Raw genomic sequence first — 115,343 nt, 5'->3', positions numbered from 1 at the left:
TTTCATTATTTTTTAATTAAGTTTATAATAAACGGTACGTCCCTTTTGGGAACGTACAATGAACTAAGCGGAGATTCCGCAAAATATTATAGACTCAAAACCGGCGGGGCCCTTAAAGAAAAAAATAAGAATGTACCAATATCGTATCCCTGACAGACAGGTGAAACTATACGCTCAGAAAAAAGTCTTGTAATTATCTGCGGTTCATAGCGATTATAAACACAAACAGATTGAGCAATAAAAGGAATCAGACAATTATCATGTAAAATGTGAAAATGTCTCTCATTTGCTCCGGCATTGCAGATAAAATCATCATGCTCATGAAATACGCTATCAGCCAGCTTAATACCTGACGGCAAAAGCCAAACTGCAACCAAAAATATTGCAATAATATTTTTAATAAATCGGCGCATTTCTCATCATCTCTACATTTCTCATCCTATCTACTCAAGGGAGAGTTTGTTAACAACCGGGTTGCTGTAAATCTGAAGATACAAATCCATCAGAGGCAGCAACTCATCCGGCCACTGCTCAAGTGTTTTATGCATCCTTTCAGAAAAATTTCTGTACTCTTCCTGAGTATATCTATCGGTAAACTTAAAAGTATTATAAAGCATGTCATAAGCTATATAGTTGGTATTCCACAACTTATAACCATCATATATTCTTCTGTCTATAATATGCGCAAGCAAGGCAAGCGCATCATTTCTGTCATAATTGTCAAGCGGCTCCAACTCTTCCGGAGCAATCGGCTTGCAAATTTGAATATGGACCTTTCCTTTTGGCTGCATAATGCCGGCCACAATGCTTCTCATATCCTCACCCGGCTCCTTTATGTAAGGATGATTCTGAGATAAGAAAAGCTCCCTCACCTTCATCTTGTCACAAGTCTCCCACTGATATGAAATAGACATCGGAGCAATATTCAGCTCTTCCAGATTCTTGCTTAATATTTTTCCTCCCGACAGTGAAAACATTTTAATGATGGTCTGACTTGTTTTGTCATCTCCGTTTTTTGTGCGGCCGTTGCGCTGGGCAATCCAAACAGACTGATGTCTTTGGGTAAGCGTATATCTGATATAATCAGAAAGATGCATAGAACACCTGTAAAAATCTTTTGCATTGCCGCTGCGAATTACCTTAAACATCTTGTTAGATTTTCCAATATCGGTAACCAGACCGGGCTGCATAAGGTTGTTCCCAAAAGTTATTTCAGAAGTGTCAAATCCGTTGGAATACAGGGCTATTTGCAAAAGCGCGGCATCCAGCAAAATATCCCTGTGATTAGAAATAAATAGATATCCTTTATTTTTGTCCAGTTTCTCCAAACCATCACACGTAAAACCGTCTATGGTCTTCTTTGCAATATTGTTTATTGCCGCATCCATCACATTAGCCTGGAAATCTCTCACTGATTTAAAGTTATGCAAATCAGCCATTTTCTTTGCACCTCTCTCTTTTCCAAAAACATAGTGCATGATTCCGGGAATTTTTTTATCCGCGGCAATGCGCCTCATGGCAGCATTAATTTCAGCATCTCTATAGGGACGCAAATCGTCAAACTTAGAGGATGAATCTACAGGACAACTCTTAATTATTTCTGCCATAATTTTTTCAGCCATTTAATAAACATATTGCTCCATCCGGCCGCATCGGAACCAGATATGGGATTAAGTCCAAAACCGTGTCCCCCCCGCTCAAAAACATGCCACTCACAATCCTGCACGTTTGCCTCTTGCAACTTCTCAATAAAGATAGTACTATTTTGTATGCTCACGGTCTTATCATCTTTGCATTGCATGATAAAAACGGGAGCCATACCTGGATATACATGATCTTCAAGTGAATACAAATTCATGACCTTTTCGTCGCATTTTGTAGTCCAATTGCACAAATAGCCTGCGCCATGCAAAAGGTTCCTTCTAGATTTTTTATTTGACCATGGCTTATTCATGCTAATCACCGGATATATCATCCCTGCAAATGCCGGACGGTAATGAGGATTACTGTCAAGCGCCGCACACCCTGCAAGATGTCCCCCCGCGGAAAAACCAATAACTCCAATCTTTGTTGTGTCAATATTCCATTTGCCGCTGCGCACACCGGCCTTAATATAATCAACGGTATGCTTGTAATCTTCATAAGCATCCGGATAATGATTGCCATACATTCCTGTCCGATAACGCAATACGAATGCGGCAACCCCGTTGTTTTTCATGAATTTTGCAATATCATGCCCTTCAACATTTATCCCCAGGTAACAATAACTTCCTCCTGGAAAAATTATTATTGCAGGACACTTGGAAGAAATTGTTGTCGGACTTGGATTGCTATATACAGTGTATTCCGCACTCTTTGGGATATAAGCAAACAACTTAACTCTGTGAGTATTATCACCCGGTTTGGAAGCGGGCCACAGCCTCACTCCCCTGTGCTCCAACAAAGAATCATCCGCAAGAGAGAGGGAACTTTTGCTTGCAAAAGAAGAAACTGTCGGGAGTAAAAAAAATAAAGCAAGAACCGCTATCAAAAAAATCTTTTTCATCTCTAAAATAATACAGGCTCGTCAGGCATGTCATCTGTCTTAACAACCTCTTCAGACACAGGCACTTTTGATGCTTTTCCAAAAACAAGATTGCCTCCGCAATTCTCAGATATTACCCTCAGCAAATCTGCATCTTCATCATTATCGGCGGATATCATAACTTTTACGTCATTCCTCATTAATGCAACAGCCAAAGGCTCAACACCCATTTTGCAATCTTCATAACATACCGTTCCGTTCTGCGGAATAGCCAGAACCTTTGCGTCAAATGAACCGTCATTAGCAGAATTCCATGCATGTCCCGGATAATTCTTTAGAACTGCAAGCTCTTCATCAGCAGCCTTTAAAATATCGGCACCTTTATACATATAAAATCCTCTTATGCGGTCATACAAGTAGGCAAAATTCTCTCTTTCTTTTACAATTGAATTGTATTCTTTTATGTACAATTGTCTGAATATCTGAGCTTGTCTTAAAGGTTTATCTCCGTATTTAATTCCGTTCTTCAACTCTTCAGAAGATATTCTTGGGAGAATCTTTGTAACAACGGAACCTTTTCTGAATATCATTTCTCTCTTTGGCAGAACATGTCCTATGCCATGGAAAATTATAGGTACAATATCCAGATTTAATTTTTCTGCAAGATAGAAAGCACCGTTATGGAAAGGCAGAATACTGCAATCTGAGCTGCGCGTTCCCTCCGGGAAAATTGCAATTGAATATCCTTCATCTACAAGCTGTTTCAACGGTTCAACACAATTTTCAAATCCGTCTTCTACAGAAATGAACTGCGCTTTGCGAATTATTTTTCCATAGAACGGAGAGTGCCATACCCAGTGATTTGTAAGCACAATAATTTTTGGAGAAATCTGAAGCAGATACATCAAATCCAAATGGCTCTGGTGATTGCAAATAATAACTGAAGGTTTTTCAAATGTTTCATTGCTCTCATTTATAAGCGTATGCCCAACACGCGGCATGTATTTTACAACAAATTTTGCAGTGTTTTGCAGACTCTTGTGCAACTTGGAAGTATCTCTCTCCGATACAAACATACACTTAATATTCAGCCACAAACTGACACAGAAAAATACAATTGCGCAATACGCAGAGACCAGTATGTCAATAAGTTTAGCAGGAGCAAACCTTAAGCTGCGGCTACCGTCATATTTGCAAGTTGTAATCCAGCGGAACAAAAGAGGAGGAAGAACAAATGCCATTGCAACAACGCATATCATTCCTATTATTGCAACTTCTCCAAGAGAACGCATTGCAGGATGGACCGCAAAAACAAGGGAGCCAATGCCTATTAACATTGTTATTGCTGAGAGAGTTACACTTGTTTTGTAAGAGGCCAGCAATTTCTTGTTATATGCATATTCATACGCGCAGCCGTCAACAATAAAGATTGTATAATCATCCCCCATTCCAAAAATAAATGTGGCCAGAATTATATTCACTATATTAAAACTTGTGCCAAATAAACCCATCAATCCTGTAATCCATATCCAGCTCACAACCATTGGAAGAAAAGCAATCAATGCAGTCTCAACTCTTCCAAACGCCCACCATAAGAAGCCGAATACCAAGAAACTGCAGATGAACAGAACCCAGTTAAAATCTCCCTGCAAAACATCTATCATCTCATCCGTCATTGAGAATGAGTCAAACAAGAATGGCTCATTTACGCTCTCATGATGGTGCTTGCCGGAGACAGACTCAGACTGTGCAACCTTCTTAAGATTAGATACATTTTTATCCGCATCAAACATCTTATATATTTTTGGCAGATTTTTTTCCGGAGTATAAAGTATTGTCAATATCAGCGCCTTGCCTGTTGTATCCTTTAGAATATAACCGCTCAACAAGGTAGAAGTCAAAGGTTTAAAGAAGTCGGCATCATGAACCAGAAACTCCTTGTTCATAATTCTTCTGAACGGCGCAAAGGCATCTTTGCTGAATCCGGCAGAAGAGGCATTACTCTCCAAAGAACTGTTAAGGCCGGATCTGTGTTTATCCACCCATTCATTCCACATTGCAATCCTCTCACCCTGAGTCTTTCTAGAAGGCAAGAAATTTTCCAGCCCCTTGCTTTGCAATGACACTTTGCTCCCGACAGCTTTATTGGCAAAAGACTTTAGTGATTCATACTGTGTCAGCGCCTGATCCATTGTATTGCCCTGTGCTACAGCATAAACGGCAACATTTCCGGCAGCTGCAGTATGAGCATTAAACTCCTCCATATCTGCGCGCTGGCGGGATGTCATGTAATTTATTTTGTTAAAGTCTCCGTTAAATTTCACTCTTTGAGAGAAGAAGAATAATATAACTGTCGCAACAACTACGCCCCAGACAATCCAATTTTTCTCCTCCATTTTCAGATTTGTCCATCTTCCCATCCAGCCGCTCTCTATTGATTTGTATTGTTTTTCTCCAACCCAATGCGGCAAGAATATTACAACAAATAGTATTACACCTATCAAAGAAATGGCGGCAAATAACCCAAAGTCTCTCATGCCGGCTGCGCTCATAACAAGCAAACTGAAGAATGCGCCAACGGTTGTGATATTTCCTGTAACCATCGGAGACACAATATCTTTCAGTGCCTGCCTTGAATTTCCTACAAATCCGAGCCGTGTAGAATATACCAATGCATAATCCACCCCAATTCCAAGAATTACAGAACTTGCGGAGAGTGCAATTGCAGAAACACTGGTTTGGAAGAGTCCCATCCAGGCAAGGCCAAACAAGACACCAAACACAACAGGAATGCAAATTAAAATTATAGGTTTTAACTTTCTAAAATACCAGCCCAGCAATAAAATTATCAGGAATAGCGCCAGCATAGAACATCTCACAGAATCTTTATGCATCCTAATGGAATTTGTAACTGCAATAACTGGCGAGCCTAGAAAGTCAACTTTAACTCCTTTATTATCAGCTGTTACAGAATCTCTTATTTTTTCCAGACTCTTTACAAGCTGCTTATTTCTTCTGGTCTCGCTTCCCCCGTAAGCAGAAGTAAGAGTCATTATTATCCTTGTTGAATCTCCCGTAAACAGGTAGTCTCCAATAATTTTATAATCACTGTCCATGCCCATTTTCCCAAGCCTATCAAGAATAGGTTTAGAAAAGTGGAGAGGATCGCTCACAATTCCCTGCTGCAAAACCGTCCCCTGCGGTGACAATATCTGGCTCCTGTCCTCCTTCAAAATATCGGCAATTCCTCCCGCGGCAATTATGGAATCGGCTCTGTCATAATCCTCTTTCTCAAGGAAATACGGCATATTGGAAACAAGAAAATCAGTCACATTCATATAAGCAACGGCATCAATTCTTGTCTGAGCGTCTTTAACACCCTTAATGCCGGACATATCATAGCGGTCAGAAAAATCATCTGCAGCCCTGGTAAGGACATTTATCCTTTTATCCGTTTCTGTCAGAGTGTCACCAAATGCCTCAGCCAAAGAATCGTCTGCTGTTTTCTGATAATGCCTCAAGTCATCTGCGGAGATTATAACCATCACCTTGTCAGCCATTCTTAAATTCTTGTAAATGAACTGACTCTGCCTATGAGCTTTGCCGCTCCCGTAAGGAAGGAAGCCTGCTATATCCTCATTCATGTTAATGAGACATGCCGCACCGGCAAAAAGAAGCGCAAGGATTCCGGGGATTATAAATGCCCATTTTCTTCTGCCATGGGCAAAAAAATCATATATTTTTAAGAAGAATTTCTCCATCTGTAAATCAGCTTTTTAGGGTAACCATATATTGGCGCTAAAATTGTCAAAAAAATATTTAAAACAGAAATGCGGGTAAAATCTGTACCCGGACGGAAATGAGACACCCTGTTAACTTGCTCATAAACAGCCTCTATAGGCACAGGTAAAATATCCATGCCTCTCCATGCAGCACGCACAAGTATCTCCAGTTCAAATTCATACCTTGTAGTAAAATAGTGTATTCCCGACAGTTTTTTGACCGGGTAAATTCTGCACCCGCTTTGAGTATCGGGAAGTTTAAAACCAGTCTGAACGGTAAACCAGAAATTTGAGAAGTTGTTTGCAAACTTGCTCTTTCCGTCTTTGCCCCTCATGCCGCGGCTGCCAATTACAATAGTATTTTCAGAAGATATATTTTCTTCTGCATTAATCATATTGTCAATGCATTGCAAAGTATGTTGTCCGTCGGCATCTATAGAGATTGCAAGCGCAAAGCCAAGTTCATTTGCTTTTTTTAACCCTAATGCCAAAGCATAACCTTTCCCTCTGTTTTTAGAGTAAGAAATCAGCGCGGCCAGTTTTTCTTTGCGTCCGATAAAAATGTCTCCGGTACCATCTGTTGAACCGTCATTTACGGCAATCACTTTATATCCCGCTTCAACCAATGAATCAACAACTTGCCCAGCCGTCCCACAGTTATTGTAAGATGGCAGCAGTACGCAAGCTTTTAATTCATCGGCTCTATTCATTGAATTATGTCAATAAAATACTGTTAGTAACAGTTATAAACTGCTGAAATTTTAGCATAGGATATTTTGCCGGAAACGTCAGATACGTCGCAAGTTGTATCAATAAGCCTGCAAACTCCGGAAGGACCTGTCTCATTAATTCCAACGTTCTTCCCTATCTCAACCCAGTTCTCCGCCAATCTCTTGTAAGAGATATTAAAGCAAACCTCCTCCCCATTAGGCGTAATAACATTAAAAAACCTTGTATTTTTTGAGGTAACCATTTTAAATTGCTTCCCCATTGCCTTACTAATCAAATCTTCCGCAACCTGTAAAACCATTGCTCCCGGAGTAACCGGACGCTGAGGAAAATGTGCCTGATAAATCCAATGTTCTTTATTAAAAACAACTGATGCACAAATTGTTGCGCCATCCGTCTTAAACTCTTTAATTGTATACAATTCTTCCTGTTTCATATTCTATTCAAAAATATCGTCATCTATCTGCTGATTAGTTTGTCTGTTTGAGAAAGTAATTTTTGTTGCATCATTTTGATGATGCATCTCAAAAGATTTTATGTACCCGCTTTGCGTATCAAAGTGCATCATGATATAATCTAGTGTCGCCTTAATCTTTGGATTCTTAGGCATTAACACAACAACAAATCCCTCTCTGTCGGGATGATAATTAAGAGAAAAATTCTTTCTGTCAATTGGAGACCCGTTCATAAAAGAGGTAGTAATTCTGCTTATCATAGCAAAAGCTCTGCTTCCTCCGCTGTCTCTTTTCCCATCTCTGACCATGTAATTACCCTTGGGCCCGCAAACTCCGTATTCTTTCTTTGAGTATTCCCATCTCATATTATTTGGCTTGCGATAGTAAAGTTTCCCGCTCCTGTATATTGGGTTTGCCAGCACTGCAATTGTCTTAGTTTCAGAGAAATTGCATTCAAGCGTATTCACCGCTTTTGCAGTAGCAATAATCTTGTCATACATTGGTTTGTCAGGATCCGCAGGCTGTTCTGCTCCCGACAGCTTCTCAGATGAAAGCGGCAGAAATGCAAGCGCCGCCAAAGGCAAAAAGGCCGCAATCAGTCTTAAATTAATCTTTCTAAAATTCATATCTTATTAACTGCTAAATCTATATATCATTCAAATTACTGCTGCGCAATAAATACAACTCCAATAATAATTAACGCAATACCAACATATCTTATTGGCGGAATATTTTCATGGAAAATAAATAAAGAGACAAAAGTTCCAAGCACATAACTTATGCTTATAAGCGGATATGCCGCGCTGAAAGGGAAATGTCTAAGAATATAAAACCACAAAACAGTTGCAGCTCCCATGCACAGACCGCAAAGCAAAAATGGAAAATTCCAAAAAAGCTGTTTAATGCAATGCCATGTAAACCCCATTTTATCAACCTTTTGCAAGGCAAACTTAAGGAACACCTGCCCGGCAACAAGAAATGTACTTTGTACAGTAGAGGTCACAATCAGTTTAAGCATGCTCATATTTTCCGCTATCTAAAAATTAAAACACCTTCAAATTTTTCACTGTCATACCTTGCTCATTAAGGCAAAAGTATAACTTCTCCCCATCCATGAATCCACAAATAAAATTCTTTTTAATCCTTTCCGCTCCTTTCCATCGGAAGACAGATGTGCAGGTAACACATTGTGTTTCAATATTTCTGCTACAACATAAAAACCATATGCAGAAGCGGTAAAATATTCCCCGCACAACTTCTTATATATGCCCCTGGGTATTCCTGCCGGAATAAAATCATACATAGATTCAATTGACGGGTCCCCATCCTCTCCGGTAAAAACAACATCAATATCTTCAAACGTCAAGCCGTGTCTGCTCAAAAAATCTGCCATCCTCTCTCTGCGAATTTTTTCTTTTGTTTCTTTTGAGTATTTATCAGAAACGTAATAACTCTCAACAGAATCTACGCTGCAGTAAGAACTGTCGCTTTTATTAACAGACATCACAAAACTTGTAGAACCCTCTGAACAAAAAGCAAAATTCCAACAGCCCAGGCGTCCTAAAATCTTAAACAAATCATCATTGCTTTCATCTCCCGCTCCAAGCAAAACAGTTTTAATATCACCATTTTGCAGCTGCATCCATCCATCCAGCAAGGCCCCCTCAAAAGCAGCTCCGTTGTGCACATGGGTATTGTTATATCCGTGACACCGCAGCTTAATTGCAACCTGCGAGCTTACAGTATTTGGAGTCGAATTTATAAACATCGTTGGCTTAAGCAAAGTCTCATGGTTATCAAGCATACCAGTAATAAATCCGTCAGTATCCTCAAAACAGCCAATGCCGGTTCCATTAATTATTGCATCCGGAACATCTACTTTTGCCTCTTTTAATGCACGCATAGATGTAGCTATTGCGCGCTTAACTATCGGACTCATTCTGCGTGCCGCAAGAGGTGCAATAAACTCCTTATAATCAGGTTCCAGACATTTAACAAATTTACCGTCTGATTTTATCGGATTAAAAATGCCCTCATCAGTCAAAGGCTTCTGAATAGAGATTGCGGAGGCTCCGTTTATGTACATTTTTCTCTCCATTACATTGCTCCTCCAACTTTACAATCATCCTCATATTTTGAGAATATCAAGGACGTATCATTGCCGCCAAATCCAAAAGAATTTGACAACACGTTATTCAGTTGAACATTGTCAATTCTTTTTGCAACCGGAGCAAAACTCAGACCAGGTATTTGCTCTGTAAATCTCAGATTAGCAGGAATAAAGTGTTCCCGCATTGCAATCAGGCAAATGACCGCCTCCACGGCGCCAGCCGCACTTGTGGGATGTCCCGTCATTCCCTTTGTGGAACTAACGGGAGGAACATGACCGCAAAACACAGTATCAATTGCAGTACCCTCTGATAAATCATTATTAGCGGTTCCGGTACCGTGAGCATTTATATAATCTATTTGATCAGATTGCAATCCGCTCATTTTTAAAGCATTTCTCATTGCAATCACAGCACCGTCACCTCCCGGAGAAATTGCCGTCTGATGAAAAGCATCGCAAACATTAGAATAACCAGTTAGTTCTGCAATGGGCTTTACCCCTCTTGCCTTGGCAATCTCCTCACTCTCAAGCACTATAAAACCTGCGCCCTCACCAAGATTAAGTCCGGAACGGTCAGCATTAAATGGCCGGCACGGCTTAGTATCCAGTATCATCAATGAGTAAAACCCGTTAAGATGATACTTTGTAATGCACTCACAACCACCTGCTACCACAATATCAGCTCTCCCGCACTTAATCAAATCGGCCCCCATGGTTATGGCATTTGCAGCAGCGCTGCATGCAGTAGACAAAGTATCAACGTAACAGTAATCTACATCTGTACGTTCGGCAATAGATAGAGTTGTAGTCCCGCTTCCGTGTAACTGAATAAATTGATTTTTAGAGTCATTATTAAGAAAATCCCGATAGTATAACTCGCTAAAATCCATGCCGCCAACGGTAGTGCCGTTAAGAAATGCAACCTTTATATTTTTATCCGGGAATGAGGCGGCAATAGCAGAATTGCTTAAGCCCGCCATCTCCAAAGCCTCACGCGCAGCGCTAATGCCCAGCAATGCAGACCTTGTAATCAAAACATCCCCGCGCAAGCCCAAAAAATCTTTTAATTCATCATTGCTGTACGGGACCTCAGCACACGGCACATCCGTATGGATAGTATTTAAATACTTGAGAGGTTGCATATTAGAGTAGCCTCGCAGCAGGGAGTCTTTAGTCCGCCCCACCCCGGCTCCGGCAGCAGAAATAACTCCGGCTCCCGTTATGACAACCCTTAGGGACATTAGTATTTTCTATTTTTTTCTACGTACTCAGCCATGGTTTGAACGGAGGAAAAAATCTGCTTGCCCATCTTAGGGTCCTTTAGCTTAATCCCATAATTTTTCTCCATTAGAACAATAAGCTCCAGAGCATCAATAGAATCAAGACCCAAGCCCTGGTCGCCAAACAATGGAGCATCACTCTTAATGCTCTCAGGCTTTACTCCGTCAAGATTTAGGGACTCAATGATTTGCCCCTTCAACTGATTAATCAAATCTTCCATCTCTTTCTTGATAGTTTTAGGGGCGCAATTTACTCATTTAATGTAGAAATCAGTAAGGTTTTGGAGATTAAATTTAACCCCGCCCGGCACCTCTTTTGGCGTAATAACTGCCCCAAAAACATCGGCATAGTTTCTGGTACATTCATCCCATACAAGAATAACCCTCTGAGTAACATTTTCTTTGAACAATCTCGCTATATAAGTAACCAGTCTCCCTGCAGAAAATTTCTCCTTAACAAACGTGGTATTTTCCCCGTAAAACTTATATCTGATGCAAATTTCACCAGCCGCAATATTTGGCAAGGTATAGACAAACAATGACGGCGAAGGGAAGAAATTATCTCTTTTTATAGTCTCTTGAAAATTCACATCCGTGTCCAATGAGGAAGAGCGATTCATAAAAATCAATGCGGTATGCTCCTGAATATTTTTCCCGACAGTTTTTTCATCATCATCCGGACTTCCTATAAGTCTGTCAACCAGCAATATGCCAGCCTTACACATTAAATCCATCTTAAAGAACTTAGGATAATCCATACCGCTGTTCCTGTAAAAAACATCCAGTCCATCCTTCACAACATTACTTGCGGCATCATCTCCACCTTCAGCTCCCTTAAGTCTAATATGCTCATATTTATTAATATACAAACCATAATCGGCAGATTTATCCACTCCGCCAATAACCTTTGCATACTTTGCGCCATCTATAATCTCCCTCACTTTTTCAACAGACTTAGTATCCTCTGATGCAGACATATCATTGACACTTAGCGTTCTATATGATAGCTTTATTGCCGCGTTGCATCCGCCAAAACCTGAGGCAAATTTTAGGCATGACGAGCCTTTAATTTTCATTCTCTCAGAAATAATATTTGGAACCGGTTCAGTACCCGGCCCTGTGTAACCATAAGAAGCCGGAATCTCCCCATCCTTCAGAAAATGAGCGCAAAGAACTGTTTCAACAACCCCGCAAGCTCCCAGCGTATGGCCATAATAACCTTTTAATGAAAATGCCGGAATAGCGCTGAGTCCGGCGCGTGAAAGAGCAACGCTCTCCATCTGGTCATTATAAATAGTTGCAGTTCCATGAGGATTAACAAAAGCAAACTGCCCTGCCAAATCCTTATTTCTATTTTCAGCCGCATCTTTTGATGCCGCAATACACTCAGTTAACGCACGGTACAATCCCTCTCCCGTTCTGGAAGGACCTGAAATATGATTTGCATCATCAGTAATTGCGCCGCTCTCAAGCACAACTTGTTTGCCTCCCGCCGCATCTGCTCTCTCATAAATAATTGTCCCAACAGCTTCTCCCAAATTAAGTCCGTTTCTCTTTGCATCAAATGGTTTGCAGAGAGAAGAAGAGAGTGCCTTAAAAGAGGAAAAACCGGAAATAACAAATCTTGTAACTTCATCTGCTCCAATCACTACCGCGCGGTCATATAAACCCTGCTCAATAACTCTTTTTGCCACAACGGAAGCAATTACTCCGGAAATGCAGGCATTAGAAATAACTATCGGGACATTGGGATTATTAAAAAATTTTGCTACCATTTTTGCGGAGTGCCACAAATCCAGCTGCGGATTTCCGTCATGAGAAGGGTCATCCTCATTCAAAAGGCCAATGTTTCCTTTTGTTGTTGAGAGGATAAAAATTGTATTTGGATGGGATACAACCGTAGGGTCGGAAACAGCCCTGAAGACGGAAGCCGCCATATATTTTTCCAAGCGGGACAGTTTGCTGACTATAGAATCATTATCCTGCGCCTCAGCTATTTGAGAGACTATAATATCCTCGCTCTGAGCCGGATAGAAACCCTCGTATTTTTTCAGACCGCTCTTGCCGGCCATAACCGCGGCCAAATTTTCCTGCGTTGTTCCGCCCAGCGCCGATATGATATTATCTCCTGCTACTACAACACTCATTTCAAAAATTTCAATATAAATTTTTAACTACTTTAAAACTCTCTTTTTCCACAATTCATAAAAAGGAGGATTCTCCAAAACAAGATTATGATTCAAATCCGTAAAGACCTGCATGCTCTCCCCGGTCGCCGCCAGAATTTTCTTTCCGCCTTTTATTTTTTCAAACACCTGATACTCATAACATATTTTAGCAGAGGCAGTTGGAATATAGGTTATTTTAACCTCCACGTCATCTCCGTACTTAATTATGTTCTTGTATTCAAAGTTCAGCTTTACTATCGGAGCATAATAACCGTTGCCGTAAATCTTCATATAATCCAGCCCATATTTTTTTCCAAAAGCCTCACGCGCCTGCTCAAAATACATGGCATAATTTCCATGCCACACAATGCTCATAGAATCAACCTCGCTGAACCGCACTACAATTCCGGCGGTAGCAGAAAGCCTCTTTGCCATCGGGATTCCGCACCTTACCGTTCCCCTCTTTATCGTCTTCTTTATCGGCATATTTGTCGTCTCTTTAACTGTATAACGGATAGCTATTTAAGGGCTATTTTAAGTTCGCAGTCTGCAAGCAAATTCATCATGTGGTCAAGTACTTTTGCATACGCAAGAATAACTCCCAGCATATCCTCTTTAACCACAATCTGAGTTGTAATATCGTCCCCCGCCTTTGGCAGCTGATAAACATTAAGATTTTTAACGCCGCCAATAAGTCCCACACTAACAGGCAGATTGCGCAACACATCATAATATCCTATTCTGGCGGCGCAAGTCTGAGCCATATTCTCAACTATGCCGGCAGGCTGAAAAACTCCCTCCTTGACAAAAGGATTATCAGACACTATATGATATAGAGTAGTCGTCGTATCTTCATTCTCATCATACTCTATTAGCTTGTCAATCATGATAAAAGGAGGACGTTGCGGAAGGAGTTCAGTTACTTTTACCTCCGCCAGTTCCTCTAATGTTTTCTTAATTTTTTCCATATCTTTTTAATCTTTTATTTGCCTGCAATTTATTTTTCTTTGCTGCTCTCCTCAATATCCCAAAAATCATAAAAATTAAACCATTGCAAAGGATACTGTTTTATCATGGCCTCCAGCTTTTTAACATACGCGTCTCCGTAGGCAATGGCTCTTGCGTCTTTTCCTTTTATTGAATCATCAATTGTAAGCGGTTCTACATAAATATCATAAGACAATCCTTTGCCGCGCATTACAAACATACTCACAACCTTTGCTTTATAGCGGTCGGCAAGATAGTATGCACCTATTGGGAATTGAGCGGGAGCTCCAAGAATATTATACTCATGAATCCTCCGGCCCGTAAAAACTCTATCCGCGGGGAGCGTTATCATGTTGTGTGCCTCCAGTTCATCCGTAATGTGAAAGATATGAGACATATCCTCCATTACGGGAATCATGGAGATATTATTTTTTGCCATTGCTTCTGAACGGAACTTTTGCATTTGAGCAGTCTCATTTGCATAAGCCACAACCTTCAGCGGTTTCTTAATTCTTCCGCACACATACGCGGAGATTTCATAGTTGCCAATATGCGCGCTTACAATTATCACAGGATCAGGCCCTTCCGCATAGCCGTAAAAATACTCGCCGCCATGCATATTGACCTTAAACTTTTCCGCTCCGCCGCTGAAAACATAAAATCTGTCAAGCAAATTTTTTCCAAAAATTATATGATTGCGGTATGTACCAATTTCAGATTTCCACCAGCTTAGCTTCTGTCGGTGACGCAAATAATCATAAATGGCATTAGCACGTTTGCGCTTGAAAATCAAATAGTAGAGGATGAAAAACGGCAGCACGCAATAAACGGCCCGCAGGGGTACATGTTTTAGCATGCGCTCCAGCTGGTTTTGACGCTTGTCTCCGCCCTCCGTTTTCCCAGACCATTTAATTTTCTCTTCCATTAATTTTTACGCCATTAATTCTCTCTGCCGTTAAAGTAAATTACGTATTAAGACCTCCGTTAATTTCAATCACTTGTCCGGTTATATACGCAGCCTTATCCGATACCAGAAACGCCACTAAATCAGCCACTTCCTCCGCCTTTCCAAAACGTCCCGCAGGAATAGTTTTCTTAAGGGTCTCCTCATCCAGCTCCTTGGTCATGTCAGTCTCCACAAAACCCGGAGCAACAGCATTTACCGTAACTCCCCTCTTTGCAACCTCCAGGGCCAGAGCCTTTGTGGCCGCTATGATGCCTCCCTTTGCAGCGGAATAATTTGTCTGTCCGGGCATCCCTTTTATTCCCGACAGAGATGCAACGCTTATGATTCTTCCCCACTTTTTCTTAAGCATATCTCCCTGGACTTTTCTGGTAACATAGAAAAATCCGTTAAGATGAGTATTGATAACGCTGCTCCAATCTTCATCCTCCATCCACATCATAAGGGTATCTTTTCTAATCCCCGCATTGTTCACAAGCACGGCAATATAATCTTCAGGATGAGCTGATGACCAGGCAGTTATGGCAGCATCTACGCTCTTCAAATCAGCAACGTTAAACTGCAGCAGCTCAGCTTTTCCACCCGCCTCTTCAATTGCCTTTTTTGTCTCCAGCGCCGCGTCTTCTCTGCTCACGTAATTAATTATCACAGGATAACCATCTTTAGCAAGAGCCTTGCAAACTGCGCTGCCTATTCCGCGGGAACCGCCGGTAACCAATGCGTATTTCATATCTAATCCTCCATCTCAGCCAAGCATTATTTTGCCGCTGCATTAACGGCAAAATTCATCAAGCATGGCCTATAATTGTTTATTTTTCAAATAGTTCTCAATGTTATTTATATCATCGTACTTAGGAGTATCTTCTATAAATACGGGACATATTTTTCTTGCCTCTTTATAAATAGCCAAAGTTTTTGGCGCAAGTTTCCTCTGAATTTTAAGATAATCTATCGCCTGAATAATTGCCATAACATGAATTGCCATAACCTGATATCCATTCTCAATTACGCGCGCGGCAATTTCAGCAGAATTTGTTCCCATGCTTACAACATCCTGATTATCATTATTGTTAGGAATACTGTGAACACACATAGGCATTGATAAAGTCTGACACTCCGCAGTTGTGGAAGTAGCAGTAAACTGAGAAGCCTGCAATCCGTAATTCAATCCCAGCTTTCCAAGATTTACAAACGGAGGAAGGATTCCGTTGATTCTATCGTGAAACAAATAATTCATCTGCCTCTCGCAAAGCATTATCTGCTTGGTCATTGCAATCTTCAACTTATCCATTTCATAGGAGATGTAATCACCATGGAAGTTTCCGCCGTGATAAACATTCTTTGTTTTTGGATCAACGATAGGATTATCGCAGGCAGAATTAAGCTCCTCCATCAGCACGCGTTCCGCATTCTCAACCTCCTCATATACAGGTCCCAGCACTTGAGGCACGCAGCGCAAAGAGTAATATGACTGAACTTTTTTCTGGAAGATTTCTTCCGTATGCGCATGGAATAACTCAGTCTCTCTCTTCTGAAGACACTTGCTCCCCTGTGCAATTTTTCTCATCTGAGCGGCAACTTGAATCTGCCCGTCATGTCTCTTTGTTCTGTTCAGAGCATCAGACATAAAATCATCATAAGAGCTTGTTATCTCATTGACCATCACTGATGTAAGAATGCCCCAGCTTAGAAGTTTCTTTGCGCGGAGCAAGTTTACAAGTCCTATTCCGGTCATCATGGATGTTCCGTTGGTAACGGAAAGCCCCTCTCTTATATGAACCTCAAACGGCTTTAATTTATTCTCCTTTAAGACATTTGCAGTAGGCTGCATTTTCCCTTTGTAGAAAACTTCACCCTCTCCTATCAGGCAGAGCGCAATATGCGCAAGCTGAACCAAATCCCCGCTTGCTCCAACGCTTCCGTGCTCCGGAATCATAGGACAAATGTCCAGATTAATAAAATCCACAATCAGCTTCACCAAATCTTTATGCACGCCGGAACGCGCCTGCAAAAAAGTTCCAAGCCTTGCAAGCAAAGCGGCTCTAACATAAAGAGGGTCAAGCGGTTTCCCGGCACCTGTTGAGTGGCTGCGTATAATATTGTACTGCAGCTGCTTAAGCTGGCTGTCATCTATCCTCCACTGGGCCATCGGACCAAATCCGGTATTGATGCCGTAGATGATTTTATTTTTCTCAAACTTTTTAAGGAATTCGTAGCAAGCTTCTATCTTCTTAACTGTCAGTGGCGCTACTTGAATCTGACCTTTGCGGAAGACAATATCTTCCACCTGCTTTAGAGTGACTGTGTCTGTTAAAATATTCATTTTATTATTTAGGATAAACAAGATTCTTCTTCTCTATAACATTAAGAACTTCAGAGAGATATCTCTTAGCTTCAAATTTTGCCATTGGTAAATCATGCAGCAAATAATTGCCGCAATCTCTTGGAGCGGCGCCGGGCACCTCTCCCTTAAAATCTCCTACAAACTTAAACGTCCGCTTCATCAAATCCACAATGTCGGCAGACTCCCAGTCTCCCTTGGCTAAAAAGTAAAATCCCGTACAGCAGCCCATTGGTCCCCAATACAGAATTTTATCCTTCCACTCTTTGTCATTGCGGATATAAGTTGCGGCAAGATGTTCTATCGTATGCATCGCCCCCATTCCCATTGCAGGCATTCTGTTTGGCTCCGTCATTCTTACATCAAACGTTGTAACAATCTCATTGCCAACTTTGTCCTTGCGGGAAACATAAATGCCGCGCAAAAGTTTAAGATGGTTAATTGTAAAACTCGGTATCTTTTTCATCACATCAATATCTTTTAAGCAGCTTTAGCTCATTAATCATAGTTAATTACCCTGCGTTAGCCGCAGCAATTCGGCTGCCGCCTCAATATGCTCAACCCTTCCAACATCCACCAGCTGCAAATCCTCTTTGTACTCCCCCTTAATTCTATACTTATCCGCCTGAGAAAGATAGAAATCAACTATCGGGAACTTCTCCGGCAAGCTCTTCATAAGTTCAAAAATTTTAGGAGATATAACATGTATTCCGGCAAAGGCATAAGGCTTTAACTCTCTGGTTCTCAAAGAACCGGCCTTCTCCGCCGCAAGTTCGGGAAAAGGAGATTTCACCTCTCCAGTCTTAAGATTTTCCCAAGCCTCAAGATTATTTCCGCTGTCAAAAAGAAGCCTTCTGTCACTATCTCTTTTGCTGACTATCAGGGAGGCTAAAATTTCATGCACCGCCCCGGCATCACATCCGCAATGGCAGCAATCCTCCCCGTCCATTCCGGCAGCGCAGTCATCATACAAACTCCTCAGGTTCAAGTTGGAAACAATGTCCACATTATGAACAAGAAAAGGCTCCCCGTCATTCAGAAGCCTCTCCGCATGTTTTATTCCTCCGCCCGTATCTCTCAGCAAGTCAGACTCATCAGAAAACTCAATTTTTACCCCGAAGTTTTTCTTCTCCTTTACAAAATCTACAATTTGCTCTCCCAGATAATGGACGTTAATCACAATATCATCAAACCCTTCCCCTTTCAGCTTAAGAATCAGCCATTCCAGAAGCGGTTTCCCTCCAACCTCAATCAAAGCCTTTGGCTTAGTATCAGTAAGCGGCCTCAGCCTTGTTCCCAGTCCCGCTGCAAATATCAGTACCTTCATTGCTATTTTTTAAGCTCCCGACAGATTTTCTAAACGTTTAACATTTACAATTCCTGTTCAACATCAATTTCTCTGTGCGTAACTATAACCTTGACATTGAACTTTTTAGAGATATGCATTGCAAGATGCTGCGCACAATATACAGACCTGTGCTGGCCGCCAGTGCATCCAAAGCTAACCATCATGTGGGTAAACTTCCTCTCCATAAACTTCTTAACGTGAGAATCTACAAGGTCATACACATTGCCCAGAAACTTTGTAACGCTCCCCTCATCCTCCAGAAACTTCTCAACCTCTTTATCCAATCCGTTAAATTGTCTAAAATGCTCATACTTTCCGGGGTTCTCAACCGCCCTGCAATCAAACACATAGCCTCCTCCGTTGCCGCTGTCATCCTGCGGAATACCCTTTTTATATGCAAAGCTGAATATATGGACAACAAGTCTTGTATCTCTTCTCAAATCCTGCAGCTGCCTCATCTTTGTAAGCTTCTCCAAAATTTCCTGCATATACGGATATTCATAGAAAGGTTTAACTATCAGCTTTCTAAGGTTATCTATAGCAAAAGGCACGCTCTGCAAAAAATGAGGCTTCTTCTCAAAATATCCTCTGAAGCCGTAAGCTCCAAGTACTTGTAAAGTGCGGAACAATACAAAAAGCCTCAAGTTCTTGTCAAACTCATCTTTAGGAATGTCCGCATATTGTTTAAGCCCCTCTCTGTACTCCTCAATCAACTCCTCTTTAAGTTCATCTGAATAATTGGCTCTGGCCTGCCATACAAATGAAGCAAGGTCATAATAGAACGGTCCCTTTCTTCCTCCCTGGAAATCTATAAAATACGGCTCTCCGTCCTTAAGCATTATATTTCTGGCCTGGAAATCCCTATACATGAAAGTGTCAAAGCCGCCCCCGACTTTCGTAAGGTCATCTGACATTTTCTGCATATCGTCATAGAGTTTAATCTCGCTAAAATCCATGCCGGTAGTCTTGAGAAAACTGTATTTGAAATAGTTGAGGTCAAACCAAACGTTGCGCTCATCAAAAGCGGGCTGCGGATAGCAGACATTCCAGTTCAAACCCTTGCCCCCCTCAAATTGAAACTTTGGCAAAAGCGCTATAGTCTTCTTTATCAGCTCTGTCTCCTTGCCATTATAATGACCTCTGTCGCGACCTTCAGAAATTGCATTAAACAGGGTCTCATCCCCAAGGTCCTCCTGCAAATAGTAAACATTGTCTTTTGAGGCGCAGTACAGCTCCGGAACATTAAGCCCTGCCTTCTTGAAGTGCTTTGCAAGCTCCATAAAGGCTATATTTTCCTCCACTGAGGTTCCCTTTGCGCCAATCGCAGTTGTAGTCCCGGAACTTAGCCGGAAATAGCGTCTGTTGCTCCCGGAAGAGGGAAGCTCCACATCCTCAACAGCCTGTTTATGAGTATATTGTTCAAATAAATCTTCTAACTGTTTCATAAATGATAATTGTAGGTTTAATGTACTTTTACGTATTTGGCAAATTTAATGAAAAAGCCATAAAAACAGAAAAATACCTTTTCAATCTGAATAAATTGTACCTTTGGGGAGAATTAACATTTTTGAAATGAACCAAAACAAAAAAAATAGCAACGCAATAATGGAGGACATCTGTTATTGTTCAGACAAGTATCAGTACACAATGGGCAAATCCTTCCTGGATTGCGGCATGCAGGATAAGATGGCCTACTTTAATATTTTCTTCCGCAAAGCTCCCGATAATAACAACTGGGCGGTAGTGTCAGGGACAAAAGAGGCTATGGAGATGATTGAGAGCCTTGGGAGCAAGACTCCGGAGTTCTTTGAGAAATTCCTTCCCGGTCCTGATTATAAAGAATTTAGGGAATTTGCTGCAAATATGAAGTTTACGGGGAACGTTTATGCCATGAAAGAGGGGGAGATTGCATTTCCAAGGGAGCCGATTATTACGGTGCAGGCCCCTATAATTGAGGCACAGGTGCTTGAAACGCCGCTTCTTTGCATTATGAACCACCAGATGGCAATTGCCACAAAAGCAAGCCGCGTATGCAGAAGCACTACAAAACCGGTCAGCGAGTTTGGCAGCCGCAGGGCGCACGGTCCGTGGGCGGCAACTTATGGAGCAAAGGCGGCATATATTGGAGGCTGTGCAAACTCTTCCAACGTGCTTACATCAGAGATTTTTGATACGCCGGCATCAGGCACAATGGCCCACAGTTTTGTAACCTCGTTCGGCTGCACCATAGCGGGTGAATATAAAGCGTTTACATCATACATCAAGACCCACATGAATGAGCCTTTGATTCTTCTTATAGACACCTATGACACTATCAACTGCGGTCTTAAGAATGCCATCCGCGCATATAAAGATTGCGGAATAGATGATTCATTCCCACACGGTTACGGCATCCGCCTGGACAGCGGAGACTTGGCCTATCTGAGCCGCAAGTGCAGAGACGTCCTGGACAAGGCGGGATTTAAGAAATGTAAAATATTTGCTACCAACGCATTGGATGAATATTTAATTGCGGAGCTGGAGCAGCAGGGCGCATGCATAGACTCTTACGGAGTTGGAGATGCAATTGCGACCAGCAAGCACAATCCTTGCTTTGGAAATGTTTACAAGCTTGTACAGGTTGACAATCAGCCTGTTCTAAAAAGATCGGAAGACAAGGTCAAACTGATTAACCCGGGATTCCAGGTTACCTATAGAATTATGCAGCGCGGATTGTTTAAAGCAGACATCACATGTCTGAGAGGAGACAATACCACCAAACTTATAGAGGCTGGAGAGGAAATTCCAATCCAGGCTGAGTTTGATGAGACGCAGCAGAAGAAGTTTGCAAAAGGAAGTTATACCTCCAAGATGCTTCAGACACAGATGATTAAAAACGGCAAGATTTGCTATGAAGATATTCCGGTCTCTGAAAAAAGAGCCTATTATCTCTCAAACCTTTCCAGCTTTAACCCAACTGAGCGCCGTCTGATTAACCCTCATTTTTACAAGGTTGACATCTCAAATGAACTTTATGATTTGAAGATGGGATTGGTAAACCACTTGATAAAAGAGATTAACGATTTTAAATCACAGGAAGTTTAACCCCTATTATACAACAGCAGTATGGAGAAGAATATTTGCGTTCACATCATTGTAGATATGCTCTATGATTTTATAGACGGGTCTCTTGCATGCGGAAACGGAGAAAATGCTGTCCATAAGGCAGTTGCATACATAAACAATCATCCGGAGCAGAAAGTATTCTATGTGTGCGACCATCATCCCGCAAGCCACTGTTCATTTAAGCGCAACGGCGGAATATGGCCTCCTCATTGTGTGCGCAATACTCACGGAGGTGCTGTGCATAAAGCATTTGCGGAGGATGTTGAAGCCAAAGAAAACAGGCCGTCCTTAAAAAATAAATTTTACAAAGGCTGCAATCCAAAGAAGGAACAATACTCTGGTTATGAGGCAATTTCTTCAGACGGAACATCTCTTGGAAAGGCTATCAAACAGGCGGCAAAAGAGGCGGGATGCAATGGAACAATTTTTGTTGCTGTGAGCGGCATTGCTACGGAATTTTGCGTAAAAGCAACCGTTCTGGATTTGCAGAAAAATGGTTATGCAGTTGAACTCTTGGAGAATGCGCTTGCATGGGTTACAAAAAAGGCGCATTTGGAAACTCTCAAAGAGCTTAAAGATAAGAAAGTTATAATGATTCATGCGTAGAGGCGCAACGGAAAAATATTGTTCTGGTAATCGCGACAGATTAAAGAAGTGCCGCGGTTTTATTCTTGCAGCATTTGCAGTTCTTGCATTTGCAGCACTTCAGAGCTGGAGCAGACCGGACGAGCTGCGCCCGTGGGGCGGCGGAAAAATATCTGTCGGGACACAAAAAGATACCATAAAAAAAGCGGCGGACTCTGTAAGAACTCATTATCAGGAGATGGTGGATTCCCTTGCAGGACTAAACTTGAGCATGGATTCATTGCGCCGCATGGGGCTGGAAAAGAGAGTGTTATTCTCAATAGACTCCATTTATAAAGCAGATTCCATAGCCTCCATAATCATCTATACTCCAAAGGAAAAAAGGCAGATGCACAGAGACAGCGTACGCGCATACAAAGACAGCGTGCTGGGCGCAACTCCGCGTGTTTTAAATACTTATGTTTTTCCCGACAGTGTAATTAATACAAGGCTGTTCATGTGGAAGCACAACACTTACGTAAACAGCCAGGAGCTGATGAAGCTGGACACATCTTTTAATTATCATTTCTTTGATTTGCCGTTTTACAAAAATGATGTAAACGCCCAGTACTTAGGAACTTCCGGAAGCGCGGCGCTGCCGTTCAATTATTTTAAGAGAGAGCATGTGGATGTATTCCCGTTCTTTGACGTTCAGCTGCCGTACACCTATACGCCTGAGACAATGCCGTTTTACAATGTTAAGACGCCATATACGGAACTGGCATATTGGGGAACTCAGTTTGCAACAAAAGAGAAAGAGGAAGACAACGTTAAATTCCTGCACACGCAGAACTTCACACCGTCATTCAATTTCCAGGTCATGTACCAAAGATTTGGAACAAACGGAATCCTGACAAATGAAAAGACTGACTTTAGAACATTCACTCTTACAGGTAATTATCTAGGCAAAAGATATGTGGCACAGGGCGGATATATTTTCAGCAGATTAAAAAGAAATGAGAACGGAGGAGTCTCCGATATCTCAATGGTAACTGATACCACAGTTGATGCAAAGACAATTCCGGTTTACTTGTCTGACGCGTCATCTGTTTTGAGAAGAAATACATTTTTCATTACTCACACATACGGATTGCCAATAAATCTTTTTGCAAGAAAGGATTCACTTGGTCATAAGATAGACACGCTAAAAGCGGGAGAAGGTACAATCACCTACTTTGGACACTACGGAGAATTCTCCACATATTCAAGGAGTTATACAGACGCAATTGCAACCACGGATTCTACGGGACGCTCCCTGTACAACAACAAATTTTACATCAACCCTACCGCAACATTTGATTCAGTAAGGGTAAGAAAACTGGAGAACCGTTTCTTCATAAAAATGCAGCCATGGAGCAAAGATGCAATAGTCTCTAATTTAAACGGAGGCATTGGACATCAGATGCTTAAGCTGTACGGTTTCCAGCAAGATTATTTCCTTACAGGTCACAAGGATAAAAATGAAAATGACCTTTACGCATACTTTGGAGCGGAGGGAAAATTCAGGAAATATTTCTTATGGAACGCACTTGGCAAGATTGACTTTGCAGGCTATTACAAAGGCAATTACACCGTTGACGCCATGATGAAATTTTCCTCTTGGAAAATTAAAGACGGCATCCATTTTATTGCAAAATTTCACAGTTCTTTAAAGACTCCAAGTTATTATTATGACCACTACTATTCCAATCACTATCAGTGGGATAATGACTTTGGAAAAATATCGGAAACTAAAATAGAAGCGGTGCTGCAGATTCCTCACTGGAACATGGAGGCATCATTCGGATACGCGCTTCTGAATAAAAATATTTATCTGGACACGCTTGGAATTCCGCAGCAGAACAATTCCGCGATGAGTGTCATAAATGGTTACATCTCAAAGAATTTCAAGCTTGGATTATTCCATTTTGACAATAAAGTTTTGTTCCAGATTTCATCAGATGATGACGTTTTGCCGCTGCCTAAGCTGGCATTAAACTTAAGATATTACGCTCAATTCTACGCAGTTAAAAATGTACTTAATGTGCAGATTGGAGCTAATATAACTTACTATTCAAAGTATTACGCACAGGCCTACTCTCCTGCTCTTGGAATGTTCTTTAACCAGAAAAATTACAAAACGGGACAGTGTCCGTACATAGATGCCTTTTTAAATCTTCAGTGGAAGAGAGCTTGCATTTTTGTCAAATATGAAAATGCTGCAATGGGCTGGCCGAAAAGCGATTACTTCTCTGCTTACAGATATTTGAGACCACAGCATGCCCTTAAATTCGGACTGTTCTGGCCATTCTATATAAGATAAATTCCGCCTGCGCAATGGCGGAGAGTTAAAAATGTCGTGAGACATATAATGGAACTGTCGTGAGGCAGATAAAAAAAATATACACGCAAAATGAGCTTATCAGAAGATTTGAAAAGCTCAGCGTCAGACGTAAAAATCTGGTACGCATTGGCGTAGCTTTTCTTATTGTTCTCCTGATAGTTTTTTTGCCTAAGTGGAAGCTCATTAAAAATCCTGAGCAGGCGGCGTCCCCTAATATTCTTGCGGGAGACACTCTCAATTGTACCATTGTAATAGACAGTAAGATAAATACAGGAAAACCATCCATAAGATATGCTTATGAGATGGTTAAATATTTTAATCGCCAGCAGAAGTGTACTGTAAATATGAGCGTTAGCGTAAACTCTGATTCATTGTGGATGAGTCTCAGCGACGGTACCACGGATGTTGTGATTTACAATGATGAGGATTCTATCCCTGATGTATACGGGGATGATTTTATTACAAGTTTGCCCGTTAATAATACTGACAGAGATGATTTTGAAGTAGTTTGCGCCGCAAGATATGATAATGAAAAAATTATTAATGCCGTAAACTTCTGGTTTGCACGCTTTAAGCAGACGTACGAATACAGAAGAATGTATGATAAATTTCATAAGAAGCCTTCTATCTTTAAGTTAAGGCGCAGGAGCTACGGGAACATGATGGCCCCTATGACCAGATACCAGATTTCTCCTTATGATGATATGATTAAGAAATACAGCAAGGAGATTGGATGGGACTGGAGATTGGTATCAGCATTAATTTATCAGGAATCAAAATTTAATCCGCATGTAATTTCATCCGGAGGTGCAGTTGGACTTATGCAGGTAAAAGAGAGCACTGCAAGAAAGCACGGCGTGCACAATGTTTATAATCCCGAGATGAACATAAAGGCCGGGACGAGAGTGCTTGGCAGGCTTGCAGGGATTTATGCTGCAAAGGGGATTAAAGGGGCTGATTTGGTGCAAATTACACTTGCAGCATATAATGCCGGAGACGGGCGCATGTCACAATGTATGACCGTCGCAAAAAGCGAAGGGAAAGACCCGCGCAAATGGTCTGACATATCTGAAATTCTTCCTCTTATGCGCGGCGGCTACAGCACCGATGACGGAATAACGGTGGGCTCATTCAGCGGCCGCACCATGGTCAGGCACGTGAACATAGTCATGCAACAGTATGATTACTACAAGCGTACAGTTGTAGAGTAATTGATATACAGTCATAGTAAACTCCGTTAGATTATTTTACAGTCAATGTCCTGGCCGGAGAAACCTTTGAAATAAATCTGCAAGGAATAAGAAGGATTAACATTATTGCGGCAAAGCAGATAGCGTCAGTAATAAGTACTGTACTGACTGTTAGATGTATAGGGACAAACTTCACAAAATAATTATCGGGATTAAGAGAGATAAATTTATATTTCCACTGGGCCCAGCAAAGTCCCGCACCTATTAAAGTGCCCCATATCAAGCCTTTAAGAACAATCATAGAAGTTTTTGCAAGGAAAATTCTTGCAATGTTTCTATCCTTCATTCCCATTGCTTTAAACAATCCGATGTGGGAAATATTCTCAAACAAGATTATCAAAATGCCGGAAACCATATTGAACCCCGCAACCGCAATCATCAGAACAAGTATTATAAGCACATTTAAATCAAGCAGATGCAGCCAGTCAAACAGAGTGAACATATTATCTTTTACGCTTGTAACGGAAACCGCATTGTCTCCGTTTTTTAAATTGTCATAGATAGTTTTGATAACAATATCTTTTCTCTGCTGCAGCAATTTTTCATCATGATTTTTAAACAAGATTTCATAAGAACTAACCTCCCCTTTTGTCCATCCGTTGAGTTCTCTTACCAGCTTGGAATCTGTAAGAACATAAAGCTTATCAAAATCTTCCAGCTGCGCAGAATAAATTCCGGAGATTTTAAAACGCCTCACCTGAATAGCATCTCCGATAAAATACATTGTCATTTTATCCCCCGCCTTAAGCAAAAGCATATCTGCCAACCGCTTGGAAATCATCACTTCATTGCTGTCTTTATTTGGAAGAGTTCCTTTAATCAAAGAACTTTTGAAAAAGCTCCAATCATAAGATGAATCAGTTCCCTTTAAAACTACCCCCTGGATTTGGTCATCGGTTTTAATAAGACCTGGACGATAAGTTGTCCCCTGAACACATTTTATAAAAGGAAGGGCTGCTACTTTTTTCATGCAAGGCATTGGCAAAATAGAGTAAAGTTCTGCGCTGTTTGCAGAGCTGCTCTCTATTCCTGGAGGAATGACGGTCAAATCTCCGGTAAAGCCTATTGCATTATCCATAAGCTCTTTGCGGAATCCTCCCGATACCGCCACAGAAACAATAATAGTAATGATGCTTACGGCAACTGAGACTATGGCAATAATATTGCTGATGCCGCTAAGCCTTTTACCTCCGCTTTTGCTCTCTTTTTTTCCAAGTCTTTTTGCTATAAACCAGCTTAGGCCCATACTATTGCAAATCAAAAAATAGTTTATAATTTTGTCCCCGCATGCGGGGCTAGCTCAGTCGGTAGAGCATCAGCTTCCCAAGCTGAGGGTCGCGAGTTCGAATCCCGTGTCCCGCTCAAAGTCCGGTTAATCTGATGATTAGCCGGATTTTATTTTGTCAGCGTTTCAAGCACCAGCTTAATCAGCTTATCTATGTAAGGTTCGTAATCTGTGATTGCCTCTTTCCTGTAGCGGTTTGCAATCACGCAGCAAACGGTACCTGCCTCATGTCCCATCATTTTTGCAAACCCCGCAATTGCAGAACCTTCCATCTCATAATTAGTTACGCGGTAGCCGTTAAAGCTGAATGACTCAAACTTTTGGTTCATGTCAGGTACAACTATCGGGAGCCTCAGCACTCTCCCCTGAGGACCAAAAAATCCGGGAGCAGATATTGTCATTCCCTTGATAGTGCGCTCTTTAAACATGTCAATCAGCATCTGGGAATCTTTAACAATGTAAGGACGTCCAAGATGTTTGTTCCAATCCATGTGTTTAATCAAAGCCTCTTCTATATCGCCCTCAGTAACTTTCTCTCTGTCTGCATACCAGTTGATTACGCCATCGGTACCAATTGATATGTGTGAGAATACAAAGGAGCCAAGAGGAATGTCCGGCTGCAAAGCGCCGCATGTACCTATTCTTAAGATTGTAAGCTTGCGCTTGTTCTCTTTAATTTGCCTGGTGTTAAAATCTATGTTGGCAACGGCGTCAAGCTCATTCATTACAATGTCAATATTGTTTGTACCTATTCCGGTTGAAAGAACAGTCATTCTTTTCCCATTATAAGTACCTGTAGTTGAGATAAATTCACGGTTCTGATGAGTGAATTCAATATTTGACATATACTTTGAAATCATGTTTACTCTTCCCGGGTCACCCACAAGAAGGACAGTGTCTGCCAAATCATAAGGCCTAAGATGAATGTGATAAATGGAACCGTCTGCATTAAGCATTAGTTCCGATGCTGCTATGCTAGCCATAATTTTATTCTTATTAATGTCTTTTTTATTCTTGTTAAACAGTCTCAAAGATAACATTTTTTGCCTACTTTTGCGGCGTTATGAAACACGGAAATCAATTCGGACTTATACTCGCGGTGGTCATTTTGTTATGCGTAATGTACTTTAGTTCTGTTATCACAGGCTATGTTCCTTTTTTAATTTTGCTGATTGCCGCCACGTTTATCTCCTTCATTTCTCTATTCCTTATTCACTACCGGATGCTTCAGATAAGATTTACAATCTTTAATGCAGTTATACTGGTAGCATTTCAATGCTGGCTTGCCTATGCTTTCTTCACAAGGCCGGCAGGAACAAGATTCCCCATAACAGCTGTATTTCCAATTATTTGCGCCATCCTCTCTTTTCTTGCAGTACACGATATTGCAACTGATGAAGCAACGGTCAGAACCGTTGATGCCATCAAGAAAATGAAGAAGAACAAGAAGAAATAATCCTATTTCTTTGTGCAGTACTTGCTTATGACGCTATAAGCATCTTGAATTCCAAGTTCCCCGGCCTTTGACAAATCCAAACATCCTTTCTCTTTATCCTTCAAGAATATAAGGACAAGTCCGCGGTTATAATAAGCCTCCCCCATAGAAGGATACAGCTGTATTGCTTTGGTATACTGGGATATAGATTCAGGCAAATCATTTGACAAACAGTACAGGTTGCCCAGGTTGTAGTAAGTGTACGGGAAGTCAGGCATCAGCTGAGCCGCCTTTGTCATATCATGAATGGCGGGAGTATAATCATAATTCTCATATTTATCTTGCACTCTGGCCCTTGCGGTTCTTGAATTATCCAGCGTCAGCACCTGGACATTTGTCTCCATAGAAGAGATAAAGTCTATCATCTCCGCCTGAAGCGCGCCTCGGTTGATATAGTAGAACGTCTGATCCGGCTCATTTTCAATGGCTTTGTCATAATCCGCCAACGCCTCGTTAAAGTGATTGTTATAACCTGCAATCAAGGCCTGGCTGAACATTAGCCTCCCGACAGATACATCATTCTTTTTTCCGCTGCCGTCTGAAAGCCCTGCTATTTTATCTCTAATCTCTTTCTCAAAATTATTTGTGCTGATAGATTTTTCATCCGTGCTGCTCTGCTTTATTGGCGTCATCTCCACAGGAATTGCAGCGGAAGATTCAAACGCAGTCATCTTAGGATTTTCATATCTGCGTTCCAGCGCCATTGCAACCTTCTGTTTTTCAACTATATTAAACTTGTATAGCGGCTTAAGCCTGATGTCCACATCTCTATATTGCAGCAGCTCATTGTTGGAAAAATCCTTCTTTGCAAAGTCAGTATCAAGCGCAATCAGCTGGTCAAACCTCTTTGTAGTATCTGCAAAATTTCTGTAACCGGTACTGTCGCGAGTCTTATAGCGGTACTCCATAACTTTAGCATTGGCTATCCTTTCATCCTGTCTTGCAGAGTTATACTGGCCCAGCTGCATCTTTGCATAAGCGCGGTTCATATAAGCCTTTGCAAAATCGGGATATAAATTAATTGCCTGAGAGTAATCATTCATTGCATCCCTGTATTTGTGCAATGCAAGATAAACTCCCGCCCTGTTAAAATATGCAAGAACGTTATTTGGATTCACAGCAATTACTCTGTCATAGTCATCTACGGCATTGTTGTAATCCCCTATCTGTGACCTTATTATAGCTCTGTTATAAAGAGTAAGCGCATTGCCCGGCTCCTCATCCAGCACCTTGTTCAAATCATGTAAAGCACCCTTGATATCTTTCTTGTCAAACTTAATCAGCGCTCTGTTGAAGAATGCAAAGGTGTTTGTGGAGTCCAAAGAAATTGCCTTGTTTAAATCCGTTATTGCGGCATCCTGCTTCCCTGTCATTGAAAAAATTCTGGAGCGCCGCACGTACCCTTCCGGGTCAAACATATTTAGATTAATTGCTGTATTGTAATCATTTAGAGCCTTTGTGGTATCTCCCAAAAACAGATATGACGCTCCTCTGTTCAGATAGGCATCCGCCTCTTTTGGCTCCGCTTTTATGAATCTGTTAAAATCAGAAATTGCCTTCTCAAATTGCTGGGAAAGAAAGTATGTAACTCCTCGGCTAAAGTAGAGCCCGGTATAGCTTGGACGCAAATCCACCGCCTCCGCCAAATCTTTTAGCGCAAGCTCATATTTACCTGTTCTGCTTAATGTTATGGCCCTGTAATGATATGCGGGAGTATAGATTGGATTTAGTTTTAAGGATTTATCAAAATCTCTCTCCGCACCTGCAAAATCTCCAAGATTATACTTTGCAATTCCGCGGAAAAAATAGGCATCATAAAGCGTACTGTCCAAACGTACAAGGACATTAAAATTATCTATCGCGGAGGAATATTTACCGTCAATCAAAAGCTCACGCCCTTTATAAAAGAACTGGTCAATATCATATTGCGCTCTGGATACCAAAGGGATACAAACAAGTGCAAAAACTATTGCAATTGTCCTCAAACTCTTTGCGCCGGTAAAATGTCTCATATAATAATCTCTTAATCTTTCTTAAAGAAGAATTTGCAGTACATTTTTATTTCTCTTTGCCGCTTCCGGAAAGTTTCTTCACTACCTTCTTGCTCACATTTTTATTCACCTTCTTCACCGTCCTCATCAGCGCCTTGCTGTTTCTTTTTTTAATGTTGCGGTCCATCCTTTGCGTCCATCTTGTCTCAGTTCCGCCAAGCCATTTAGGGCGCGGGATTTTCCTCATAAGAGACTGAATAACAGTTGCTCTGTAGCGCACATATCTGGACGGCCTGTCCGAATGCATTATCAGAGGATTTGGCAGAGTTGCGGCAATAAGAGCGCACTGTCTTCTGGTCAGATTTTCTGCGCTTGTATTAAACAAATGCTGTGCCGCAGCCTCAGCTCCAAAGATACCTTTCCCCATCTCCGCAACATTCAAATAGACCTCCATAATTCTCCGCTTTCCCCAGATGCCCTCTATCAGCAAAGTAAAGTAAGCCTCCAAACCCTTTCTTATCCAGGTCCTTCCGGGAAGAAGAAAAACATTCTTTGCGGTCTGCTGGGAAATTGTACTTGCACCTCTTAATGAATTGCCCTCAGCATTTGTAGTGATAGCATTGTTAATCTCCACAAAGTCAAAACCCCAGTGGCTCAGGAATCTGCTGTCCTCCCCCGCCATAACCGCCATCCCCATGCTGTTGGAAATATGCTTCAAAGACTTCCATGTTTTATAAGTGTGATACGTGCTATCCCCCACATTTACAATGCTTTTCTGAACCATCACAGGAGTCACCCACACCGGCACCCACTTCAAAACAATCACCAGCCCAATTGTAATTCCAATGAACCACAACGGAATAGTGATGAATAATGTTTTAAGGCAACCGCTTCTTTTTCTTACTTTCATGAAAATAGAGTATTTTCGCAATGGCAAATATACAAGTATACAGCCCGCAAATATACAACTTAAACCGCAGAGAATGATGAAACACGTTTTGGCAATTGCACTCATGGCAGCTCTTTTATGCGGCAGGCAAGCACACGGCCAAACTTTTCATAATCCCTTTTTATCTCCCGACAGTTATTCTTCAATTGCCCAGCTTTCAGCAGCGGACTCTGCTTGTTATCCTGATACACCTCTCTCTTCAATATCACAGTTTGGCGCACGCCGCTGCGTTACGTCACTTGCAAGCAAAGAGGCTGCGGGGAGAGCCACCGGCACGGACGGCATTGCTTGCGCCCGCAACTATATAATTGACAGATATTTGCAGGCAGGCATAAAGCCATTGAGCAGCACCGGCGCTTATGCACACGGATTTTACTTCTATACAAAAGGCGGAATGAAACTGCTTGGTGCAAACGTAATTGGCTATATACCATCACGTTCCGGCAGCAAGGAGTGGATTGTAATAGGAGCACACTATGACCATCTGGGAACCATCGGGGAAAAAATTTATTACGGCGCAGATGATAACGCCTCCGGCGTTGCAGTATTGCTGGAGCTTGCAAATGCCTTTGGCTCAGCATATAAAAGAAATATGCTGCCGGAAAAAAATATTCTGTTTATTGCATTTGACGGCAAGGAATTTAACCGCGCGGGGAGCCTTGAGTTTATAAGAAACGGCGGCATTCACCCCTCAGATATTTCTCTGATGATTAACCTGGACCAAATTGGAAGCACCCTTGCACCTCCCGGGAAATCAAAAGATTACATGCTCATACTAGGCAGGGAAAAAGTGGATGCAAACATCGTGAGGAAAATAAATTACCTCAACAAGGCATACGGACTGAACCTGGATTTGGACTACACATTTTATGGCAGCAAATCTTTCTACAAAATTTTCTCCGGCCTGTCTGACCAGCGCTCATTCACAGATTACCACGCTCCCGCACTCCTTTTCACCAGCGGCATCACGGAGAACACTTACAAAACAACTGATACAGAGGACACTATCACCTACTCCACCCTCATTGCCCGCACCCGGCTCATCTATCTGCTGGTCTTTTCACTTGTAAAATAATAACCCTATGCCTTCTTTATCAAATTATCTTGTACCGGCTTTGGAGGATACACTTGGGACAGACTTCCGCCGTCACCATAATCAGGTAGATCTCCGCTGGTTGCAATGAATCCTTCAGGCTCCATTTGAATAATTTTGCTGCACGGGGCAACATACTTATTGCCTGAAACTGTACATCTGTTAGTTGCGCTGAACAGAACCATGCGCTTTTCATCTACTGTACTAGAATTGTATTTCATTGTATATAAGTTCATTAAAAATTTTTCTTAATCATTTTTCTAAATTTTCAATTTAAAAAGCAATCACGCTGCGCGCAGCAAACGCCGTCGTGCTACTACTTCCCGTTTTGAATTCAGAAGAAATATTAATTACATAACCAGAACTCTGGAAACTGCAGTCAATATTTTGATACTCAGAATATTCAGTGCTTGACTGCATATAATAACCATATTTTACAGCTGAAAAATCACATCCTGATGCCGTAGGGTCCTTCAGGCCAAGGAAATAATCGGAAATGTTACTTGCTGTACTGAGAGGATTATTTACAATACTGGTGTTTGCATTACTATTCAATACTTCATATATGTAAGAATTAATATTTTTTGCAATCTCAAGATATTTTGTATCATCCAAATGCCAGTAAGTATGACTATCTTTAAGGGGGTCCGTCAGCTTGCCAAGATTTTTCAATATTAGGTAAATTTGTCCAATGCTTGGCAGGTACCAGCCGCTGTTGAGCGTACCGGAAGGTGCGGCATTAATCACGCTGCCGTAAGATGCCGTACCAAAGTTGAGCGCTGCATAAATAGCGGGGTAATTTGTTGAATTAAAATCATAATAGCCGTTGGTTTTTGGAGAGGTAATAAAGCCGTGGCAGTGAGAGTAGCCATCAAGGTCTGCAATCATTGCGGATAAATCCGTTATATATGCGGACTGGTCATTAATGTCCTTATAGTCATCATGTGAAGACCAGAAGGCGTTTTGGTACCTTGCTGCATTTTTAAGTGCCATGGCATACCCGTGGGTGAAACCAAATCCTTTATCCTTGGTACTCGGCTCAGTGGAGAAGATTACCCCTATCGCAGTTTTAGCCATAACACCACTCACCATTCTATTGTTATCTTCTAAATCTCCCCATGTTCCATCAGAATAATAGTAAGAACCTATCATACTTTTAAGAGTCTTTGTCATTGTGTGATATTTGCCTTGGATAAAAGCGACACTTGCTGATCTTGTATTTGTAAGGTATTCGCCTGCGGACGTGTGAGCCGTTACAATCAGGTCTGTGATACCGGATTCCGGGAACACCGCTACATAAAAAGTCTTAACATCGCCCGCTGCAACACTAATTGCAGAGGAAAGGGTTACGTTAATGTCCCCTTTTGTCGGATTGCTCCAGCCGCTTGAACTCAACTCTTCCTTATTTATTAATGACCCGTCGGGAGTAGTAAGAGTCAAGCCGGTTACGGTACATGCGACAGGGAATGTATATTCAAATTTTAATATTGCTGTCTCATTTGCAAAAGACAGTTTTGTGGATGAGCTGTATGCGGCAGTTGCCATCATAACCATCCGTGTTTTCACATCGTCAAGAGTGCCGCCCTGAGCCGATAAATCTACTGTTGCCGTGGCGCCGCTGACTGATAGCGTGGAGGGATAAAATGCAACCAAGTTATCTCCCGCATCTGGAGCCACGCTAAAATCTCCGCTGAAGCTTGCGCTGCCGGAAGTGCCGCTATTACCTGACGTGGAGAGCGTTGCAACAGCATTGCTCTTGCTGGTATTAATAACCTTAATTGCGTCAGTAGCTGACCAATAAACCTTCAGCAAAGAGCCGTTGTCAACAAGTTCTGCCTTTGTGCCGTCAGTTGCTATGGTTCCAGACAGATTAACTTTGTACTTGCCGGCAGCTCCAGAATTGCCGACATCACTTTTAGAGCATGCGCATAGCAGCAGCACAGAAACTGAAGATATTATAGCTGCGGATAAAAAAAATGGTTTTAGTTTCATGATTGTGATGTTTATAAAGTTATAAAGTGAGGTTATAAATCAGCGTTCATAAAGGACAGAGAGCCTCTAGATTTGCTGCAAACATCTGTGAAATGAGGGGCAAGACTGCGGAAATGTGCACCATTTCCCTAACGCAAATTTATAAAATAAATGTTTCAATTGTACGCTCAGAAAAGGCAAAAATGACCCTATCTGACTATCAGCATGTTACAGCGTTTTAAAATTTCTCAAAAATTACCGTCCTTGCAATACGCATATTGTTAAGCAATTAACTTTTTGCCTTTCTGCGCACTCTGAGCGGTATTTTGCAACACATTGTAAATCTGCACGTTTTGCAAAGTTGTGGCACAACAAAAAGGAATTTTGTTTACGCAGCCTGCTGCGCAGTCTGCGCGTTGCCAGCATACAAAGCATGCTGGCAATCTGTGGTTTACACCGCTCCCGCGGTGGAGGAGGCACGCGCCTCCGGCGCGGCTGCGCGGCCTCGGGCAGGTTTGCCGCTCTGTGCGTAAAAAAGAGAGGCCCGCGGCCGCTCCGCTGGGGGATTTTCCGTTGGGGATTTTCCGCTGGGGATTTAGATTTTGTTACGATGTGCGATAGTTCGTTTGTGATTTTGTAACTTGCGGGCATCATGGATTTTAAGCTGGAATCTTCATATAAGCCTACCGGTGACCAGCCGGAAGCAATTGATTCTCTGGTAAATGCAATTAAGGAGGGGAATAAGGCGGTGACGCTGCTTGGCGTTACCGGCTCCGGGAAGACTTTTACCATGGCCAACGTTATCCAAAGATTGAACAGACCCGCGCTGGTGCTGAGCCACAATAAGACTTTGGCGGCGCAGCTGTACGGTGAGTTTAAGGCGTTCTTTCCTGAGAATGCCGTGGAGTATTTTGTCTCCTACTATGACTACTATCAGCCCGAGGCGTATATGCCTGTTACTGATACATATATAGAGAAAGACCTGAGCATCAACGATGAGATTGACAAGCTGCGCCTGCAATGCTCAAGCGCGCTACTGTCGGGAAGAAGAGATGTAATAGTCGTCTCATCAGTCTCCTGCCTGTACGGCATTGGCAACCCTGCAGATTTCCACGCAAACACAATCATCATTCACAAGGGAGACCAGGTGAGCCGCAACAAATTTTTGTATAAGCTTGTGGACAGCATGTACTCCCGCAATGATGTTGAGTTCAAGCGCGGAACATTCAGAGTTAAAGGAGATTCCGTGGATATATTTTTGGCCTACGGAGAGGAGGCGGCAAGGATAACTTTCTTTGGGAATGAAGTTGACGAGATAGAAATTTTTGACCCAATCAGCGGAGGAACAATAGAATTCAAAGAGGAGATTCCAATCTATCCTGCAAACATTTTCTCCACAACAAGAGAGAGAACAATAAGCGCAATAAAGCAAATCCAGGATGATTTAAAAAAGCAGTACGATTATTTCATGGAGATTGGCAAGGCGCATGAAGCCAACAGGTTAAAGCAACGCGTAGAGTATGACCTTGAGATGATTAAGGAACTTGGCTACTGCCCCGGCATAGAGAATTATTCCAGATATTTTGACGGAAGAAGCGCCGGCACAAGACCATTCTGCCTGTTGGATTATTTTCAAAATGACTTCCTAACTTTCATAGATGAAAGCCATGTGACTGTCCCTCAAATCCGTGCAATGAGCGGAGGAGACCGTTCCAGAAAACAGACTTTGATTGAGTACGGTTTTCGTCTGCCCGCAGCCGCAGATAACAGGCCGCTGAAGTTTGATGAATTTCAGACGCTGACCAACCAGACGGTTTATGTAAGCGCAACACCTTCTGACTTTGAACTTGAAGAGTCTCAGGGACTTATAGTTGAGCAGGTGGTCCGCCCTACCGGGTTGCTGGAGCCACCGATTGATGTCCGCCCTACAAAAAATCAGATAGATGATTTGCTGGAGGAGGTGCAGAAGCGTGCTGAAAAAGATGAGCGCGTTCTTGTTACAACCCTTACAAAAAGAATGGCGGAGGAGCTGGATAAGTATCTGGAAAAGATGGGGATACGAGTACGCTATATTCACTCGGACGTAGACACGATGGAGAGAATTGAAATCTTGGAGGACTTCCAGGCGGGAAGATTTGATGTACTTGTGGGAGTTAACTTGTTAAGGGAAGGTCTTGATTTACCGCAAGTTTCGCTGGTTGCAATTTTGGATGCGGACAAGGAGGGATTCTTGAGAAGCACCACCGCCCTCACGCAAACCTCCGGCAGAGCGGCAAGAAACATAAACGGCACCGTCATAATGTACGCGGATACTATCACAAAGAGTATGAAAGAGACCATTGACGAGACCGGCCGTCGCCGAGCTAAACAAATGGAATACAATAAAGTACATCATATTACTCCGCGACAGATTGTGAAGGAAGAGAGAAATATTCTTGGCCGCAATGCAACTTTAGAGGAGGCTTCTTCAAATTATGGCAAGCCTTCTGCAAGAGATATAGCAAATGATCCTGTCATAACAAACATGACAAGAGCGCAGCTGGAAAAATCTATCGAGAGCTCCAGGATACAAATGGAACGTTCCGCTAAAAAGCTGGATTTCACCGCTGCAGCAAAATTCAGAGATGAGATGAACGCACTTAAAGAGGTGCTAAAGAACAAAAAGAATTAACAGAGGAAAAGAATAATTAAAGGGTACACAATGGGAGAGAGTACAAATAAGGCAATGAATGATAAGCTGAATGAACTTATAAGTATGTTTGAGCCTGAAAACAAGCAGCTTATAGAGGGAGCTTATGATATTGCAGTCAAATCTCTTGAGGGGCTGGAGAGGGAAAATCATCATCCGTTTATTGAGCACCCGCTTAATGTTGCCTACATTGTAGCAGCTGAACTTGGATTGCGCGCAGATGCGGTTGCGGCAGTTTTCCTGCATGAAGCCAGCCGCGGCAAAGACTCTATGGTTGAGGAGTTTAAGAAAAACTATCCCAAAGAAATAATTACCATTGTTGAGGGTCTTAACAACATTTCCAAGATTACTCCCAAAGAGACAAAGCTGCAGGCGGAAATCTATCGCAAGCTAATTGTCTCATATTCAAAGGACCCAAGGGTAACATTAATTAAGCTCGCCGACAGATTGGAAATAATGCGCAACCTTTATATTTTCCCAAAGGGAAATGCGATGCGCAAGCTGACGGAGACCCAAATGCTGTATATTCCTATGGCTCATCAGCTTGGGCTATACAATATTAACAGCGAACTGGAAAATTTATACTTCAGATATTCAGATCCGGAGAATTATCGCGCAATCACAAACAAGCTAATTGCAACGGAAGAGGACAGGAAAAAACTTGTTCAGCAATTTGTTAAACCATTGGAGAAAAAGCTGAGCGAGGCTGGGATAAAATATACTCTTAAAGTTAGGACTAAAACTGCGTGGTCTATCTGGCAAAAGATGAAAAGGCAGGAAGTTCCGTTTGAAAAAGTGTATGATGTTTTTGCCATCAGATTTATTTTGGACGTTCCGCCGGAGAAGGAGAAAGATTATTGCTGGCAAGTATATTCACTTGTCACTCAGGAATATAAACCCGATGTTAACAGATTGAGGGATTGGATTACTACTCCAAAGCCAAATGGCTATGAGTCTTTGCATACAACGGTTGAAAATAAAGACGGCGCTCACATTGAGGTTCAAATCAGAACTGCAAGAATGGATGAAATTGCAGAGAACGGACACGCATCTCACTGGAGCTACAAGGGAATAAAGAGCGTGCGCGGATTGGATGAATGGCTATCGGGAGTAAAAGAAATGCTTAATACTCCGGGAGTTATGGAGAATCCCCAGCTGAGCGGAAAAGAGCTGGATGAAATTTTTGTATTCACTCCAACCGGAGATTTGAGACAACTTCCAAAGGGTGCGTCCGTGCTGGATTTTGCATTCAGCATCCACTCCAATCTTGGAATGAGCTGCTCAGGCGCAAAGGTAAACGGGAAAATAAAATCCATACGAGAGCAGCTGCACACAGGTGATATTGTGGAGATTATGAGCAACAAAAATCAGAAGCCGTCACAGGATTGGCTGAATATTGTTGTCTCCGCAAAAGCGCGCAGCCATATAAAATCCAGACTTAAAGAGGAAGAGGGAAAGATGAGCCGCGCGGGACGTGAGATTCTGGAGAGGAGAATGAAGAACTGGAAGATTGAGCTGAATGATGATATACTTGCCGACCTTGCAAAACATTTTAAGAAAAAATCTGCAGGAGAATTGCTGATTGCAATTAATGACAACTCAATTGACCCGCAGGACATAAAGGATTTTCTGGAGAAAGGAGAGAGCGGCAAAGAGGCTGAAAATGAGAAGGAAACACATGTTACAAAAATCCGCCAGCATGAGGGTTCATCTGACTATCTTGTGATAAGCGATAACTTGAGCAACATCAGCTATAAGATGGCAAAGTGCTGCAACCCTATTTTTGGAGATGATGTTTTTGGATTTGTTACTGCCTCCGGCGGAATCAGCATTCACAGAATGTCATGCCCGAATGCAAAGCGGCTTCTTACTACGTATCCATATAGGATTCAGAAAGTTAGGTGGAGGCAGCTTTCTACTACAACGCAATTCCAGACCGGCCTCAAAGTCATTGGAGACGGAGACGCAACTGTCGGGAATAGAATAATGGAATGCGTTGCAACTCAGGGAGCAAGCATACGCGCCTACAGAATTTCAGAAAGGCGCAAAGGCAAGATTGAATTTGTGGCTGAACTGGAAATTTCAATCTCCAATAACGCCCACTTGGACAGAGTTATTTCCGCACTTAAAAAGATGCGGGAAGTTAAAACTGTCTTAAGGACTTCAAAGAAATAATTTACTTTTGGATAAAACTGGTGCCTTTAATTATAACGGCTGCTTCCGGTCTATGATCAGAGGCGGCCGTTTCCGGCTGTACCCAAGTTGCAAGACCGTTCTTCCCCTCTTTAAAATTCTTTATCAAATTTTTGCCCGCCTTGTTTTTATAGAGACAGATGTAGTCAATAGTGCGGTCAGGTTGTACGGAAGGAAAAGTGAAGACAGCCGGATTTGACAGTATTTCAAAAGATTGCATAAGCAGAGCAACGGAGTGTGAGCCTGGAAGAGAGTTGAAGTCTCCCGACAGGAATATCAATTTTTTGCCTGATAGTTTTCTCATCTCATTAAGAATAGTGACACAACTCTCATCTCTGTCCGTATCATTAAGACTCAAGTGAGCACAGCAAAAATAGTAATCCTTAAACTCCACAATCAGCAATGCACGGTCCTCATCATTAGGTGATTCCAACGGAATATTTTTATATGACAATGGTTTCTCTTTGGAAAGAATTGCATTACCGTATGCGCCTCCTCTGAAATTTTTAAGGGATGCTCCAAAGGTCCAGTGCATGCCGGCTGCATTTGCAATCTCCGCAGCTCCGTTCAAATTTCCGTTTCTGGCATTAACGCTGTCAACCTCCTGCAGCGCAACAACATCCGGATCTATCTCTTTGATAACCTGAGCAATTCTGCCGTAATCCCTGATACCGTCCATCCCGGTTCCATTGTGAATATTGTAACTCATAATGGAGACAATTGCATCGGACGGATTCTCCGCCTTCATGCATATTTTTTTCTGAGCGTTTGCCGCATTACAAAATAAAAATGCGCAAACAGCTACTAACAAAGGGGTTGTGAAGATGTATTTTTTCATAAAGTTTAATTTAGATATTCTTTCCAGCGCGGCTCATCCTTAAGTTGTTCCGGAGTTCCGGTAAACACAACCTCACCACCTTTATCTCCGCTGTCGGGACCTAAATCTATAATCCAGTCTGCCGCCTTAATCACATCTGTGTTGTGCTCAACCACAATAATTGTATTGCCCGCATCTACAAGTGCATCAAATGCTTGCAGCAGTTTGCCAATGTCATTAAAATGCAATCCCGTAGTTGGTTCATCAAATATAAACAATTTTCCTCCGGCGCCAGGAAGACCTGAGGCAGTATCCTTGCTCAAAAACTTTGCAAGCATAACTCTCTGACTCTCACCGCCGCTCAACGTGCTGCTGCTCTGCCCTAGCTGAATGTATCCAAGACCCACATCCTGCAGAACTTTCAGTTTTTCCGCAACTCTCTGAGCCACAGACTCCTTTTGAGCTCCAAAAAATTCTATTGCCTGGTCAACTGAAAGATTCAGCACATCATTGATATTTTTATCATGATACTTAACCTCAAGAATATCAGGTTTAAATCTCTTTCCTCCGCACTCCTCGCACACCATTCTAACGTCCGCCATAAATTGCATGGGAATTGTAATAAATCCGTCGCCGAGACAAACAGGACATCTTCCGCCGTCTATGTTAAATGAAAAATGAGAGTGCCCGTATCCGTTCATTTTTGCATACGGCTGCTCGGAAAATATTTTTCTTATATCATCATATATCTTCAAGTAAGTCACCGGATTAGAACGGGCAGACTTGCCAAGAGGATTCTGGTCTATGTACTCAACGCCATCCAATTTTTTCAAATCTCCGGTCAAATCTCTGTATGCTCCGGGCAGCGGACCAACAATCTCAAAATGTCTGCAAAGCGCAGGATACAAGACATCTCCGACAAGAGAGGACTTGCCGCTGCCGCTCACTCCAGTCACAACGGTGAATGCTTTAAGCGGGAACTTCACATTAATATTCTTCAGGTTGTGTTCCATAGCGCCCTCTATATTAATGGAATATACCCATTTGCGTTTGTGCTGGCGGATTTGGATTTGTTTGGTTCCCGACAGGTATTGCAGCGTCAAGGAGTGTCCAAAGTCCTGCTGAGTTGTTGAGGCTGTTGCGCTGGAACCTGCTCGCTTAAAGTCGCTGCGCTCCATGCGCTCGCCAGGTTCAGCTGCAACAGCCTTTGCGGGAGGCGGGCCCTGATAAACAACCTCGCCACCATTAACACCCGCAAGCGGCCCAATATCAATCAATTCATCAGCCGCACGAATAATATCCGCATCATGCTCAACAATCACTATTGTATTGCCCAGGTCCCTCAGCTTTTTAATCACGCTTATAAGCCTCTGCGTATCACGCGGATGCAAACCTATGCTCGGCTCATCCAAAATATACAAAGACCCTACAAGACTGCTCCCCAAAGAACTCACAAGGTTAATTCTCTGACTCTCGCCGCCGCTCAAAGTATTTGAACGTCTGCTCAAAGAGAGATATCCAAGTCCGACATTAATTATGTAATCCAGTCTCTGATTTATCTCCGCAATTGCCCTCTTGCAAATTTTCTCCTCATAAGGAGTAAGCGTTAAATTTTCAAAGAATTTCTTCAGCTCAACGACGCTCATATCCAGCAGATCTACAATAGTTTTGCCCCCCACCTTCACATACGTCACCTCTTTTTTCAGACGGCTTCCTCCGCATGCTCTGCAGGTAGTTTTGCCGGAATATCTGGAAAGCATATACCTGAACTGTATCTTATATTTCTTGCTTTCAACCCACTTGAAAAAATCATTGATGCCCTTAAAGTACTCATTACCATCCCACAACAAATCCTTCTGCTCTTTTGTCAGCTGGGCATAAGGACGGTGAATAGGAAAATTAAACTTCCCGGCATTCTCCACCAGCTGATCCAAATACCACCCCATAATCTTTCCCCTCCACGGAGCAATAGCCCCTTCATAGACTGATAATGAAGCATTTGGAATGACAAGATGTTCATCAATTCCAACCATGTTGCCATACCCGCCGCACACCGGACAAGCGCCAATAGGATTATTAAAACTGAACATAAGTTCAGTAGGTTCCTCAAACTTCATTCCGTCCGCCTCAAAAATATTTGAGAACTCCCTGTATTTAATTTTTTTATTCCCGACAGATTTTACCTCTTTCTTATTTTTCGCATTATCCTCCTGCTCAGGCATTTGCAAAGCAATACTCAGATGTCCCTTTCCCTCTGCGAACGCAGTCTCCAAAGAACTTCTGATTTCAGAAACATCATCCTCTTTAACAGAATGAATAAAACGGGAGATTAAAATATAAACTGTCGCGGAGCTAAATTTTTCTATCTCCTTTATAACTTCGTCTATCCTAACTACCTCACCATCAACAAATAACCTTGAATAGCCGGCCTGTTTCAAAGAGAGCAGCTTCTCCATTCTCTCCTTCTTCACATCCCACTTTAGTTGTGTAAGAATATAAACGGCGCTCCCCTCCGCAACTTTAGAAATATAAGCCGTCACATCTTCCACGCTCTCTCTTTTAACTTCAGCCCCGCTGATTGGAGAAAATGTCTTTCCAATCTTTGCGTATAATGTTCTTAAATAATCGTAAATCTCTGTGGTTGTGCCGACTGTAGAGCGCGGATTGCGGGTGTTAACTCTCTGCTCAATTGCCACCGCCGGCGGAATTCCCTCAATTTTATCCACATCCGGCTTTGTCATCCTGCCAAGAAACTGGCGGGCAAAAGCAGAAAGACTCTCTGCAAAACGGCGCTGCCCCTCCGCATATAAAGTATCAAATGCAAGAGAAGATTTGCCGCTTCCAGAAACTCCGGTAATTACCGTAAGCTTTCCGCGCGGAATCTTTAAGGAGATGTTTTTCAGGTTATTAACCCTTGCTCCCTTAATTGTTATGTATTCTTGTGCAGCCGTAAGATTACTCAGCCTCCTTTAAACGCTCCGCGTTCTCGGCAATCTGAAGCTGATCTATAACTTCCTGAATTTCACCATCCATGAAGACCGGTAAATTATGAGTAGACCAGTTAATTCTGTGATCCGTAACACGGCTCTGCGGGTAGTTGTAAGTTCTGATTTTTGCACTGCGGTCTCCGGTAGAAACCATGGTCTTTCTTTTTGCTGAAATACCATCCAGATATTTCTGATACTCCATGTTGTACAACCTGGTTCTCAACTCATTAAGAGCCTTCTCATAATTCTTCATCTGGTTTCTCTCATCCTGGCACTGTACTACAATACCTGTCGGGATATGAGTAAGTCTAATTGCAGAATATGTTGTGTTAACTCCTTGTCCTCCGGGACCTGAAGCGCAGAAAATATCTTTTCTTATATCTTTCTCATTCAGCTCAATATCAAACTCTCCCGCCTCAGGAAGAACGGCAACTGATGCCGCCGACGTATGCAAACGTCCTTGAGTTTCTGTCTGCGGAACCCTCTGAACTCTGTGCACTCCGCTCTCATACTTCAGCAATCCGTACACTCCATCTCCGCTTACAGTAAAAATAACCTCCTTGTAACCGCCTGCAGCTCCGGGACTTGAGCTGGTCACTTCCAGTTTCCATCCCTTCTTCTCCACGTACTTTGAATACATGCGGAACAAATCTCCTGCAAAAATTGCCGCCTCATCTCCGCCGGTACCTCCGCGAATTTCCACAATTGCATTCTTACCATCCTCAGGATCAGCCGGAACCAGCAGCAATCTAATCTCCTGCTCCATATTTGGAAGAGCAACATCCAAAGAGGCAACTTCTTCCTTTGCCATCTCCTTAAGCTCCTCATCTTTCTCATTTACAAGAATATCCTTGGCCGCCGCATAATCGGCAACCATCTTCTTATACTTTTCTCCCGCCGCAATAATCGGCTGCAGTTCCTTATAATCTTTGTTCAGCTGCACGTACTTTTTCATATCCTTCATAACATCAGGATCTGAAAGCTGTGTCTGAATACTATCCAGCTTAACCTTAAGATCATCAATCTTCTGCACTAATGTGTTCTCTGTGTCAGTCATATATTAATCTCCAAATTTTCTACTTTATTTCTTTAATCCCGACAGATTGCTGTCCTGTTCTAATGCTAGTTTTGCCCTTTTTTCATGCTGCTTTTTCATAGCTACTTTATTTCTTTAATCCAGCAGCGCCTTCTCATATAAGGCTCGTATTTATAACTCTCCCAGACCTTTATAGCATTGTTGTCCTCCAGCTGCGGATTTGTAACGGCATACTTAACGGAAGAGTGCTTAAAGTACGCAGCCAGCTTTGCATGGAAAATTGCAGACAAACCTTTTGATTTCCATGCGGGACTGGAGCCCACCATCATCAAATCAATAGATGTGCATCTTATGTAAGCCATCAAAATAAAGAACCATCCAATAGGGAAAAGTTTTCCTTTCGCCCTTATGAAAGCCCTTGAGAATGAAGGAGTACAAATGCCAAATGCCGCAATGTCATCATTCTTATCCACTACAATGCAAGTCATATGCTCTCTAATCAGAGTGAAATACAACTCGCCCGTCTCATGCTCCTCCTCCGGTGTAAGAGGAATAAAATTATGCACGCTCTTAAAGCACTCGTTATAGATTACAAAAAACTTCTTTATCAAATCCTCCTTCAACTTTGGATCTCTCTTCACTTTTCTGATATTAAGCACTTTAAGATGATATCTTTCCAGCAATATCTTGGAGAGCCGCCTCAATTTTACAGGCGCGCCCTGTTGAGCATTCAGCAAATATTGCACCCAGTCACACTCTTTGGCAAATCCCAATTTCTCCATATAATCCGGATAATACGGGAAATTGTAAAGGCAATTAACCGGAGGGATGTTCTCAAATCCCTCTACCAGCATTCCCTGTCTTCCCAACGTGTTATACGCAAGAGGACCGTGCATTTCTCTCATTCCCTGCTCTTTACCCCATTTCTCCACCGCATCCAGCAGCACCCTGGCAATCTCCATATCGCGGTCAAAATCAAACCATCCAAATCTGACTCTTCTTAAAGAATACAAATCATTGTAGCGCGGATTGATAATCCCCTGAATTCTCCCCACAACTTTTCCTTCATCTGAGTAAGCCAGCCAAAGCTTTCTTGTACAGTACTTTAGCGCAGGATCATGCAACAAAGTATTCTCCTGATCCTTATCCAATGTAGGAACATAAACCTTGCATTTTCTGTAAAGCTTGTTCTGAAATTGATAGAAGATTTTTAACTCTTCCGGACCGTTAACCTCTTTGACTGTGACGTGCATTGTACTAATTATTAAGCGGGCAACATGTGCTAATTATTAAGCGGGCAAATTTAATAATTAAACATCAACGCTCAAAATATGTTGAATAGCAGCTTGAGCACAAACGCACCCAAAAACCGCCGGCATATAAGAAAGTGTGCCGGTACGGCTCTTTTTATTTTTACCCTCGCAAGGGATAATAGCCTCTTTATCAGGAATTTCCTCAGAAAAAACAACCTTGAAGCCCTTGCGTATTCCAACTTTATGCAGCCTTTTGCGCAGCATATAGGCCAGCGGACAATTAAAAGACTTCTCAATCTCCGCAATCCGCACCTTGGTTGCATCATACTTAGCCCCCGCACCCATAGAAGAAACCATCGGGATCTTATTCTGCAAACAATATTGAATCAGCGCAATCTTTGGTGAAAGCGTATCAATTGCATCCACCACAAAATCAACCTCATTCCACTCTCCCGCCCCAACATTTCCGCACGCCACCTTACCCCTTTCTGCCGCACCATCACTTGCCCCAACGTTTCCGCACACCACCTTACCCCCTTCTGCCATACTCTCACTTGCTCCAACGTTTCCGCACACCGCTTTACCCCCTTCTGCCATACTCTCACTTGCTCCAACGTTTCCGCACACCGCTTTACCCCCTTCTGCCGCACCATCACTTGCTCCAACGTTTCCGCACGCCGCTTCACCCCTTTCTGCCGCAACATCCTTACGACGCAACTTAAGCTTGGCGCTTAAATTATCCTCCTCAATATATGTGGAGATGATTTTGACCTTCACATCTTTATTAATATCCCTCATCCGCTCTGCAATCACCTCTGTTTTTATTCTCCCGATAGTGCTGTCCAGAGCTGGCAGCTGCCTATTCTTATTGGTAATGTCAATAACATCAGAATCAGCCAGAATAAAAGAACCCACACCAGCCCGGCACAGCATCTCCGCTGCAAAAGCGCCCACGCCGCCCAGCCCGATAATTGCAACACTCGCATTCTCAAGCTTTTGCACCCCTTCCTTGCCAATCTGCAACTCCGTTCTTTCTCTCCAATCTTCCATAAAAATCACTGATTTTAAATCTTCAGACCAACTAACTACCTAACTATCTATCTACTATCTACTATCTACTATCTATCTACTATCTATCTATTATCTATTATCTATTATCTATCTTCCTGCCAGTCTATCCGTCTATTTATTTATCTGATTTTTCTCAAGGGCCTTTGCCTCATCCCAGTACTTGTCCATCTCCTCCAATGTCATGTCTTTCAAATTCTTACCCTGCTTGATAGTATGCTCCTCCAAATACCCAAACCTTCTGCGGAACTTAGCGCACGTCTTCTCCAGTGCACTGTCGGGATTCAAGTCATACAACCTTGCCGCATTAATAATAGAGAACAGCACATCCCCTAACTCATTCTCTGCCTGCTCTTTAAATACGCCCTTAGCCTGAGCCTTAGAACCGTCCTGTGCCTGAGCATTAGAGTAATCGCTCAGCGCCTCTTTGAGCTCGCCCATCTCCTCAGCAACCTTATCCCACACATCCTCCTTCTTCTTCCAGTCAAACCCAACGGCACGCGCCTTATCCTGCATCCTATACGCCTTGATAACGCTTGGAAGTCCCTCAGGCACACCACTTAGCACAGTTTTATTTCCATCCTTCTCCTTAGTCTTAAGCTGCTCCCAATTCTGAACAACCTCGCCGGCATTCTTAACTTTTGTAGAGGAATAAACGTGCGGATGCCTGTAAATAAGCTTGTTACAAAGTTGATTAATCACATCGGAAATATCAAAAGCTCCCTTCTCTTTCCCAATCTTTGCATAAAAAACAATATGCAACAGCAAGTCCCCCAGCTCCTTAGACATATCATGCAAATCCCCCTTAAGAATTGAGTCGCTCAGCTCATAAGTCTCCTCAATAGTCTGAGGCCTCAGAGAATCAATGGTTTGCACCCTATCCCAAGGACACTTCACACGCAGCGTATCCATAATCTCCAGCAAATGGTCAAACGCCGCATTCTCCTTTGTTCTGTCAACTACTACATTCTCCCGCATTCCGCCAGACACCGCATTCTCCTTTATGCTGTCAACTGCTGCATTCGCCCGCATTCCGCCAGACACCGCATTCTCCTTCGTTCTGTTAGTCAAACTTGCATTTGCATTTGCATTTGCATTTGCAAATTGCTCATTATCTGATTGTACTATATTCCTGTTATCTAATTTTTCCATGCTAAAAAAACTTTAATTGCTCTATCTTAATTGCGCAAAGTTACTAATAAAAAAAGAGTTGTAGGCGGCACTGTAAATCAGCACGGTGCAAAAGATGCCACCCCTAGGAAAGTACAACTTTTGTAAGTATCTGATAATCATATGCCGATAAAAAGTCTTTTTTATGCTGCTCGTTACACTCATGCTTGTTGCAGTCATACTCGTTACACTCATGCTTGTTGCAGTCATACTCGTTACACTCATGCCCGTTGCAGTCGCGCACATAGGAATAAGATTACGTAACTCTCTGATTTAGGGTAGTCTGGGGCAGTGCTGATAATCTGCTAGTTGCAAGATATCTCTGTTTTAAAATTGGAATCTTTTGTAACACGCTGATACACAATACTCCTCTATGAGTACACCTGCGGTGTCCCTTTCTAAAACGCAGCAAATGCCACTTACCGCTCCGCCAAAAAGAATGAAACCTTGCAGACCTTACCGCTTACTGCTTCTTCAAAAAGAACGGAACCTGGTAGGTTTTACCTTTGGAAACAGTTGAACCCTTGGAGGTTGAACCGGTACGTGATGCACCTGAGGAAGATGAAACAGATGAAGCCGTGGACTTCTTCATTGTCGGAGGATAATCGTCATCGTCTTCATTTGCCATCCAAATATCGAATCTTAACATTGAATATTCCGGAACGCCTTTGCCGCTGCTCATTGTACTTGTAGAGCCATAACCGTATGCAGATGAGAAGAATGTAGTAGCGTGGTCAAGAACTGTCATTCCTTTTAGCGCCCTTGCAAATCCCCCTACTACAGAACCGTCGCTGCTGCTGGATGAAGATGTTGTGGTGCTGGAGGTCATGTCCGTATATTTCTCCTGCATCTCTACGCTCAATGCAGAATAAGTTGTGCTGGAACTGTATATGCCATATTTCTTTGCTGTGTCCTCAATGTTTGTATCAAACACATACCCGTCAAGCAAACGTCCTATGTACCAAACGTGTACATTAGTGTTTGCGGTGATAGTATCTGCATCAGGAACACCCTTTGGATGAGTATAATTTTTGAAATAATAACCGTATGCAGTAGAATCCAGTCCGCCAAAATATTTATTAGAATAAGCCTCTAGGGAATCCTTCTGAAATTCATTCAAATCAGAAATAATGTCGCCCATTTTCACTTCATATATCACATTCACAGAACTCTCTTGTGAAGAGGAAGTGGTACCAGAATAAGAAGTAGAATATGAAGTTAACCATGGTGGAATTATTGCTTTTGCGTAACCTCCTTTTTTCATTCTCTTAAACAATTCTTCCAATCCTACAGATGTTTGCCCCGTACCTATCACAAAGAATGTAGGACCGTAGTATAAACTTGCATCATAAGTTCCTAAATGTCTTGCAAGTACGGAATCAGTTGTACTTTTGCATGTACCTTCCAGAGAATAAGTATTATAGTGTACGTAGCAAACCATATTGCTGGTCAGCGCTTTTGTACCAGTTCCGGCTTTCTCCTCCAAAATAGTCAGCCCGTCTGCAAGCTTTGTTGCATTCGGATAATTGACTTTGACATAGGAGTCCAGAATTCTCTTTTGAATTGACGTGCTGCTCTCATCATCATCTTTTGCGCACGAGCTAAAACACATTGCACAAAGAGCAACCATTAGGACAACTTTGCATTTGTTAACCATTAAAACCGCTTTGTATCTATTAATCATTGGTGCAAATTTATTCATTTTTTATTTTTTTACCACTTTGTCTACTGTGATGTCAAACAATAGCGGCGTAAGTTTGCTCAGGTTAAACATTACACTATTGCCGTAACCATATTTTCCGGAGAAAACAATATAGCACTCCTCGCCTGTCTTAACTCCGTGCAAGCCATTATGTAGCCCGCTTATAAGTCCGTCATTTCCAAGCACTATCTTCTTTGCAGCTCCGTCCGTCACAAAATTATTGACCCTTGCAACAGCAGTATCATTAGTCACAAACAAGTCTCCTTTGCCGCTGGAAAACACATATCCGGAGTAGTGAAAATATAGGGAATCTCCCGTCTCCAAAGAATCAGCAGCTGCAGAACTCTTAACAATCACTCTATTGGAGCCATTGAGCCTAACCACTTTATAGCCGTTTGTGCTTACAAGACCGGTGACATAGCTGTCAATGCTCTGCTCCTGAGAAACATAAGTATTCTCGTTATCCTGCTTCTGGCAAGAAACAATCACAAGTGTTATAGCAACCGCTGTAAGGAGTATTTTTTTCATCTATCGGGAGTAAAGCGTATCAAAAGCTGTGCCGCAAGGAATCCTTAAAATATTTTTCTATGCTCCCGACAGGTATATACAGTCTGCCGCCGGCAGCTCTCTCATGTCCGCCGCCATTATAGAATTTTCTGCCAAGCTTATTGACGGAAAAATCTCCTTTTGAGCGGAGAGATACTCTTATAAAATGTTCAGACTCAGTAAATAATGCAGAAATTTCCACGCCTGCGATATTAAGAGGAAGGTTCACAAAACCCTCCGCGTCTCCATCCTTGAAGTTAAATTTATCTTTTGTCTCTTTGTCCAAAATCATGCACGCCGCCTTAAGTTCAGGGAAAATCTTCATCTTTTTCAAAAGCATGAAACCCATCAGCCTCATCCTGTTCTCAGAGAAACAGCTAAGCACTTTATACTGGAGCGCCTCTTTATCTATCCCCGCCTCCATAAGTTCTCCTGCCATCTTAAATGTTGACGGAAAAACAGAATTAGAAAAATTGTTTGTATCCGTCATCATCCCCACGTACAGAGAGTTGCAAGCTTCCGCATTCATTTTAACACCCTTTCTTGAGGCAATTTTCTTTAACAGCCAGTAAACAAGCTCGCATGTGGAAGAAACGTCTGTAGTTGAAAATGATAAATCAAAAATTGTATCGGGCTGCGGGTGATGGTCTACAAGAATCTTCTTTGCGGAGGATTTTTCAATGAGCTCCCCAAGAAAATCAATCCTTCCTAACCCATTAAAGTCCAAACATATAATGACATCAGCGCTCTTTACCTCCATAGTAACGCGCTTGGGATTGTCAATATAATTTACCACTTCCCCTCTTGGGTCCATAAACTTCAGAAAATCAGGAAAATCTGTCGGGACTACAGCAGTAACCGCGGTATCCGGCAGCATCTCTCTCAAAAAAGCTTTAGTACCTGATAATGAACCTATTGAATCTCCGTCCGGATTTGTGTGTCCAACAAGCAGAATGCGCTTAACTCCGGAAACGAGCTGCACAAATTTTTCTGCTTTTATACCACTTATTGTCATTTCAAAATATTGTTGCCGCAAAATTAAAAATATATTGCGAGAGAAGAAGAATTTTCTTAATTTTGTGCCGCTAAAATGATTCTACTAAAAGGATAATTATATTAAAAAATATGAAAAAAGTTTTAACATGGGTTGTATTCCCAATCGTAATCATCGTGCTAACGATTGCAATCGTAAAAAGCATCGAAGGTCCAATACAGTTTAAAAAAGAAAGAGCTCGCAGAGAAGCTGTTGCTATTCAAAGATTTAAGGACATCCGTACTCTTGAGGTAGCTTACAAATCTAAACATGGCAAGTTTACCGCAAGCATTGATTCTTTGATAGATTTCTACAACAATGGACAGATTACTATTGTAAAACAAATTGGTTCTATGGATGACTCTGTTGCAGTAGCACGTCACCTTGTAAAGAGAGAGAACGTTGTTATGGCAGTTAAAGACACTCTTCTTAAAGACCATCATTTTGTTCCTGATTCTCTGAGATATATACCGTTCTCAGGTGGACAGCAAATATTAATGAAGGCAGTTGTTAAGAAGGTTTCAGGTGTTGATGTTCCTTTGTTTGAAGCTTCAGCTCCATTCAATGCATTGCTTAACGGAATGAATCATCAGTTGATTGTTAACCTAAATGCAGAGAGAACAGAGACAGACAGATATCCTGGTGTTCAGGTTGGAAGCGTTGATGCTCCTAACAATAATGCCGGCAACTGGGAATAATTGTTAAAACACTCAATATTAAAGGCGTCCGGAGTTTTTTCGGATGCCTTTTTTCAATTTATAATGGCAAATAACTATTTTCATTCCAGCAAATTTACCCTTGTACCGGAGGAGATAACCTCCGCGGAGCAGCAGCGTAAAATAATGTCAGAATTATTTGACGTTGCGGACGCGGAACAATTGCGTTCTTTGCAACTATCTAAATACCATGCTCTTCTGCTTTACTCTGCAAATTACTTAAATGAAAATGGAGAGCCCTCAATTGCAGAAGAAACTTCACTGCCTGTCATCAGCAAATACATAAATAATCTTGATGAAATAACAGCTTACAACAAAGCTATCCTGGATTACAGCAAAGATTATAAGACTTCATATATCGCTATCGGACAGGGAGATAAACTTATTATGGCAAATTCCTTTGCCACATCAGGCGCCACCTCCGCGCTCTATTTTCTATTGGAGGCTCTAAGGCAAAAACAGATAAATCCAAAACAAACTTCCGTTCAAATATATGGCGAGCTGTCTGAACAAGAACTTACAATTTTCAAGTCATATCTGATGGAGGTCCGCCAATTACAATAGACTACAAATGAGAATAATAGGCGGAACATTAAAAGGCAGGAGCATTAACCCGCCTGAAAATTTTGAGGCGCGTCCGACAACGGATTTTGCCAAGGAGGGACTGTTTAATATCCTGGATAATGAATTTGATTTATCCACCCTTTCCATGCTGGAATTATTTGGCGGGACAGGAAGCATCAGCGCAGAATTTATTTCCCGCGGAGGCGCAGAAAGCGTATGCGTGGAGATGAACCGCACCAATGCCGCATTCATCAAGAAATCAATGTCCTCTCTTGGGATAAGCAATGTGAAAATCGTACACTGCAACGTATTTGATTTTGTGGAAATTTGCAATAAAGCGTTTGATATAATTTTTGCAGATCCGCCCTATAAGCTGCAGGGACTTGATACTATTCCCGACAGAATTTTATCAAAAACTTTTACAGAGGACGGATGCGAGCGCCCAATCTTAAAGAAGGGAGGTTACCTGATATTGGAGCACCCGTCGGGATACAACTTTAAAGGACACAAAAACTTTGTAAAGGAAAAAAAATACGGCAATGTTCATTTCTCTTTCTTTACAATTTTGTAGAACAAAAAAAATATCTATATTTGCAACCCCAAACAATGGTGCGGTAGTTCAGTTTGGTTAGAATACATGCCTGTCACGCATGGGGTCACGGGTCCGAGCCCCGTCCGCACCGCCAAGGGAAAGCGTTACATTTCAAATGTTTATAGCATTTAATGTGACGCTTTTTTATTTAGATTCACTGCCAAATACCCTCTCTCCCCATTTAGATGCGTACTCTATAAAACGGTTATTTTTGGGGGAGGAAGCCCCCTCTATTCCATAAATTCTTTCGGCCGATACGCCGGATATTCTCTCCGCAGAAACGCCTGGCATTCTTTCCTTAGATACGTCCGAATCGTTTAACCATTGGCAATCAGATGCATGCAGAAGTCCGAGTCTGAGATATTCCGATATCTGGCTGCGCCACAGAAAAGTACACGTGGTAGCATTTTTGCCCACACCTGCTTTTTTGCAATTAATAAGGAAATCTATTGCTGATTTTGCATTCTCCAATTCAGCAATTACATTAGCTTTTGAATAATTAAATCCACAGGCTGAAAAGAGACATTTCAGCTGAACTTCAGTCTCCGCATCTCCCCTGTATGAGATGAGATTCAGCTTATCTGCAGCTAACTTAATGCCTTCACATTCAGATGCCTCATCCTTCAGTGCATCTATTTGGCTGTCGGAAACAAGTACTAAACTGTCGCGAATAAAAAAATGTTTTGCGCTCTTGGAATTATAGGAGAACCCAACATCTATTTTACCGCTTTTTATTTCATTGCGTATATTGCCGGACTCCGTGATTTTCAAATCCATTTTCACTCCGGGAGATAGCATGCTGAAATCGGCTGCAAGCCTGGGAATTACGCCGTAATAAAGGGCTGCAGGCGCTCCAATTTTTATGCTGCCGGAAAAGACTGTTTTGAGCATAGAAGTTTCTGACTCCAGCTCCCTGTATTTTATCAAGATTTCTTTTGCCCGCGCTAAAAAATATTCTCCCTGATAAGTAAGTTCCAGTTTTGTCCCGTGTCTTGCAAAAAGCTGAATACCATACTCTTTCTCCAACTCTTGTATGTGCTTTGTAACAGCAGGCTGTGAAATTTTTAATATCTCCGCAGCCTTTGTAAAATTCAGTGTTTCTGATGTTACCTCAAAAACTTTCAATCTGAAATCCATAATCCAAAGTTTTAAATTGTAATTGTCCTCAAACGCTATTAAAATGGCCTTTTTGCTACTCCATGATTTTGAAAAAATGAAAGTTGTCAAAATTATGTTACAATTTATAACAACATTATAATAGTAATATAATATCCTTTATATCAATAAATTACCACTCATTTTCCAGCCTCATTGCTGGCCTCGGGAGGCACTGTTTGGCCCTTTTCAAATGCAATTTAATCATTTATTCGTAAATTTGCCGCCAAATTCTTTTTAAAAGATGAAACAAGAAAAAACACAAATCGGCCGCAGATTAACTGCTGCCAGAGAGGCAAGAAAGATGTCGCTGAGCGACCTTGCCAAAGAGACCGGACTAGATGTCAAATTCCTTAAACAAATGGAGGGAAGCAACGGAACCCCTACCATAGGTGATCTTCAAAAGGTTACCAGAGTCCTCGGAATTCGACTCGGAACGCTCTTGGATGGAGAGGAAGATTTGGGCGCAGCGGTTTCATCTGTTAAGGAGGCACTTAAATCCCCTGTTATGAGAAGCCGTAATAGCGAGAGAGGATATATACATTTCTATTCTTTAGCTGAAAACAAGAGGAATAGGCAGATGGAGACATATCTAGTTGAAATTGAACAGTCTAAAGGCAAGAAGACTTTTTCTTCACATGAGGGAGAAGAGTTCCTGTTTGTACTGGAAGGTTCTATTAAAGTTATTTACGGAAAAGAAACACATACGCTTGAGGCAGGAGACAGCATCTACTATGATTCCATAGTACCTCATTTTGTTGGTTCAGCATCAGCGACAAAAAAGGCTAAGGTACTGGGAGTCATTTATGTACCCGCCTAAGGGAGGAATCCAAAATGGAAAAGATAAAAAAAGTTAAGCACATTAAAGAAGATAGAAAAATCACTAAAGAGGATAAAAAAATTAAGAGAGCAAAATTCATTGCAGACATTCAAAAACTTCTACAAAGGAAAAACAAAGAACTTCCTCTTTTTGACCTAACAATAGGACAATGGCTGGAGAAATGGGCGAAAGAGACACCCGACAAAGAGGCCATAGTCTATTCGGACAGAGATTTAAGATTCACATACGCAGAACTAAATCAGAGAGTTAACAGGCTGGCAAAAGGATTCATAGAAATTGGAGTAACCAGAGGCTCTCATGTCGGCATTTGGGCGACCAATGTACCTGACTGGCTTACAATAATGTACGCCTGTACAAAAATTGGCGCAATATGCATTACCGTTAATACAAACTATCAGCAGAGCGAGCTTGAATATCTGTGCAAAGATTCTGATATGCAGACTCTTTGTCTTATAGATCGCGACAGGGATACTGACTATATAGAGATGGTATACAAGATGTTGCCGGAACTTAGAACTTGCCAGAGAGGAGAGCTGAAGAGCGAGAAGTACCCCAAAATGAAGAACGTAGTTTTCATCGGACAAGAAAAATACAGAGGGATGTACAATACCCAGGAGCTTTTCTTGCTTGGAGATCATACTGATGACAATAAGCTAAATGAATTAAGAGCTCAAACTAATTGCCATGATGTAATTAACATGCAATACACCTCCGGTACTACAGGCTTTCCAAAAGGCGTCATGCTAACGCATTACAACATTGCAAATAACGGATTCCTTACCGGCGAGCACATGAAATTTACGTCAGATGACAAACTTTGCTGCTGCGTTCCTTTATTTCATTGCTTTGGAATTGTGCTTGCAACAATGAATTGTATTACACACGGATGTACACAAGTAATGGTTGAACGTTTTGATCCTCTGGTTGTTCTGGCCTCTATCCACAAGGAGAGATGCACAGCGGTCTATGGTGTTCCAACAATGTTTATAGCGGAACTTAATCATCCCATGTTCAAAATGTTTAACATGAAATCTTTAAGAACCGGAATCATGGCTGGTTCTCTTTGCCCTATTGAACTGATGAAAGAGGTAGAAGATAAAATGTACATGAAAGTAACCAGCGTTTACGGATTAACGGAGGCATCCCCGGGAATGACTCATACAAGAATAGAACAGAGCTTTATAGAACGCTGCACTACAGTAGGTTATGAGTTTGAACACACAGATGTAAAAGTAATCAATCCGGAGACTGGAGAATTTTGCAAGCCGGGAGAACAGGGAGAACTTTGCAACAAGGGTTATAATAATATGAAAGGTTATTATAACAATCCGGAAGCAACTGCGGAAACAATTGACAAAAACGGGTATCTGCACTCGGGAGACCTTGGCATTCAGGATGAACACGGCAATTATAAGATTACCGGCAGAATAAAAGATATGATTATCCGCGGCGGTGAAAATATTTATCCGCGTGAGATAGAGGAATTTCTGTATCACATGGAAGGGATTAAAGATGTGCAAGTTGCAGGAATACCATCCAAGAAATACGGAGAAGCCGTTGGAGCATTTATCATTCTCCAGCCGGGTGCGGACATCCATGAATCTGACGTAAAAGAATTTTGCAAAAACAAGATTGCAAGATTTAAGATTCCTAAATACGTTCTTTTTGTTAAGGAGTTTCCTCTTACAGGCAGCGGAAAAATTCAGAAATTCAAGCTAAAAGACATAGGACTACAAATGCTTAAAGAACAAGGTGTTGAAGTTGAATAACTCCTGTCGGGAATAAAAAATTCAACAAAAACATTTTTTCTGTAACTTTAAACCGCCAAAGGAGTGCCGATGCATCACCAATGGCGGTTTTCTTAATGCATCACAATTTGATTAAACCTGTACTATCATGATAACTTTTTTGCTTTCTATTGTTCTTCTAATAATTGGATATTTCACTTACGGCAAATATTTGGAGAGAATGTTCGGGGCGGATCCGGCAAGAATAACCCCGGCCCACAGATTGGCAGACGGAGTTGATTATGAGGTACTTGATTATAAAAGAGTTTATATTATTCAATTTCTGAATATTGCCGGACTTGGACCAATATTCGGAGCAATTCTTGGAGCCGCTTACGGACCCCTTGCCTATTTATGGATAATAATAGGTTGTATCTTTATGGGAGCTGCTCACGATTATGTTTCCGGAATGCTTTCAGTTAGAAATAACGGCAGCCAGCTTCCCGGACTGGCTAAAAGATATTTGGGCAAGAAAATAAGTGTGGTAATGGTGGTATTCAATTGCTTCCTTTTGCTGGCAGTTGGTTCTTCATTTGTAAACGGTCCCGCGGATTTGCTTAATGTCCTGACAAATACAAATAATATCAAAATCTGGCTTTTTGTAATTTTTGCATATTACATCTGCGCAACGCTGCTGCCAATCAGCAAGATTATCGGAAAGATTTATCCTTATATGGGTGCAGTGCTGATACTTATGGCTGTCATGCTGTTTGGCGCAATTATATATCACGGTTTTTCATCCAACCCTGCAATACATTGCAAACTTATGGAGCTGACACCTGCAACGTTCCATAATTTTAAAACACCTTCACCGGCATATCTTATTCCCATGCTTTTCATAACCATCTCATGCGGAGCAATTTCCGGATTCCACGGAACACAATCTCCCCTGATGGCACGTTGCATAGAGAATGAAAAATACGGAAGAAAAGTTTTCTACGGCGCAATGATAACAGAGGGTATTGTTGCAAGCATTTGGGCAACAGCTGCCATAGCATTTTATAACGGAGCTGACGGACTGAATGTTGCGCTTGCAGGCGGAATGACTCCGGCAAAAATAATCCACACAATTTGTTACAGCTGGCTTGGAAAATTCGGGGCAATAATTGCAATAATCGGAGTTATAGTATGTCCAATTACAAGCGGAGATACTGCCTTCAGAAGCATGAGAATTGTAATTGCAGATGCATTTGGCATTGGACAGAAAAAAATTAAAAACAGAATCTACATAGCCATCCCTATATTTTTCCTGGCATTCCTGGTAAGCAACATGGAATTTACTCAAATCTGGAATCTGGTTGGCATAAGCAATCAAACGCTAGCAGCCATAACTCTTTGGACTTGTGCAGCTTATCTTGCATCTGAAAAGAAATGCCACTGGATAATGACTTTGCCCGCAATGTTTCTTACTTTTATCTGCGTAGCATATATTATGATGGCACCATCAAACCGCGGCGGATTTCACATGGCTGCAAACCTGGGTTACGTAATTGCTGTTGTTACAACTCTTGTTGTTACGGTAATATTCTTGTTCTATGCAAAGAGCGATAAACTCACAAAACTTGTAGCAGAACATGCAAATGATATAACTGCAAGCTGCGAAAATAAATAAAATTAAAGTTTATAAACAGTATTATTATAAAGTTTATATTTCACTCCGCTGCCTTTACATACAGCTGTAAATGAGCCTGTTTCATCCTTTTTAAAAATGAGCTTGTAACCGTATTCGCTCATCCACCCTATTTGTTTTGCAGGGTTTCCAACTACAAGAGCGTAGGGCGGAACCTCTTTGGTAACAACTGCGCCCGCTCCTATAAACGCGTAATTTCCAATGTCATGGCCGCATACAATAGTAGCATTGGCACCTATCGTGACCCCGGTCCCGATTTGAGTCTGAGCATACTCGCTTTTGCGATTTACCGCGCTGCGGGGATTTATAACATTTGTAAAAACACATGACGGGCCAAGAAATACATCATCCCCGCAAACAACTCCTGTATAGACAGATACATTGTTCTGAACCTTGCAATTGTTTCCAAGTACAACGCCCGGTGAAATCACAACATTTTGTCCGATATTACAATGTCTTCCAATGACAGCCCCCTCCATAATATGAGAGAAGTGCCATATTTTTGTCCCCTCTCCAATTGTGCAATTATCATCAATAATCGCAGAAGGATGTGCAAAAAATTTCTCTTCCATAATCTTTATAAAATCTGCCTCTCTTATTCCACAAATTTAGTTAATTTATTTAGAAAGATTAAGTTATCAGTTACAACTATTCAATATTAAATATAAATTTGCAAGAAAATGTGGTTATATGAAAAAACTTATTCTTCTATCAGTTATGATGATGGCAGCATCTTTTTCCTTTGCACAGTCCAAGGTAAATTGGGAAGTAAAAGGCGGGCTTAACATGAGTACATTTACACGAGGGGGCGACTGGAGTTTCAATCACAGGACAGTATGGAGGGCCGGGGCAGCCGCAGACATTAGTATTGGAAAAGGAGTATATATTCAGCCATCCGTATTCTTTTCAGAAAAAGGTGTTAATCACTCTGATTATCTATACAAAACATACGGATACCAAGATTTACACTTGTCATACATAGAAATCCCGGTTAATTTGATGTACCGCTTCCCTCTCTCCAAAACAAAGGATATTAGCCTTGATTTGGCATTAGGTCCTTACTATGCTTATGGCGTAAATGGTAAGGCTAAGTACTCCACAGGGACAAAGGATCTGTTTAAGGAGAGCAAATTCAAACGTAACGATTTTGGAGTTAACGCCGAATTATGTTTTGACGTCTACCACTTCTTGGTTGGAGCAGCCGTACAGATTGGATTTACTGACTTGAAATCTAATAATTTCAACAATTACTGCTTCAACCTTAATGTTGGATACAGGTTCTGATTACAAATAGTTCTACCTTATTAACAAGATTTTACAAAGGCTATAGTAATTTATAAAACTTTAAGCTTTTCATTCCCGGATAGCCCATATAAGAGTCCACAATTGTGCCCCTTACAATTACAGGTTTCCCAAGCAGCCATGGATTATCTACAAGATTTAGTTCACCGCGGAATTTGCTGGAAGCTGACAATTCAACACCCATGCATTTTTCTCTAAGAGACTGCCATGAATTAGTGGCAATTGCAAAATGAGTCTTTGATGTAAATGGAGCTTTTCTCTTTACAGATGAGGAAGTTAAGTCTCCTCCTACTATGTAGCCGAACACTGTCATTGTGTCCCCGATTGCCTTGCCCGCCTCAAATATGGAATTGCTTCCATACGGAGCAATGCTGCCTAAATTAAAGTATTCGCTTACCCAATTTCTTGTAGTATCAACTAAAATTTTTATTCCTTCACCTGTTACTTTTGAAAGCACATAATCCAGTTTTATTGTCACCATGTCACCAGCCTTTAACTTTCTGGTTAGCAATACAGTATCAACATAAGTTTTGATATCGTCAGGAGTGTATGACGGGTCACCGTCCTTGTTTTTATAGATGACGGAGACATCTCCGGGATAGAAAAAAACATAATGCGGCGAGTAATAAAAACATTTTGCAACGGCTGAATCCTTTTTCATATAGACGCCGGTTCCTTTAAAATATCTTGTAAAGTTTGAAGTATATGCCAGCTTAATTCCGCCGGTCAGCTGTGAAGATATAAGTGCAACTCTAGCCGTGCTGTCCTTTTTTACTTTCACAGTCTGCTCATCCCCAAAGAGAGGAAAGTCCTGCTCCGGTTCTTTGAACTCTCTGGAAAGCACTCTTACAGTGTAAGTTCCGGCTGTAACGTTTAAGACTTCCGGACGTGATGCATACGCTCCGGAATAAATTTCCTTGCCGGAACTGTTTATAACCTTAAGTATGTAATTATTTGTATCCAGCACTCCGGGCAATCCGGATAATGAATTGACATTCTTGGAAATCAAAGCATTAGCGCCTGCAGACTCTTCAGTTATCTGCACAGCTTTTTTGTAAGAATCCCCGTCAATTCTAAATGTAATTTTTGAGCTCCCGACAGTTTCTTCCCGGCCGGTCTCGCTCTCTTCAGATATATACGGCGTACAGCCGCTCATTAAAAGACCAACAATAAAAATGGCACAGCATAAATTCCTCATGCATCCGCCTTTCCAACACAATTCTCTCATATACAATATTTTTAAGAAATACCATATCACCCTGCGGAGGTATATGCAAATATAAATTGAGAGCTGCGGGAATCCAAGCCAAAGCGTATAATGTACCCTGTCGGGACAAAAATATTTTTACAAGATGGTAAAATTGAAGAAAAGGCCGGAGAACCTGGCGGCTTCCGACCTTTTAATTTTCGCGAGACCCTAGACGGTCTCGTTACTTAACCTAAACTTAAACTATGAAAAACTTCTTTTCATATTACAAACTCCGTGCCACAATTTGCAAAAATTAAACAATTTTCATCTTTGCAAACTTAAGAAGCAAGGTTTTTCTCCCTCCATGGTCAAAATCCACAATTGCCTTCCTGTCTATAGAGTCACCGAAGAGTGATAAAATTGTGCCAAAACCAAAACGCTCATGCTCCACCCTCTGTCCCTCTTTCATCTTAAGAGGCGAATCGGGAATAAAATTGGGATCTTTTGGACGCATCTCAGATGCAGGAGTAAATGTCCGGCTATATGAGCGCCCGCCGCCGGCCAGACTATCTCTCTTCTGCTCAGGCTGCTTAACTTCAATGTTGGATCTCTGATTATTTGGCTTAACAAAACGCTGCCCGAAATTTAAAAATGAGGCCCCATCAGATGCAGCGCCCGCGCCTTCAATTGGGTTCTTAAGATATTGTTTATCAATCTCTTTAAGGAATCTACTTGGCAAATTGTTAACGTACTCTCCATACTTCATTCTGGAACGCGCGTATGATAATTTCACTCCCTCCTTGGCCCTGGTTATAGCCACATAAAACAGCCTGCGCTCCTCCTCAATATCTTTTTCAGAAGCTCCGTAAGCTCCTCCGCTGGGGAAAAGATTCTCCTCCATTCCAACTACATACACGTAAGGAAACTCAAGTCCTTTTGCAGCGTGAACGGTCATCAGAGAAATTTTATTCTCATTTTTTTCTTCGCCGTTTCCTGCCGGTTTTATCTCACCCGAGCCCGACACAGGAGAATCAGAATCACTAATCAATGCAATATTCTGCAGATATAAATCAAGCGTAATCAGCGGTACATCAGGCTCCTGTCCGCCATCTGCCAAATTGCCTGCACCGTCGGCACCCTCATTATCAGCCCCTTCAAGTTCCACATACTCAGCAGCTCCCTCATCAACAAACTCTTTGATACTATTAAAGAACTCCTCAACATTTTCCAGCCTGCTCTGCCCGTCAAGAGATAAATCTTTTTTCATCTCCGCGGTTATTCCAAACATCGTATTCAGCTGAACGGCAATTTCATAAGCATCGCGAGTATCAAGTCCTTCCCGCAGCTTATCTATGCCTGCCACAAAGTCTCTTATCTTCCCCAGCACAGCGGGACGCAAATTGATTTCATCCGGAGTAAGTTCTTTTACAACATTGCAAATGCATGTGTGCTTTAGAGTTGCAGCTCCAATAAGTTTTTCCAAGGTAGTTGCGCCAATGCCTCTTGCCGGAAAATTTATTACTCTCTTAAACGCCTCATCATCAAGAGGATTCTCAATAAGGCGGAGATATGCTATCATATTTTTAATTTCCGCACGCTCATAAAAAGAGTGACCGGCAAAAATTTTATAAGGCATGTTCTTCTTGCGCAGCGCCTCCTCTATTGCACGGCTCTGAGCATTAGTCCTGTACAGAACTGCAAACGCATCATACTTCTCTTTGGACTTATACATCTGTTCCGCTATGGAAGAGGCAACAAGCAAAGCCTCCTCCTGTTCCGTATATGCTTGTATGATTTCTATCTTCTCCCCCATATCTTTCTCTGAGAAACATTTCTTGGAGAGCTGATTTTTATTCTTGCTAATCAGCGAATTAGCCGCATTTACAATTGTCTGGGAAGAGCGGTAATTCTGCTCCAGCCTGTAAATTTTTGATTCCGGATAATCCTTTCTGAAGTTTAAAATATTCTCAATCCTTGCCCCTCTGAAAGCGTAGATGCTTTGAGAATCATCTCCAACAACTGTGATGTTATGATGATCTTGCGCAAGTCCCCTTAATATCAGATACTGGATAAAGTTAGTATCCTGATACTCATCTACTAAGATGAATCTGAACATTGCCTTTATTTGGCTGAATGCATCGGGAAAATTGCTCAGCAGCCTGTATGTATTAAGAAGAATATCGTCAAAATCCATCGCCCCCTGTTCAACGCACCGCTTCTGATAAAGCTGGTAAACCTCACAGAATCTGGCCTTATGCGCACGCCTGTCCGCCTCCATCATCTGTACATTTGCGACATAACTGTCGGGAGTAATAAAATCATTCTTGGCCTTTGATATTCTGCTGCTTATCTCCGCAGGTTTGTAAGAAGAGTCATCCAGCTGAAGTTCTTTTATGCACCTCTTTACAAGAGACCGGCTGTCATCCTTGTCGTAAATTGTGAAACCCGGGGGAAAATTCAGCAGCTCAGCATATTGCCGCAGGAACCTCAAAAATATAGAGTGAAATGTTCCCATCCAAACTCTATACGCGGCGCGCCTGCCCACAAGCGTGCCTATCCTCTCTTTCATCTCCTTTGCGGCCTTATTTGTAAACGTAAGAGCCAATACGCAAGAAGGATCGTACCCCTTTGCTAAAATATTGGCAACCTTGCAAGTAAGAACCCTCGTTTTTCCGCTGCCCGCCCCGGCTATTATCAGGGACGGCCCCTCTATATGGTTAACTGCCTCTTTTTGAGGCTCGTTTAGACCTTCAAAAATTAAATTCCCTTCACTTTCCATAGTCCTGCAAATGTAGTGATATTTTGGGTTTTCTTACGTTTGTTATGTATATTTGCGCCGCTTTAAAATTTAAGCAAAAAATCTATCACTATATGATAAATAATATAAGACTTCACAGAGGACTGGACATCCCATTAAACGGAATGGCTCAGCAGAAGATCTGGAAGACCATTATCCCGGATGTGATAGCTGTAAAACCAACTGACTTTAAATTTGTAATGCCCAAACTCCTTGTAAAAGAGGGAGATACTGTAAAGGCAGGACAGTTTGTATTTACAGACAAGTACCGTCCGGAAATAGGTTTCTCAGCCCCGTGCAGCGGAAAAGTAAAGGCTATTGTCAGAGGAGAAAAGAGAAAACTTCTGGCAGTTGAAATTACTCCCGACAGTACCTTTGACTACATCAATTTTGAGGCAGTCAAAGACGTGGAAAAAGCAAGCAGGGAAGATCTTACAAAAAAATTACTGGACAGCGGATTATGGGCTTCCATTATTCAGCGTCCTTACGGCGTCATAGCAAATCCTAAGGATACGCCAAAGGCGATAGTTATTTCCGCCTTCAATTCTGCGCCTCTTGCCGCAAACATCAATTTCACAATGAAAGATGAGATTGAAAATATGCAGACCGGCATTGACGCGCTAGCAAAATTCACAAACGGCAAAATCTACGTAAACCTTGATGCTAAGGATTATGCAGCATCGCCGCTTTATAAATTAAACGGAGTAGAAAAGACATGTTTTGAGGGACCTCATCCTGCAGGCAACGTAGGTGTTCAAATTCATCATCTTTGCCCTATCGGCAAAGGGGAGATTGTTTGGACCATCAAGCCTGTGCAGCTTGCAGCAATTGGAAAGTTCTTCAAAACAGGCATTTATGATCTATCCCGTCTTGTTGCAATTGCGGGCACCCGCGTTGAGAATCCCGCTTATGTTAAATGCATCCCCGGCATATCAATGCACACAATAAGTGATGCTATCGGGAGTAAAAAAGAGGAGAAGATTTGCGGAGCAGAAGTGGGTATCAGATATATAAGCGGCAACGTTCTGGATGGTGAAAATGTAGGTCCCGACGGTTATCTTGGTTTTTATGATGATCAGATAACCCTCATATCTGAAGGCAATTACAGAGAGATGTTCGGATGGGCCAAAATTTTCAGACCTAAGAAGTTCAGCTTCTCCAGGACCTATCTTTCTTTCCTGACTCCTAATAAGAAATATAATCCGGATACAAATCTTAACGGCGGAGTAAGACCATTTGTGGTCACCGGCCTGTATGAGAAGGTTGTTCCGATGGATATCTATCCTGTTTATCTTCTTAAGGCAATTCTTGCGGAAGACATTGACAAGATGGAACAGCTTGGAATTTATGAAGTTATAGGAGAAGACCTTGCGCTTTGCGAATATGTCTGCCCTTCTAAAATAAATGTCCAGGAGATTGTGGACAAGGGTATTAGTTTAATGATTAAAGAGATGGCTTAGTTATGAATTGGATATTAAAATACATAGATAAGATTAAGCCAAAGTATAGCAAGGGCGGAAAATTTGGATGGCTGCATTCAACGTTTGAGGCGTTTGAATCTTTTGCCGCCGTTCCCGCAACCGTAACCAAGAGCCGCACTCAAATAAGAGATTGCGTTGATTTGAAGAGAGTTATGATAACGGTTGTTGTAGCTCTTCTTCCTCCTTTGTTCTTTGGAATGTGGAATACCGGAGACCAGCACTCAATTGCTTTTGGTCTTGACTGGGGATTCTGGATGAAGGTATGGTTTGGATTTTACAAAATCCTTCCTTTAATATTAGTCTCCTACATTGTAGGACTTGGGATTGAATTTGCCTCAGCGCAAATAAGAGGACATGAAGTAAATGAGGGTTATCTGGTTACCGGATTGCTGATACCGATGATAATGCCAATTGATGTTCCTCTTTGGATTCTTGCGCTTGCGGTAATATTTGCGGTAATATTTGGTAAAGAGGTATTTGGAGGAACAGGAATGAATATCTGGAATCCGGCATTGCTGGCCAGGGCATTTGTGTTCTTTGCATACCCTTCTGAAATTACCGGAGATTCTATTTGGATTGCCGGACTTACAAAACCTGCCGCAGGACTAAGCGTTGTTGACGGATTCTCCGGCGCAACTCCTCTTGCTCAGGCATCTGCGGGAGTTCCTACTCCAAGTTTTCTGCAAATGTTCATCGGAAATATTCCGGGTTCATTTGGCGAGACTTCTACTATTGCAATTTTGATTGGAGCAATAATTCTTATATGCGCAGGCGTAGCAAGCTGGAAGATAATGGTTTCCGGCGTTGCCGGAGCATTGGGCATAGGACTTCTTGCTAATGCGTTTGCAGCTCCCGGAACTTATGCAGCGCTTCCAGCCGTTTATCATTTGGTAATGGGAGGTTTTGCATTTGGTATTGTCTATATGGCTACGGACCCTGTAAGTTCTTGCCAGACAGAAGTTGGCAAATGGATTTACGGATTTTTGATTGGAGCGTTCTGCGTTACTTTAAGATTATTCAATCCGGGCTACAGAGAGGGAATGATGCTTTCTATCCTGATGTTCAACACGGTAGCGCCGCTTATTGACTATATGGTAATGCGCCCCAACATTAACAGGAGAATGAAAAGAACCGTTGCCGCAGTTAATAACAATGTTAAAACGGAATAAGATGGATACAAATAAAAATTCATACACTATTATTTATTCAACCGTACTGGTTGTAATAGTTGCAGCCGTCTTAGCTCTGGTTTCAATGGGTTTGAAAGCTAAACAGCAAACCAACATAGATGTTGAAAAACAGCTGAGCATGCTAGGCTCTGCAAATCTTGCAAAGGATGTTAAGAATGCACCCAACAAGAATACTTATGTAGAGAACGAGTTCAACAAATACTTTGTTAAAGGTTTGGTTATCAATGCAAAAGGAGAGATTATCAAATCTGATTCCACCAACCTTGTAAAGAGCGAGGCGTTCCAGATTTCTCCGGAAGAGCAATATGAAATAATGAAGAAAATTGCCGCGGCAACAAGTGATTCTGAAAAAGATAAACTTATGTCACAGCTAAGACTTCCTGTTTTTGTATGCAAAACCGCAGATGGAAAAGAGGTTAGTATTTTCTCCTGCTATGGTCCCGGACTTTGGGGACCTATCTGGGGATATATTTCATTGCAGGATGATTTCCGCACAGTCTATGGTGCTCTGTATGACCATAAAAGCGAGACTCCGGGACTGGGTGCAGAAATTGTCACGGACAAATTCAGAGGTCAGTTTTCAGGGAAGGAAATCTTTAAGGACAATACGCTGGTTTCAGTTAAAGTAGTTAAGGGCGGAGCAAAAGATCATGAACATGAGGTAGATGCACTGTCGGGAGCTACAATAACAAGCACAGCTGTCCAGACAATGCTTATGAACTGGCTGCAATATTACCTTCCTTATATTCAGAAAAATAAGGATAGCAAGGATGCTGCCGACAAGGCCGAATTTATTCAGACGGAAAATGCTGCAGCCGACAGCCTAATTATTAAATAGTTATAGCAATGGATAAAAAGATATTTACAACCCCTATTTTAAAGGCCAATCCCGTAACGGTGTTGGTTCTGGGTATTTGCTCATCTCTTGCGGTAACTGTAAAACTGGAGCCTGCAATTGTTATGGCTTTGTCAGTTACAATTGTCACAGGATTCTCCAGCTTCTTAATTTCGCTGATAAGAAAGAGCATTCCAAATAGAATTAGAATTATAGTCCAGCTGGTTGTTGTGGCAATGTTTGTTATTGTCATTGAACAATTTCTTAAAGCTTATGCTTACGATGTGAGCAAGCAGCTTTCTGTTTATGTTGGATTGATTATTACAAACTGTATAATCATGGGAAGAATTGAGGCCTTTGGACTTTCAGAGAAACCTCTTCCTTCTTTGGTTGACGGACTTGCCAATGGATTAGGCTACGGTTTAATCCTTGTAGTTCTGGCAGTTATAAGAGAATTAATTGGAAGCGGGACATTGTTCGGCATCCAAATTATTCCGCTATCATGGTATGTAAAAGAGGGCGGCCATTATTTAAATAACGGTCTCTTCATCATGCCTCCTATGGCGCTGATTTTAATCGGCTGCCTTATATGGATTCAGAGAAGTTTCCAAAAGGATTTAAATGACAAATAAAGATATTAGCCATGCAAGATTTACTTAGTTTATTTGTAAAGTCCATCTTTGTAGACAATATGATATTTGCCTACTTCCTTGGCATGTGTTCCTTCCTGGCAGTATCAAAGAATGTCAAGACCGCTGCGGGACTTGGAGTTGCGGTCATATTCGTTCTTGGAGTAACACTTCCAATTGATTATCTTTTAAATAGATACCTGCTTACGGACGGATGTCTTACCTGGATATCCCCAGCCCTTGCAGATGTAGATTTAAGTTTCTTAAGCTTCATTATTTTCATTGCGGTAATTGCATCAATCACCCAGCTTGTAGAGATGGTTGTTGAGAAGTATTCACCTTCTCTTTACTCATCACTAGGAATATTCCTGCCGTTGATTGCTGTTAACTGCGCAATTCTTGGAGCATCATTATTTATGCAGGAGAAAGGATTTGCAACACTTGGACAGGCAACCGTTTACGGATTAGGAAGCGGATTCGGCTGGTTCTTTGCAATTGTTTCCATAGCTGCAATCAGAGAAAAACTGGCATACTCAAATATTCCAAAACCTCTTAGAGGACTGGGAATTACGTTCATCGTAGCAGGCCTTATGGGTCTTGCATTCATGAGCTTTATGGGTATTAAACTATAGGAGGAGAAATTATGGATAGTATGACATTAGTTGTGATTGCATCTGTAGTTGTCTTCTTGATAATTACACTTTTGCTTGTAGGTCTTCTGCTATACGCAAAGACCAAATTGACTCCGTCAGGAACTGTCACAATAGACATTAACAACGGAGAGAAAAAGCTGGAGGTAAACGCCGGCAACTCTTTGCTTTCCACTCTTGCTGAACAGAAGGTATACCTTCCATCCGCATGCGGCGGCAAAGGCAGCTGCGGAATGTGCAAATGCCAGGTAATCAGCGGTGGCGGCACTATACTCCCGACAGAAATCGGATTCTTTTCACGCAAGCAGCAGGCTAACAATTGGAGGCTTGGCTGTCAGGTGAAAGTTAAAGAGAACCTTGGCATTCTTCTTCCTCCGGAAGTTCTTGGAGTTAAGAAATGGGAATGCACCGTAGTAAGCAATAAGAATGTTGCAACATTCATCAAAGAATTTGTTGTCAAACTGCCCGAAGGAGAGAAATTAAACTTCAGAAGCGGCGGATATATTCAGATTGATGTACCTAAGTGCAGCGTTGATTATAAGGATATTGCAGTTGAGCCGCAGTTCAGGCCGGATTGGGAAAAGATGCATTTGTTTGGTCTTAAGATGGTTAATCCAGAGCCAACATTCAGAGCATACTCAATGGCCAACCACCCTGCAGAAGGAAACATCATTATGCTTAACGTGCGTATTGCAACGCCTCCGTTTGACAGAGCAAAAGGCGGCATGATGCCTGTTAATCCGGGTATCTGCTCATCCTATATTTACTCATTAAAGCCAGGCGATAAAGTCACAGTATCAGGCCCTTACGGAGAATTCTTCATTAAGGACACAGAGAGCGAGATTGTATTTATCGGCGGCGGAGCAGGAATGGCGCCAATGCGTTCACACATCTTCCACTTGTTCAAGACTCTTCATACAAAGAGAAAAGTCAGCTTCTGGTATGGAGCCCGCTCCAAGAGAGAAATCTTCTACGAGAGTGATTTTGAAGAGATTGCAAAAGAGAATCCAAACTTCTCTTTCCACATTGCTCTATCAGATGCGCTTCCTGAGGATAACTGGACCGGCTCAAAAGGATTCATCCATCAAGTACTGTTTGATGAATACCTTAAGAATCATCCGGCTCCGGAAGATATTGAATACTACTTGTGCGGTCCTCCAATGATGACATCATCCGCAATAAAGATGCTGGATAATCTTGGAGTACAGCCTGAAAATATCATGTACGATAATTTTGGTGCATAAGGGATTACGTCAAACAAAAACAGCAAGCAGAAATTTCTGCTTGCTGTTTTTTTATTGCCTCTCCATCCCCAACTCTCTTTATCTTTATATAATTCTTTTCTTATCAGCTCCATATTTCGTTCACATTATCCTCTCTATGCAATTTATTATTTACTCTCACCTCTTTCCCCAATAATCCTTAATGATTTTATAAAAATACTTCTCCACAACGGAAATATATTTCTCTTTTGGACGTATCAAACAGCCGTTAAGCTTATTGCTTGTTCTTGACGATATGCCAACAGCTTTAAGATTTTTCCTGCGCCTCACAACTCCTTCAGACAAGATTGTCAGCCACTTGCCCGTTTCAACCATCTGAAGGATAAGGCCCGCATCATTAACCTCTATCCTTGGATTTATCATTGGGACATTATTGCTGCTGAACATTTTTTCTATCTCCATTCTGGTATTAATTCCATAGGGAAAAAGTACAAACGGAAATTTTCCAAGTTCAGATAGTGGTATTTTTTTTAGGGAAACAATCGGATGTTTCTTTTGGGCAATGACGCAAAGCGGAGTTTCAAACAAAGGCGTGCACTCAATTAAATTTGACATCTTAGCGGTGGCATAAGTTAGCGCAAAATCAATTTCTCCTCTTAAAACCATCTGTTCCAAGTCTTTAACGGAGTTAGATTCTATTATGCTCAATCCCGCATCGGGATATTTCTCCACAAATTGCAGAATGCAATCATTTAAAATATCATGCAAGCTATATGTAACTCCAATGTGCAATTTCCCCGTATAAATCCCGCTCATCTCATTCATGCACATCACTCCGGATTCAGTCTCCTTAATTGCACGCTTTGCAAAGTCTGCAAACACACGTCCCGCATCTGTAAGATAAGTACACTTGCCAATCCTGTCAAACAGCGGCGTACCGCACTCATCTTCAAGCCTTTTTATGCTCAGCGACAGCGTACTCTGCGTAATAAACAATTGCTTTGCGGCCTCTGTAAAATTCAGTTCTTCCGCCAATTTGACAAAGTATTTCAGCTGCGTTAATTCCATTGTAAAAATCAATAATAATTATAAAAACAATTAATGATACAAATATATGCATTACGCTATAAATATGCTACTTTTGCCGCCGATTTCAGGATAGATAAAGTTAATGGAGAAGCAAACAAGAAGTAAAAGAGAATTGCTGCGCAGATATGTAGTTTTTATGTTCTCCCTATTTATAATAGCATTTGGCACTTCTTTGGCTATCAGGGCAAACCTGGGTTCATCGCCTATCTCTTGCCCGCCATACGTGTTAAGTCTTTCCCCCGGTACAAAGATGTCAATGGGACAGTATGTAATATGCATGCACATATTATTCATCCTCTCTCAAATTGCGCTGCTGAGAAAAGACTTTCAGCCTATCCAGCTGCTGCAAATTGTAATCAGCTTGCTGTTTGGATTTTACACAGATTTAACAATGTGGCTGACCCAGCCATTTCAATTTGACAGCACCACAACCGGCTACCTGCTGAGATTTGTTCAGTTGTGCATTGGCGGAGGTTTGCTGGCTTATGGCATTAGCATAGAAGTACGTTGCGATGTCCTTATGATGGCAGGAGAGGGATTCCCTCTTGCTATCTCAAAGGCGCTGCATTCAGATTTTGGAAAAGTTAAAATATTTAGCGACACGGGGTTAGTTCTAATAGGAGTTGTTTTTTGTTTTGCCTACTTTGGAACTTGGCATTGGGAGATGATAGGTCTGGGGACTCTATTCTCCATGTTTTATGTTGGTTATATGGTTAGATATTTCAGTCCCCGTGTCGCTTGGCTGGACAGGGTATTTTGCCCTGCCGCTAATTCTAGAACGTAAAGCAAGCGCGGGCATAAAAGTTACGGCCCGGTTCTACGCTTATGCTACCTCTGTTAGTTGAAAGGTGATTTGTATAGGTATTGTTTGTCAAGTTGTCAATACCTGCAAATACCTGCAGCCACAGACCATGCAATATTCTGAAGTTTACGGTATTAACTGCAAAATCTAATCTGCCGTATCCCGCAGTCTCAGTCTCGCCGGCCGCTATCTTGCTCTGCTTTGCTGCAAGTGTCCATGCAAGTTCTGCGGAACCTAATTTTGTAAATGTATAGCGTGCGCCAAGTCTTGCATTGAACGGCGGGATTTGAGGCAGACTTGTATTTGCCCTGGTATCCTTTCCTCTTACATAAGAGACTGCCGCAGACAAAACAAGATTATCAATTACATTGTAATCTGCCTTAAAATCAAAGCCGTACAACAAAGCTCTATCAACATTAGCGTTCACCATTGCCGGAATTGTATCCTGCTTGCCTGTTGTTGCCAATGTGTAAATGAAAGAACCCTTCTCTTCTACAATAAGATTATTAACTCTGTTCATAAATACAGAAGCCTCAACATTAACCTTTGAACCCCAAACTCTTAGACCAAGATCAAAAGAGTATCCGTTTTCAGATTTTAAATTAGGATTGCCCAATCTTACATAATTTCCAAGGTCAATATATTTGTAACGCTCTTCCAATGAGGCAACTCTGAATGAACGGGCTGCATTAAAGACAGCGTCTACATTATCAGTCAGCTTGTAAATGGCACCAAGATTTGCACTCCATGAAGTATTGTGAGTACTATTCTTGTCAAATGTAACTCTTTGAGTAGCAGGATTGTCAGTACGAACCCCATTCAAAATTATATAATCAACATCATAGCATTTATCATTCTTAATCCAAACTTCATCCAATCTTGCTCCGGCCGTAACTGTAAGTCTATTGTTCAGAAAATGCATTTCATCCTGAGCAAAAGCGCCCGCGCTTGTAAATGAGGCAGTTGGAAGCGGAGTCTCTCCCCTCTCTACATGATTAGTCTTTAAAGTATCGCCATTAGGTTTAAGAACATTAACAGTCACGTATTTGACTCTGCTGCTCTTTATATTTCTCCTCCATAAATCCACTCCAGCTACAAGAGTCTGATTATCAGAGAACTTCCAAGTTCCTACAATTTCCCCGCCATTAGTTTTATGGGTTGCATGAGGAGTTAAAAGATTAGGCGTTGTTACCTGACTCATCCCGTTTGGCATCTTTACAGTTGTAGAAGTATTTGGAGTCATCTCTACATTGCGGATGATATATTGATTGTAATATTTGAATTTCAAAGATTTAAAGACATCCGTAAGATTTGTGAATTCATAGCTGACATCTAAAAGAGCCCTCCCTATTTTCTTATAAGAAGCAGTTGCAGGTCCGGGGAAAGCAGAACCTCCCGGTATTCCAACATCTTTAGACCAATTACGCTGATATTGCACCTTAAGTACCTGATTTGCAAATGGTCTGAAGCCTGCGCTTGCAGAGAAATCATTCGTCTTAAAACCGCTATTATTAATTTTCCCGTCGGGAGTCTTAATATTATGTGCCTTGCCATAGGAATCACTTACCCTCAAGTACCACTTCTTATCTCCAAAGTTTAAAAACACATTGTTTGAGAAGTACTTGTTAACAGTTGAATAAGAAGGAGTAACGCCGCCGCCCACATTAAAGCGAGGAGCAAAGTCTCCCTGTTTTGTAATCACGTTAATAATTCCGCCAAGAGCGCCGCTGCCGTAAAGTGATGATTGAGCGCCTTTTATAACCTCTACGCGCTCAATATTATTTACATCTATCATACTCAGCGATGCTGTCAAATCAGACGCTGTCTCAACTCTGTCGCCGTCAATTAAAGTGACAAGGCGGCTCTCGCCAAGTCCGCGGACAACAACATTGGTTGACCAAACGCCGTCACCGCCAAAAGCAATGCCCGGCTCAGAATTCAAAACATTGGCAACAGTAAAGGCGGAATTTTTTTTGTAATCCAAAGCGCCTGAAATACTCATAGAAGCAGGTACTTCCATAAGTTTTCTGTTTACACGCATGCTGGATACAACTACTTCCCCAAGTTTCTCCGCCTTCTCTGAAGCCGTTGTGTCTTTAACTACCGACGAAACCGTTGTCTTTTTAACTTTCTGATTTGTTTTTGATTTTCCGGACACGGCTACAGATACAAACAATACTGCAATCAGCGCCGGAATAATAACTCTATATTTCTTCATCATCTTTATTTTTTAGAAGTGCCGATTTTACCTGAATCCCATCCAGGCGGCCAAGCTGTCCGGTAAGAGAACCAATCTCATCCGTTGTGCCTTCCAAAATCAAAGAGATAATATTAAAGTTATTACTGCGCGGCAATCCCTGACGTCCTATGATAATGTCAGAATGCATAGAGATAACATCGTTCATTTTCTGAACGTTATCTTTCTTTTCTACTTGTATTATTACTGTGCCTACTCTCTTTTCCATCAGAATTTCCTCCGGGTTAGATTTTTTTGATTCCCGCCGGGCCTCGGACTCGCTTGCGAGTTCCTCAGTACAAAACGGTCAAATATTTTCTGCAAATTTATTAATGTTTGGAGGATTTACAAACAAGTCATTTAAAATTTATAATTTTACACTTCAGAATCTGTCGGGATTATGAAAAAGTACTTATGCACCTTAATATTTATTACGTGCCTTCCATTGCTTATTGGCTGCGGCGGGAAATCTGCCGGAAATAGAGAGAGTTCAGACTATTGTACAATTGCCACACTTAAAGGGCCTTCCGCTCTTGGGATGATAAAAATGATTGACAGTATTAAATATCACGACAGGTTATACTCAGAAAACGGAGTAAAAAAAGGAATTACCATAGTAATCTTGAACGAGCCACTGCAAGTGCGCAAAATGATGATTGACGGCACGGCGGATTTTGCAATTTTGCCAATGACAACCGCGGCGGTGCTTTACAATAAAGGTCTGGATTACAGGCTTGCAGCGGTCCCTATCTGGGGAACTTTTTACTTATGCGGCAAAGATTCTACCATAAAAAACTGGAGCAATTTAAGAGGGCGCAGAATTCATCTTATGGCAAAGGGTATGACGCCGGACGTTCTTTTCAGATACCTGCTTAAGCAAAACGGACTGGACCCTGACAAAGACGTGAAGCTGGATTACAGCTTTCCAACACATACTGCTCTCACAAGTGCTATGGCAGCAGGACGTGTTGATATTGGGGTACTTACAGAGCCGTTTGTGAGCATGGTTCTATCAAAAAATAAATCTCTTCATGCTCTTTTGGACCTTAACGCAGAGTGGAAAAAAGCCTGCGGCACCCCTATTGCCGAGACAGCTTTTGTAGGTAACGGAAAATTTATGAAAAATCATCCGGAGCTTACCGGAAAAATATTGAGAATTTACTCTAAATCAACAGATTGGGTAAATAATAATCCAGACAGCGCCGCTTTTCTGACTGCAAAATATGGGATACTTGCAGACAGTACAGTTGCAAGAGTTGCAATACCAAGATGCAACCTGAAATTTGTCAAAGCATCTGAGGTACGGAAAGAAGTAAACGACTATCTCAAAATATTTTACAATATGAATCCTGACATTACGGGCGGCAAAATCCCGGATGAAAAGTTTTATATGAGTGCAGATAAACAGCTGAAATAAAGTCAAATGCAGCATAAGAGGTATAGTGAAGCATAAAGAAGTATAGCGGGACATAGAGAATGAAATTGGCTAAAAGAAAATATATATACATAGAGGTTATCTCAATAGCTGTAATGCTGGTTGTGTGGAAACTTCTTTCCATGCACTTTCATTCCAACTTCATTTTGCCAAGTCCGGAGGATACAATAGTCTCAACTGTCAAGCTGATATGTACGGCGGAATTTCTTAAAATAGTGGGAACCACTATTTTACGCGGATTAATAGGTTTCATTATTGCGGCAATTCTGGGAATCGGAATAGGAATTCTTGCGGGGATATATTCCGGATTGGCAGCATTTATGAAACCAATAGTTGTAACATTCAGAGCTACGCCTGTAGTTGCAATAATTTTGCTTGCTCTTATTTGGCTCACTCCGGATTCCGTACCTGTATTCATTGCTTTCCTTACAATGTTTCCGCTTATTTACATAAATGTAACTGACGGCTTTAATAGCGTGGATTCCAGCCTGATAGAGATGGCCAAGTTTTACGGTGCGGGCAAGCGGAGAATCACATCGGAGGTATATATTCCGTCCATTATGCCATTCATCATAAGCGGAATATCCAGCGCAGTAGGAATAGGATGGAGAGCTATAATTGTTGGTGAAGTTCTGGCCCAGCCAAAGTACGGCATAGGAACCATGATGCAAGGCGCCCAGACTTTTTTAAACGTAGATATATTAATTGCATGGACATTAATAGCGGTGCTGATAAGCTCTCTGTTTGAGCTGCTTATACGGTGGGAAGAGAAAAAATTAATTACCTGGAAATAGAAAAGAGACATTTTTAACTGAAAAAAATGAGCCTGAAGTTTCTAAATATTAACAAGAGCTATAGCGGCAAAACCATATACAAGGATTTCTGCATGGAATTTTCCGAAGGAACAATATCCTGTATATTAGGTCCTTCCGGCTGCGGCAAAACCACCCTTTTAAATATTATAGGAGGTATTGAAGCTCCCGACGGAGGTTCAATGGAAGGATTTGAGGGGAAGAAACTATCCTATATCTTTCAGGAGCCAAGGCTGCTTCCATGGAAAACCGTTAAAGAGAATATAGAGTTTGTTTTGGACTGCAGCAGCAAAGGAGAAAAAATGTCAGCCGCAGATAGAGAGGCGGAGGCAGACATGCTCATTAAAAAGGTTGAACTGCAGGATTTTGCAAACTATTACCCTGCCAAGCTTAGCGGAGGAATGAAGCAAAGAGTTTCAATTGCAAGAGCATTTACGGTAAATTCAAATATAGTTTTAATGGACGAGCCTTTGAACGGTCTAGATATTAACCTAAAACACAACATGTTGCAATGGTTCTCCCAATTATGGCAGAAGGACCGCAGGACCGTTATTTTTGTTACTCATGATGTTGATGATGCGCTAATGCTAGGGAGCGACATTTACCTTTTCAGCAAAGCTCCGGTACAAGTAATTATGCATCAGCACATTAATGAACCTATAGCGGAACGTGATTTTGAGTCTCAAAATATGATTGCGTTAAAAAACAAGATTCGCAATCTGCTATGAAAATGCAATAAATGATGTTAAAAAGTCTGATGAACCGACTATAGAGAATTTTAATGAACTACTTAATAATGAGAGCAAAACTTATACATATAGCCCTGCTGGCAGCATGCGCAACAATCACATACACGGCAGCTTTTTCACAATCTATCGGGAATAAAGAGATGAAAGAGCTGGAAAGCAGCTTCAAACAGGACGGCAGCTCTACTGCATTGCAAAACATTCTGACAACCAGAAGTGATTTTGATGCTTTGTCTGAAAATATCAGCAAAAGGCAAAGCATGGATGAACACGTTAAATATCAAGTAAATATAGGAAGCATTAATGACCAAAAAAATTCCGGAAGATGCTGGATGTTCTCTTGCATGAACTCTCTGCGAGCAGGTGTGATGAACAAACTTAACGTAGAAGATTTTGATTTTTCTCACAACTTCAATTATTTCTACGATATGCTGGAAAAGTGCAATCTTTTTATGGAGGAGATGATTGAGAATGCGTATAAGCCAATTGATGACAGGGAGGTTGTAAAATATTTGAGCAGACCAATCACAGATGGAGGAGTTTGGAATATTTTTTATGCAGAAGTAACCAAGTATGGCGTTGTACCAAAGGATATTATGCCTGAGACAGCCGTATCTGATAATGACGGGCAGCTGCTGCAAATACTAAAAAAGATTTTGCGCAAGGGAGCATGGGATGTACGTTCAATAGCTGAGAGCGGAGTTAAAAAAGATCTGGCACACAAGGAGATGGAGGAGAAAAAAATCTCCGTGCTTAAAGATGTTTATAGAGTGCTTGCTTTGAGCCTTGGAAATCCGCCAAAAGAATTTGAGTGGCGTTACAAAGACAAAGCCGGAAGTGAGAAAATTTTCAAGGGGACTCCAAAAGAATTTTATGCAAGTATTGCTCCAAAAGACTACAATCCAGATAATTACATAATGATTACCAATGACCCCGGAAAAGAATACTACAAAATTTATGAGGTCAAAAATTACAAAAGCATAATAGAAGGATTCAACTGGACATATCTTAACCTGCCATATTCCGATATTAAAAGCGCAGCGTTAAAATCCATAAAGAACGGAGAAGGGATGTATGTCACGATAGATTCCGATGAGGATGCAGATAAGAGCACCGGAGCCGGGGTCCTGGAAACAGGCCTATATGATTACAGCTCATTGCTTGGAGTAAATATGGAGATGGACCGCAAGTCCATGATTCTTACAAGACAAATCAGCTCCACACATGCAATCCTGCTAATGGGTTGTGACACAGATGCTAATGATGTCCCCACAAAGTGGAAATTTGAAGATAGCTTTGGACTTTCCAGAGGACGAAGCGGTTTTCTTCTAATGTCGGACAAATGGTTTGAAACCTACACGTTCAGGATGGTTGTAAATAAAAAATATCTTGGGGAGAAAGCAGTCAAAGCGCTGGGACAGAACCCTATACTTGTTCCCGTATGGGACTACATGATGTTCTAAATGCTGTAAATGGAATTTAATTTTTACATTTGAGTATTAACTATACACCTTTAGATTAGTAACATATTTAAACAAATACAAAATGAAAAAGATAGCACTACTTACATGCGCCGCTCTACTATGCGGAAGTGCGTTTGCACAAACTATCGGGAATAAAGAATTACAAGAGCTTAAAGGCAGCTTTAAAAATGATAGCTATACCTCTGTAATTCAAAATATCCTAACCACAAACAAAAACATTAAGAGCCTGGCTCTCAATAACAAAGTTAATTCCTCAGTAGATAACTTCTTTAAGTATAAAGTTGATGTTAAGGGAATTACTGACCAGAAAAGTTCCGGCCGCTGCTGGATGTTTGCATCCATGAATGACCTTAGGCCGGCAGTAATGAAGAAGTATAATCTGGACAGTTTTGATTTCTCCCATAACTACAATTATTTCTGGGATATACTGGAAAAATCCAATATGTTTCTGGAAAATATTATAAGAACCGCAAAAGCGCCGATGGATGATAGAGAAGTACTTACCTATTTCCAGTCCCCTATTGGAGATGGCGGCGTATGGAGTTCTTTCTATAATGTGGCAACTAAGTACGGCGTTGTCCCTGCGGAAGTTATGCCGGAGACAGAGCACTCCAACAACACCTCTCAAATGATGAATATTATTACGGAGAGATTGCGCAAGGGAGGCTATGATATTAGAGAAATTGCTGCAAATAAAGGCAAAGCTGCAGATATGGAGAGAGAGAAGATGAATGTTTTAAAAGATGTCTACAGAGTTCTTGCTATTTGCCTTGGAGAACCTCCTGCGGAGTTCACATGGAGATTTTTGGATAAAAACAAAAAGATACAAACCGTAAAGAGCACTCCTGCAGACTTTTTCAAAGGTATTGCCGGAGATAGCTACAACACAGAGAATTACGTCATGATAATGAATGATCCTACAAGAGATTATTATAAGATGTATGAGGTACAGGGAGACCGCAATTTGATAGAGGGCGTAAACTGGATATATCTTAACCTTCCAAATTCCGATATTAAAAAAGCGGTACTTGCATCTATCAAAGCTAATGAAGCCGTTGTATCTTCTTGCGATGTTGGAAAACAGTCAAATACAAAGGCAGGCTCCGGGCTTATGGACCCTGACATATACGATTATAACTCGCTGCTTGGAATAAATCTGACAATGGATAAGAAAGCAAGAATCCTTACCCGCCAGAGCGGTTCATCCCATGCGATGCTTATAGTTGCCTGTGACACAGACGACAATGATGTTCCTGTAAAATGGGAATTTGAAAACAGCTGGGGTGAAGATGCCGGAAATAAGGGTTATCTTACATTTACAGACAAGTGGTTTGACGAGTATATGTTCCGCTTTGTAATTAACAAGAAATACTTGGACAGCAAGGCATTAGAATCCTTAGGGCAGAAACATATCATGCTTCCTATCTGGGATTATATGTTCTAAATCTCTAAAAATCCACAAGATTTAAATTGTGGATTGCTCTGCCGGCGGGCAGAAGATTATTGGTGCGGTTCCCAAGATTCTTAACAAATCCAAGACCCAAGCCATTGTAAGTCAAAAAGATATATCCGTTCGGCATTTGAGATAAAACCAGGGGCCTTTTAGTTAAAAACTGAAGGGCCTCTTCTTTTGTAAGCTCATGCACAGGGAACAAATTATTGCAGCTGCTCTCCTGGCGCAGAGATTCAAAACTCTTAAAATCATTGTTTGACGCAAGGTCAGCATAAGGGACAAAATCCTTCCCCTTTGCAATTGCTATAGCAACTCCGCTCGCCTCTACATTCAAAGATTTTTCCAAAAACATTATATCATCGCACAGCAGCTTTGGATAAGCCTTTACCATCCCGTCAGCTCTTTGCACATATATGTACTTATCTCCCAGCCAATTGCAGTTATTCTCTTTTTTTATCCCGACAGGTGTCTTATATCGTTTGTCTCCGGCGCCTGCAGAATTTTTCCTAAGCACGGCATAAAATTGTCCCTCCCCTCTTGCAATTCCCGGCACAAACTTGGCGGAATCCAAAACTTCAGCATCAAGATTATCGCATATAAAGCGCACATTATCTGAATCTTCCAAATGATTATAAGTACATGTGGAATAGACAAAAATTCCTCCCGCCTTAAGAGCCGGCCAGACATCAGATACAATTTTACGCTGCCTCTCCGCACACTCTTTAACAGCTCTGATGCTCCAACCGTCAATAGCATCATCACTCTTTCTAAACATCCCCTCGCCTGAACACGGGACATCTGCAAAAATCACATCAAAATAATTCGCAAGCTTGCCGAAAGAATCGGGATAATTACTGGTAACCACTACGTTAGAGCGCCCCCATTTTGCCATATTGTCCATCAGCGGAAGCACTCTTTTCTTAATAGCCTCATTTGAAACCAGCAGAGAAGAATCATCCAGCATGGAGGCCAAATGGGTTGATTTGCCGCCCGGGGCTGCACACAAATCCAGGAGTTTAAGACCGGACAACTTCCCATCCGCGGAAGCAGATTCAGATGAATTTGCAGTTAAATATTTTTTAATAATTTCCGGAAACATGCTGCTGGCATCCTGAACATAATATGCCCCGCAATGGAAGTAAGGGTCTGCGGTAAAAGAGATTTTCTTCTTTAAATAAAAACCTGACGGACACCATTTTACAGGAGCATCAAGATTTTCGCCAAAAATTTTTAAGGCAAATTTTTCCTGGAAACTGCCGGGAGAAAAAATAGATTTCAAAGGATTAATCCGCACGCTCACAACATCTTCTCCGTTCTCAAAAGAAGAGAATAGAGACGCGCACTCTCTCTCATCCAAAGATTCACGCATCAAAGAGATAAAATCCTCAGGCAATACTTTTCCTCTGCAATTCATTTAACACACTTCTTTGTCAATAAAATATTTTAGCAGGCTGCTCCTCTGAATTTTCTTGGAGAAACTCCTGCATGCCTGCGGAAAAATTTTCCAAAAAACGATTGGTTTACAAATCCCAGAGTATCAGATATTTGTTTAATTGTCAAAGTGGAAGACGTCAGCAATGCCTTAGCTTCCAAAATTACATATTCATCTATCCACACGCTTGCGGACCTGTTGCTCACGCTTTTAACTAAAAGTGAAAGATATTTAGACGTAATGCACAATTTGTCTGCATAAAAAGAGACAGAATGCTCTCTCCTGAAATTCAATTGCACCAGCTTCACAAAATCTGCAAACAACTCCTCCTGCCTTGTCTTTCTAGTCTCAGGAAGACGGTGCTTGGAAAACATTCCGTACGCCTCATACAACAGAGCCAGGAGAAGATTGCGGGAGATTTCTTTCCTATATGCATTATCCCTCATTTTCAACTTTTTCCAAAGGAATGAATGATACTCTTTAAAGATATTGACCTCCTCCGCACTTAAATCAGTTACGGGATGCTCCTTCACGTACAAGAAGATTGAGAGCTGATTAAAATAAGGAAGCATCTCATTTATAAAATTCTTGGATGCAAGGATATAAATTCCTTTATAGTCTTTGCTCTTTTTGCCAAGCTGGATAATCTGGTCAGGCATTATCAGAACTATCTGATTTTTAGATATCTGATAATCATCAAGGTTTATTCTTAATCTGATGCTTCCGCAAACGCAAAGTCCTACAATTGCAGCATCTATGCGCCCGGGGTCCTTTGGCAGAGGTACTTCTTCCAACGTATTGCAAATTGCAAAATCCGTATCCATAAACTCTATGCCCGGCATGTTGGCAGCCTTTGCCATATAAAATTGAGAAATATTTTCGTTTGCCATAGCTATTCTTTTTTAGACCACAAAAATAGCAACTTTACCCCTAATTATATCAATTATTGGAAAAAAAGGAGAAAATCAAAGAAAATTGGATATAACTACTGCTTGTCCGGGGAGAATTGAGAGATAGCATCTGTCATCTTATCTATCATCTCTTTTATTTTTCCGCCAAACATAGACCTAATCAAAAAGTTCATCTCGGCATCTACTTCTATCCTGAACTTGGTCTTATTTTCCGGGAGCGGGTCCATTAAAAAATTAAGTGTAAAATCAAACGGGAACGCGCCAGATGGCTTAAGAGAAACAAGCTGATTCTCAATCCTCTGAGCCACTTTAAGTCCAAGCTTCATGCCGTTATACTCCCCCTCTATTGTATCTTGCGTTGCAGTAACTTTGCTTTTATATTCTTCCGGCAATTTAGAAGTTATGCCTCTCAAATCTGAGAAAACAGAGTACAGTCTCTCTGCTCCTAAGGGAAGAGTAACCTCTTTACCTACAATCTTTTCCATTAATCTATCGGGATTAAAATATTACTTCTGAACACCCCAGGTGGAAGGACTTATTCTCCACTGCTTAAGAACTTCCAAATCTGACTTCTTTATATACTTCTCAGCTACAGCCTCTTCCAATAATGAGTCATATTGGCAAAGAGTATGAAGTTCTACATCGGCATTCTCAAAAGAGCGGCGCGCTGTATCAAAATTGTAAGAGAAAATGGCAACCATGCCAAGCACAATTGCGCCGGCCTGATGCAAAGCGGTGACGGCAGAAAGGCTGCTCTGCCCCGTAGAAATCAAATCCTCTACAACTACAACCTTCTGATTCTTCTCTATTTCACCCTCTATTTGAGATTTTGTGCCATGATCTTTTGGTTTAGGACGCACATAGATAAACGGCTTATCAAGAGCCTCAGCCACCATCATTCCATAGGCAATTGCACCTGTAGCAACTCCGGCTATAACATCCACATCTTTAAAGTTATCGTTGATGACTTTCACAAAAGAATTACAAACGACCTTCCTCTCAGAAGGATAAGAAAGCATTTTTCTATTATCGCAGTATATTGGTGATTTCCATCCGGATGCCCATGTAAACGGGTGCTCAACATCTAATTTGACAGCCTTAATTTCCAGCAGCTGCTTTGCTATGGTCTTTTCTACGTTATCCATAATATCCTAATTACAATTATCTTTGCTACAAATATAACAAAAAAGAGTCTAAAGGCTTAACGCACATGTACAATATCTTCTTCAATAATAGAATTTTAACAATTTGCACTCCAAAGGAAGAGGCGGCAAATGACATCAACGCAATTTTATTCCACCCCTCTGAAAATTTTGATTTTTCAACCATTCCGGACATAATGGAGAAGAATGAAAAATTCAATCATTTTATCATCCCGACAGATAAAGCTAATCAGGAAGCCACCTTCAACAAAATCTTTTCAAAAATGACACATGTAAATGCCGCAGGAGGCCTTGTAACCAACAAGAAGGGAGAGTGTCTGATGATATTCCGCCGCGGAGTCTGGGATTTGCCAAAGGGATGGCAGGAGAAGGGAGAAGATATCAAGAAGACCGCAACAAGGGAAGTAGAGGAGGAGACCGGAATTAAAGCAAAGCGCGGAAATCTTTTGTGCATTACCCATCATACATACCACATGGGCAAGAAATTTATCATTAAGCATACCAGCTGGTATGCAATGAGTTATGACGGCAAATCAACACCGGCCCCTCAGACAGAAGAGGAAATAACAGAGTGCAGCTGGATTAAGAGAAGCAAAATAAAAGAGTGCCTGAAGAACTCCTATCTGTCAATAGCAGAAGTATTTAAATCTGCAGGAAAAATTTAATGCCGCAGAAAAAATTTAATAATAAATCTATCTCAAATCAATTGTTTTGGACCCCTTGCGCGGAGTGACTGATACTCTGCCCAGAAGGGAGCTGTCGGGAGCTGAATAGTTAGTAATAGTAGTTACAACCTTCTCCCCTTTCTTTGAAAAGATAACTATCTCTTTTAACACAGTATTGCTGCCACTGCCTGTTACATAGATATTTATATACTTGCAGAATTTATTCCCCGGCAAAGACATCCTCACCATTACGGCAAGTTCTCCGTTAGAAGTTTTTGCCTGCACCGGACTGGAAAACATCCCGGAATGCTTGTTAATGAAAATAGCAAAGGGATTTGACGCAGGGTCTTCATCATTGGAGTTAAACTTTTGAATATAGTACTCGTCCGATTTTACATTGTACATTGTAAGAACGGAACCTTCATAATCATACTTTGCAAAACCGCTGATATCCAAATAACATTTCTTATTATTTGCTATAAGCCAGCCATTATGGGAGTAGCTGTTTTTGCCCAGCCTGCCCCCTATTTTAAACTCAATTTTCCTGGAACTTCTAACAAATGCAGCAGCATCCGCAGCCACCTGCGAACCGCTTTTGTCTTTTGCGCAAACATCAGGCGCATAGACAATTGCAGCGCCTATTGTGAGCGCTGCAAATATGAATATTTTTAATATGTTTTTCATTTTCAAAAGAGGACTATTAACTATACTCTTTTTTTATCTCTTCCAATTTATCATCCAATGATATCAAATCCGGTACCAAAACTTGTCTTGGCTTGCTGCCATCGGCAGGACCAACAATGCCCGCCTTTTCCAGCTGGTCAATTAGTCTGGAAGCCCTGTTGTATCCAAGATTCATTTTTCTCTGAATCAGAGAGGCAGAAGCCTGTCCGCTGATTACCATCAATCTTGCGGTATCATCAAATAATTCATCTCTTTTTCTCAAATCAGTCTCACCTACCTGGACTGAGCCCTGTCCGCCGCCATCCTCATCATCTTCCTGCACTTCAGGCAAATATAGAGCGCTTGCATATCCTACCTGTCCGGAAATAAAGTCCACAACTTTCTCAACCTCTTTTGTATCTATGAGAGCACACTGAATTCTCACAACATCGCTGCCCGTTGCAAACAACATATCGCCGCGTCCAATCAGCTGATTAGCACCGGTTTCATCCAATATAGTCCTGGAGTCAATTGAAGAGCGGACCATGAAAGCTATACGAGCCGGGAAGTTTGCCTTTATATTGCCGGTTATGATAGTTGTCGTAGGTCTTTGAGTTGCAATGACCAAATGAATTCCGGTTGCACGCGCAAGCTGAGCAAGTCTGGTAAGAGGTATCTCTATATCTTTTCCTGCAGTCAGAAGCAAATCTCCGTACTCATCTATAACAACCACAATATAAGGAAGATATCTGTGTCCCTTTAAAGGATTAAGTCTTCTCTGCAAGAACTTCTCATTATACTCCTTTATATTTCTGACACCCGCTTTTTGCAAAAGTTCATAACGGCTGTCCATCTCTGAACACAAAGAGCGCAACGTGTAAACTACTTTTTTTGTGTCTGTTATGACAGCATCATCAGAATCAGGAAGCTTTGCCAGGAAGAATTTTTCAAGTTTTGAATAGAGAGAAAGTTCTACCCTCTTTGGATCTACAAGAACAAACTTAACTTCTGAAGGATGCTTTGTATATAAAATTGAGGCAATAAGAGCGTTAAGTCCAACGGACTTTCCCTGGCCTGTCGCACCTGCAATAAGAAGGTGCGGCATCTTTGTAAGGTCAAACGTATATACCTCATTTTTAATAGTTTTACCTATCGCGACAGGTAATTCATACTTCGCCTCTTTGGTATCAGCCTCCTTTCTTTGAGCCAGCAAATACTCAAGACATGAAAGCATGGAAACTATGCTAGGTTTCTCATTCGCAACTTCTATTCCAACAGCATTAGTACCCGGCAATGTAACAACTCTAACTCCATGAGCAGCAAGGGAGAGCTGAATGTCCTCCTCCAGCTTCTTAATCTGGGAGACTCTAACGCCCGGTGCCGGAACTATCTCATACAGAGTAACTGTAGGACCTATGCGAACAGAAATTTTTGTGATTCCTATCTTATAATTAGAAAGAGTGCTAACAATTTGCCTCTTATTTCTCTCCAATTCATCTTTGGAAACCTCATACCACTTATCCTTATAACTCTCCAGCAAATCAAGCGAAGGAGCCTTATATCTAGGGAGTTCCAGCCGCGGATCAAATAGAGTTTTAAGTTCTCCTTCTGTGTAATGTCCGGCAAGTCCGGCCTCATTGCCGCCGGTTACCTCCATCTCAACATCGTCAGGCTCATTAGCTTCAGGCTCAGGAACGCTCTGTTTCTCAACCACTTCATTTGCAGGAGCAGCTGTAAAAGGAGCTGCTGCAGGTTTAACCGTATTATCAACAAGACTAATCTCAGGTTCAGGTCTCCCGCCGTTTGTTTTTGCTCCGGCAGCATCTTCTTCCGTTTCCGTTTCAGCCTCCTCGCTCTCAGTACCATCATCCTCCTCAGCATCAGCCTCTCCGCCATCTCCGCTCTCTTCTTCAGATTGTTCAGAGCTGTCGGGATTATTCTCAAACGGAGCCTTTGCAGTATCAACCACCTTTGTCCCGACGTCAGAAATTCTATCTCCAATGCGCTTGATGTAGCTTCTGTTAATCATTATCAACCAGCCAATTGTAGCAATAACCAGAATAACGGAAGTACCCGGAACTCCCACCATTGTCTTAAGCCAGTTGTTTATATAATAGCCGTATGAACCTCCCGCACCTGTCCCAAACCATCTGTCAATACCTGTAAAGGAGAAGATGAATGAGAACACAACAGAGATTAGAATACATCCGAAAATTGTAACAAAGAAAAGCCGCATTAGCTTGACTTTCTTTATCTTAAGACAGAACAGCGCAACTCCAAAGAAGAAAAACGGAATAATAAATGCTCCAAGTCCGAACAATTTAGAGACAAGGAAATTGGCCCAGTACAGTCCAATTTTTCCGCCGCCGTTTTCTACATCTATCAGAGAATTAAAAACATCATCATTAGAAAAAACGCTCTGGTCTTGCGCCCATGTAAAAATGTATGATATAATTGCAATAAGCGTGTAAACAGCTATTGCTAAGGAGACTAGACCGCAAATAAGATATATGCCATCCTTTTTTTGAGGAACGGCAAGCTCTTGTTTTATCTCCTCTTCTTCTCTCTTTTTTTTGCTTAATCTCATTACTGCTGATTATTTTTCTTCCACTTTTTTCCTCCCTGCTTTCCCTTCTTATGGGGGCCGGAATTTCTATTGCTGTTCTGATTGTTGCCGCTTCTCGGATTGCGGGCATTGCTATCCACCTGCCCCATACCAATGTGAATATCAGAAGGTACCGTTATTTGTCCGCCGGACAACATATGAATATCCGCATAAATAGTCTCCTCGGAAACAGAGTCTTTATTCCAAATTAAGTACTGCTGCTTCATATAAGAAGCAATCACCTTAATCATGTACTTCTTAACCTCATCATCAGGTCTGGAAGCTATCAAGTCTATCATATTCTGGATATTGCGGCCATAGCAGGCAGCTCTTATAGGCTTCTTCTGGAGCGGAATAGCATTTGGTTTGGTCCCGATAGTTTCCCTGGTAGGAATTGGATATGGAGAATCTATATCAATTTTAAAATCTGAAATTATCTGCACATGATCCCAAAGCTTATGCCTAAAGTCCACAATATCTCTCAATTGCGGGTTTAGCGTTCCCATAACTGCAACAACAGCCTGAATCTGTTCATCCCTTTTCTTCTTATCCGGAATGGCAGTTACATAGTCAATCATGTCCTGCACATGTCTCCCGTACTCCGGCATAATTAGCTTGGGTCGCTGAGTATTATAATCTTTATTATCCATAATTTCTTCAAATATTTTTCTTGCCGTTCTCTACAATTTTCTGCAGCTTGCTCCTTAAATCAGAAGGACTTAGCGGCTTTACAATATAATCGTTTGCACCGCAGGCATACAATTTTTCCTCAACCTCCGGCAACGCATAAGCTGTGGCAGCTATAATAGGAATATCCTTATCAATTTTTCTTATCTCTGTAATAGCCTGGAAACCATCCATCACAGGCATTTTAACATCCATGATGATAATGTCAGGCTTCTCCTTCTTATGCATTTCAACAGCCTCCAGGCCGTTGGCAGCATGTACAAGTAAATAGTTGTTCTTTAAGATAGATTCAAACAAGAAATAATTAGCAGAATCATCCTCCGCAACTAAAACCTTTGGCATCCCGCCGTTAAAAGGTTTCTTAACCTCTACGTCCTCCGCCTCGGTCTCCATAATTATGGTACTCTCTTTATCAGATGATTCATAAGGTATTGTAAACCAGAATTTTGAACCCTTATTCAATTCTGATTCAGCCCCCAGTTCTCCCCCAAATTCCTTAACAAGGATTCTGCATATTGTAAGCCCGAGGCCGGTGCCGGCGACTGTCCTGTCCAGCCTGAAAAAATCATCAAAAATTGATTTAAGATTTTCAGCTGAAATGCCCTTGCCCGTATCCTCTACGTAAAAGTATAACTTATCGCAACCCTTTACCTTAAAGCCAACATTAATGCTTCCCTGCTCCGTATAATGAATGGAATTTGAGATTAAATTATTGATAATCTTTGTGATACGCTTAGATATTGTATTGATGACAAAAGGTCTTCCATACCCTCCCTTGTAATTTAATGTAACCTTGTCGCTTTTAATCTGAGAGCGGTTTACAAAGATAAGTTCATTAAGCAAAGCATCAACATCCACCGGCGCAGGTATATTAACATCCTTGCCCGTAGAAATATTAATAATATCCTTTAAATCAGATAGAAGCAATCTGGTCTCAGCACTTTTCATAACAAGTTCATGAGCATAAGTCTCCCTCTCTTCAGAATCAGAGGAAGTCACCAGCAGGTTGGAAAACTCTGTAATAATATTAATCTTGTTCTCCATCTTTCTGCATGCGGCATAAAGGAGGGAGAAGAAATCTTTCTCAGAATCAACCAGCTCAGAGCGCCTATTTCCGGGTGTATTTGCCATCTTAATTTGAGTTAAATCATACCCTACAAATTTAACCCTTTTTTCTTATTGTATGTAGTTTTTTAATAAATTTGCCAACAAAATAATAGTTTAATAATGGGCAAGAAAGCAACCAGTTATTTGTTTTACTGCATCTCTATTGTAATCACAATATTGCTTGCCGCAGCAACAATTTTATCTGCCAAAACAGGGCACTTTATACCGCAGAATCACCCCTTCATATCCATGCTGGGGCCATTCCTGATAATATTAATATCCGCAGATATTTTATTTCTTATCTATTGGATTGTAAGGCTTAAATGGGTTGCCGTTTTTCCTCTGCTTGCCATAGTTTTCAGCCTGACATATACTGCTGCAATTTATTATCCCGCAAACAATTGGCCAATTGCCAAAAAACTGCAAAAGACAAATATTACAAAAAATATATCCGTCGCGACAGATAACAAAACACCTCTAAATCTTAAAGTTGCCACTCTTAATACAGGTGAATTTGGAGGAGAGGGACTAATAAAAAATGTCAGGAGTTCCTCCGATTATTTTTGCGGAAGGAAAGGGATTCCAATGGCAGATGCAATCCATTATGCCCCGGACTCCAAGCCATCATCTCCTGTTGACATTTTGTGCCTGGAGGAGTATGCAGAGGGTTGGGATTTTGGCAGAGACAGTATCAAAAAATGCTTTAGCTCAATGCCTTACAGCTGTTTTGACAACAAGGGAGACAGACTTGTAGATATGGCTATCTTTAGCAAATACCCGATAAAGAGATATTGCTTTGCAAGATTTCCGGAATCAAATTACGGTTTTATTTATGCAGATATAGCTGTTGACAGCACCAGAACAATCCGCGTAATTGCAGTGCATTTAGAATCAACCGGAGTTAGCGATGTTGCGGCAAATGTTGCTTATGCAGAGAGTACAAACCAGCAATACAGCAGGACAGAAATGTTCACAAAACTTACTGATAAACTTAAGTTTAGCTCCGCTTTGCGCGGACGCCAGACAGACATAATCTGCAACATTGTAAAGAAATCTCCGTATCCGGTTCTGCTGATGGGAGACTTTAATGACACTCCAAATTCTTATGCTTATGTTAATTGCACAAAACTTTTAACGGATACATTCAGAGAGTGCGGCAAAGGCTACGCCTATTCATACAGACATTTCAAGAAAGTTTTCCGCATAGATTATATATTCCACTCTCCTGAGTTCAAGGGAGTTAACTATTTCTCTCCCGACGGTCCGTGGAGCGACCACAATGCGGTTATAGCGGAGTATCAGTTGCTTTAGGAATAGAGAAGCTGAAAGTTGAGCCCTTTCCCTCTTCAGATTCAAACCAGATTTTCCCTCCAATCTTATCCACAAAATCCTTAACAAGGATAAGTCCAAGGCCTGAGCCCTCTTCATTTGCAGTTCCAAATGTTGTAAAGTGAGCATCTTGCTTAAACAATTTATCCTGTCCTGCCTTGCTTATTCCAAGTCCGTGGTCAGCAACATGAACAATTGCAAAACCGTCGCTATCTTCTGTAGTGACATCTATGCTAGTTCCTTTGTTACTGTACTTTATAGCATTGCTCAGCAAATTCCTCATTATGGTCTTCACTATGTCAACATCAGTCCTGACAGTGACATGCACATCGCTCTTATATGTGATTTGAATCTCTTTAAGCTGAGCGTTCAACTTAAAGATTTCTACGATATCGTCCAAAATATCAACTACGTCAATATCCAGATATACAATATTTAACTTGCCGGTCTGGCTCTTTGTCCACTTCAACAAATTGTCCAGCAAACTAAAAGTATCCTCAGCAATATGATTTGCTTCCTTCATCAGCTGAAACATTTCGTCACCTATGCTCTCCGGTACCAATGTGGTAACCAGCATGTTAAGCACCATCTTTATGGAACCTAGAGGAGACCTCAAATCATGCGCAATAACAGAATACAATTTATCTCGGCCGCTGATTGTGCTCTTTAATTCATCTGTTTGCTGCTCAATAATTCTCTTTGCGGCAACCAATGAAATCTGGTGAGTCAATCTTATAATCAGCTCCTCTCTGTTGAAAGGCTTTGTTACAAAGTCATTTGCACCAAGTTTAAATCCTTTAACAATATCGGCAGGCGAATTAAGCGCCGTTAGGAAAATTATTTGGACATCCTCAAACTCAGGCATTTTCTTAATCTTCTCCGCAACCTCAAAGCCGCTCATTCCCGGCATCATTACGTCCAACAAGATAACATCAGGCTTCTCTATCGGGAGCTTATTAATAGCATCCTCACCGCTTGTAGCAGTAACTATTTTATAACCCTCTCTGGAAAGCAGAGCTTTAAGCAGAATAACATTTGCAACAACGTCATCCACAACCAAAATTTTAAATTCCGCCGGATTGATATTCATAACACAACTTTTTTATCGTATAACTTTTAACAAGTCACCCGCTTGCAAATTTACTAATTATCCCTATCTCTTAGATAATAACTTTTCAAAATATGCAATTGTTTTCTTTAACCCCTCTTCCAAAAGTATATCTGGATTATAATCTATAGTCTTCTGAGCCAATGTAATATCAGGCTTTCTCTGTTTGGGGTCATCTTGAGGAAGCGGCTTCATCACAATCTTTGACTTTGAGCCAGTCATCTCAATGACCTTCTGCGCAAGCTGCAAAATTGTAAACTCATGAGGATTTCCAAGATTAATCGGACCAATAAAGCTGTCGGGAGTAGCCATAACTCTTATCATCCCTTCTATCAGATTATCAACATACTGGAAGCTTCTTGTCTGAGAGCCGTCACCATAAATTGTAATATCGTCACCCTTCAATGCCTGAACTATGAAATTGGAAATCACCCTCCCGTCATTCATATCCATGTTAGGCCCGTATGTGTTGAAAATCCTGATAATCTTTACTCTAAGCTTGTACTGCATAAAATAATCCATGCAGAAAGTCTCCGCAACTCTCTTCCCTTCATCATAGCAGCTGCGAGTTCCTATTGGATTTACATTGCCCCAATATGTCTCTTTCTGAGGATTTTGCGTAGGGTCACCATATACCTCGCTGGTAGATGCCTGCATAATCTTTGCGTGATTATCTTGCGCCAGCTGAAGCATATTTAAAATTCCAAGAACGGAAGTTTTAGTAGTCTTTATCGGATCATATTGATAGTGAATTGGAGATGCCGGACAGGCAAGGTTATAAATCTCATCAACGTCTGTGTGAAAAGGGTTTACAACATCATGTGTAACAATCTTGAACTTTGGATTATCCAAAAGTCCCGCAACATTGTCTCTAGAACCCGTAAAGAAATTATCCAGACATAAAACATAATTTCCCTCCTCCACAAGTCTCTTGCAAAGATGTGATCCAACAAAACCGGCTCCGCCGGTCACTAAAACTTTTTTTAACATATTGATAAAGAATAAGTTTAAGTATTCAAACGCGCACCACACGCGCAGACACTTCCATTCCGCAAAGTTACAAAAAATATCTGCTATGCCCTTTTAGCACGCTCCCAGGTACCTGAACCCCTCTTCTTCCTCAAGTACGCTATTCCTTTAAACACACAGATATTCATAAACATAAAATAATAACAGACGTAAGGTATTTTACTTTTCTTACCCTGTTTAGAGAGGATTGCCCCGTACAGCGCCAAATCATAAAACAACAGCTGCAATAAAAGTATTACAGGATATATCAAAGGATGCCAGCCATTTACAAGTATAATAGCAATGTTAAGAGGAAACAGCAGCAACAATGCAAAAGGAGTAACCGTCCATCTCAGCACTCTGTGAGAAATATATTCAAAACTCAAAGTACCATACTTAAAAATATTTAGCAGAGGTTTTAGCATCCCGACAGATTGTATTCCCCCCGCCGCGATTCTTACTTTTCTCTTGGACTCCTCGGCAATGCTGGCAGAGGTTCCCTCGTGGACATAAGCCTCTGGACAATATGCTATAACATAGCCTTTTAGCAACACTCGCATGGATATTATAAAGTCATCCAATAACACTCCTTCCGGCAACGTTTCAAACAAATCTTTCCTTAACGCAAACAATCCTCCATCTGCACCCATGGCAGAACACAAACGGCTGTCATGATCTTTTAAGAATGATTCATACTTCCAGTAAATACCCTCTGTTTCAGCAGCATCCTTAACACGCTCCCCACTATTCCCAGCCTGCATATTCTTATTATTTTCATCAATACCACTTCCGGCATTGCCCACTCTTTTTTCTCCAGACACACAACCAACCTTTGGATTATTAAACTCCTTAACTATCTCTTTTACAGCATTTTTATTAATCATTGTATTTGCATCTGTAAACACAACTATAGGGGTCATAACATATTTAATTCCTCTGCACAAAGTAGCGCCCTTTCCTTTTCTCTCCTCAAATGCCTGAACTTTAACATTCTGCAAATTATGGTCATTAATGTATTTCGTTAAAAGAGGAACCGTCCTATCCGTACATCCGTCAGTTGCCCACAGCACATTTAGCTTATCAGCAGGATAATCCAAAGCCATGCAATTGTCCATTTTATCCACAACAACCGCCTCCTCATTATAAGCAGCAATCAAAATTGTCACCTCCGGAAGCATCTTGCTATCAGCAGATAAGCTGTCGTGAGGCTTGCCATGCTCTTTAATTTCACAAGCATCCACACCACAATTCCATAGCCGATGTAAGTGTAAAAAACTACAAATACCAGTATCCAAAAAATATTCTCATAGCTATTCACTTATGTTAATCTTTAATGCCAAGCTTCTGTTTAACAGAGGTTTTTATATTATAGGCGCAATTAAAAAACGGATGCAGAATATGGGAGAAGTGACTCAAAAAATAATACACTCTGTCACTTGTATTCCTGCACTTATTTTTGCTCCAAAATTCTTTCATCAACTTAATGAATTGGAAATCACCTATTGCAACAGCCAATTTGAAAATTCTATTATACATGTGATAATGCACTTCCGTAACCAACTCTGGCTTAGCATTATACAGCACCATACACTCATCTTGGGTTTTAATGAGTCCTCTCAAAAAATTGTACTTTTTCTTTAAGGTTGGCGTGTGGCTGGCACTCTCCCCCAGGACTCTATAAACACAAGTGACTTTGTCTATGTACTTTATTTTTTTTAGGGCTAGGAAATAAAGCATTATTCTGTATGTGGTATCAACATATCTGGTACTAAGCGCGGGTAAATCACAAGTTCTAAAAACCCATGAACACGGAGCCAGGTAAAGGGTATGTATTAAATGCAGACGGAATGTAGGATGTAAAAAATTTTCTCTTTCATAATTGTTATCTCTGAAAGAACCGTCAACCTGAAATAATGTTTTATAATCTGTATATGTCAAAGAATAGTCCGGATTTGCCTCAAGAAAATCCACTTGAGACTGCAGCTTGTATGGATCAATCCAATAATCGTCACCTTCACAAAGTGCTATGTATTTGCCTTTTACACGGTTAAAGTTATTAGAATAGCTTACAGGTATTCCTTTAGAATACTGATTCTCTTTATGATATATTGGTTTTATTATATCAGGATAATTCTTTTCATATTCTCTAATTATATCCGTGGTACCATCAGTAGAGCAATCATCATTAACAAGTACTTCAAACCTAAAATTTGTTTTTTGAGAGACAAACCCATCTAAAGTTTGCCGTACAAACTTCACCTGATTGTACACTAGACAAGAGATACTTACAAGAATATCATTACCCTCTGCCATATAACGTTATTTTTTACAATTTTTTTTAATAGAATCTATAACTCTCTCAACATCAGAATCTGACAAATCATGATGCATAGGGAGACAAATCACAGTGTCTGCCAATTTTGTTGCAACAGGCAAATTAGAAGGAGTTGCAGAAGGTAGCCCCCTATATGTGGAAAAAGTGCTAATCAGAGGATAAAAATATCTTCTGCCAAAAACATTAAACTTTTTCATTCCTTCATACAGAGCATCTCTTGAGACTCCAAATTCTTTTTCATCAACAAAAATTGGAAAATAAGCATAGTTATGCCTAACACCCTTCATATCAGACATATATCTAATGCCACGAATATCTTTGAGTTCTTCACGATATATTTTTGCGACTGCTTTTCTTCTCTCTATTGCAGCATCAACCTGTCTTAAATTCAACAAACCGTAAGCAGCCCTAGCTTCATCCATTTTTCCGTTGATACCTGGCCCAACAACAGTAACTTCATTTGCAAAACCAAAATTTTTCAGAAATTCAATTCTTTGTTTTGTCTCTTTATTGTGGCTAATAAGCGCCCCTCCTTCAAAGGTACTGAACACCTTAGTAGCGTGGAAACTAAGCGTTGACAAGTCACCTTCATTTAATATAGATTTCCCATTTACTTTTACGCCAAAGGCATGAGCCGCATCATATATAACTTTCAATCCGTACTTATCAGCAATCGCCTTAATTTTTTTTGTTTCACAAGGATTCCCATACACATGAACCGGAAGAATTGCAGTAGTCTTAGGGGTAATTGCAGCCTCTATTTTATTCGGATCCAAATTACCTGTAACAGGGTCAATATCAACAAACACTGGCTTAATACCATTCCACCAAAGCGCATGTGTCGTAGCAACAAAACTATAAGGCGTAGTAATGACCTCCCCCGTAATTTTCAAGGTTTGCAAGGCGGCAAGAATTGGCAGAGTTCCATTAGTATAAATTGAGAGATATTTAACTCCAAGATATTTACATAATTCAACTTCAAATTTCTTATGGAAGTCTCCGTTATTAGTTAGCCACTTGCTCTCCCAAATCTTTTTTAAAGATTGTTCAAACAACTTCAAGTCTGGTAATAATGGGCTAGCAACCAGAATTTTACTATTATTCAACTTCTTCATTTTTGTTATTTTTTTTCAAATATGATAGTGCCAATCCTTTAAGCTCAACATATTGCGGCTGTTTAATCCATGTGTATATAAAATGGAACAAAGCACAACCTCCTATAGCCTGTATCACCAATTGCGCATAACAACTTATAGGTATAAATTGCACGCATAAAATGACAGCAGAAATGGCCGAGGCAATTCCCAATACTGGAAGAAAATCTCTCATTTCTTCCCAAAAAGAATAGCCAAGAAGCTTATTTTCTCCCCAGCAATTTACATATAGAGATATGATAGATGTAAATATTTTCACTACTAGCATTGCCTTGATACTCACAAAAATACCAACAACAATAGGCGCTATGGATATTGCCCTCTTTATATACTCCAAATGAAGTACCCAATCGCTCCTACCTTTTACTTGAAGTACATTTAAATTTATTGCATGTAAAGGGAAAAACATTGCAATAAAACATAATAATTGCATATATGGAATAGTGGCAGCCCACTTGGCTCCTAGCAATGAAAGAACAAGAGGCTTTGACATGGCAGCCAGAAAAAGGCATAGACTTACGGAGATTAACATAACACTTCTGTATACCCTTACAAAAGCACCTTTTAATCTAGGTTTGTCATCCTGTAACATGCTAAGGGATGGAAATGTAGCACGTTGCACAGCATACGTGTAATTCAAGGAGAGGAAATTTGTGAACTGTTCACCTCTTGTGTAAAGCCCTAACTGTTTGGAACTATAGAATTTACCAATAACAATATATGAAGCATTATCAAACAACATGCTAAGTATGCCAGAAGCCAGCAATTTAGATCCAAAACCGAACATGTCCTTACAACTCTTCATTGAAAAACCGCTGGTTGAAAAAAGGAAGGCCGGACGCCATGAGCATAGCACCCACAACAGCAAGGTATTAACAAACTGTTTTATTATTTGCTGCCACACCAAACTCCATACGCCATAACCTTTTACAGCAAGAAAGATGGCAATAACTCCACCCACGAATGTAGAAACAATATTTGCTATTGATTGCCGCTTAAAATCCACATCCCTTGTTAAAACCACAATTTGAACAAGTCCTATTGCATTTATAATCAAAGTTGTAGCAACAGCTCTTGTAACAGGCACCAGCAAAGGCATGTTATAAAACTTTGCAATTGGCCCTGCAAGCAAAAACAAAATAATAAAAGCTATTACACTTATTCCGACATTAAAATAAAAGAGAGTATTATAATCAGAAACTGTTACCTCTTTTTTCCTAATTAGTGCATTTGAAAAACCACTATCAATAAACGCATTGGAAACAGCAATAAATACTGCAATCATGCCCAAAATGCCATATTGCTGAATGGTAAGTATTCGCGCAAGTACGATACCGACAACAAAAGAAATAACTGCGGCTACAACGTTGCCTATAAGACTCCACTTTGCCCCGTCAAAAGTTTTTAGTGTTAATTTTTCTGTGTCAGCCATTTAAAAACAACCCTTAAATACAAACTATGCTTTGACCCATTTCTTTAATTGAGCATCATATTTCTTTATAATCTTTGCAGGTACCCCCGCTACAATGCAGAATGGCGGAACATCCTTAGTGACAACACTTCCCGTCCCAACAAGAGCATGTTTGCCAATAGTGACGCCCTGGTTAATTACCACATTTCCGCCTATCCAGGCATCATCTTCTATTGTTGTCAATTTAGTTCCAACACCTTGCAGGGATATAGGAATATTTACGTCTTCATAATTATGCCACATTCCAAACACTAAAGAGCCGTTTCCAACAATAACATTATCACCTATTTTTACCGGACCAACTATTGTAACACCGCTTGTAATCATTGAGTTATTTCCAATTATAACATCCCCTACGCCGTTATTAATTGTTGTCCATGACTCAACTATGGAACGATTCCCAAGAACAAATTTTTTAGACGGAATCAAATCAAGACGAGCGCTGTGCCTTATCACAGAACCACGCCCTCTCTTAATAAAAAAAGGATTCACAAACACTCTCGCCCACCATCTTGGACGGCAAGTAAGCTCATTAGTAAGAAGCCAATGAATAAATTTCTTTAATTTTGGTTTGTCGTCTAACATTATCTAATTCCTCCAAAATATCTGGACAAAGCAAAGGCTGTCATTTTTCTTACTCTTGCATAAGTATATGAAAGCTTGCAATATACGTTGTGTATTTTCTTTGCTTTCCCCTTTAAAATTTCTTTTGCAAAATCTCTATCCTGAATTCCGTAAACTCTCATTTCATAACCGCTCATTCTTCTTATTGCGTTGGCCTCAATCGTATTATCAAAGAAATCAGAATCACGCCCTCTCACTCTTTCCATTGCAAGCTGGAAGTAATAATCATTTACAATAGAAACCTTGTAGGTCTCAGGATTGGCAGATTCATTTCTACCCATTCTATACCTGTAAATGAACCTGTTATAATCATATCCTTTAAATTTCTGACAAAAAATGGCGCAGAAAACATAATCTGATGTAGGATAAAATTCCTGATTGAAACCTCCCAAAGACTCAACTTTTTCCTTGTTAAACAAACATCCTATGCTGCGGGTTGGAAAGTAATAAGTAAAATCTCTTAGCCTCATCCTGCATATTCCACCTTTCAACTTATAATAAAATTTATCGGTCACATAAGTGCATTCATGCCCATCTACATCCATAATTGAATGACGAGAACTAAGCATGTCAATATCCGGCCTTTTTGCCACTACACCCATTACAGAAGAAAGATAATCTGGAGTGAGCATATCGTCATCATGGAGTATAGTAACCCACTTGGTTCTAGAGAGTTTGAAACATCTGTTCATGTTCCCAAACATACCCAGATTCTCAGCATTCTTGTAATACTTTAGTTTAGGGTTATCAATTGCACAAACAATTTTTTCAGTTTCAGTATCTCTCTCAGGGTCATTATCAACCACTACAACTTCATAGTTATCAAAATCTTTCTGAGCAAGTGCAGAATCAATTGCACATTTAATAAACTCTGGCCTCTTGTAGGTAGGGATAGCAATAGTCACAGCAGGGGCAACAGATGAGATATCCCCTTTAACTAACAAAGAGTTAACACCTTCATCTTTTGCAAATGAATCTACGTACTTAAAAAAATCTGTTTTATCATTTACTTTTCCCATAAAGTAAAGATTTATAAATTAAATACTTATAGCCCGATAATCAGTTTCTATTCAGACCTGCATCTGCCTTAAAAATTTCCATACCACTGTGCATATCTATTTTTGCCATCCACCCAAGAACATCTTTATTCTTCTTAACCGGGGCAATGGCATGCATAATATCAAACTTTCTATATGGAAGTCCTCCCCAATTTGCATTAATTTTTTTACCAAAAACTTCCTCCATAATCTGCGCAACCTCTCTAATACTGTGACCCTCACCTGTTCCAAGATGAAATTCCTCAAAAGGATTGTTCAGCAAATCAATCTTCTGCAATAAATTCAAATAAAAATCGGCAATATCGTCTACATGAATAAAATCTAGCACCTGCTCTCCCTTGCTGAATGCAACTTGCTCTTTGGCGTCCATTGCATCTACCATATAATCAATAACTTTCTTATAGTCATTTTTTCTGCCGTAAGGAGAATAAAGAATAATATTTATCCATTTTCTTCCAGACAGATTTGTAAAATACTGGATTATAGACCTTTCTGCCGTTTTAGTTGCAGAGTAAAGATTTGCCGGGAAATATTTGCCGTCACCATAAAGGAATTCAGTGAACGTCCCGGTATTTACAAAATACTTGCAATCAGTATCTTGGAGAGCAACCAAAAGCTCTGTCGTGAAAAGTAAATTACTGTTCACCAAATTTACAGCAGTAGAATCATCATACTTGGTGGAGAAAAAAGCCGCCAGATGAATTACAATATCAGCATTGAAATTTTTAACTTCATCTTTCCAGCTCTCATCCTGCAAAGAGATGATTCTTAAATCTATATCTCCAAACAAACGATGCGCTTTCTCCTCATTTCTCACAAGCAACGCAATGTCCTTAACTCCATTATTGTGTAAATAAGGAATCAAGGTTTTACCGACAAAACCTGTTGCGCCCGTTATGAGAATTTTCTTATCCATATTACCAAACTTTCCAAGGGGCCTTCTCCTCATCCCACATTTTATTCAGCTCATTATTGTCTCTCAAAGTATCCATTGGTTTCCAGAAACCACTATGCTTGTACGCATGCATCTGATGTTCAGCCACTATCCTTTGCATAGGCTCTCTCTCAAACATCTCGCTGTCTCCCTGCAAGTAGTTGAACACTTGAGGTTCGCACACAAAGAACCCTGCGTTTATCCATGTACCGGAGGCGGCAGGTTTCTCCATAAAGCTCTGCACGTTTCCGTTATCTTCAATGTCCAAAACGCCCAATCTTCCCGCAGGCTGGTACGCAGTAAGCGACAGATATTTGCCACTTTTATTGTGCTCTTCTATTGTCTTCTTAATATCTATATTTCCTACGCCATCTCCGTATGTAAGAAGAAACCGCTCGTTTCCAATGTACTTCTGAATTCTTTTAACACGTCCGCCCGTCATTGTATTTACTCCGGTATCAACCATCGTAACTTTCCAATTTTCTGAGTGATTATCTAAAATCTCAACGCTATTATCAGCCAGATTAACAGTCATATCGCAGTTATGGCGGAAGTAGTTTGCAAAGTACTCCTTAATGACATATTGCTTGTATCCGCAGCATATAACAAAATCATTTATTCCATAATGGCTATAAATTTTCATGATATGCCAAATGATTGGTTTTCCGCCAATTTCAACCATCGGCTTTGGGATTACATTAGTAACCTCACTCAATCTTGTTCCAAAACCGCCTGCCAGAATTACTGCTTTCATATAGCTTAGATTTTAATTATCAAAGTGTTCTCGCAAATATACTTCAAATCTGCGTTAAAACGGAGAATTAAAGTTCTCCAAATCCTCAAAGGTCAAATCTCTTCCGGAGACAATAGGATTCTCAACACCCCAGTCAAAACCAATGGATTTCTGAGATATTCCACTGTCGTGAGCTGGAGAATAGCAAGAAGTCTGCGCATAATTTACAATGCTCCCATCCTCCAATGACAAAAACCCATGAGCAAAACCCCTTGGTATATAGAGATATCTGCCCGCATTATTATCCAGCTCAACTGAGAAACACTTCCCGTATGTTGCAGATTTTTTCCTAATATCTACACACACATCCTTAATGTGTCCCCTGCTCACCCACACTAATTTCACATGGTCAGCCGGAGGGGTCTGAAAATGCATCCCTCTTATCACATTCTTTTGAGAGACAGAATAATATATCTCCTTAAAATCTACATCCAGCCAGTTCTGCTTAAAAAAATCCGCATTAAAGAGTTTTTGGAATCCGCCTCTATTATCTTGGAAATTAACCGTTTCCAAAACTAATAATCCGTCAAAAGAAGTCTTTATGATATTCATATCCTCAATTTATTTACAACCGGAGAATTCATCTATCTGCTTCAAACACAGCTCATAAACATTTTCTTCCCGATAGTTTTTATACCAATCCACAGTCGCTTTCACGCACTCATTTAAGTTCCATCTGGGAGACCAGCCAAGCTGTGTCTTTGCTTTAGCGATATCTAGCATAAGCATGTTTGCCTCATGCAATGCTCCAGGCACGGAGGCATCTTTAAGTTCGCCTTTTCCATAGTATTCAACAACTTTGGATGCCACATCCCACACAGTTGCAACGCCGTGATTCTCAGGGCCGAAATTGTATGCACTACAATATGCTTTAGGCTCCTCATACATTTTCTTTGCAAGCAGCATATATCCGGAAAGCGGCTCAAGAACATGTTGCCAAGGTCTTACTGCTTTTGGTGAACGTATCTCTATTACATTGTTATTCTCAATTGCTCTAATGCAGTCCGGAATAATTCTGTCCTTTGCCCAATCTCCTCCGCCAATTACATTGCCCGCTCTCACACTTGCAATGCTCTTATGATGAGAGGAATAACTATCGGGATTAAAAAAACTTCTCCTCCAGCTGGAAATTGCAATCTCTGCAGCACCTTTGCTAGATGAATAAGGATCATAACCTCCAAGAGGGTCAGACTCTTTGTAACCTATTGACTGTTCCTTGTTTTCATAACATTTGTCTGTTGTAATCATCACTCCAACCCTCACACTATCAGTTGCTCTGATGGCCTCCATTATGTTGATGGTACCCATCACGTTAGTCATATAAGTTTCAACAGGTATTTCATAACTTAATCTTACAAGCGGCTGGGCTGCAAGGTGAAACACAATTTCCGGAGAATACTTGCGGAAAATTTCTTTCATCAGAGCTCCGTCATTTATATCTCCACGCAAATCAACAATCTTACCTTTCAATCCGCTTAGCACATAATTGTCCTTATCAGAATATGGTTCCTGTGCCACTCCAATAACCTCAGCACCAAGAGAGTGCAGCCATATAGAAAGCCAAGAACCCTTAAACCCTGTGTGGCCTGTCACAAGGACTCTCTTGCCCTTGTAGAATCCGTTAAAAATATCACTGCCCATAATCTGATAATTAATTATTAATACTATTCACGCTATTTCCGCTTAATATCACAGAACTCTCTGATTGACTTTATCATCCAATCCAGCATTGGTTTCCTCATCCCCGGATAAACTCCAATCCAGAAAGTGTTGTTCATAATAAAATCTGTATTCCTCAACTCTCCAACCACTCTGTAAAATTGATTTTTTCCTTTGGACTCTTTATCCAAATTGATAAATGCAGGATGGCGCAACAGATTGCCTGCAAACAAGTTGCGCGTTTGTATTTTTCTCTCTTCCAAAAACTTTGTAAGCTCATTGCGTGTAAAACCTGCATTCTCTTTTACTGAAATCAAAAAACCAAACCAGCTTGGGTTGGAATTCTTTTGAGGGACTGGAAGGACTAAGCCTTTTGTCCCTTTCAGGCCATCCAGGATGTATTGGAAATTCTTTCTGCGCGTTGCCACAATCTTATCCAGCTTCTTAAGCTGCGCGCACCCTATTGCAGCCTGCATATCCGTGATTTTCAGATTATAGCCAAGATGAGAATAGACATATTTATGGTCATATCCCAATGGAAGTTCACCATATTGCTTGGTAAATCTTTGCCCGCAGGTATTGTCTTTTCCGCTTGGGCACCAGCAATCACGCCCCCAATCTCTATATGAGTTTATCAATCTATGCAACAGGGGATTGTTTGTATAAACAGCACCTCCTTCACCCATAGTCATGTGATGAGGAGGATAGAAACTGCTTGTTCCTATGTCACCAATTGTGCCGGTCTTACACTCTTTTCCTTTAATCTTGTATGTGCTTCCAAGGGCATCACAATTATCTTCTACAAGCCATAAATTATGCTTGTCACAAAATGCCTTAACCGCTTGCAAATTAAATGGATTGCCAAGAGAATGCGCAATCATCACAGCCTTGGTTTTAGGCGAGTATGCCTTTTCCAGCTGTGCAACATCTATATCATATTCCGGTACTGTAACATCAACAAAAACCGGGACGGCTCCATATTGAATTATTGGAGTTACAGTTGTTGGGAATGCACAAGCAACCGTTATAACCTCATCGCCTTTTTTTATCTGCCTTTCCTTAAGTTCAGGTGCCGTTAATGCGGTAAACGCAAGCAAGTTTGCAGAAGAACCTGAATTAGTAACGCTGCAGAATCTCACTCCAAGCCATTTGGCAAACTCGCTTTCAAACTTCTGGGTCCAAGGTCCTTGCGTAAGCCAAAAGTCCAAAGATGAATCCACCAAATTCACCATCTCTTTCTCATCATAGTATCTCCCGCCATAGTGAATATAACTTTTGCCCGGAATAAACTTATCCTTTGAAGAAGATGTTTTATAATATTCTTTTACAAGAGAAAGTATCTTATCCCTCAAACAATCTGGTGTATTCTTCTGATTAGTCTTCATTATTTATTAAGATTAGAACTGTCGTCATCATAATGGTTTGTAGATGTAAAATAGTAGGATATGTTTTTAAGATGTCTCTTAAGTCTATGAATCAACGCATCGTTTAAAGTTCCATCCTTTGACATAGTTCTCCATCCTGTCATGACAAGCGTCTTTTTATTGTGCACAAAAATGACTTTACCCAACTCCTTCAATCTCAAGACTAAAGAACCATCTTCTCCGCTTTTTATATCTCTTCTGAAACCAAATCTTTTTGCGTATTCAGTAACAAGAACAAGTGTCATACCCCTAACTGCCAATTCGGGCCTTTTATGAGAAAGAGCATTTAAATGAATGTTCCTCAGAATTTCGTAAAACTTCATACCCATTCTTGACACTCCCTCTCTTGGAAGAAAGTCCCATTTTGCACATGCGGCAACTGCCTTATCGTCAGCCACTAATGCGTCCACCATGGTTTCAATATATTTTGGAGGATACATCGTATCACCATCCATACAAACATAATATTTGCCTCTGGATATTTCCAAAGCCGCCTGCCTGGAAGCTCCTGCAGTATGATGGTCTGTTACAAGCAAAGGCTCTAAACCGCAATCCCTATAAACTTGGACCGAATTGTCTGTAGAATCATTATCAACTCCAATAATTTCAACGGGATACTTACATTGCATTTCAGATACTGACCAAAGATTGGAAAGTAAATTCTCCCCTTCATTATGCGCAATCATCACAACAGATACAACAGGCTTGTCACTCTGAAGCTTTAAAATCTTTGATTTAATTTCTTCAGCTATCTGCTTATACTCAGAAGTATATGGCTTGCCATACACAGTCGCATACTTTGAATACCACTTCTCTTTCATATCGTTTTTAGTATTATTTTTTCTCTCCCAATACTTCATCAAATAATTCAATCCATTGCCCGGCTATATTTTTAATAGAATATTTTTCAGCCGTCTTCCTTGCATTTGCCCCCATCTCCTTTCTCAAGTTTTCATCCAACATTAATGATGACAACTTACTGCAAAAGACATCCTGGTCCATAGATTTAATCAGGTAACCGTCTTTACCATCAGTAATTATATCAGCAGGCCCGGATGGACAGGCAAAAGATACGCTTGGCAATCCGCAAGCCATAGCCTCTATTATAACCATTCCAAAGCCCTCATATCTAGATGAAAGCACTTGTATAGAGGACTTGACAAACTCTTGGTTAACTTGTTCCGGAGTAATGGCGCCAAACAGTTTACAATGCTTTAGATTTAAATCTGATGCTATTTTTTTATAGAAATCTATTTCTCCGGGACCGTAAATGCATAGTTCCCAATCAGGAAATTTATTCTCAATTTTTTTCCAGATATTTAACAGGATATCAAAACCTTTCTGAGGCACATATCGGCCAATAGCAATTACTCTCTTAGCAGAACAATTGCTAACCCTCTCAGGCAAAAAAGGTATAGGGTCCGGAATAACTGCCACATTATTAAGCTCTTTCCAATGTTTAGCATCTTCTTCAGACAAAGTGATGAACTTTGACAGCTTTCTAAGTTTAGAAACTAAGGTTCTGTTCCATAGATTTGGAATAATTTTGTTATACAAAATAGAAGGCCCGCTGTCATAAGGGGAAGTGTCAAATCTCCTAAGGTTGCTCTTGTTTATATGCAACTCCGCAATCTTCTTGCTCCCATCATGGATGCCAGTAATAAAATTAATCTCTCTCCTCATACAAGAGACAGTAATATCAGGCTTTATTGTAAAAAGGTATCGTTTTAACAAGTATCTGTATTTCACCTGCTTATTAACATAAAACAACACCTTCTTAAATATATTTGCGTCCCATAAATCTTCATATCTAATTCCAAGCTGAACAATGTGCACTTTTTTGGAAATATCATAATAAGGTTTCTTGTCCGGATTATCTGTAAGGATTATATACATTTCATATCCTAAATGCTCAGAAAAATAATTGCACTTTGTACTAACCACTCTCTCTATGCCTCCGGGCAAATAAATTTCAGGGGTACAATATGCAACAGTCCTAGGGCGCTTGAAAGGAATATCTTTAACACTAGCAATAATTTGAGACTTATACTTTGAATCAAAATTATCTTCATCGGTAACTACATTTCCACCAACAGCCTCATTGACAAACTTATGACTAATCTTTACCTTTCTTTTGGCTTTCATCCTCCACCACTCATATTCAATATCTATGTGGCCAATATCCATAGCCTGATAGCCTAACTTTGCCAGGTCATACGCAAGGCATGTAGCAGTCGGGCCTAAAGCCAAAAGAAACAAAGTATCTTTTGTTCCAAATTTTTTCGCAAGACCTATTAAATCATTATATCGCTCAAAGCCATCTGATGCAAGACCCAATATTCTTCTGATACTCTTAGCATTATCAAATAGGTCATTGCCGACTCCCAATCTGCTTTTCTCTCCCTCTATAAAAATTATATCTCTTCCATCCCAGATTCTTTTGACATCTTTAAACCAAGCCCCACATTTACTCTTATCGGCAAAATCGCTATATAATCTGGAAACAAAAGTATTATAGTATTGTTTATTTGGGTCAAGACATCTGGCCCACAAATAATCATAAAGATAAAAATGGCAAGTCCAAAACCGACGAGTCCTTCTGTTGTACCTCTTTAAATCTCTAAAAGTATCTGATAAACAGACAATATGATTAGGAAGATTACTTGTAAGCACCTCAGTTAATTTTTCAGACAGAGGCACACTGCCATGTTGAAAACCAATATTTTTCCAGGGCAGTGTAAGCAACACTTCTCCATCTCCAAACCTTGAGACAGAGCATTTGTCGTGAACGATTTTATCTACAGTTTCTTCAATTGACGCAATGTGAGGAACTATCTTATTGCGTTTTCCTAAGATATTCCAAAAAAAATTGTACCACTCTACAATTAAAACATATCTGACTTTCCCAATTATCCCTTTAAATTTATGCATAAGATTTTCAGTTTTGGGGATGAAGACTCCATTGTTACAAATATAGCCAATTTATTGTATTTTTGTCATATAAACGCTGAACGTATTAACCTAAAACTGTGAGAAATGCTCTTTAATTCAATAGCCTTTTTAGTATTCCTGCCGATTGTATTTATCTGCTACTGGTTTATCTTTAAAAAGTTAAACGCTCAGAACTTCTTTGTACTTGTTGCCAGTTATGTATTCTATGGCTGGTGGGACTGGAGATTCCTTGGGCTGATACTGCTTACAACATTTCTTAGTTATCTAAGTGGCTTGCTGATAGAGAAATATGAGGGTAAAAGAAATAAACAAAAACTGGTTAGCGCCGTCAATATAATTGTAAACCTTGGTATACTTGGTTTCTTCAAATACTTTAATTTCTTTGCTGAGAGCATGGCACAATTGCTTGGACTCTTTGGAGTTACGATGGATGCCATAACCGTAAAAGTAATCCTTCCGGTTGGCGTCAGTTTTTACACGTTCCAGGCATTAAGCTATTCTATAGACGTTTACAAAGGCAAGCTTGCAGCATCAAAGAGCTTTGTAAACTTTGCTGCATACCTTAGTTTCTTCCCTCAGCTGGTTGCAGGACCTATAGAGAGAGCAACCAACCTGCTGCCTCAGTTCCAAAAGGAAAGACACTTTGATTACAAAGATGCAGTTGACGGATGCAGGCACATGTTATGGGGATTTTTTAAAAAGATTGTTATTGCAGACAATTGCGCTATAACTGTAAATCAGATATTTGCAAATTGGCAAAACTGTGACGGGACTACACTTATCATTGGTGCATTTTTATTCACATTCCAGATATATGGAGATTTCTCAGGTTATTCAGACATTGCAATTGGCACTGCAAAATTGTTTGGAGTACAGTTGATGACAAACTTCAATCTGCCGTATTTTTCACGCAATCCAAGAGAGTTTTGGTCCAAGTGGCATATATCCCTAACATCTTGGTTTACAGACTATATATACATTCCACTAGGCGGCAATAGAAAGGGAACCGGCAGAACTATATTAAACTCCGCAATTGTATTTGCTCTTTGCGGCCTGTGGCATGGAGCAAACTGGACATTCGTAATGTGGGGACTTTATCATGCCTTTTTATTCTTGGTATTCATCCTTTTGGGAATCAACATAAAATACAAAACGATAGTTGCTCCGGGAAAGATACTTCCGTCAATAAAAGAATTCCTGCAAATGCTCATGACATTCTGCCTTGCCCTAATAGGATGGGTAATATTCAGAGCCACAACAGTCTCACAAGCATTTGGTTACATAGGCGGAATGTTTACTGCAAAACATGTGGCCGGACTGCCGATTGGAAAGAAATCTATCATCTTGGTTTTAGTGATGGTTATTATTGAGTGGCTTCAGAGAGACAAGAGGCACCCGCTTCAATTTGACGCATACATAAAAAACAGAGCTCTCCGCTGGGCAATCTATTACATTATGCTGATTGTGATAGTATTCTTGGGTGGCAAGAGCGCATCATTCATTTATTTCCAATTCTAACATGAAGAAATTTCTCAAAATATTTATTTATTTTCTCATCCCGATAGTTATTGCATCGGCATGTTTGGAAGTTTATATGAGACATATACCTAACTCATATAAATACAAAGATGAATGGATGAAGAAAAACGGGAATACAGTTGAAACACTGATACTTGGCAGCTCACATGCCTACTATGGAATCAACCCTGAATACCTTAGCAGCAAAGCATTTAACCTATCAAATGTGTCAGAAGATTTGGAGAGAGATAAGTTTGTACTGTATAAATATGCAGAACAAGAGAAAAATTTAAAGAATGTGATTCTAGTTCTATCCGATGACAACCTATTGTCAAACATGGATATAAGTGTAGAAAATTGGAGAATTGCCTACTACTCAATGTACATGGGCTACAATAAAAAGCCATTCGCTTTAGAAATAACAAACGCAAGGATGGCAGATAAATTAACGGCATACTTGCGTGGTGAAGATATGCGCGGTTGTAATAGATTAGGATTCGGGACTGCATATAAGTCTTCCAATAAGATTCCAATAACTGAATACTCCATAAACGAAGCTATAAAGAGACACACCATTCTTACCAAGGATGAGGTAATGGATACTACAAGATTGTTGGGAAATATTGGCTATTTAGATGATATTATCAATTTATGCAATAAGAAACATATCAGACTCTTCATTATTCAGCCACCTGTTACAAAAGAATACCGCAAAAAAATGCAAACAGCCCAATTAAATTTATACTATAAGATTATTGCAGAGAAACAGTTAACAAATAAACATATAACATTCTGTGATTATATTCAAAATCCAAGTTTTACAAACAACGACTTCTTTGATTGCGACCACCTATCAGATGTTGGTGCCGAAAAATTTAGTAAAATGATTGAAGTTAAAATACAATAAAAAAATACCCGTGTTTTTCAATTCATTTAAATTTTTTATTTTCTTTCCGATAGTATTTGCATTATACTATGCAATTCCTTGCAAGTGCATAAAAATAAGGAACATAGTACTGTTGGTTTCCAGTTACATCTTCTACATGAATTGGAAACCTGCATATGCGCTTGTTCTTCTTGAGACGACCGCGATTACCTACTTTCTTGCATTATATATAGAAAAAAAACACAAATTATCTACTGGAGTAATTACTCTGATAACCCTAATAATTGTTTTACCGTTAATCATATTTAAGTACTACAATTTCATCAATAGCACACTTTCTGGGATGTTGAACATGCTGGGTATGAGCTTCCATTTACAAGGTCTTAATATCGCGATCCCAATTGGTATATCATTTTTCACTTTTCAAACACTAGGCTATGTCTTTGATGTTTATTATAAAAAAGAAAAAGCTGAACACAATTTTCTAGACTATGCTCTATTTACATCATTCTTCCCCCAAATTATTTCTGGTCCTATTAGTAAATCGGGCAGCCTTTTACCTCAGATAAAGAATAACACCAAACCATTTAATGCTATTAAAGCCACCACAGGCATGAAATTATTTCTATGGGGTATGTTTATGAAAGTTGTTGTAGCTGACAGGTTGGGGATTTATGTTGACTTTGTATATAGTAGTTTCATGCACCAAACAGGTTTGACATGCCTATTTGCAAGCATACTATACACAATACAAATATATAGCGACTTTGGAGGATACTCCCTAATGGCAATAGGAGTCGGAAAGGTGCTAGGGTTTGACATTATTAACAACTTTAACAGACCATATTTTTCAGTCAGCATTACTGATTTTTGGAGAAGATGGCATATCTCGTTATCTACATGGTTGAAAGACTATGTTTACATTCCTCTTGGTGGGAACAGATGCAGTAAGCTACGCTGTTATAATAATATATTTATAACATTTTTGGTTAGTGGAATTTGGCACGGGGCAAACTGGACTTTTATTATATGGGGCATTCTACATGGGATTGCGCAAATCGTAGAAAAATTTTGGGGAATACAAAAATGCACCTATGGCGGTTGGATAAAGGTATTTAGGATTGTCATAACATTTATAATTGTGAATTTTGCTTGGATATTCTTCCGTTTGCCAACTCTAAAAGGTGCGCTTCAAGTTATCAATAGAGTATTTACAGACACTTCGTTTCATATATACTGGGACAAGGCAACATTAACATATGGTCTTGGCAGTGTTATCATACTCTTCATAAATGATTACTTTCTTGAGTTCTACCCAAATAAAATATTACTATTCAATAACAGGCACACATACGTTAGATGGTCCGCATACCTAGCAGTCTTGTTTGCAATCTTATTATTTGGCGTTCTTAATACCGGTAATTTTATTTATGCAAGTTTTTAATTAATCGAATAATGAAAAAATTTTGCACCACATTGGTATATATACTATTAATTGCCATTGTTATAGATATTATTAATGGTTTAATTCTAAATAAACTTATCTCAAATTCTAAGGGAGGAGAGATATTCAGAATGAACAAGATAATGGACAAGACAAATGAGGACATTCTTATTTTTGGATCCTCTAGGGCACTTTTCCACTATGATCCAGACGTAATAAAAGATTCACTCCATATGTCTTGTTACAATTGCGGACTTAGGGGGCAAGGGATAATTTGTTTTTATGGAATATATAAGAGTATAGAAAAAAGGTATAATCCAAAATTAATTATATACGATTTTTTCCCAGAATATGATTTGGAAAAGGCTAACAACGATATATATATATCACCATTATTGACATACTATAATGAACCAGAGATAAAAGAAATTGTTAACTCTGTTGACCCATTAAGCAGGGTTAAAATGTTAAGTAGCTCATATAAGTACAATTCAAAAACACTTATGATTCTCAATTCCGCTTTTTTACAAATAGATGACCCAAATGACAATGGTTTTGTGAGATGCCAAGGCTACTCCGACAGCACTTTAAAAAGAGAACCTGCTGCTATAGACACTAAAAAAAATAATATAGATACATTAAAAGTTTACTATTTGAAGAAACTGATAATAGACACTCGTGGAAAATCAAAACTAATTTTTGTAATTTCTCCGCATTTCGCTTCTAACGACAATAACTACGATAAGTCTATTGAAATATTCAAGAGAATTTGTACAGCATACGATATACCAGTAATAGATCACTATGACGATGCTTCATTTCACAAAGCAACATTTTTTTCAGATCCTGTACATTTAAATGAGAATGGTGCTAATGCTTTCTCACATGTTATCGCATCAGAGCTGAAACATTATTACAGAGCATATAAATAACATGTTTTAATTTCTATTTCTGATACTTCAAAATTTTAGCCGGGACACCAGCAACAACAGCATTAGCAGGAACATCTTTAATCACTACAGCGCCAGCCCCAATCAAGCAATTTTCGCCAAGCTCCGAAACGCCTGTCATTATCGTAGCCCCAATTCCCACGTAAACATATTTGTGAGCCGTAATACGTGTTCCAAAATTAACACCAGTGGACAAAAATGTGCCTTCCTCTAGCAATGAATGATGCGCGACAGTGCCATTTACACTAAGCATGACGAAATCACGTATTTCACATAAAGGCATTATAGTAGTCCCCGGCAAAACATAAATGCCATGTTCACCAATTTTGGCATCGCGTGAGCAATTTGCTTTAGGATGAATGAAATTAGGAACTTTATATCCAAGAGAGATTGCGTTTTGTAAAAATTTTACTCTTGCGATATTGTTGCCAATTGGGCAATACACTGATTCAGCATTGATTTTATCTTTCCATATCGGTAGTGTTGAGATAGTACCCAAAACAGGTATTCCATTGATAGAAATTCCCTGCAATTCAGGAGTATCATCTAAAAAACCAACGATATTCACACCACACTCTTTTAAATAAGATAAATACACCTGACCATATTTACCAGCACCTAATATTAAACTTTTCATCATGATATTTTAATGTTCAGTATGGATAAATTTTTTATTGACACCTCTTGTCCTAAATAAATTGGCAAACATCATTAAGCCAAGCAGAGGCACCGATCCAATTGCCTTTTTAAAATCCTCATTAACAAGCCTGTCTGGAATACCAAATGCAAAGGTAAATCCTAACAAGAAAAGGAGGAGCCACCACTTTAGGCTATAGCCAATGTAAAAGACTGTTAATACAGCAGTTATGAGCCCAACGAAGCCTAGCAAAATAACCCTTGGGGGTTGGCTCCATTGGAATATTTTATTAGCATAATCAAAGTTTCCACTAAAAATAGCACTGGGAAACTCTCCAATAGATTTTGCAAAAATCCCGAACTGAGATGCAATCCATCTCCTCCTTTGCGAATAAAAAGATGAACTTTTACTAACTTTTTGATCATACACATATGTTTCACTCAAAAAGTCAACAAACATTCTGTCCTTGCAAAGCAGCCTTTCTAATTCCTTATCCTCTCCGGCAGACTCCAACTTCTTCACATTATCACGGAACCAACTGTACTTGAATGCCATACCAGAGCCAATCAGATTGGCAGAAAAACCTACTGCAACTTGACCTTTTCTAAAAATTGCATTATTTATCTCCTCACTGCAGGCATCTAAGATTGCAACTGGTGTATCAGTATTCTTTGCAATTCTGTGAGCTTGAACAACTTCCATTCCATTGTCAAAGGCATCCGCAATGTCTTGCAAAAACGTTTTCTCAATAATATTATCGGCATCAAGAACTACTGCAATGTCAAAATCTATTTTTATTTGCTCAACTGCATATTTAAGCGCCGCAGCTTTGGAACTGTGTTCAAAATTTGGAATAATAACTGCTATCGGGAGCTTTGATAATCTATCTACAACGTCATTACCCATATGATCCGCTATTACAATTACTTCAAATAAGTCTTTAGGATATTCCTGAGCAAGAACTTGTTGGACACATTCTTCAATAACGTTATCTTCTTTGTACGCGGGGATAAAAGCTGCTATCTTATAATTTTTTGTAGCTCTAGAATATTTCTCATGGCCTGCCTTTAAAGAGAAAAGTGCAAAAAAGAAAACATATAAAACAGATATTCCAAGCAGAATAAAAAGTATAATGTCAATAATATGTAAATACGCAGGCATACCAATAAACTTTAAAAGTTAACTTTACCTTCCTTACTAATTGAACAACAAGCTTTAGCAGAAGTTGCAATTAATGTAAACTTGCCATTTAAGGCAAATTTAACACATTGTTTTGGAACTGCGATACACATCTGATAAACAATGCTCAGAAATGCATTAAGCTTATTAAAATTTCTTTTAGCAAAAATCATTCTATTGCGTGTCATATAAAAAACTTGCACAGGAGAATTTATCCCAATTGACGCACTTCCAGAATGATATACTGTACACATAGGTTCGTACCAGAGTTCATAGCCAGCTCGTCTGATTTGCTCGCTCCAGTCCAACTCTTCATAGTATAAAAAATAGCTCTCTGGCCAACCTCCAATCTTCTCCACTACATCTTTCCTAATAAGAAATGCCGCTCCATGGATATAAGGTACAGTATGTGCCACGTTATATTTACCAATATCCTGCTCATTAAGCCCTATTGTTTTGTTCCTCATAGTGATTTTTGAAAGAGGAGTATAACCTGCATACTGGATAGTATTACCATCTCTAGCAGAGAGAATTTTTGGTGATGCACCAGCAATTTTTGGTGACGATAACACTCTGTCTATTAAATATTTAAAAGAGTCATCTCTTAGTTGAACATCATTATTGATGAAAAACAAATAATCCCCATTTGCTTTGCTAATTCCAAGATTATTGCCAGCAGCAAAGCCAGAGTTATCTGGATTCTGAATAGATGTGATATTAGGATATTTTTTCTTTATTAGTTCAAGTTCGCCAGATTTTTTATTATTGTCAACGACAATGATTTCACAAGTTATAGCACTACCATCTGAAACAATTAATAACCCATCATTTAGATGCAAGTAAATTGAATCTATTAATTTACAAGTATCGGATATACCGTTGTAATTTACGGTGATGAACGATATAACTATATTCATCTTAGAATCAAGATATTATGCTAATAGTTATCATTCCCAGGTTGTTCACTTTCTTCCCCTAGCACAGTTAATTTTTGCTGAGTCAAATCGGCATCAACATAAGGGGCCGCAAATATAACTCCAATCAACACAAAAGAAACTATGCCATTTGGGAATTGAGCAAGAATCCCATTTCCGTATGATGCGAATAAAATACCTGCAACACATCCCGTTGCCGCTATAACTACTCCCCTAATAAACTTGTCATGAATTTTATGTAAAGATATTGATATGCCGTAAATAATAAAATACAGGAACATTGACACATAAAACAAAACACCTACTAAACCTGTTTCTACAAAAACGGTATAAATCCATGAATCAGTTGGAATCTTAGCAATCTCAGAATCTGGATTATATTTTAAGGCCTTTTGCTCAGACATTCCTAAACCAACGCCGAAATACTTACCACTCATATAAGCACGTATCTTTCTATGGTTTTCTTGACGCAAAATATACGATGCGTCTTTCTCATAATGGAACGCAGAACGTGCTCTCCAGATGTAAGTATTAGAATCACCGATATTAGTGTATCTGAAAAAACCGATAGCACAAACTATCACCAGGATAGACCAAAAAAGCATCTTCTTGCTTTTTGAACAAATAATTACAATAATTAGCGCAAAGAATGGTATCACGACATGGCTCCTTGTACCAGTATACAGAGATGCTAGAATGGAAAGGGCTGCAACTAATGCAAAAAATATCTTTTCTTTTTTCTTTTCGCAAAAGAAACACAACACACCAAAAAAAGAACCCGACAATGCCAAACAAACAGCAGCATT

General features: G+C 40.6%; 99 protein-coding genes, 2 tRNA genes and 3 pseudogenes (1 of these 104 only partly in view). 35 read left to right on the top strand and 69 right to left on the bottom strand.

Going from position 1 to position 115,343, the window contains the following annotated elements:
* Positions 1-443: 443 nt before the first annotated feature.
* The 19 genes from LKM37_06290 to LKM37_06200 all read right to left on the bottom strand — a co-directional run bounded on the left by LKM37_06290 (position 444) and on the right by LKM37_06200 (position 20,133).
* Entirely contained in the window at positions 444-1,607 is a 1,164-nt protein-coding gene (locus LKM37_06290; protein ID MCI1720606.1) for an acyltransferase, read from the bottom strand.
* A complete protein-coding gene (locus LKM37_06285) occupies positions 1,595-2,545 on the bottom strand; it encodes an alpha/beta hydrolase (protein MCI1720605.1) in 951 nt (316 codons plus the stop codon). The genes LKM37_06290 and LKM37_06285 overlap by 13 nt, the downstream gene beginning before the upstream one ends.
* A gap of 2 nt (positions 2,546-2,547) precedes the next feature.
* Positions 2,548-6,285, bottom strand: a complete 3,738-nt coding sequence (locus LKM37_06280) for a 1-acyl-sn-glycerol-3-phosphate acyltransferase (GenBank protein MCI1720604.1) — start codon at positions 6,283-6,285, stop codon at positions 2,548-2,550.
* On the bottom strand, positions 6,267-7,016 hold the full coding sequence (locus tag LKM37_06275; protein MCI1720603.1) for a glycosyltransferase family 2 protein: 750 nt from the start codon (positions 7,014-7,016) through the stop codon (positions 6,267-6,269). The genes LKM37_06280 and LKM37_06275 overlap by 19 nt, the downstream gene beginning before the upstream one ends.
* 23 nt (positions 7,017-7,039) lie before the next feature.
* Entirely contained in the window at positions 7,040-7,471 is a 432-nt protein-coding gene (locus LKM37_06270) for a hypothetical protein (GenBank protein ID MCI1720602.1), read from the bottom strand.
* Between the two features lie 3 nt (positions 7,472-7,474).
* Complete coding sequence (locus LKM37_06265) at positions 7,475-8,116, bottom strand: outer membrane lipoprotein carrier protein LolA (protein MCI1720601.1); 642 nt, start codon at positions 8,114-8,116, stop codon at positions 7,475-7,477.
* A gap of 35 nt (positions 8,117-8,151) precedes the next feature.
* Complete coding sequence (locus LKM37_06260) at positions 8,152-8,514, bottom strand: EamA family transporter (protein MCI1720600.1); 363 nt, start codon at positions 8,512-8,514, stop codon at positions 8,152-8,154.
* A 45-nt stretch (positions 8,515-8,559) separates the two neighbouring features.
* The gene (locus tag LKM37_06255; protein MCI1720599.1) at positions 8,560-9,588 is read right to left on the bottom strand and encodes a hypothetical protein; all 1,029 of its coding nucleotides are present in this window, start codon (positions 9,586-9,588) and stop codon (positions 8,560-8,562) included.
* Complete coding sequence (locus LKM37_06250; protein ID MCI1720598.1) at positions 9,588-10,841, bottom strand: beta-ketoacyl-[acyl-carrier-protein] synthase family protein; 1,254 nt, start codon at positions 10,839-10,841, stop codon at positions 9,588-9,590. The genes LKM37_06255 and LKM37_06250 overlap by 1 nt, the downstream gene beginning before the upstream one ends.
* The gene (locus LKM37_06245; GenBank protein MCI1720597.1) at positions 10,841-11,101 is read right to left on the bottom strand and encodes a phosphopantetheine-binding protein; all 261 of its coding nucleotides are present in this window, start codon (positions 11,099-11,101) and stop codon (positions 10,841-10,843) included. The genes LKM37_06250 and LKM37_06245 overlap by 1 nt, the downstream gene beginning before the upstream one ends.
* Positions 11,102-11,134: 33 nt before the next feature.
* A complete protein-coding gene (locus LKM37_06240; protein ID MCI1720596.1) occupies positions 11,135-13,027 on the bottom strand; it encodes a hypothetical protein in 1,893 nt (630 codons plus the stop codon).
* Positions 13,028-13,054: 27 nt separating this feature from the next.
* Positions 13,055-13,483 carry an acyl-CoA thioesterase gene (locus LKM37_06235; protein ID MCI1720595.1) on the bottom strand — a complete coding sequence of 143 codons (429 nt, stop codon included), beginning with the start codon at positions 13,481-13,483 and terminating at the stop codon, positions 13,055-13,057.
* Positions 13,484-13,566: 83 nt separating this feature from the next.
* Positions 13,567-14,016, bottom strand: coding sequence for a pseudouridylate synthase (locus LKM37_06230; protein MCI1720594.1), 450 nt, complete (start codon positions 14,014-14,016; stop codon positions 13,567-13,569).
* A gap of 29 nt (positions 14,017-14,045) precedes the next feature.
* On the bottom strand, positions 14,046-14,960 hold the full coding sequence (locus tag LKM37_06225; GenBank protein MCI1720593.1) for a hypothetical protein: 915 nt from the start codon (positions 14,958-14,960) through the stop codon (positions 14,046-14,048).
* Between the two features lie 40 nt (positions 14,961-15,000).
* Positions 15,001-15,729 (bottom strand): 3-oxoacyl-ACP reductase FabG, encoded by a 729-nt coding sequence (gene fabG, locus LKM37_06220; GenBank protein MCI1720592.1) that lies wholly within the window; start codon positions 15,727-15,729, stop codon positions 15,001-15,003.
* A 69-nt stretch (positions 15,730-15,798) separates the two neighbouring features.
* On the bottom strand, positions 15,799-17,322 hold the full coding sequence (locus tag LKM37_06215; protein ID MCI1720591.1) for an aromatic amino acid ammonia-lyase: 1,524 nt from the start codon (positions 17,320-17,322) through the stop codon (positions 15,799-15,801).
* A 4-nt stretch (positions 17,323-17,326) separates the two neighbouring features.
* Entirely contained in the window at positions 17,327-17,806 is a 480-nt protein-coding gene (locus tag LKM37_06210) for an S-ribosylhomocysteine lyase (protein ID MCI1720590.1), read from the bottom strand.
* 42 nt (positions 17,807-17,848) lie between these two features.
* The gene (locus LKM37_06205; GenBank protein ID MCI1720589.1) at positions 17,849-18,667 is read right to left on the bottom strand and encodes a nucleotidyltransferase family protein; all 819 of its coding nucleotides are present in this window, start codon (positions 18,665-18,667) and stop codon (positions 17,849-17,851) included.
* 44 nt (positions 18,668-18,711) lie between these two features.
* Positions 18,712-20,133, bottom strand: coding sequence for a phosphotransferase (locus tag LKM37_06200; GenBank protein ID MCI1720588.1), 1,422 nt, complete (start codon positions 20,131-20,133; stop codon positions 18,712-18,714).
* A gap of 127 nt (positions 20,134-20,260) precedes the next feature.
* On the opposite strand from LKM37_06200, the gene LKM37_06195 reads away from it, so the two are divergent.
* Genes LKM37_06195 through LKM37_06180 form a run of 4 tightly spaced genes read left to right on the top strand, consistent with a single transcriptional unit; the run spans position 20,261 to position 25,951 of the window.
* Complete coding sequence (locus tag LKM37_06195) at positions 20,261-21,772, top strand: nicotinate phosphoribosyltransferase (protein ID MCI1720587.1); 1,512 nt, start codon at positions 20,261-20,263, stop codon at positions 21,770-21,772.
* A 21-nt stretch (positions 21,773-21,793) separates the two neighbouring features.
* The gene (locus LKM37_06190) at positions 21,794-22,399 is read left to right on the top strand and encodes an isochorismatase family protein (protein ID MCI1720586.1); all 606 of its coding nucleotides are present in this window, start codon (positions 21,794-21,796) and stop codon (positions 22,397-22,399) included.
* Complete coding sequence (locus LKM37_06185) at positions 22,392-24,719, top strand: putative porin (protein MCI1720585.1); 2,328 nt, start codon at positions 22,392-22,394, stop codon at positions 24,717-24,719. Before LKM37_06190 ends, LKM37_06185 begins: the two co-directional genes overlap by 8 nt.
* Positions 24,720-24,778: 59 nt before the next feature.
* Positions 24,779-25,951 carry a transglycosylase SLT domain-containing protein gene (locus tag LKM37_06180; protein MCI1720584.1) on the top strand — a complete coding sequence of 391 codons (1,173 nt, stop codon included), beginning with the start codon at positions 24,779-24,781 and terminating at the stop codon, positions 25,949-25,951.
* 31 nt (positions 25,952-25,982) lie between these two features.
* Here the strand turns inward: LKM37_06180 and LKM37_06175 are convergent, their stop codons facing one another.
* Positions 25,983-27,236, bottom strand: coding sequence for an FtsX-like permease family protein (locus LKM37_06175; GenBank protein ID MCI1720583.1), 1,254 nt, complete (start codon positions 27,234-27,236; stop codon positions 25,983-25,985).
* Between the two features lie 43 nt (positions 27,237-27,279).
* On the opposite strand from LKM37_06175, the gene LKM37_06170 reads away from it, so the two are divergent.
* Positions 27,280-27,352, top strand: a tRNA-Gly gene (locus LKM37_06170).
* Between the two features lie 33 nt (positions 27,353-27,385).
* Here the strand turns inward: LKM37_06170 and LKM37_06165 are convergent.
* Positions 27,386-28,258 carry a nucleoside phosphorylase gene (locus tag LKM37_06165; protein MCI1720582.1) on the bottom strand — a complete coding sequence of 291 codons (873 nt, stop codon included), beginning with the start codon at positions 28,256-28,258 and terminating at the stop codon, positions 27,386-27,388.
* A gap of 80 nt (positions 28,259-28,338) precedes the next feature.
* On the opposite strand from LKM37_06165, the gene LKM37_06160 reads away from it, so the two are divergent.
* A complete protein-coding gene (locus LKM37_06160) occupies positions 28,339-28,731 on the top strand; it encodes a DUF4293 family protein (GenBank protein ID MCI1720581.1) in 393 nt (130 codons plus the stop codon).
* A 2-nt stretch (positions 28,732-28,733) separates the two neighbouring features.
* Here the strand turns inward: LKM37_06160 and LKM37_06155 are convergent, their stop codons facing one another.
* Both LKM37_06155 and mtgA read right to left on the bottom strand, forming a co-directional pair.
* Positions 28,734-30,782 carry a tetratricopeptide repeat protein gene (locus LKM37_06155; GenBank protein MCI1720580.1) on the bottom strand — a complete coding sequence of 683 codons (2,049 nt, stop codon included), beginning with the start codon at positions 30,780-30,782 and terminating at the stop codon, positions 28,734-28,736.
* A gap of 46 nt (positions 30,783-30,828) precedes the next feature.
* Positions 30,829-31,671, bottom strand: coding sequence for a monofunctional biosynthetic peptidoglycan transglycosylase (mtgA, locus tag LKM37_06150; protein MCI1720579.1), 843 nt, complete (start codon positions 31,669-31,671; stop codon positions 30,829-30,831).
* A 73-nt stretch (positions 31,672-31,744) separates the two neighbouring features.
* Between mtgA and LKM37_06145 the strand changes: the two genes are divergently transcribed.
* Positions 31,745-32,785, top strand: coding sequence for a M28 family peptidase (locus LKM37_06145; GenBank protein MCI1720578.1), 1,041 nt, complete (start codon positions 31,745-31,747; stop codon positions 32,783-32,785).
* A gap of 5 nt (positions 32,786-32,790) precedes the next feature.
* Here the strand turns inward: LKM37_06145 and LKM37_06140 are convergent, their stop codons facing one another.
* Positions 32,791-33,039, bottom strand: coding sequence for a hypothetical protein (locus LKM37_06140; GenBank protein MCI1720577.1), 249 nt, complete (start codon positions 33,037-33,039; stop codon positions 32,791-32,793).
* Positions 33,040-33,076: 37 nt separating this feature from the next.
* The gene (locus tag LKM37_06135; GenBank protein MCI1720576.1) at positions 33,077-34,795 is read right to left on the bottom strand and encodes a fimbrillin family protein; all 1,719 of its coding nucleotides are present in this window, start codon (positions 34,793-34,795) and stop codon (positions 33,077-33,079) included.
* A 631-nt stretch (positions 34,796-35,426) separates the two neighbouring features.
* On the opposite strand from LKM37_06135, the gene uvrB reads away from it, so the two are divergent.
* Entirely contained in the window at positions 35,427-37,445 is a 2,019-nt protein-coding gene (uvrB, locus tag LKM37_06130; GenBank protein MCI1720575.1) for an excinuclease ABC subunit UvrB, read from the top strand.
* Positions 37,446-37,475: 30 nt separating this feature from the next.
* Positions 37,476-39,638, top strand: a complete 2,163-nt coding sequence (locus LKM37_06125) for a RelA/SpoT family protein (GenBank protein MCI1720574.1) — start codon at positions 37,476-37,478, stop codon at positions 39,636-39,638.
* A 1-nt stretch (position 39,639) separates the two neighbouring features.
* On the opposite strand, the gene LKM37_06120 is transcribed toward LKM37_06125, so the two are convergent.
* From LKM37_06120 to LKM37_06080, 9 genes are all read right to left on the bottom strand, one after another.
* Positions 39,640-40,494 (bottom strand): endonuclease/exonuclease/phosphatase family protein, encoded by an 855-nt coding sequence (locus LKM37_06120; GenBank protein MCI1720573.1) that lies wholly within the window; start codon positions 40,492-40,494, stop codon positions 39,640-39,642.
* 5 nt (positions 40,495-40,499) lie between these two features.
* Positions 40,500-43,214, bottom strand: coding sequence for an excinuclease ABC subunit A (locus tag LKM37_06115; GenBank protein ID MCI1720572.1), 2,715 nt, complete (start codon positions 43,212-43,214; stop codon positions 40,500-40,502).
* A gap of 214 nt (positions 43,215-43,428) precedes the next feature.
* Positions 43,429-44,517: a peptide chain release factor 1 gene (gene prfA / locus LKM37_06110; protein ID MCI1720571.1), complete on the bottom strand. Its 1,089-nt coding sequence runs from the start codon at positions 44,515-44,517 to the stop codon at positions 43,429-43,431.
* Between the two features lie 101 nt (positions 44,518-44,618).
* Entirely contained in the window at positions 44,619-45,749 is a 1,131-nt protein-coding gene (locus LKM37_06105; protein MCI1720570.1) for a hypothetical protein, read from the bottom strand.
* 57 nt (positions 45,750-45,806) lie between these two features.
* Positions 45,807-46,799: a tRNA threonylcarbamoyladenosine dehydratase gene (locus LKM37_06100; GenBank protein ID MCI1720569.1), complete on the bottom strand. Its 993-nt coding sequence runs from the start codon at positions 46,797-46,799 to the stop codon at positions 45,807-45,809.
* A gap of 132 nt (positions 46,800-46,931) precedes the next feature.
* Positions 46,932-47,795 carry a nucleoside triphosphate pyrophosphohydrolase gene (gene mazG / locus LKM37_06095; GenBank protein MCI1720568.1) on the bottom strand — a complete coding sequence of 288 codons (864 nt, stop codon included), beginning with the start codon at positions 47,793-47,795 and terminating at the stop codon, positions 46,932-46,934.
* Between the two features lie 655 nt (positions 47,796-48,450).
* Entirely contained in the window at positions 48,451-49,689 is a 1,239-nt protein-coding gene (locus tag LKM37_06090; protein ID MCI1720567.1) for an FKBP-type peptidyl-prolyl cis-trans isomerase, read from the bottom strand.
* Between the two features lie 3 nt (positions 49,690-49,692).
* Complete coding sequence (locus tag LKM37_06085) at positions 49,693-50,217, bottom strand: FKBP-type peptidyl-prolyl cis-trans isomerase (GenBank protein MCI1720566.1); 525 nt, start codon at positions 50,215-50,217, stop codon at positions 49,693-49,695.
* Positions 50,218-50,236: 19 nt separating this feature from the next.
* Positions 50,237-51,250: a bifunctional oligoribonuclease/PAP phosphatase NrnA gene (locus tag LKM37_06080; GenBank protein MCI1720565.1), complete on the bottom strand. Its 1,014-nt coding sequence runs from the start codon at positions 51,248-51,250 to the stop codon at positions 50,237-50,239.
* Positions 51,251-51,360: 110 nt separating this feature from the next.
* Between LKM37_06080 and LKM37_06075 the strand changes: the two genes are divergently transcribed.
* The 4 genes from LKM37_06075 to LKM37_06060 all read left to right on the top strand — a co-directional run bounded on the left by LKM37_06075 (position 51,361) and on the right by LKM37_06060 (position 53,234).
* Positions 51,361-51,966, top strand: a complete 606-nt coding sequence (locus tag LKM37_06075) for a hypothetical protein (protein MCI1720564.1) — start codon at positions 51,361-51,363, stop codon at positions 51,964-51,966.
* A gap of 63 nt (positions 51,967-52,029) precedes the next feature.
* On the top strand, positions 52,030-52,548 hold the full coding sequence (locus LKM37_06070; GenBank protein MCI1720563.1) for a DUF3822 family protein: 519 nt from the start codon (positions 52,030-52,032) through the stop codon (positions 52,546-52,548).
* 7 nt (positions 52,549-52,555) lie between these two features.
* Positions 52,556-53,119, top strand: a complete 564-nt coding sequence (locus tag LKM37_06065; GenBank protein ID MCI1720562.1) for an RsmD family RNA methyltransferase — start codon at positions 52,556-52,558, stop codon at positions 53,117-53,119.
* 37 nt (positions 53,120-53,156) lie between these two features.
* Positions 53,157-53,234 (top strand) — tRNA-Asp (locus LKM37_06060).
* 50 nt (positions 53,235-53,284) lie between these two features.
* On the opposite strand, the gene LKM37_06055 is transcribed toward LKM37_06060, so the two are convergent.
* Positions 53,285-54,277: a LysR family transcriptional regulator gene (locus LKM37_06055; protein ID MCI1720561.1), complete on the bottom strand. Its 993-nt coding sequence runs from the start codon at positions 54,275-54,277 to the stop codon at positions 53,285-53,287.
* Positions 54,278-54,539: 262 nt separating this feature from the next.
* Between LKM37_06055 and LKM37_06050 the strand changes: the two genes are divergently transcribed.
* The 3 genes from LKM37_06050 to LKM37_06040 all read left to right on the top strand — a co-directional run bounded on the left by LKM37_06050 (position 54,540) and on the right by LKM37_06040 (position 58,535).
* Positions 54,540-55,115: a cupin domain-containing protein gene (locus LKM37_06050; GenBank protein ID MCI1720560.1), complete on the top strand. Its 576-nt coding sequence runs from the start codon at positions 54,540-54,542 to the stop codon at positions 55,113-55,115.
* Positions 55,116-55,129: 14 nt separating this feature from the next.
* Complete coding sequence (locus LKM37_06045; protein MCI1720559.1) at positions 55,130-56,905, top strand: AMP-binding protein; 1,776 nt, start codon at positions 55,130-55,132, stop codon at positions 56,903-56,905.
* Between the two features lie 127 nt (positions 56,906-57,032).
* Positions 57,033-58,535, top strand: coding sequence for a carbon starvation protein A (locus LKM37_06040; protein ID MCI1720558.1), 1,503 nt, complete (start codon positions 57,033-57,035; stop codon positions 58,533-58,535).
* Between the two features lie 2 nt (positions 58,536-58,537).
* Here LKM37_06040 and LKM37_06035 read toward each other — a convergent pair whose 3' ends face one another.
* Positions 58,538-59,125, bottom strand: a complete 588-nt coding sequence (locus LKM37_06035) for an acetyltransferase (GenBank protein ID MCI1720557.1) — start codon at positions 59,123-59,125, stop codon at positions 58,538-58,540.
* A 118-nt stretch (positions 59,126-59,243) separates the two neighbouring features.
* Here LKM37_06035 and LKM37_06030 point away from each other — a divergent pair, with 118 nt between their 5' ends.
* On the top strand, positions 59,244-59,837 hold the full coding sequence (locus LKM37_06030) for a PorT family protein (protein MCI1720556.1): 594 nt from the start codon (positions 59,244-59,246) through the stop codon (positions 59,835-59,837).
* Between the two features lie 40 nt (positions 59,838-59,877).
* Here the strand turns inward: LKM37_06030 and LKM37_06025 are convergent, their stop codons facing one another.
* Positions 59,878-61,083 carry a DUF4493 domain-containing protein gene (locus tag LKM37_06025; GenBank protein ID MCI1720555.1) on the bottom strand — a complete coding sequence of 402 codons (1,206 nt, stop codon included), beginning with the start codon at positions 61,081-61,083 and terminating at the stop codon, positions 59,878-59,880.
* A gap of 274 nt (positions 61,084-61,357) precedes the next feature.
* A complete protein-coding gene (locus tag LKM37_06020; GenBank protein ID MCI1720554.1) occupies positions 61,358-63,823 on the bottom strand; it encodes a UvrD-helicase domain-containing protein in 2,466 nt (821 codons plus the stop codon).
* Between the two features lie 92 nt (positions 63,824-63,915).
* On the opposite strand from LKM37_06020, the gene LKM37_06015 reads away from it, so the two are divergent.
* The 6 genes from LKM37_06015 to nqrF are packed head-to-tail and all read left to right on the top strand — an operon-like array spanning position 63,916 to position 69,870.
* Complete coding sequence (locus tag LKM37_06015; protein ID MCI1720553.1) at positions 63,916-65,301, top strand: Na(+)-translocating NADH-quinone reductase subunit A; 1,386 nt, start codon at positions 63,916-63,918, stop codon at positions 65,299-65,301.
* 2 nt (positions 65,302-65,303) lie between these two features.
* Entirely contained in the window at positions 65,304-66,491 is a 1,188-nt protein-coding gene (locus tag LKM37_06010) for an NADH:ubiquinone reductase (Na(+)-transporting) subunit B (GenBank protein MCI1720552.1), read from the top strand.
* A 1-nt stretch (position 66,492) separates the two neighbouring features.
* Positions 66,493-67,350, top strand: coding sequence for an NADH:ubiquinone reductase (Na(+)-transporting) subunit C (nqrC, locus tag LKM37_06005; protein MCI1720551.1), 858 nt, complete (start codon positions 66,493-66,495; stop codon positions 67,348-67,350).
* Positions 67,351-67,358: 8 nt separating this feature from the next.
* On the top strand, positions 67,359-67,979 hold the full coding sequence (locus LKM37_06000; protein MCI1720550.1) for an NADH:ubiquinone reductase (Na(+)-transporting) subunit D: 621 nt from the start codon (positions 67,359-67,361) through the stop codon (positions 67,977-67,979).
* 11 nt (positions 67,980-67,990) lie between these two features.
* Entirely contained in the window at positions 67,991-68,608 is a 618-nt protein-coding gene (nqrE, locus tag LKM37_05995; protein MCI1720549.1) for an NADH:ubiquinone reductase (Na(+)-transporting) subunit E, read from the top strand.
* 20 nt (positions 68,609-68,628) lie between these two features.
* Positions 68,629-69,870, top strand: a complete 1,242-nt coding sequence (gene nqrF / locus LKM37_05990) for an NADH:ubiquinone reductase (Na(+)-transporting) subunit F (protein ID MCI1720548.1) — start codon at positions 68,629-68,631, stop codon at positions 69,868-69,870.
* A 156-nt stretch (positions 69,871-70,026) separates the two neighbouring features.
* Here the strand turns inward: nqrF and LKM37_05985 are convergent, their stop codons facing one another.
* Positions 70,027-70,917: a LysR substrate-binding domain-containing protein gene (locus LKM37_05985; GenBank protein ID MCI1720547.1), complete on the bottom strand. Its 891-nt coding sequence runs from the start codon at positions 70,915-70,917 to the stop codon at positions 70,027-70,029.
* Positions 70,918-71,020: 103 nt separating this feature from the next.
* Here LKM37_05985 and LKM37_05980 point away from each other — a divergent pair, with 103 nt between their 5' ends.
* Positions 71,021-71,722: a DUF6198 family protein gene (locus LKM37_05980; GenBank protein MCI1720546.1), complete on the top strand. Its 702-nt coding sequence runs from the start codon at positions 71,021-71,023 to the stop codon at positions 71,720-71,722.
* On the opposite strand, the gene LKM37_05975 is transcribed toward LKM37_05980, so the two are convergent.
* Both LKM37_05975 and LKM37_05970 read right to left on the bottom strand, forming a co-directional pair.
* Positions 71,712-73,961, bottom strand: a complete 2,250-nt coding sequence (locus LKM37_05975; protein MCI1720545.1) for a TonB-dependent receptor — start codon at positions 73,959-73,961, stop codon at positions 71,712-71,714. The two genes, LKM37_05980 and LKM37_05975, sit on opposite strands and share 11 nt — an antisense overlap.
* Complete coding sequence (locus LKM37_05970) at positions 73,945-74,205, bottom strand: hypothetical protein (protein MCI1720544.1); 261 nt, start codon at positions 74,203-74,205, stop codon at positions 73,945-73,947. Before LKM37_05970 ends, LKM37_05975 begins: the two co-directional genes overlap by 17 nt.
* 171 nt (positions 74,206-74,376) lie before the next feature.
* Here LKM37_05970 and LKM37_05965 point away from each other — a divergent pair, with 171 nt between their 5' ends.
* The 5 genes from LKM37_05965 to LKM37_05945 all read left to right on the top strand — a co-directional run bounded on the left by LKM37_05965 (position 74,377) and on the right by LKM37_05945 (position 79,897).
* Positions 74,377-75,393 carry an ABC transporter substrate-binding protein gene (locus LKM37_05965; protein ID MCI1720543.1) on the top strand — a complete coding sequence of 339 codons (1,017 nt, stop codon included), beginning with the start codon at positions 74,377-74,379 and terminating at the stop codon, positions 75,391-75,393.
* Between the two features lie 59 nt (positions 75,394-75,452).
* Positions 75,453-76,205: an ABC transporter permease gene (locus LKM37_05960; protein ID MCI1720542.1), complete on the top strand. Its 753-nt coding sequence runs from the start codon at positions 75,453-75,455 to the stop codon at positions 76,203-76,205.
* A gap of 26 nt (positions 76,206-76,231) precedes the next feature.
* Entirely contained in the window at positions 76,232-76,951 is a 720-nt protein-coding gene (locus tag LKM37_05955; GenBank protein ID MCI1720541.1) for an ABC transporter ATP-binding protein, read from the top strand.
* 53 nt (positions 76,952-77,004) lie between these two features.
* A complete protein-coding gene (locus tag LKM37_05950; protein MCI1720540.1) occupies positions 77,005-78,432 on the top strand; it encodes a biotin transporter BioY in 1,428 nt (475 codons plus the stop codon).
* Positions 78,433-78,514: 82 nt separating this feature from the next.
* A complete protein-coding gene (locus LKM37_05945; protein MCI1720539.1) occupies positions 78,515-79,897 on the top strand; it encodes a C1 family peptidase in 1,383 nt (460 codons plus the stop codon).
* A gap of 4 nt (positions 79,898-79,901) precedes the next feature.
* On the opposite strand, the gene LKM37_05940 is transcribed toward LKM37_05945, so the two are convergent.
* The 4 genes from LKM37_05940 to pyrE all read right to left on the bottom strand — a co-directional run bounded on the left by LKM37_05940 (position 79,902) and on the right by pyrE (position 83,394).
* Positions 79,902-81,320, bottom strand: a complete 1,419-nt coding sequence (locus tag LKM37_05940) for an rRNA cytosine-C5-methyltransferase (protein MCI1720538.1) — start codon at positions 81,318-81,320, stop codon at positions 79,902-79,904.
* A 29-nt stretch (positions 81,321-81,349) separates the two neighbouring features.
* Positions 81,350-82,228: a helix-turn-helix domain-containing protein gene (locus tag LKM37_05935; protein ID MCI1720537.1), complete on the bottom strand. Its 879-nt coding sequence runs from the start codon at positions 82,226-82,228 to the stop codon at positions 81,350-81,352.
* Between the two features lie 95 nt (positions 82,229-82,323).
* The gene (locus LKM37_05930) at positions 82,324-82,734 is read right to left on the bottom strand and encodes a hypothetical protein (protein ID MCI1720536.1); all 411 of its coding nucleotides are present in this window, start codon (positions 82,732-82,734) and stop codon (positions 82,324-82,326) included.
* Positions 82,735-82,755: 21 nt separating this feature from the next.
* Positions 82,756-83,394 (bottom strand): orotate phosphoribosyltransferase, encoded by a 639-nt coding sequence (gene pyrE / locus LKM37_05925; protein MCI1720535.1) that lies wholly within the window; start codon positions 83,392-83,394, stop codon positions 82,756-82,758.
* A 65-nt stretch (positions 83,395-83,459) separates the two neighbouring features.
* Here pyrE and LKM37_05920 point away from each other — a divergent pair, with 65 nt between their 5' ends.
* Entirely contained in the window at positions 83,460-84,077 is a 618-nt protein-coding gene (locus LKM37_05920; GenBank protein ID MCI1720534.1) for an NUDIX domain-containing protein, read from the top strand.
* A 27-nt stretch (positions 84,078-84,104) separates the two neighbouring features.
* Here LKM37_05920 and LKM37_05915 read toward each other — a convergent pair whose 3' ends face one another.
* The 4 genes from LKM37_05915 to LKM37_05900 are packed head-to-tail and all read right to left on the bottom strand — an operon-like array spanning position 84,105 to position 89,163.
* Positions 84,105-84,761: a hypothetical protein gene (locus tag LKM37_05915; GenBank protein MCI1720533.1), complete on the bottom strand. Its 657-nt coding sequence runs from the start codon at positions 84,759-84,761 to the stop codon at positions 84,105-84,107.
* Between the two features lie 16 nt (positions 84,762-84,777).
* Positions 84,778-87,327, bottom strand: a complete 2,550-nt coding sequence (locus LKM37_05910; protein ID MCI1720532.1) for a DNA translocase FtsK — start codon at positions 87,325-87,327, stop codon at positions 84,778-84,780.
* A complete protein-coding gene (locus tag LKM37_05905; GenBank protein MCI1720531.1) occupies positions 87,327-87,995 on the bottom strand; it encodes a DUF4290 domain-containing protein in 669 nt (222 codons plus the stop codon). Before LKM37_05905 ends, LKM37_05910 begins: the two co-directional genes overlap by 1 nt.
* A gap of 7 nt (positions 87,996-88,002) precedes the next feature.
* Positions 88,003-89,163, bottom strand: coding sequence for a response regulator (locus LKM37_05900; GenBank protein MCI1720530.1), 1,161 nt, complete (start codon positions 89,161-89,163; stop codon positions 88,003-88,005).
* A 96-nt stretch (positions 89,164-89,259) separates the two neighbouring features.
* On the opposite strand from LKM37_05900, the gene LKM37_05895 reads away from it, so the two are divergent.
* Positions 89,260-90,450 carry an endonuclease/exonuclease/phosphatase family protein gene (locus LKM37_05895; GenBank protein ID MCI1720529.1) on the top strand — a complete coding sequence of 397 codons (1,191 nt, stop codon included), beginning with the start codon at positions 89,260-89,262 and terminating at the stop codon, positions 90,448-90,450.
* On the opposite strand, the gene LKM37_05890 is transcribed toward LKM37_05895, so the two are convergent.
* The 16 genes and pseudogenes from LKM37_05890 to LKM37_05815 form a co-directional block, all read right to left on the bottom strand.
* Positions 90,425-91,558, bottom strand: coding sequence for a hybrid sensor histidine kinase/response regulator (locus LKM37_05890; GenBank protein ID MCI1720528.1), 1,134 nt, complete (start codon positions 91,556-91,558; stop codon positions 90,425-90,427). The two genes, LKM37_05895 and LKM37_05890, sit on opposite strands and share 26 nt — an antisense overlap.
* A gap of 63 nt (positions 91,559-91,621) precedes the next feature.
* Entirely contained in the window at positions 91,622-92,566 is a 945-nt protein-coding gene (locus LKM37_05885; GenBank protein MCI1720527.1) for an SDR family oxidoreductase, read from the bottom strand.
* An 83-nt stretch (positions 92,567-92,649) separates the two neighbouring features.
* Positions 92,650-93,902 (bottom strand): annotated as a pseudogene (locus tag LKM37_05880) (glycosyltransferase family 2 protein).
* A 5-nt stretch (positions 93,903-93,907) separates the two neighbouring features.
* The gene (locus LKM37_05875) at positions 93,908-94,897 is read right to left on the bottom strand and encodes a glycosyltransferase (GenBank protein MCI1720526.1); all 990 of its coding nucleotides are present in this window, start codon (positions 94,895-94,897) and stop codon (positions 93,908-93,910) included.
* Between the two features lie 6 nt (positions 94,898-94,903).
* Positions 94,904-96,034: a DegT/DnrJ/EryC1/StrS family aminotransferase gene (locus tag LKM37_05870; protein ID MCI1720525.1), complete on the bottom strand. Its 1,131-nt coding sequence runs from the start codon at positions 96,032-96,034 to the stop codon at positions 94,904-94,906.
* Positions 96,018-97,505 (bottom strand): lipopolysaccharide biosynthesis protein, encoded by a 1,488-nt coding sequence (locus LKM37_05865; GenBank protein ID MCI1720524.1) that lies wholly within the window; start codon positions 97,503-97,505, stop codon positions 96,018-96,020. Before LKM37_05865 ends, LKM37_05870 begins: the two co-directional genes overlap by 17 nt.
* A gap of 24 nt (positions 97,506-97,529) precedes the next feature.
* Positions 97,530-97,703: pseudogene (locus LKM37_05860) on the bottom strand (acyltransferase).
* 133 nt (positions 97,704-97,836) lie between these two features.
* A pseudogene (locus LKM37_05855) lies at positions 97,837-97,871 on the bottom strand (hypothetical protein).
* A gap of 257 nt (positions 97,872-98,128) precedes the next feature.
* Positions 98,129-99,187, bottom strand: coding sequence for a glycosyltransferase family 2 protein (locus tag LKM37_05850; GenBank protein MCI1720523.1), 1,059 nt, complete (start codon positions 99,185-99,187; stop codon positions 98,129-98,131).
* A gap of 40 nt (positions 99,188-99,227) precedes the next feature.
* Positions 99,228-100,142 (bottom strand): NAD(P)-dependent oxidoreductase, encoded by a 915-nt coding sequence (locus LKM37_05845; protein MCI1720522.1) that lies wholly within the window; start codon positions 100,140-100,142, stop codon positions 99,228-99,230.
* Position 100,143: 1 nt separating this feature from the next.
* Positions 100,144-100,914: a glucose-1-phosphate cytidylyltransferase gene (gene rfbF / locus LKM37_05840; protein ID MCI1720521.1), complete on the bottom strand. Its 771-nt coding sequence runs from the start codon at positions 100,912-100,914 to the stop codon at positions 100,144-100,146.
* A 54-nt stretch (positions 100,915-100,968) separates the two neighbouring features.
* Complete coding sequence (locus tag LKM37_05835) at positions 100,969-101,505, bottom strand: dTDP-4-dehydrorhamnose 3,5-epimerase family protein (GenBank protein MCI1720520.1); 537 nt, start codon at positions 101,503-101,505, stop codon at positions 100,969-100,971.
* Between the two features lie 9 nt (positions 101,506-101,514).
* Entirely contained in the window at positions 101,515-102,594 is a 1,080-nt protein-coding gene (rfbG, locus tag LKM37_05830; protein MCI1720519.1) for a CDP-glucose 4,6-dehydratase, read from the bottom strand.
* Between the two features lie 32 nt (positions 102,595-102,626).
* Entirely contained in the window at positions 102,627-103,997 is a 1,371-nt protein-coding gene (gene rfbH, locus LKM37_05825) for a lipopolysaccharide biosynthesis protein RfbH (protein MCI1720518.1), read from the bottom strand.
* Positions 103,997-104,857, bottom strand: a complete 861-nt coding sequence (locus tag LKM37_05820) for a glycosyltransferase family 2 protein (protein ID MCI1720517.1) — start codon at positions 104,855-104,857, stop codon at positions 103,997-103,999. Before LKM37_05820 ends, rfbH begins: the two co-directional genes overlap by 1 nt.
* 13 nt (positions 104,858-104,870) lie before the next feature.
* Positions 104,871-106,967: an SP_1767 family glycosyltransferase gene (locus tag LKM37_05815; GenBank protein ID MCI1720516.1), complete on the bottom strand. Its 2,097-nt coding sequence runs from the start codon at positions 106,965-106,967 to the stop codon at positions 104,871-104,873.
* A gap of 105 nt (positions 106,968-107,072) precedes the next feature.
* Here LKM37_05815 and LKM37_05810 point away from each other — a divergent pair, with 105 nt between their 5' ends.
* The 4 genes from LKM37_05810 to LKM37_05795 all read left to right on the top strand — a co-directional run bounded on the left by LKM37_05810 (position 107,073) and on the right by LKM37_05795 (position 111,768).
* Complete coding sequence (locus LKM37_05810) at positions 107,073-108,506, top strand: MBOAT family protein (GenBank protein ID MCI1720515.1); 1,434 nt, start codon at positions 107,073-107,075, stop codon at positions 108,504-108,506.
* On the top strand, positions 108,469-109,413 hold the full coding sequence (locus LKM37_05805) for a DUF1574 domain-containing protein (GenBank protein ID MCI1720514.1): 945 nt from the start codon (positions 108,469-108,471) through the stop codon (positions 109,411-109,413). The genes LKM37_05810 and LKM37_05805 overlap by 38 nt, the downstream gene beginning before the upstream one ends.
* Positions 109,414-109,549: 136 nt before the next feature.
* On the top strand, positions 109,550-110,836 hold the full coding sequence (locus LKM37_05800; protein MCI1720513.1) for an MBOAT family protein: 1,287 nt from the start codon (positions 109,550-109,552) through the stop codon (positions 110,834-110,836).
* A gap of 11 nt (positions 110,837-110,847) precedes the next feature.
* Entirely contained in the window at positions 110,848-111,768 is a 921-nt protein-coding gene (locus tag LKM37_05795; GenBank protein ID MCI1720512.1) for a hypothetical protein, read from the top strand.
* Between the two features lie 13 nt (positions 111,769-111,781).
* Here the strand turns inward: LKM37_05795 and LKM37_05790 are convergent, their stop codons facing one another.
* The 4 genes in view from LKM37_05790 to LKM37_05775 are tightly spaced (at most 20 nt apart) and all read right to left on the bottom strand, a layout consistent with a single transcriptional unit that may run on beyond the window.
* Positions 111,782-112,426, bottom strand: coding sequence for a NeuD/PglB/VioB family sugar acetyltransferase (locus LKM37_05790; GenBank protein MCI1720511.1), 645 nt, complete (start codon positions 112,424-112,426; stop codon positions 111,782-111,784).
* A 6-nt stretch (positions 112,427-112,432) separates the two neighbouring features.
* Positions 112,433-113,584 carry a glycosyltransferase family 2 protein gene (locus tag LKM37_05785; GenBank protein MCI1720510.1) on the bottom strand — a complete coding sequence of 384 codons (1,152 nt, stop codon included), beginning with the start codon at positions 113,582-113,584 and terminating at the stop codon, positions 112,433-112,435.
* Positions 113,585-113,595: 11 nt separating this feature from the next.
* Positions 113,596-114,519 (bottom strand): glycosyltransferase family 2 protein, encoded by a 924-nt coding sequence (locus LKM37_05780; GenBank protein ID MCI1720509.1) that lies wholly within the window; start codon positions 114,517-114,519, stop codon positions 113,596-113,598.
* A 20-nt stretch (positions 114,520-114,539) separates the two neighbouring features.
* Positions 114,540-115,343 carry the 3' portion of an O-antigen ligase family protein gene (locus LKM37_05775; GenBank protein ID MCI1720508.1) on the bottom strand. 723 nt of this gene lie beyond the right edge of the window, so 804 of the gene's 1,527 nt are visible here — the last part of the coding sequence; its start codon lies beyond the right edge, outside the window; the stop codon is at positions 114,540-114,542.

The sequence above is a fragment of the Bacteroidales bacterium genome, assembly GCA_022647615.1.
In the GTDB taxonomy this organism is placed as follows: domain Bacteria; phylum Bacteroidota; class Bacteroidia; order Bacteroidales; family UBA932; genus Egerieousia.
This window is presented reverse-complemented; position numbering and strand designations above follow the sequence as displayed.

Bases quoted from the DNA above. Each gene is read 5' to 3' on its own strand.
- LKM37_05885 (MCI1720527.1), bottom strand. From the start codon at position 92,566: ATGTTAAAAAAAGTTTTAGTGACCGGCGGAGCCGGTTTTGTTGGATCA.
- LKM37_05985 (MCI1720547.1), bottom strand. From the start codon at position 70,917: ATGGAATTAACGCAGCTGAAATACTTTGTCAAATTGGCGGAAGAACTG.
- LKM37_06280 (MCI1720604.1), bottom strand. From the start codon at position 6,285: ATGGAGAAATTCTTCTTAAAAATATATGATTTTTTTGCCCATGGCAGA.
- LKM37_05890 (MCI1720528.1), bottom strand. From the start codon at position 91,558: ATGAATATCAATCCGGCGGAATTTAAAATTTTGGTTGTGGATGACGTT.
- LKM37_05865 (MCI1720524.1), bottom strand. From the start codon at position 97,505: ATGGCTGACACAGAAAAATTAACACTAAAAACTTTTGACGGGGCAAAG.
- uvrB (MCI1720575.1), top strand. From the start codon at position 35,427: ATGGATTTTAAGCTGGAATCTTCATATAAGCCTACCGGTGACCAGCCG.
- LKM37_06285 (MCI1720605.1), bottom strand. From the start codon at position 2,545: ATGAAAAAGATTTTTTTGATAGCGGTTCTTGCTTTATTTTTTTTACTC.
- LKM37_06260 (MCI1720600.1), bottom strand. From the start codon at position 8,514: ATGAGCATGCTTAAACTGATTGTGACCTCTACTGTACAAAGTACATTT.
- LKM37_06080 (MCI1720565.1), bottom strand. From the start codon at position 51,250: ATGACAATAAGTGGTATAAAAGCAGAAAAATTTGTGCAGCTCGTTTCC.
- nqrC (MCI1720551.1), top strand. From the start codon at position 66,493: ATGGATACAAATAAAAATTCATACACTATTATTTATTCAACCGTACTG.
- LKM37_06030 (MCI1720556.1), top strand. From the start codon at position 59,244: ATGAAAAAACTTATTCTTCTATCAGTTATGATGATGGCAGCATCTTTT.
- LKM37_06075 (MCI1720564.1), top strand. From the start codon at position 51,361: ATGAAAAAAGTTTTAACATGGGTTGTATTCCCAATCGTAATCATCGTG.
- nqrE (MCI1720549.1), top strand. From the start codon at position 67,991: ATGCAAGATTTACTTAGTTTATTTGTAAAGTCCATCTTTGTAGACAAT.
- LKM37_06145 (MCI1720578.1), top strand. From the start codon at position 31,745: ATGATGAAACACGTTTTGGCAATTGCACTCATGGCAGCTCTTTTATGC.
- LKM37_06225 (MCI1720593.1), bottom strand. From the start codon at position 14,960: ATGGAAGAGAAAATTAAATGGTCTGGGAAAACGGAGGGCGGAGACAAG.
- LKM37_06190 (MCI1720586.1), top strand. From the start codon at position 21,794: ATGGAGAAGAATATTTGCGTTCACATCATTGTAGATATGCTCTATGAT.
- LKM37_05870 (MCI1720525.1), bottom strand. From the start codon at position 96,034: ATGAAGAAGTTGAATAATAGTAAAATTCTGGTTGCTAGCCCATTATTA.
- LKM37_05875 (MCI1720526.1), bottom strand. From the start codon at position 94,897: ATGGCAGAGGGTAATGATATTCTTGTAAGTATCTCTTGTCTAGTGTAC.
- LKM37_05835 (MCI1720520.1), bottom strand. From the start codon at position 101,505: ATGAATATCATAAAGACTTCTTTTGACGGATTATTAGTTTTGGAAACG.
- LKM37_05895 (MCI1720529.1), top strand. From the start codon at position 89,260: ATGGGCAAGAAAGCAACCAGTTATTTGTTTTACTGCATCTCTATTGTA.
- LKM37_05955 (MCI1720541.1), top strand. From the start codon at position 76,232: ATGAGCCTGAAGTTTCTAAATATTAACAAGAGCTATAGCGGCAAAACC.
- LKM37_06015 (MCI1720553.1), top strand. From the start codon at position 63,916: ATGATAAATAATATAAGACTTCACAGAGGACTGGACATCCCATTAAAC.
- LKM37_06240 (MCI1720596.1), bottom strand. From the start codon at position 13,027: ATGAGTGTTGTAGTAGCAGGAGATAATATCATATCGGCGCTGGGCGGA.
- LKM37_06215 (MCI1720591.1), bottom strand. From the start codon at position 17,322: ATGAATATTTTAACAGACACAGTCACTCTAAAGCAGGTGGAAGATATT.
- LKM37_05785 (MCI1720510.1), bottom strand. From the start codon at position 113,584: ATGCCTGCGTATTTACATATTATTGACATTATACTTTTTATTCTGCTT.
- LKM37_06045 (MCI1720559.1), top strand. From the start codon at position 55,130: ATGGAAAAGATAAAAAAAGTTAAGCACATTAAAGAAGATAGAAAAATC.
- LKM37_06035 (MCI1720557.1), bottom strand. From the start codon at position 59,125: ATGGAAGAGAAATTTTTTGCACATCCTTCTGCGATTATTGATGATAAT.
- LKM37_06255 (MCI1720599.1), bottom strand. From the start codon at position 9,588: ATGGAGAGAAAAATGTACATAAACGGAGCCTCCGCAATCTCTATTCAG.
- LKM37_05950 (MCI1720540.1), top strand. From the start codon at position 77,005: ATGAACTACTTAATAATGAGAGCAAAACTTATACATATAGCCCTGCTG.
- LKM37_06250 (MCI1720598.1), bottom strand. From the start codon at position 10,841: ATGTCCCTAAGGGTTGTCATAACGGGAGCCGGAGTTATTTCTGCTGCC.
- LKM37_06090 (MCI1720567.1), bottom strand. From the start codon at position 49,689: ATGAATAAATTTGCACCAATGATTAATAGATACAAAGCGGTTTTAATG.
- LKM37_06265 (MCI1720601.1), bottom strand. From the start codon at position 8,116: ATGAATTTTAGAAAGATTAATTTAAGACTGATTGCGGCCTTTTTGCCT.
- LKM37_05945 (MCI1720539.1), top strand. From the start codon at position 78,515: ATGAAAAAGATAGCACTACTTACATGCGCCGCTCTACTATGCGGAAGT.
- LKM37_06135 (MCI1720576.1), bottom strand. From the start codon at position 34,795: ATGAAACTAAAACCATTTTTTTTATCCGCAGCTATAATATCTTCAGTT.
- LKM37_06050 (MCI1720560.1), top strand. From the start codon at position 54,540: ATGAAACAAGAAAAAACACAAATCGGCCGCAGATTAACTGCTGCCAGA.
- LKM37_06140 (MCI1720577.1), bottom strand. From the start codon at position 33,039: ATGAACTTATATACAATGAAATACAATTCTAGTACAGTAGATGAAAAG.
- LKM37_06010 (MCI1720552.1), top strand. From the start codon at position 65,304: ATGAATTGGATATTAAAATACATAGATAAGATTAAGCCAAAGTATAGC.
- LKM37_05900 (MCI1720530.1), bottom strand. From the start codon at position 89,163: ATGGCAAATACACCCGGAAATAGGCGCTCTGAGCTGGTTGATTCTGAG.
- LKM37_06100 (MCI1720569.1), bottom strand. From the start codon at position 46,799: ATGGAAGATTGGAGAGAAAGAACGGAGTTGCAGATTGGCAAGGAAGGG.
- LKM37_06070 (MCI1720563.1), top strand. From the start codon at position 52,030: ATGGCAAATAACTATTTTCATTCCAGCAAATTTACCCTTGTACCGGAG.
- LKM37_05810 (MCI1720515.1), top strand. From the start codon at position 107,073: ATGCTCTTTAATTCAATAGCCTTTTTAGTATTCCTGCCGATTGTATTT.
- LKM37_06200 (MCI1720588.1), bottom strand. From the start codon at position 20,133: ATGAAACAGTTAGAAGATTTATTTGAACAATATACTCATAAACAGGCT.
- fabG (MCI1720592.1), bottom strand. From the start codon at position 15,729: ATGAAATACGCATTGGTTACCGGCGGTTCCCGCGGAATAGGCAGCGCA.
- LKM37_05800 (MCI1720513.1), top strand. From the start codon at position 109,550: ATGAATTGGAAACCTGCATATGCGCTTGTTCTTCTTGAGACGACCGCG.
- LKM37_05980 (MCI1720546.1), top strand. From the start codon at position 71,021: ATGGAGAAGCAAACAAGAAGTAAAAGAGAATTGCTGCGCAGATATGTA.
- LKM37_06065 (MCI1720562.1), top strand. From the start codon at position 52,556: ATGAGAATAATAGGCGGAACATTAAAAGGCAGGAGCATTAACCCGCCT.
- LKM37_05845 (MCI1720522.1), bottom strand. From the start codon at position 100,142: ATGGATAAGAAAATTCTCATAACGGGCGCAACAGGTTTTGTCGGTAAA.
- LKM37_06055 (MCI1720561.1), bottom strand. From the start codon at position 54,277: ATGGATTTCAGATTGAAAGTTTTTGAGGTAACATCAGAAACACTGAAT.
- LKM37_05820 (MCI1720517.1), bottom strand. From the start codon at position 104,857: ATGAAAGAGAAGTGGTATTCAAAGTATGCGACTGTGTATGGCAAGCCA.
- LKM37_06205 (MCI1720589.1), bottom strand. From the start codon at position 18,667: ATGAAGGTACTGATATTTGCAGCGGGACTGGGAACAAGGCTGAGGCCG.
- LKM37_05910 (MCI1720532.1), bottom strand. From the start codon at position 87,327: ATGAGATTAAGCAAAAAAAAGAGAGAAGAAGAGGAGATAAAACAAGAG.
- mazG (MCI1720568.1), bottom strand. From the start codon at position 47,795: ATGCGGGAGAATGTAGTAGTTGACAGAACAAAGGAGAATGCGGCGTTT.
- pyrE (MCI1720535.1), bottom strand. From the start codon at position 83,394: ATGGATAACGTAGAAAAGACCATAGCAAAGCAGCTGCTGGAAATTAAG.
- LKM37_06235 (MCI1720595.1), bottom strand. From the start codon at position 13,483: ATGGCAAAGAGGCTTTCTGCTACCGCCGGAATTGTAGTGCGGTTCAGC.
- LKM37_05915 (MCI1720533.1), bottom strand. From the start codon at position 84,761: ATGAAAAACATATTAAAAATATTCATATTTGCAGCGCTCACAATAGGC.
- LKM37_06155 (MCI1720580.1), bottom strand. From the start codon at position 30,782: ATGAGACATTTTACCGGCGCAAAGAGTTTGAGGACAATTGCAATAGTT.
- LKM37_06115 (MCI1720572.1), bottom strand. From the start codon at position 43,214: ATGACAAAGCCGGATGTGGATAAAATTGAGGGAATTCCGCCGGCGGTG.
- LKM37_06290 (MCI1720606.1), bottom strand. From the start codon at position 1,607: ATGGCAGAAATAATTAAGAGTTGTCCTGTAGATTCATCCTCTAAGTTT.
- rfbH (MCI1720518.1), bottom strand. From the start codon at position 103,997: ATGAAGACTAATCAGAAGAATACACCAGATTGTTTGAGGGATAAGATA.
- LKM37_06040 (MCI1720558.1), top strand. From the start codon at position 57,033: ATGATAACTTTTTTGCTTTCTATTGTTCTTCTAATAATTGGATATTTC.
- LKM37_05850 (MCI1720523.1), bottom strand. From the start codon at position 99,187: ATGGGAAAAGTAAATGATAAAACAGATTTTTTTAAGTACGTAGATTCA.
- LKM37_06085 (MCI1720566.1), bottom strand. From the start codon at position 50,217: ATGAAAAAAATACTCCTTACAGCGGTTGCTATAACACTTGTGATTGTT.
- LKM37_05960 (MCI1720542.1), top strand. From the start codon at position 75,453: ATGAAATTGGCTAAAAGAAAATATATATACATAGAGGTTATCTCAATA.
- LKM37_05780 (MCI1720509.1), bottom strand. From the start codon at position 114,519: ATGAATATAGTTATATCGTTCATCACCGTAAATTACAACGGTATATCC.
- LKM37_05815 (MCI1720516.1), bottom strand. From the start codon at position 106,967: ATGCATAAATTTAAAGGGATAATTGGGAAAGTCAGATATGTTTTAATT.
- LKM37_06245 (MCI1720597.1), bottom strand. From the start codon at position 11,101: ATGGAAGATTTGATTAATCAGTTGAAGGGGCAAATCATTGAGTCCCTA.
- LKM37_06020 (MCI1720554.1), bottom strand. From the start codon at position 63,823: ATGGAAAGTGAAGGGAATTTAATTTTTGAAGGTCTAAACGAGCCTCAA.
- LKM37_06120 (MCI1720573.1), bottom strand. From the start codon at position 40,494: ATGAAAAAATACATCTTCACAACCCCTTTGTTAGTAGCTGTTTGCGCA.
- LKM37_06105 (MCI1720570.1), bottom strand. From the start codon at position 45,749: ATGCACGTCACAGTCAAAGAGGTTAACGGTCCGGAAGAGTTAAAAATC.
- nqrF (MCI1720548.1), top strand. From the start codon at position 68,629: ATGACATTAGTTGTGATTGCATCTGTAGTTGTCTTCTTGATAATTACA.
- LKM37_05905 (MCI1720531.1), bottom strand. From the start codon at position 87,995: ATGGATAATAAAGATTATAATACTCAGCGACCCAAGCTAATTATGCCG.
- LKM37_05965 (MCI1720543.1), top strand. From the start codon at position 74,377: ATGAAAAAGTACTTATGCACCTTAATATTTATTACGTGCCTTCCATTG.
- LKM37_05940 (MCI1720538.1), bottom strand. From the start codon at position 81,320: ATGAATTGCAGAGGAAAAGTATTGCCTGAGGATTTTATCTCTTTGATG.
- rfbG (MCI1720519.1), bottom strand. From the start codon at position 102,594: ATGGGCAGTGATATTTTTAACGGATTCTACAAGGGCAAGAGAGTCCTT.
- LKM37_05930 (MCI1720536.1), bottom strand. From the start codon at position 82,734: ATGGAAAAGATTGTAGGTAAAGAGGTTACTCTTCCCTTAGGAGCAGAG.
- rfbF (MCI1720521.1), bottom strand. From the start codon at position 100,914: ATGAAAGCAGTAATTCTGGCAGGCGGTTTTGGAACAAGATTGAGTGAG.
- LKM37_05790 (MCI1720511.1), bottom strand. From the start codon at position 112,426: ATGATGAAAAGTTTAATATTAGGTGCTGGTAAATATGGTCAGGTGTAT.
- mtgA (MCI1720579.1), bottom strand. From the start codon at position 31,671: ATGAAAGTAAGAAAAAGAAGCGGTTGCCTTAAAACATTATTCATCACT.
- LKM37_06000 (MCI1720550.1), top strand. From the start codon at position 67,359: ATGGATAAAAAGATATTTACAACCCCTATTTTAAAGGCCAATCCCGTA.
- LKM37_05920 (MCI1720534.1), top strand. From the start codon at position 83,460: ATGTACAATATCTTCTTCAATAATAGAATTTTAACAATTTGCACTCCA.
- LKM37_06025 (MCI1720555.1), bottom strand. From the start codon at position 61,083: ATGAGAGAATTGTGTTGGAAAGGCGGATGCATGAGGAATTTATGCTGT.
- LKM37_06125 (MCI1720574.1), top strand. From the start codon at position 37,476: ATGGGAGAGAGTACAAATAAGGCAATGAATGATAAGCTGAATGAACTT.
- LKM37_05935 (MCI1720537.1), bottom strand. From the start codon at position 82,228: ATGGCAAACGAAAATATTTCTCAATTTTATATGGCAAAGGCTGCCAAC.
- LKM37_06175 (MCI1720583.1), bottom strand. From the start codon at position 27,236: ATGGGCCTAAGCTGGTTTATAGCAAAAAGACTTGGAAAAAAAGAGAGC.
- prfA (MCI1720571.1), bottom strand. From the start codon at position 44,517: ATGACTGACACAGAGAACACATTAGTGCAGAAGATTGATGATCTTAAG.
- LKM37_06275 (MCI1720603.1), bottom strand. From the start codon at position 7,016: ATGAATAGAGCCGATGAATTAAAAGCTTGCGTACTGCTGCCATCTTAC.
- LKM37_06160 (MCI1720581.1), top strand. From the start codon at position 28,339: ATGAAACACGGAAATCAATTCGGACTTATACTCGCGGTGGTCATTTTG.
- LKM37_06270 (MCI1720602.1), bottom strand. From the start codon at position 7,471: ATGAAACAGGAAGAATTGTATACAATTAAAGAGTTTAAGACGGATGGC.
- LKM37_06195 (MCI1720587.1), top strand. From the start codon at position 20,261: ATGAACCAAAACAAAAAAAATAGCAACGCAATAATGGAGGACATCTGT.
- LKM37_06210 (MCI1720590.1), bottom strand. From the start codon at position 17,806: ATGAAAAAGATACCGAGTTTTACAATTAACCATCTTAAACTTTTGCGC.
- LKM37_06185 (MCI1720585.1), top strand. From the start codon at position 22,392: ATGCGTAGAGGCGCAACGGAAAAATATTGTTCTGGTAATCGCGACAGA.
- LKM37_05795 (MCI1720512.1), top strand. From the start codon at position 110,848: ATGAAAAAATTTTGCACCACATTGGTATATATACTATTAATTGCCATT.
- LKM37_05970 (MCI1720544.1), bottom strand. From the start codon at position 74,205: ATGGAAAAGAGAGTAGGCACAGTAATAATACAAGTAGAAAAGAAAGAT.
- LKM37_05975 (MCI1720545.1), bottom strand. From the start codon at position 73,961: ATGATGAAGAAATATAGAGTTATTATTCCGGCGCTGATTGCAGTATTG.
- LKM37_06165 (MCI1720582.1), bottom strand. From the start codon at position 28,258: ATGGCTAGCATAGCAGCATCGGAACTAATGCTTAATGCAGACGGTTCC.
- LKM37_06230 (MCI1720594.1), bottom strand. From the start codon at position 14,016: ATGGAAAAAATTAAGAAAACATTAGAGGAACTGGCGGAGGTAAAAGTA.